This is a genomic window from Escherichia sp. HH091_1A (assembly GCF_030295175.1).
Taxonomy (GTDB): domain Bacteria; phylum Pseudomonadota; class Gammaproteobacteria; order Enterobacterales; family Enterobacteriaceae; genus Escherichia; species Escherichia coli_F.
The window spans coordinates 3,618,923-3,734,265 of the sequence record NZ_AP025747.1 but is presented as its reverse complement, the minus strand read 5'-3'; the positions used below and the strand labels follow the sequence as shown (position 1 = coordinate 3,734,265).

Sequence of the window (115,343 nt, the reverse complement as noted above, 5' to 3'; positions counted from 1 at the left end):
TGGCGAGAACGTCTTTCGTGCCGATATGTGTAACGCCGACGTGAAACTGGGCGATTTGCTTATTCATGAAGGTTCGGCGAAGGATGCACAGAAATTCGCAGCCAAAGTCTTTCATGCCGATAAAACCTATTTTGTGCTTAACGGCACATCGGCAGCAAATAAGGTTGTGACGAATGCGCTGTTAACGCGTGGTGATCTGGTGCTCTTCGACCGTAACAACCATAAGTCGAATCATCACGGCGCGCTGATTCAGGCGGGGGCGACGCCGGTCTATCTGGAAGCTTCACGTAACCCGTTTGGTTTCATTGGCGGTATTGATGCGCACTGTTTTAATGAAGAGTATCTGCGCCAGCAAATTCGCGACGTTGCGCCAGAAAAAGCAGACCTGCCACGTCCGTTTCGCCTGGCGATTATTCAGCTGGGAACCTATGACGGCACTGTCTATAACGCCCGTCAGGTGATCGATACCGTTGGGCATCTGTGTGATTACATTCTGTTTGATTCCGCGTGGGTCGGTTACGAACAGTTTATCCCGATGATGGCAGATAGCTCGCCGCTGCTGTTAGAGCTTAACGAAAACGATCCGGGGATCTTTGTGACGCAGTCGGTGCATAAACAGCAGGCGGGCTTCTCGCAGACATCGCAGATCCATAAAAAAGATAACCATATTCGCGGGCAGGCGCGTTTTTGCCCGCATAAGCGGTTAAATAATGCCTTTATGCTCCATGCTTCTACCAGCCCGTTCTATCCGTTGTTTGCCGCGCTGGACGTTAACGCCAAAATTCATGAAGGGGAGAGTGGGCGTCGGCTGTGGGCGGAGTGCGTTGCGTTGGGGATTGAAGCGCGCAAGGCGATTCTTGCGCACTGTAAGCTGTTCCGCCCGTTTATCCCGCCCGTTGTTGATGGCAAATTGTGGCAGGATTATCCGACATCAGTGTTAGCCAGCGACCGTCGTTTTTTCAGTTTTGAGCCGGGGGCGAAGTGGCACGGCTTTGAAGGATATGCCGCGGAGCAGTATTTTGTCGATCCGTGTAAGCTGTTACTGACCACACCAGGTATTGATGCTGAAACCGGTGAATATAGCGACTTTGGCGTTCCGGCGACGATTCTGGCGCATTATCTGCGTGAGAACGGTATTGTGCCGGAGAAGTGCGATCTCAACTCCATTCTGTTCTTATTAACGCCGGCGGAAAGCCACGAGAAGCTGGCACAACTGGTGGCGATGCTGGCGCAGTTTGAACAGCATATTGAGGATGACTCACCGCTGGCGGAGGTGTTGCCGAGCGTTTATAACAAATATCCGGTGCGCTATCGCGACTACACCCTGCGCCAGTTGTGTCAGGAGATGCACGATCTGTATGTCAGTTTCGACGTCAAAGACCTACAAAAAGCGATGTTCCGCCAGCAGAGTTTCCCGTCAGTGGTGATGAATCCCCAGGATGCGCATAGCGCTTATATTCGCGGTGAAGTGGAGTTGGTGCGGATTCGTGATGCCGAAGGGCGAATTGCGGCAGAAGGGGCGTTGCCTTATCCACCTGGCGTGCTTTGCGTGGTACCCGGGGAAGTCTGGGGTGGGGCGGTTCAACGTTATTTCCTTGCGCTGGAAGAAGGCGTGAATTTGTTGCCGGGATTTTCGCCGGAGTTGCAAGGTGTCTATAGCGAAACCGATGCGGATGGCATGAAACGGTTGTACGGGTATGTGTTGAAGTAAGAATAAAAAAACGGGTCACCTTCTGGCGACCCGTTTTTCTTTGCGTAATTAGTGGCTAACCGTCTGTGTACCTGTGGGGACACGAACGTGTTTATATTTGAACATCGCCATGAACGCGAAGGCCAGAACCACGGAGTAACCTGCGAAAATCAGCCATACGGTCTGCCAGTCGGTAATGCCGTTTTGGGTGTACATCTCAACCACTTTACCGCTCACGATGCCGCCGAGGATACAGCCGAAGCCGTTAGTCATCATCAGGAACATCCCCTGCGCACTGGCGCGAATTGCCGGGCTAACTTCTTTTTCGACAAACACCGAACCAGAGATGTTGAAGAAGTCGAATGCGCAACCGTAAACGATCATCGACAGTACCAGCAGCACGGTACCGAACGGAGTCGGGTCGCCGTAAGCAAACAGCGCAAAACGCAGGATCCACGCCACGATACTGATCATCATTACGTTCTTAATACCGTAGCGGCTTAAGAAGAACGGGATGGTCAGAATGAACAGGGTTTCAGAGATCTGCGAAATCGACATGATGATTGACGCATGCTGCACGATGAAGCTGCTGGCAAACATCGGATCTTTGTCGAAGCTGTGCAGGAAGGTATTACCGAACATGTTGGTAATCTGCAGTTCCGCGCCCAGCAGCATTGAGAAGATGAAGAAGATTGCCATACGCTTGTTTTTAAACAGCGCGAATGCATCGAGGCCCAGCAGGGTTGTCCAGCTCTGATTCGCTTGCTGTTTAGCAACCGGAATATGCGGCAGAGTCAGGGTAAACAGAACCAGAACGGCGGAAAGGGCTGCGCCAATATACAGCTGCATGTGGCTTAATTCGAAGCCGGACAGGCTCACCACCCACATTGCCATGATAAAGCCGATGGTGCCCCAGATACGGATTGGCGGGAAGTCAGTAACGATATCCATCCCGGCATTTTGCAGGCGATAGTAAGAGATGGTGTTGATTAACCCAAGCGTTGGCATATAAGCAAACGAGTTAATCAATATCACAAGGAACATCGCTTCCGGCGTCGTGACCTGTGCTGCCATGAACAGCGTGATAGCGCCAATGGTGTGGCAAATGGCATAGACCCATTTCGCACTTAACCATTTGTCGGCCACAATTCCCAGCAGCGCAGGCATGAAGACTGCGGCGATACCCAGCGAGCTATAAACTGCGCCAATAGAAGCACCGTCAAACTTCAGGGTAACAAACATATAGGAGCCGAGGGTCGTCAGCCAACTTCCCCACAGACAGAACTGCAGAAAAGAGAGGATTTTCAGCTGCAGCTTAAGATTCATGTTAATTTCCTCACATCGTGATGCGGATGAGTGTTTGAAAAAGCACATTTGACCGTGCGAGATGATGCGATTCTATCAACTTCGCAGACTGGTTTTTTGTTACCTGTGGCAAATAATTGCAAACATTCCCAATTTGCAAAACGAAATTGTGATTTGGATAACATTTTTTGCCCCTGAGCATCGTCAGGGGCGGTAAGTGGAATTATCGGCGGCGGTAAGATTTTTGCGCCGTGTTCACTTTATAAAGATAACGGCGAGATTCCGCAGAGGGATGGCGGGTCGTCAGCGTCTGATAAACATCGCCCGGAGTCATGGTGTTAATAATATTAGCCGCCTGAATCTTATCATTCGAAAAGACTCGCAGCACGCTGCCTGCGCCGCCGTTATAGGCGGTGATGACGGCATAACGCCGCGACGTTGGGTTATCAATTCCGCCAAGATAAACATTATTCAGCATCGCCAGATACGCGGTGCCGGTATCAATATTGCTGGCAGGATCAAACAAGAAACTGCGGCTCGGCGTGCCGGATTTCCCCTGCGAGCGGAACACATCTTTCCCGGCAGTATGTTGTACCACCTGCATTAATCCCAGCGCATCGGAACGGCTGACCGCATACGGGTTAAAGGAAGATTCAGTCTGCATAATTGCCAGAATCAGCGACTCATCAACGCCATATTTCCGTGATGCCTGGCGGACCATACCGAGATATTTGTGCGCACGTTTATCAAGGTGGTTCGGCACCATGTTAATGGTGACGCTGTAGATGATACGCAGCCCGTTGCTGCGGCTCTTCAGACGGTTTTTCAGCACATAATCCGCGAAGTTGCTCGCGCGACCTTCCCAGCGAATCGGCTGCCCGGTGTTGTCCACCACCTGACCGTAAAGGAAAGGTTCTTTCGAAATCGTAATATCATCAACGTCGGAATAGAGATCGACCGAACTCGGATCGTCACCCATCAGCAACGTTTTGATTATTGCCCGGCGCAAATGCGCGGCAGGTTCTGTCCCGGCGATGGTTTCGATAGTGATCGTACCGTCATCGAAGTTGATGTGGCTGCGGGTCTGATATTGATCGGTGTATTTCACGTAGTCCTTAGGACCGGCGATCACCACCTCTTTGAAGCCCCAGATGTTCTCAATATTGTGGGCAAATTGCCCCATCAGAATATCAAAACCGTTGGTATCTTTGACCCAGGCTTCGTTATAGGTATCGCCTTTTTTGGTCGTCGAACAGGAGATGAGCAACGGCGCAATCAAAGCCAGCGCGAGATATTTTTTCATCATTCCGGGTGCGTGTTGTGTTTGTTTTTATGCAAGTTGCCGGAGGTGACCTCCGGCTCTGTTTTTATTTTTTATCTTCCGGCGTATAGCCCTCGATATGTACCTCTTTACCCTCGAACAGGAAGTTGACCATCTCCTGCTCCAGCAGCTTGCGGTGCTCAGCATTCATCATGTTGAGTTTCTTTTCATTAATCAGCATGGTTTGTTTGTGCTGCCACTGCGCCCAGGCTTCTTTGGAGATCTCGTTATAGATGCGTTTTCCCAGCTCGCCGGGGTACAGCTGAAAATCCTGACCTTCTGCTTCACGTTGCAGGAAAGTACAAAAAATCGTTCTGCTCATAAATCATCCTCTTTATCGACTCACGCGCTAAACCGGCGCGCCAGTGCGTAACTGCTGTAACAAACGCTCCACGGGAGCCGCCAGGCCAACTGACGGCGGTTGCGCTAAGTTATACCAGAGCGCATTGCCTTCATCCATGCAGCCGGTGAATGACGACACGGGAAGCCACATAGGCACAATATCTAAGTGGAAATGGCTGAAGGTATGGCGAAACGCGGTCAGCTGCGTCAGGTTATCGGCAGCAATCTGCCGTTGCGCCAGCCATTGCCGCAAACTTTCTTCATCGGCAAACTGCGGGAAACAGTATAAACCGCCCCACAATCCGCTCGGCGGACGCTGCGCCAGCAATACTTCATCTTTGTGCTGTAACAGCAGAAAGTAGCCGGTGCGCTCCGGTAGCGTCTGTTTCGGTTTTTTGCCCGGATAAAGCGACCAGCTATTGTTGGCGGCGGCAATACACCCGTTTTGTAGCGGGCAGAGCGAACATTTCGGTTTCGAACGCGTACAAATCATCGCGCCCAAATCCATCATCGCCTGATTAAACCGCTCCACGCCAACCACGGGCGTCACCTGCTCGCTCAAACTCCATAGTTTATTCTCGACCTCTTTTTTCCCTGGCCAGCCGCTTACAGCATAGCAGCGCGCCAGCACCCGTTTGACGTTACCGTCGAGAATCGGAAAGTGCTTACCCAGAGAAAGCGAGAGAATCGCGCCTGCGGTGGAACGCCCGACGCCCGGTAACGCGGCAACCTCATCAAAGGTTTCCGGGAATTTACCGCCGTGTAAGGTGGCAACTTGCTGTGCCGCTTTATGTAGATTGCGCGCGCGGGCGTAATAGCCCAGTCCGGTCCACAAGTGGAGAACTTCGTCGAGCGGCGCATTGGCGAGATCGGTCACCGTCGGGAAGCGCGCCATAAAGCGTTCAAAATAGGGGATAACGGTCGCAACCTGAGTTTGTTGCAACATCACTTCTGAGAGCCATACTTTGTAGGGCGTCTTGTCAATTTGCCAGGGCAGAGATTTTCGCCCGTATTTATCGTACCAGTCCAGAACCTGGGCTGAAAATTGCGACGCTTGCATGGTCACCGAATTCACTGTTGTTGGGGGCAAGATTGCAGCACAGCGACGGCAGGGTGTAAACCGGAACTTTCCGCAGCCACGGCCTTATCATGCTTGCATCCGGCAACTAACTTTGGATAATGCCCGTTTTCAGAACACTTTCACAAGCGACTAAATCTTTATGAAAAACGACGTCATCTCACCGGAATTTGATGAAAACGGCCGCCCACTGCGCCGTATCCGTAGTTTTGTGCGCCGCCAGGGGCGACTGACCAAAGGCCAGGAACATGCGCTGGAAAACTACTGGCCGGTGATGGGCGTTGAGTTCAGCGAAGATATGCTGGATTTTCCTGCGCTTTTTGGCCGAGAAGCGCCAGTGACGCTTGAGATTGGTTTCGGCATGGGGGCGTCGCTGGTGGCAATGGCTAAAGATCGCCCTGAGCAGGACTTCCTCGGCATTGAAGTGCATTCACCAGGCGTTGGTGCGTGCCTGTCTTCTGCGCATGAAGAGGGCTTAAGCAACCTGCGCGTGATGTGTCACGATGCGGTTGAAGTGCTGCATAAAATGATTCCTGACAATTCATTGCGCATGGTGCAGCTCTTTTTCCCTGACCCGTGGCACAAAGCGCGCCATAATAAACGCCGTATCGTTCAGGTGCCGTTTGCCGAACTGGTAAAAAGCAAACTGCAGCTGGGGGGCGTATTCCATATGGCGACCGACTGGGAACCTTATGCGGAACATATGCTTGAAGTGATGTCTTCTATTGACGGTTATAAAAACCTGTCAGAGAGCAATGATTACGTACCGCGTCCGGCATCACGTCCGGTGACGAAATTTGAACAACGTGGTCATCGTCTTGGTCACGGAGTATGGGACTTAATGTTCGAGAGGGTGAAATAATGGCAAAGAACCGTAGCCGTCGTCTGCGTAAAAAAATGCACATCGACGAATTCCAGGAATTAGGATTTTCGGTGGCATGGCGATTCCCGGAAGGTACATCGGAAGAACAGATTGATAAAACCGTTGATGACTTTATTAACGAGGTTATCGAACCGAACAAACTGGCCTTTGACGGCAGCGGTTATCTGGCCTGGGAAGGTCTGATCTGCATGCAGGAAATCGGCAAATGCACCGAAGAACATCAGGCGATTGTGCGTAAGTGGCTGGAAGAGCGCAAACTGGATGAGGTACGCACCAGCGAACTTTTCGACGTTTGGTGGGACTAAGAAAGCATACGGGCGATGACAAATGCAAAACTGTCTGATGCGCTACGCTTATCAGGCCTGGAAAGATGCACAATCGAGTAGGCCGGATAAGGCGTTTACGCCGCATCCGGCATGGATAACGTGTACTTTGTTATCAATCTGGGGCCAGCAAATGCTGGCCTGATTTGTTCTTGAGGGAAGACTATGATGCGCAAAATGCTGCTGGCGGCAGCACTTTCAGTGACGGCAATGACCGCTCACGCCGACTACCAGTGCAGCGTCACGCCGCGTGATGATGTGATTGTCAGCCCGCAAACCGTGCAGGTGAAGGGCGAAAACGGCAATCTGGTGATCACGCCAGACGGCAACGTGATGTATAACGGTAAGCAATATTCCCTGAACGCCGCCCAGCGCGAGCAGGCGAAGGATTATCAGGCTGAATTGCGTAGCACGCTGCCGTGGATTGATGAAGGCGCGAAAAGCCGCGTCGAGAAAGCCCGTATCGCGCTGGATAAAATTATCGTTCAGGAGATGGGCGAAAACAGCAAAATGCGCAGCCGTCTGACCAAACTTGATGCGCAGCTGAAAGAGCAGATGAACCGCATTATCGAAACGCGCAGCGACGGCCTGACGTTTCACTATAAAGCCATTGATCAGGTTCGCGCCGAAGGTCAACAATTAGTGAATCAGGCAATGGGCGGAATTTTACAGGACAGCATTAATGAAATGGGCGCGAAAGCGGTGCTGAAAAGCGGCGGTAACCCATTACAGAACGTGCTGGGAAGCCTGGGGGGGCTGCAATCCTCAATCCAAACCGAATGGAAAAAGCAGGAAAAAGATTTCCAACAGTTTGGCAAAGATGTTTGTAGCCGCGTTGTGACTCTGGAAGATAGTCGCAAAGCCCTGGTCGGGAATTTAAAATAATCCTCTATTTTAAGACGGCATAATACTTTTTTATGCCGTTTAATTCTTCGTTTTGTTACCTGCCTCTAACTTTGTAGATCTCCAAAATATATTCACGTTGTAAATTGTTTAACGTCAAATTTCCCATACAAAGCTAAGGGATAATGCGTAGCGTTCACGTAACTGGAGGAATGAAATGGAGTTTTTCAAAAAGACGGCACTTGCCGCACTGGTTATGGGTTTTAGTGGTGCAGCATTGGCATTACCCAATATCACCATTTTAGCAACCGGCGGGACCATTGCCGGTGGTGGTGACTCCGCAACCAAATCTAACTACACAGCGGGTAAAGTTGGCGTAGAAAATCTGGTTAATGCGGTGCCGCAACTGAAGGACATTGCGAACGTTAAAGGCGAGCAGGTAGTGAATATCGGCTCCCAGGACATGAACGATAATGTCTGGCTGACACTGGCGAAAAAAATTAACACCGACTGCGATAAAACCGACGGCTTCGTCATTACTCACGGTACCGACACGATGGAAGAAACCGCTTACTTCCTCGACCTGACGGTGAAATGCGACAAACCGGTGGTGATGGTCGGCGCAATGCGCCCGTCCACGTCCATGAGCGCAGACGGTCCATTCAACCTGTATAACGCGGTAGTGACCGCAGCTGATAAAGCCTCCGCTAATCGTGGCGTGCTGGTGGTGATGAACGACACCGTACTGGACGGTCGCGATGTCACCAAAACCAACACCACCGACGTAGCGACTTTCAAGTCTGTTAACTACGGTCCTCTGGGTTACATTCACAACGGTAAGATTGACTACCAACGTACCCCGGCACGTAAGCATACCAGCGACACGCCGTTCGATGTCTCTAAGCTGAATGAACTGCCGAAAGTCGGCATCGTTTATAACTACGCTAACGCATCCGATCTTCCGGCTAAAGCACTGGTAGATGCGGGCTATGATGGCATCGTCAGCGCTGGTGTGGGTAACGGTAACCTGTATAAATCCGTGTTCGACACTTTGGCGACCGCCGCGAAAAACGGCACTGCAGTAGTGCGTTCTTCCCGCGTACCGACGGGCGCTACCACTCAGGATGCCGAAGTGGATGATGCGAAATATGGCTTCGTGGCCTCTGGCACGCTGAACCCGCAAAAAGCGCGCGTTCTGCTGCAACTGGCTCTGACGCAAACCAAAGATCCGCAGCAGATCCAGCAGCTCTTCAATCAGTACTAATCACCTCGCCCCGGTATCGTGCCGGGGCTTTTCACTTCAGACTCACGTCCATTGCCAATTTTCATCACCCTAATGATAATCACCGGAATAAATTATTCCGCGCGAGGGTTTTCGGGTGAAAAAGCAATGGATTGTTGGCACGGCGCTGCTTATGTTGATGACTGGTAATGCCTGGGCAGATGGCGAACCGCCAACTGAAAATATCTTAAAAGATCAATTCAAAAAGCAGTATCACGGCATTCTCAAGCTTGATGCCATCAGCTTAAAAAATCTTGATGCTAAGGGTAATCAGGCCACCTGGTCAGCGGAAGGCGATGTCTCTTCCAGTGACGATCTCTATACCTGGGTCGGTCAGTTGGCAGATTACGAACTACTCGAACAGACCTGGACGAAAGATAAACCGGTAAAATTCTCGGCGATGTTAACCAGTAAAGGAACGCCCGCGTCTGGCTGGTCGGTGAACTTTTACTCTTTTCAGGCGGCAGCCAGCGATCGTGGGCGGGTGGTCGACGATATCAAAACGAATAATAAATATCTGATCGTGAATAGCGAAGATTTCAATTATCGCTTTAGTCAGCTTGAATCAGCGTTGAATACCCAGAAGAACTCGATTCCTGCGCTGGAAAAGGAAGTGAAAGCGCTTGATAAGCAAATGGTGGCGGCGCAGAAAGCAGCGGATGCATATTGGGGAAAAGATGCAAACGGTAAGCAAATGACCCGCGAAGACGCATTTAAAAAAATTCACCAACAGCGTGATGAGTTTAATAAACAGAACGATAGCGAGGCGTTCGCGGTTAAATATGACAAAGAGGTTTATCAACCGGCGATTGCGGCATGTCATAAACAGAGTGCAGAGTGTTATGAAGTGCCGATTCAGCAGAAGCGAGATTTCGATATCAACGAACAACGGCGACAGACTTTTCTGCAATCACAAAAACTTAGCCGTAAATTGCAGGATGACTGGATAACGCTCGAAAAAGGGCAATATCCGTTAACGATGAAAGTTTCAGAAATAAACAGTAAAAAAGTCGCGATTTTGATGAAAATTGATGATATCAACCAGGCTAATGAACGCTGGAAAAAAGATACCGAACAATTGCGGCGCAATGGGGTGATTAAGTAATTTTTGCGATGACGCAAGAGTTGTAGCCGGATGTTGCGTACACGCCGCATCCGGCAATACAAATTTACTCAGCCAGAAAAAGCTCCAGCAGCGAATTTAAAAACAACTTCCCATGTTCCGTTATCTGCCAGTAATCCGCACATTCTGTGAGATAACCCTGAGCAATAGCCTCGTCTAACTGAGGGCGAATAACCTCTTCTGAAAGGCCAGTATACTGGCTAAACTCCACGCGCGGCGCGGCTTCCAGCAGACGGAAGCGATTCATAAAGAACTCAAACGGCTTATCTGCGGCTTCGACATCACGCTGGCTTTCCAGATACCGCCCCTGCATAAAACCACGCGGATGACGCGTTTTGGTGGTACGCAGAATGCGCCCATCCGGGAAGGTGACTTTGCCGTGCGCGCCGCAGCCAATACCGATGTAGTCGCCAAATCGCCAGTAGTTGAGATTGTGCTGGCACTGATAACCTGGTTTGGCGTAAGCGGATGTTTCATATTGCTGATAACCCGCAGCCGTTAATAACTGATGCCCTTGCTCGAAGATATCCCACAATGCATCGTCGTCCGGCAGTACAGGAGGGCGTGAGCCAAACAACGTATTAGGTTCGATGGTCAGTTGATACCAGGAAAGGTGCGGCGGATTCAGTTCAATGGCCTGGCGTAGATCGCCAAGCGCCTCTTCCAGTGATTGATCAGGCAACCCATGCATCAAATCGAGGTTAAAACTACGTAACCCTAAACCGCTCGCCAGCTTCGCAGCTCGTTTCGCTTCTTGCGGGCCATGAATACGTCCAAGTCGTTTTAGCTTTTCTTCGCTAAAACTCTGCACACCAATAGAGATGCGGTTTACACCAGCACGCTGATAATCGACAAATCGATCGGCTTCTACCGTGCCTGGGTTCGCTTCCATGGTGATTTCTGCATCCGCTGCCAGCGGCAAACGCGCACGCACGCCGTCCAGCAGCGTTTGCATCGCCGGGCCAGAAAGCAGGCTCGGCGTACCGCCGCCAATAAAGATTGTCTGCACTTCACGGCCCTGAGCGTAAGCCACATCGTTGTCCAGATCGTTAAGCAGGTGCTGAACATAATCGTCGTGCGGCACTTCTCCTTTCAACGCGTGAGAGTTGAAATCGCAGTACGGACATTTCTGCACGCACCACGGGATGTGAATGTAGAGACTCAGCGGCGGTAATTTAACCATTTCGTAAAGCGTCCAACAGCAGTTTCAATGCCTGACCACGGTGGGAAATGGCGCTCTTTTCTTCGCGGGTCAGTTCGGCAGCAGTTTTACCTTCGGAAGGCACGAAGAAGATTGGATCATAACCAAAGCCGCCAGTACCCACCGGTTCACGAGTAATCACGCCCGGCCAGCTACCGTGGCACACCAGCGGAGTCGGATCTTCCGCGTGGCGCAGATATACCAGCACGCAGTGGAAACGCGCTTGACGTTGGTTGTCCGGTACGTCTTTTAGAGTTTCCAGCAGTTTTTGCAGATTTTTTTGATCGGTCGCGTCTTCACCGGAATAACGTGCGGAGTAAATCCCAGGCGCGCCGCCAAGCACATCTACCGCCAGACCAGAGTCGTCGGCAATTGCTGGTAAACCGGTCACTTTTGCCGCGTGTCGTGCTTTCAGAATCGCGTTTTCGATAAAGGTCAGGCCGGTTTCTTCGGCAGAATCTACGCCGAGGTCTGTTTGGGCCACGATATCAAGACCGAAGTCGCTAAGCAGCGACGCCAGCTCACGCACTTTACCGGCATTGCCGGTTGCGAGGACAACTTTTTGCATAGGATACCTAATTAATTAACGCCGCGATTTCTGGCGGGATTTGTTGCGGATTAATGATTTTAATTTGTTTGTGGCGGCCAAGTTCACCTTTCTCAATCACCACCTGGCTTTTGGCTACCCGGAATTGCTTGCCGAGAAACTTCACCAGATGGCTGTTGGCCTGGCCGTCAACCGGCGGCGCGGTAATGGCGACTTTTACTTCGTCGCCATGTAAACCGACAATAGAATCACGGCTGGCTTTCGGCTGAATATAAAGCCGTAAAACCAGACCGTCATCATTAACTGTTACGGCACTCATAACGCCATCCACAGCCCCGGTAGTAGCATATTTCCGGTCGCCTGCAGTACTTCTGCGATACCCATATTAATGACATACAGCAGCAGAACGAGGATCATCGGCGAGAAATCAATCCCACCCATTGCTGGCAGCAGGCGGCGAATCGGGCGCAGCAGTGGATCGGCCAGCTGGATCAGGACGTATTCAATCGGGCTACGACCCTGGCTTACCCAGCTCATAATCGCCATCACCAGCAGGACCCAGAAAATCAACAGGCCGATGGTTTTCAGCAAAATCAGTAAACCAGCAATCCAGATGATCGGCAGGAAAGTCACGACTTTAAACAGCACGATGGCTTTGATAAAACTGAGAATATAGGCAACCAGCAGCGAGGCGCTGTCAATCGGTCCCATTGCCGGAATAACGCGGCGCAGTGGTCCGATAATCGGCTGCGTCACCTTCACCACAAACTGTGAGAAGGGGTTGTAAAAATCACAATGAGCCCACTGCATCCAGATGCGTAATAACAGCACCATGGTATACAGCTCAATGACCGTTGAAAGCAGGAAAGTCAACGTATTCATGGCGTTCCTTTAATTCCTTATTTTTTAGAGTAATCACGCGCACCAAAAATTGCAGTGCCGATACGAACCATCGTGCTACCTGCCGCAATGGCGGCTTCCATATCGTCCGACATTCCCAGAGAGAGCGTGTCGATATGCGGGTAGCGCGTTTTCAGTCCGGCAAATGCTACAGCCATTTGGCGTGCAACTTCAAACTGCCTTACATATTCTGACTCAGGCGCAGGGATCGCCATCAGCCCGCGTAGACGTAAACGCGGTAGTTCAGAGACCGCTGCTGCCAGCTCGTCCAGTTCAGCCAGTTGAATCCCGGACTTACTGTTTTCATCACTAATATTAATTTGAATCAGTACGTTAAGAGGGGGACGTTCTGCCGGGCGCTGGTCGTTCAGGCGGGTGGCGATGCGCAAACGGTCGATGGTATGACACCAGTCGTAATGCTCTGCCACCAGGCGGCTTTTATTAGACTGCAACGGGCCAATAAAATGCCATTCTAATCCTGTTACGCCCAGTTCCTGAAAGTGGCGAATTTTATCTACCCCTTCCTGAACATAGTTTTCACCAAATTGACGCTGCCCGGCATCAATGGCTTCTGCGATGGCGCTCGCAGGTTTTGTTTTACTGACTGCAAGCAGCGTAATTTCTTCTGGAGAACGACCGCAACGCGTTGCAGCCGCTGAGATTTTGTCCCGGACCTGTGCCAGGTTATGCGCAATATCGTTCATTTTCCGAGGATCTTAGTATGAATATGGAAGAAATTGTGGCCCTTAGTGTAAAGCATAACGTCTCGGATCTACACCTGTGCAGCGCCTGGCCCGCACGATGGCGTATTCGCGGGAGGATGGAAGCTGCGCCGTTTGATGAGCCGGACGTGGAAGAGCTATTGCGGGAGTGGCTGGATGACGATCAGCGGGCAATATTGCTGGAGAATGGTCAGCTGGATTTTGCTGTGTCGCTGGCGGAAAACCAGCGGTTGCGTGGCAGTGCGTTCGCGCAACGGCAAGGTATTTCTCTGGCATTACGGTTGTTACCTTCGCACTGTCCACAGCTCGAACAGCTTGGTGCGCCACCGGTATTGCCGGAATTACTCAAGAGCCAGAATGGCCTGATTCTGGTGACGGGGGCGACGGGGAGTGGCAAATCTACCACGCTGGCGGCGATGGTTGGCTATCTCAATCAACATGCTGATGCGCATATTCTGACGCTGGAAGATCCTGTCGAATATCTCTATACCAGCCAGCGATGTTTGATCCAGCAGCGGGAGATTGGTTTGCACTGTATGACGTTCGCATCGGGATTGCGTGCCGCATTGCGGGAAGATCCCGATGTGATATTGCTCGGAGAGCTGCGTGACAGCGAGACAATCCGTCTGGCGCTGACGGCGGCAGAAACCGGGCATCTGGTGCTGGCAACATTACATACGCGTGGTGCGGCGCAGGCAGTTGAGCGACTGGTGGATTCATTTCCGGCGCAGGAAAAAGATCCCGTGCGTAATCAACTGGCCGGGAGCTTGCGGGCAGTGTTGTCACAAAAGCTGGAAGTGGATAAACAGGAAGGAAGAGTAGCGCTGTTTGAATTGCTGATTAACACACCCGCGGTGGGGAATTTGATACGTGAAGGGAAAACCCACCAGTTACCACATGTTATTCAAACCGGGCAGCAGGTGGGGATGATAACGTTTCAGCAGAGTTATCAGCAGCGGGTGAAAGAAGGGCGCTTGTGACGTTGCTGTGTCTGATACGAATTGTAAACATGCCCGATGCGCAAGCTTATCGGGCCTTGTATTATCCCTCCTGTGCAGAGAAAATCGGCCAGTTTTCTCTGCCTGCAGTCCGCATGCCGTATCGGGCCTTAGGTTTTCAACCTGTTGCGTAGATTTATGCAGCGGACTGCCTTTCTCCCAAAGTGATAAACCGGACAGTATCATGGACCGGTTTTCCCGGTAATCCGTATTTGCAAGGTTGGTTTCACGATGGAACATGAACTTCATTATATCGGTATCGACACCGCTAAAGAGAAACTGGATGTCGATGTGTTGCGTCCTGATGGTCGTCATCGCACCAAAAAATTCGCTAACACCACTAAAGGGCACGATGAGCTGGTGAGCTGGCTGAAGGGTCACAAGATTGACCATGCGCATATCTGCATCGAAGCGACCGGCACCTATATGGAACCTGTCGCAGAGTGCCTTTACGATGCAGGCTACATAGTGTCAGTCATTAATCCTGCGTTGGGTAAAGCTTTCGCTCAGAGTGAAGGACTGCGTAACAAGACTGATACCGTGGATGCGCGCATGCTGGCAGAGTTCTGTCGTCAGAAGCGCCCTGCAGCCTGGGAAGCGCCTCACCCGCTTGAACGCGCGTTGCGTGCCCTGGTAGTACGCCACCAGGCGCTGACAGATATGCACACGCAGGAACTGAACCGCACTGAAACGGCGCGGGAAGTCCAGAGACCGAGCATTGATGCTCACCTTCTGTGGCTTGAAGCAGAGCTGAAGCGTCTTGAGAAGCAGATAAAAGACCTGACAGACGATGATCCGGATATGAAACACCGCAGGAAACTGCTGGAAAGTATCCCGGGTATCGGAGAGAAAACATCTGCGGTATTACTGGCTTATATCGGTCTGAAGGACCGCTTCGCCCATGCCAGACAGTTCGCCGCTTTTGCGGGTCTGACACCACGGCGTTATGAATCAGGCAGTAGTGTGAGAGGGGCAAGCCGGTTGAGTAAAGCCGGACATGTGTCGCTTCGCAGGGCGTTGTATATGCCTGCAATGGTAGCCACCAGTAAGACTGAGTGGGGACGGGCGTTCCGCGACCGTCTGGCGGCTAATGGCAAGAAAGGAAAAGTGATTCTCGGCGCGATGATGCGCAAGCTGGCACAGGTGGCGTATGGAGTGCTGAAGTCAGGCGTACCGTTCGATGCGTCACGGCATAATCCGGTAGCTGCGTAAAAATCGCGGAAGGGATGAAAAAAACAGCGCCTGACGGCGCTGTGTCTGGCATGCCTGCAATCTGGGAAACCAGGGTAGAAAAAAACTTGCAGGCCATAACAGTATCTACAAGGGAAGCGTAACTTTGAATTCGCACTCACCGTAGGTTGGATAAGGCGTTTACGCCGCATCCAACATGAAACAACGAGCACATTGTCAGAAATCTGTGCGCTAGTAAATCGCCTTAATATCCCTGCTCGAAATAACTTTCGAGAATAATAACCGCAGAGGCAGAGTCGACTTTACCTTTGTTGAGCGCCCGATAGCCGCCCTGTTCGAACAGACCGGAGCGCGCTTCCACGGTGCTAAGCCGTTCATCATGGAGCTTAACTTCAACACCAAAACGGCCATGAATACGGTTGGCAAATTTACGCGCTCTGGCAGTCAACGGCTGTTCTGTGCCGTCCATATTCAGCGGCAAACCGACGATGATTTCGTCCGGCTGCCACTCTTTCAGTAAACGTTCGATGAGATTCCAGTCCGGCGTACCGTCCTGCGCTTTAATTGCAGGCAAAGGGCGAGCGGTGCCGGTAATGCGTTGTCCGACCGCTACGCCAATGCTTTTAGTGCCGAAATCGAAGGCGAGTAAGGTTCCACTCATCAGGCATGCCCTGCCACACCAGGCATGGTGAGAATATCCACACCAATCAGTTTTGCCGCATCGCGCCAGCGGTCGGCAATCGGTGTTTTGAACAGAATATTCAGATCTGCCGGGGCCGTTAGCCACGCGTTATCGAGAATTTCTTGTTCCAGTTGACCTTTCTCCCAGGAGGCATAGCCCAGAGCCACCAATACGTCAGACGGTTGTTTATCGGTGCCGAGCGTTTCCAGCACATCGCGGGAAGTGGTCATCACCGTGTTGTCTGAAATGCGAATGCTGGAAGCAAAATTGGAGGGTGGAGTATGCAAAATAAACCCACGATCTTCCGCCAGCGGGCCGCCGAGCATAACCGGTTTATCCAGACGGATTGATTCATCACGCGGCTCCGGCGTGATCTTCAGCTTTTCCAGAATCCCTTCAATTTTGAGATTTTCCAGCGGCTTGTTGACGATGATCCCCATTGCACCATTGGTATTATGTTCGCAAATGTAGACCACGGAACGACGGAAAATCGGATCCTGGAGAGCAGGCATGGCAATAAGAAAGTGATGCTGTAAATTCATTGTCAGAGGTTCTGTTTCCTGGTTCAAAAAAGCAACAGCGCCCAGTATGCGTGGAAAGTAGGGCGCTGTCACTCAGAGTCTCAACGAGATCCTTCTCGCTAAGGTGGGTTACTGCTGCTGTAAACGTGCTTCGATGGCATCCATTAACATACCGGTGATCGACACCGGAAACTCTGCTTCAATCTCACGAATACAGGTTGGGCTGGTGACGTTAATTTCAGTCAGACGGTCGCCGATGATATCCAGACCAACAAAAATCAGCCCTTTTTCTTTCAGCGTCGGTCCGATCTGACGGGCGATTTTCCAGTCACTTTCCGTCAACGGACGAGGTTCCCCGCGACCACCGGCAGCCAGGTTACCACGGGTTTCGCCGCCTTGTGGAATACGTGCCAGGCAGTACGGTACAGGTTCGCCATCCACCACCAGCACGCGTTTGTCGCCATCTTTAATGGCTGGCAGGTAATTTTGCGCCATGCAGTAGCGAGTTCCGTGTTCAGTCAGGGTTTCGGCAATCACGCCAAGGTTCGGATCGCCTTCTTTCACGCGAAAAATAGACGCGCCGCCCATACCGTCAAGCGGTTTGAGAATGATGTCGCTGTGTTTCTCCCAGAACGCTTTCAGCTGTGCTTTATTGCGCGTAACCAGCGTTTCTGGTGTTAAGTCAGAGAACCAGGCGGTAAACAGTTTCTCGTTACAGTCGCGCAGGCTCTGCGGCTTGTTAACGATCAGCGTCCCTTTCTCTTCGGCACGTTCCAGAATATAGGTCGCGTAGATAAACTCGGTATCAAACGGCGGGTCTTTACGCATCAGGATCACATCGAGATCGGCCAGCGGCAGATCCTGTTCACCGACGAACGAAAACCACTCTTCGTAGTTCTGCTTCACGTTCAGCGTGCGGGTATGGGCGCGGGCTTCGCCATTGATCAAATACAGATCGCCCATCTCCATATAGTGAAGTTCGTAACCACGACGCTGTGCTTCCAGCAACATAGCGAAACTGGAATCTTTCTTGATGTTGATGTTTGCGATGGGGTCCATCACGATGCCGAGCTTGATCATTATTCTTCTCCGTTAGCCCAAATCGCCAAATCGTACTTGTAGCGCGGTAATGGCGGTGAGCGCAGTTGTCTCTGTACGCAAAACGCGAGGTCCCAACAGGATATCAGTAAATTGATAGCGGGCAGTCATGGCAATTTCATCTGCCGATAAACCGCCTTCCGGGCCAATTAGCAGGCGGACGCGTTCAACCGGTAACGGCAACGTATTGATGCTGTTACTGGCGCGCGGGTGAAGATTCAGTTTCAGTCCTTCATCCTGCTCTGCACACCAGGCTTCCAGATCCATCGCTGGACGGATTTCCGGCACCCGGTTACGACCACACTGCTCACAGGCAGCAATTGCAATCTTCTGCCACTGCTGGAGCTTCTTGTTCAGACGTTCACTATCCAGTTTAACGCCGCAACGCTCAGAAAAAAGTGGCGTAATGAGGCTTACACCGAGTTCGATCGATTTCTGGATCGTAAATTCCATTTTTTCGCCACGCGACATCACCTGACCGAGGTGAATATGCAGCGGAGATTCACGATCGTCGAGTTGGCCTTCCAGCACTTTCACTTCCACGCTTTTTTTGCTGGCGCTGGTAATTTCGGCGTCAAAGACCTGGTTGCTGCCGTCAAATAATTGCAACGCCTGTCCCGGCCCCATGCGCAGTACGCGCCCGATATGGTTGGCGGCATCTTCGCAAAGCGCGATGTGAGAATGGCTGGTCAGTGGTTCAGGATGATAAATGCGGGGGATACGCATAGTTAAAAATCCGCGTCGTCTCCCCACGCGGTTGTACGCGTGGGGTAGGAGTTAACAAAAAGAATTCCGCTAGTGTAGGTTAGCTCTTTCGCGCCTGGCAAGCGCGTTGCACATACGGGTTATGATTTCCCTGCACCTTCGCGATGCGTTCATCGCGCTCGCACTCCCAGTCGGTAACCGGATACATCTTGTTCCATGCGTTAAACAGCTGCGTTTGCTGGCGAGAAAGCGTCAGGTTGTATTGGTCACGCATATAGAAGTATGTGCGCGCAATGGCACCGCGTGCACGAGCTGGTGGCTCGGCGACTTTTTCTTTGAAATCGACCTTCATAGCGCATTGACCGTACTGGCCTTCGCCGCCATTCCACTGGCTGTACATAAAGTTGCCGCGATCGCCATTCACCTCACCGACTGACGGTTGCAGGTTATGCATATCGCTTTCCATCTTGCGATAAACCGGATCTTTGGCACAGTTTTTACGTCCACCGTCCTGCCAGCACTGGCGCTGGTGACCGAACTGCCAGGCGGGAACAACGTGTTCCCACTCTACGCGGCTGGCGCGGTTTTCATTTTTGCGCACCTGATAGCCGCACGATTGCAGATCAACAACGCCTTTTTTGCCCTGCCAGTCAATTTTACATCCGCAGTAAAACGTACCCGGCGCGTCAGCGTGGATTTTTACCGCCGCGGCTTTCGCCTGAGAAAAACTATTGATACCTTCGGCCAACGTCGGGCCGGAAAATGCTGCGCTCAGTACCACCGCAGCAATAGACAAATAACGGTACATCACTTACTCCGTGTTAAAACGAGCCAGCAACGTAGCGAAAGTTGTTTTGGTATGCAATCAGCCAGATCAGGAAAGTTCCTGATAGTTCAGGTGGTTATTTTGCAATCAGCTGTTCACCGCAATGAACACAGCGATAGACGGCCTCGCCACGAACTACGCGATTATGGCGGCGTACGGTAAGCTGATGTTCCTGGCACTTGCAGCGGTAGGGGAAGGTGTTGCGACGCACGGATTGCAGTTCAAACTGGTGCGTACGACGAGCGGGAACGCCCAGCACGCTTTCCATCATCCATTTCCACTCTTTGCCATGTGGCGCTACGCGGCCGAAATGTTTCCATACCAGCAAATGTGCCAGTTCGTGTGGCACCACTTCTTCAATAAAGGCTTCGCTGTTTTCCAACAGTAAAACCGGATTGAGGCGAATTTCATAGCTTTCAAGCCAGGCTGTTCCGGCGGAGGTTCCGCGCTGGGTGTAAGAGAGTTTTGGCTCCGGGTAGTTACGCCCTAGCTTCAGGTTGGCCTGGGCGAGTTTTTCCCGCAGGCGACGCATAACGGCCTGTTGGATGGCGATAGGGAGACGGGATGTTTTCATAGCGGCAGAGGATAGAGCGAAGAAAAGATGACTGCAAGAGGTGGCTTCCTCCGCGACGGGAGGAAGCCAGAGGAGATTAATCGTGAGCGCCGATTTCGCGCAGTTTACGACCTTTCATCAGATTACGTTCAATATGTTCCAGCGAAACGTGTTTGGTTTCCGGTACCAGCCACAATGTCAGCAGGATAAACAGTACGTTCAGAGCCGCATACACCCAGAAGGTGTTGGCGTTACCCAGCGTGTTGAGCATGGTCAGGAACGTTGCGCCAACGATCATGTTGGCAATCCAGTTGGTGGCGGTGGAGCAGGTGATGCCAAAATCGCGGCCTTTCAGCGGCTGAATTTCGGAGCACAGTACCCAAATCAGCGGACCGGCACTCATGGCAAAGCCGACAATAAACATCAGCAGCATGGCGATAGCGAAATACTGCGCCGACGGAGAGTGGATACCGATATGCATCATTGTACCGAGTATGCCCATGCCAGCAGCCATCACCAGGAAGCCCAGCGTTAGCGTTGGTTTACGTCCCCAGCGGTCAACAAGGCCGATTGCGATAAAGGTGGCGAGTACGTTGGTGAGACCGACGATCACTGTCCCCCACATTTGCTCGGTGGTGTTGGTATAACCCGCCAGTTCGAAGATTTTCGGCGCGTAATACATGATGACGTTCATCCCGGTGAATTGCTGCATTACCTGCAACAGTACGCCAAGGAACACCGCGCGGCGGAAGTTGCTGTTCTCTTTAAACAGCGCCCAGCCACTCTGTTTAACCTGCAAACTTTCACGGATTTCATCCAGTTCGCGTTTCGCTTCCGCACTGGTGTCGCGCAGGCGCAGCAGCACGCGCTCGGCATCAACAAAACGGCGTTTGGCGGCAAACCAACGTGGGCTGTCTGGCAGGAAGAAAACACCAATCAGCAGCAGAATTGCCGGGATGATAATCACACCCAGCATCCAGCGCCATGCACCAGTGTAGCTAAAGGCGGTATCAGAAAGATAAGCACCGAGGATCCCGATAGTGATCATCAACTGATACATCGAGATCATACTGCCGCGAATTTTTTCCGGCGCAATTTCAGAGAGGTAAAGCGGTGCGGTATAAGAGGCCACACCCACCGCCAGCCCCAGCAGAACGCGGGAAAGAATCAGTACTTCAACGTTTGGCGCAGCCGCAGAGAACAGTGAACCAGCAACAAACAGAATTGCGCCGATCATCAGGCTCTTTTTGCGCCCGAGTTTAAAGGAGAGCCAGCCGCTACCCACCGCACCGACTGCCGCACCGAACATCATGGAGCTTACGACCCATTCTTGCGTGTGCGAAGTAATCTGGAATTCATCAGCAATAAACGGCAGTGCGCCAGCAATTACACCGATATCCAGGCCAAAGAGTAATCCCGCCAGAGCGGCAAGGAAGCAGACGAAAAACGTCATTGCCTTGTTTGACCGCCCCTGTTTTTTAGCGTCAGGCATGATGCCCTCCAATATGGTTATTTTTTATTGTGAATTAAGATAGGTGAGTACGACGTAAAAAGATGTGAAGCAAATCACATCAGTGTAATCGCTTACACTAACATTTATCTTAGTTATGATTTAAGTGCATGAAAATAATTGAGTTATATCATCATAGATTAAACGCAGTTATCTGCAATTAAGACTTTACTGAAAAGAAATGTAACAGCTGTGAAAACTGAATAATAATATGAAAATATTACAAATATTTGGCTGGTGTGGTGGGTGTAATCGGTTTCAGTCGTGGTGATGATTTGAGGGTAAAACGTGTTCAGGAAGAATGATGTTATTGTGCAGGCGGTTTTTTTTGCCGGATGCGGCGTGAACGCCTTATCCACTTACATGTGACAGCGGTTGTGGGCCTGATAAGCGTAGCGCATCAGGCATTTCTCTGGAAAAGAAAAAGGCCAGCGCGAGGCTGGCCTTTGAAAGCAGGTGAAGAAAGATTACTTCAGACCGGCAGCATCGCGCAGCAGCTGCGCTTTGTCGGTTTTTTCCCACGGGAAATGTTCACGACCAAAGTGACCGTATGCTGCGGTTTCTTTGTAGATCGGGTGCAGCAGATCCAGCATCTGAATCAGACCGTATGGGCGCAGGTCGAAGAACTCACGTACCAGCAGAGTCAGTTGTTCAGAAGGCACTTTCTCGGTACCGAAAGTTTCCACCATGATGGAGGTCGGTTCAGCCACGCCGATTGCGTAGGAAACCTGAATTTCACAACGATCGGCCAGGCCAGCCGCAACGATGTTTTTCGCGACATAACGTGCTGCGTACGCTGCGGAACGGTCCACTTTTGATGGATCTTTACCAGAGAATGCACCACCACCGTGACGTGCCATGCCGCCGTAGGTATCAACGATAATTTTACGACCAGTCAGACCGCAGTCACCCATCGGGCCGCCAATAACAAAACGTCCGGTCGGGTTGATGAAGAACTTGGTGGCGGAAGTCAGCCATTCTGCGGGCAGAATCGGCTTGATGATCTCTTCCATTACCGCTTCTTGCAGCGATTTCTGGTCGATCTCTTCAGAGTGCTGGGTGGAAAGTACTACAGCATCGATGCCAACGATTTTGCCGTCGTCATACTGGAAAGTCACCTGGCTTTTCGCGTCCGGGCGCAGCCACGGCAGAGTGCCGTTTTTACGTACTTCAGCCTGACGCTGAACCAGACGGTGTGCATAGGTGATAGGTGCTGGCATCAGCACGTCGGTTTCATTGGTTGCGTAGCCAAACATCAGACCCTGGTCACCCGCGCCCTGTTCCAGCGGATCGGCACGGTCGACGCCCTGGTTGATATCAGGGGACTGTTTGCCGATAGCGCTCAGAACCGCACAGGAGTTAGCGTCAAAGCCCATGTCGGAATGCACATAGCCAATTTCGCGAACGGTGTTACGGGTGATCTCTTCGATGTCTACCCAGGCGCTGGTGGTGATTTCACCGCCAACTAAAACCATGCCGGTTTTTACGTAGGTTTCGCAAGCAACACGTGCTTTCGGATCCTGTTCGAGGATCGCGTCTAAAACGGCATCAGAGATTTGGTCAGCAATTTTGTCAGGATGCCCTTCAGAGACGGACTCGGACGTAAAAAGGTGTTTTGCCATATTTAATATCACCTAAAGAGAATTTGGTTAGCTCAAACTGTTGTGTGGATTTTCTGTGGTAGCGGATCCTACCACGACTCTGCAGGTTAAAAACACTGGCAGTCTGAGTGTTAATCGGTATGGATGGATTAACATCTGGATGGCTATTTTAGGTCAATTCTTCACCCGATTTCCACTTTTTTTTGAATCGTGTCTCATTCTGTTAAAAACGTGGCTGGAAATTTTTCCTGACAATGCTGGCATTCTGAGTATTTATCTTTTGCAATTTTCTGCCATTGTGGGGTATAAAACGCGGCGCGCGGCTTAAATAAAAAGCACACGACGTTTCTTTCGTGTTGCCACTTCCAGCCGGGTTGAAATCAGAGTTTTGGCTTGTGGGTTCGTCTTAACAGGCGGCCGTGGAGGTGATACGAAATAATGAACCGTTGTCTGCTGCTTAACCTGTCTCACCGTTCTGGTGAAGATTCGTTCCCCGCACTCTGCATCTCTGCTTTGCATACCTGCCGATGTTATACCCATCTCGGCGCTTCTCAGGATTCAAGAGCTGGTGACAGTTACTGAGGACTGAACAAGGGCGCTCTTGTAAAAACAAGAGTTTTCTCGTGGTTTCGCCGAACTGTCACACTTACGTTCGGTTATGTGTTTAATAATGTTATGAAAAAGAAACCGGTTGCGCAGTCGGAGCGTCAGCATACTTTGCTGGAAAATCCGTGTGCTTATGGGTTGTTATCGCAGTCCCAGGCTGCGATAGTCGTTAACTGTTTTACACTTAATAAAATAATTTGAGGTTCGCTATGTCTGACGACATGTCTATGGGTTTGCCTTCGTCAGCGGGCGAACACGGTGTACTACGCTCCATGCAGGAGGTTGCAATGAGCTCCCAGGAAGCCAGCAAGATGCTGCGTACTTACAATATTGCCTGGTGGGGCAATAACTATTATGACGTTAACGAGCTGGGCCACATTAGCGTGTGCCCGGACCCGGACGTGCCGGAAGCTAGCGTCGATCTCGCGCAGTTAGTGAAAACTCGTGAAGCACAGGGTCAGCGTCTGCCTGCACTGTTCTGTTTCCCACAGATCCTGCAGCACCGTTTGCGTTCCATTAACGCCGCGTTCAAACGTGCGCGGGAATCCTACGGCTATAACGGCGATTACTTCCTCGTTTATCCGATCAAAGTTAACCAGCACCGCCGCGTGATTGAATCCCTGATTCATTCGGGCGAACCGCTGGGCCTGGAAGCCGGTTCCAAAGCTGAGTTGATGGCGGTACTGGCGCATGCTGGCATGACCCGTAGCGTCATCGTCTGCAATGGTTATAAAGACCGCGAATATATCCGCCTGGCATTAATTGGCGAGAAGATGGGCCATAAGGTCTATCTGGTCATTGAGAAGATGTCAGAAATCGCCATTGTGCTGGATGAAGCAGAACGTCTGAATGTCGTTCCTCGTCTGGGCGTGCGCGCGCGTCTGGCGTCTCAAGGTTCTGGCAAATGGCAGTCTTCTGGCGGGGAAAAATCGAAGTTCGGCCTGGCGGCGACTCAGGTACTGCAACTGGTTGAAACCCTGCGTGAAGCCGGACGTCTCGACAGCCTGCAACTGCTGCACTTCCACCTCGGTTCGCAGATGGCGAATATTCGCGATATCGCCACGGGCGTTCGTGAATCCGCGCGTTTCTATGTGGAACTGCACAAGCTGGGCGTCAATATTCAGTGCTTTGATGTCGGCGGCGGTCTGGGTGTGGACTATGAAGGTACTCGTTCGCAGTCCGACTGTTCAGTGAATTACGGCCTCAATGAATACGCCAACAACATCATTTGGGCGATTGGCGATGCGTGTGAAGAAAATGGTCTGCCGCATCCGACAGTAATCACCGAATCAGGTCGTGCGGTGACTGCGCATCACACCGTGCTGGTGTCGAATATCATCGGCGTGGAACGTAACGAATACACGGTGCCGACCGCGCCAGCAGAAGACGCACCGCGCGCGCTGCAAAGCATGTGGGAAACCTGGCAGGAGATGCACGAACCGGGAACTCGCCGTTCTCTGCGTGAGTGGTTACATGACAGCCAGATGGACTTGCACGATATTCATATCGGCTATTCTTCGGGCACCTACAACCTGCAAGAACGCGCGTGGGCTGAGCAGCTTTATCTGAGCATGTGTCATGAAGTGCAAAAGCAGCTGGATCCGCAAAACCGCGCACATCGCCCGATTATCGACGAATTGCAGGAACGTATGGCGGACAAAATGTACGTCAACTTCTCGCTGTTCCAGTCGATGCCGGACGCATGGGGGATCGACCAGTTGTTCCCGGTTCTGCCGCTGGAAGGGCTGAATCAAGTTCCGGAGCGGCGCGCCGTGCTGCTGGATATTACCTGTGACTCTGACGGTGCCATCGACCACTATATCGATGGTGATGGTATTGCCACGACAATGCCTATGCCGGAGTACGATCCAGAGAATCCGCCGATGCTCGGTTTCTTTATGGTCGGCGCATATCAGGAGATCCTCGGCAACATGCACAACCTGTTTGGTGATACCGAAGCGGTTGATGTGTTCGTCTTCCCTGATGGTAGCGTAGAAGTGGAACTGTCTGACGAAGGCGATACCGTGGCGGACATGCTGCAATATGTACAGCTCGATCCGAAAACGCTGTTAACCCAGTTCCGTGATCAGGTGAAGAAAACCGATCTTGATGCTGAACTGCAACAACAGTTCCTGGAAGAGTTCGAGGCAGGGTTGTACGGTTATACCTATCTTGAAGATGAATAATTAAGATTATTCCGCTATCGGGTCGATTTATTTACGTAAATCGGCCCGCTTTCTTTTTATATATTCTTAAAAATAATTTAGCTGCTTTCCTTATTGAATAATCTCCCTACAATCGCTGCATTAATTAAATGCAGAGGGAACGGTTATGAAAAAATGGAAAGTACGTAGCGCGTTGGTGGCATTAGTCGTGCTGCTGGCCGGTTGTTCCAGTAATGCGCAGTATAATAGCAGTGCATCGGGCAATGTCGGCACCGCCTGGGGTGGGGATGTGCACTCAACGGTTCAGGGCGTAACTGCTGAACGAGCCTGGCGCGATCCGGCAGAGATGATCGTTATTAGTTATTCGACTAATGTTCCTTCCGGCTACGACCGCGTTTATAGCATTCGTATTAACGAACTTGAATATGCTATTCGCGATGGTAATTTTAATTCTCTACCTATTACGCGGGTTTATAATTCATCAGGTAAAGAACTACGCTATATAGTCCATGCCAGAGTAGGAATGAATTACCAATTATATGTCCGCAATTACAGTCGTAACACCAACTACGAGATCGTTGCGACAGTTGATGGTCTGGATGTTCTCAATGGTAAACAAGGTTCCCTGAATAACAACGGCTATATTGTGAATGCCGGGGATTCGTTGGCGATTAAAGGATTCCGCAAAGATAAACATACCGAAGCGGCTTTTCAGTTCGCCAACGTTGCGGATTCCTACGCAGCCAATTCGGCGCAAGGCGATGTGCGTAATACCGGTGTAATCGGCTTTGCCGCCTTTGAATTACAAGGCCCGGCGCAAAATGCGCTGCCACCGTGCTCTGGACAAGCGTTTCCGGCGGACAACAATGGCTATGCGCCGCCACCGTGTCGGAAATAGTAACCTCGCTTGATGCCTCGCCCATTTAAGGCGATAATTAGCACAAAATTGTGTTTCGCAAATCCAACCCTTCCTCGTCGGGCCTAACGACGCGGAAGGGTTTTTTTATATCGACTTTGTAATAGGAGTCCATCCATGAGCACCTTAGGTCATCAATACGATAACTCACTGGTTTCCAACGCCTTTGGTTTTTTACGCCTGCCGATGAACTTCCAGCCGTATGACAGCGATGCTGACTGGGTAATTACCGGCGTGCCGTTCGATATGGCTACTTCCGGTCGTGCGGGTGGACGCCACGGTCCGGCGGCGATCCGTCAGGTTTCAACAAATCTGGCCTGGGAACACAACCGCTTCCCGTGGAATTTCGACATGCGCGAGCGTCTGAACGTGGTGGACTGCGGCGATCTGGTGTATGCCTTCGGCGATGCTCGTGAGATGAGCGAGAAGCTGCAGGCGCATGCCGAAAAGCTGCTGGCTGCCGGTAAGCGTATGCTCTCCTTCGGTGGTGACCACTTTGTTACCCTGCCGCTGCTGCGTGCTCATGCGAAGCATTTCGGCAAAATGGCGCTGGTACACTTTGACGCCCACACCGATACCTATGCGAACGGTTGTGAATTTGACCACGGCACCATGTTCTATACCGCGCCGAAAGAAGGTCTGATCGACCCGAATCACTCCGTACAGATTGGTATTCGTACCGAGTTTGATAAAGACAACGGCTTTACCGTACTGGACGCCTGCCAGGTGAACGATCGCAGCGTGGATGACGTTATCGCCCAGGTGAAACAGATTGTAGGTGATATGCCAGTTTACCTGACCTTTGATATCGACTGCCTGGATCCTGCTTTCGCGCCGGGCACCGGTACGCCGGTGATTGGCGGCCTGACCTCCGATCGCGCCATTAAACTGGTACGCGGCCTGAAAGATCTCAACATTGTTGGGATGGACGTAGTGGAAGTGGCTCCGGCATACGATCAGTCGGAAATCACCGCTCTGGCAGCAGCGACGCTGGCGCTGGAGATGCTGTATATTCAGGCGGCGAAAAAGGGCGAGTAAGCGCCAGATGCGATGTCGCACGTAGGCCGGATAAGATGCGCCAGCATCGCATCCGGCATTGCGCACAGGGTAACAAATGTGCCATTCATGTCAGATGCGGCGTGAACGCCTTATCTGACCTACGTTCGGCACCACCAGGATTTACTTAATCCCATCCGCGCTCATACGATCGCGAATATGCTGGGCGCGTTCGGCGGATGCCGGATGGTCGTCAAACATTGAGCTTTGGCGGCCTTCTTCCAGTTTCGCCAGTTTTTCAAAGCTGGTGGCAAGACCAGCCGGGCTGATGCCGCGTTGGCGCAGAAGATCGTAAGAATAATCATCGGCTTCTGCTTCCTGGCGCTGGGAGAATTGCGAATTGACTAATTTCTCGCCCAGATCACCAAGTTGCGATTGCGATAAACTGCCGACAATCCCGCCCGCAGAGGCTGCCGCGACTCTCACGGCGTTGGTACCTAATGCAACTTGCATCCCTTTCTTCACATGGCCTAACGCGACGTGCCCCATTTCGTGACCGATCACCGCTTCGACTTCGTTATCCGTCATCATATCCATCAGCCCGCTATAGACGCGGATACAGCCGTTTGCCATCGCAAAGGCGTTCACATCCTTCGCCATATACACTTTGTAGTTTACTGGCTGACCGTTGATATTGTTGCCTAGCGCGTTGGCAATAGTTGTCAGACGTTTAGCGTATTCGCTATTGGCTGGCGCAATCGTCGCCTTGCTGTCCATCTCCTGACATGCCTGATCGCTCAGGGCTTTCACCTGCGCATCACTCAAACTGTAAGCCTGAAAAGCTTCCGCTCCTGATGAGAGCAGTCCGTTGGAGTCCATATTCTGGCAACCGGTCAGTACCGTTGCCACGCTCATTGCTACCAATAAGGCGCGAATTTTCATGTTTTCTCTTCCGCACAAGGTCAGGATTATTCTAAAATGCACCGTTTGCAGGTGAATCGATGCTCAGTCTCAGTATAAGGAAAAGCGCAGCGGACGGGCGAGCAGATTGCGCAACATGCGAGCATGATCCAGAGATTTCTGAAGCGGCAAAAGGATGTTCCATGTACATGACGCGCGGCTTGCGGTAAATTGTTGGCAAATTTTCCGGCGTAGCCCAAAACGCGCTGTCGTCAAGTCGTTAAGGGCGTGCCCTTCATCATCCGATCTGGAGTCAAAATGTCCTCACGTAAAGAGCTTGCCAATGCTATTCGTGCGCTGAGCATGGACGCAGTACAGAAAGCCAAATCCGGTCACCCGGGTGCCCCTATGGGTATGGCTGACATTGCCGAAGTCCTGTGGCGTGATTTCCTGAAACACAACCCGCAGAATCCGTCCTGGGCTGACCGTGACCGCTTCGTGCTGTCCAACGGCCACGGCTCCATGCTGATCTACAGCCTGCTGCACCTCACCGGTTACGATCTGCCGATGGAAGAACTGAAAAACTTCCGTCAACTGCATTCCAAAACTCCGGGCCACCCGGAAGTGGGTTACACCGCTGGTGTGGAAACCACTACAGGTCCGCTGGGTCAGGGTATTGCCAATGCAGTCGGTATGGCGATTGCAGAAAAAACGCTGGCGGCGCAGTTTAACCGTCCGGGCCACGACATCGTCGACCACTACACCTACGCCTTCATGGGCGACGGCTGCATGATGGAAGGCATCTCCCATGAAGTTTGCTCTCTGGCGGGTACGCTGAAGCTGGGTAAACTGATTGCGTTCTACGATGACAACGGTATCTCTATCGATGGTCACGTTGAAGGCTGGTTCACCGACGACACCGCAATGCGTTTCGAAGCTTACGGCTGGCACGTTATTCGCGGCATCGACGGTCATGACGCGGCATCCATCAAACGCGCTGTAGAAGAAGCGCGCGCTGTGACTGACAAACCGTCTCTGCTGATGTGCAAAACCATCATTGGTTTCGGTTCTCCGAATAAAGCCGGTACGCACGACTCCCACGGTGCGCCGCTGGGCGACGCTGAAATTGCACTGACCCGCGAACAGCTGGGCTGGAAATATGCGCCGTTCGAAATCCCGTCTGAAATCTATGCTCAGTGGGATGCGAAAGAAGCAGGCCAGGCGAAAGAATCTGCATGGAACGAGAAATTCGCTGCTTACGCCAAAGCTTATCCGCAGGAAGCGGCTGAATTTACTCGCCGTATGAAAGGCGAAATGCCGTCTGACTTCGACGCGAAAGCGAAAGAGTTTATCGCTAAACTGCAGGCTAATCCGGCGAAAATCGCCAGCCGTAAAGCGTCTCAGAATGCTATCGAAGCGTTCGGTCCGCTGTTGCCAGAATTCCTCGGCGGCTCTGCTGACCTGGCACCGTCTAACCTGACCCTGTGGTCTGGTTCTAAAGCAATCAACGAAGATGCTGCGGGTAACTACATCCACTACGGTGTTCGCGAGTTCGGTATGACCGCGATTGCTAACGGTATCTCCCTGCACGGTGGCTTCCTGCCGTACACCTCCACCTTCCTGATGTTCGTGGAATACGCACGTAACGCCGTACGTATGGCTGCGCTGATGAAACAGCGTCAGGTGATGGTTTACACCCACGACTCCATCGGTCTGGGCGAAGATGGCCCGACTCACCAGCCGGTAGAGCAGGTCGCTTCTCTGCGCGTGACCCCGAACATGTCCACATGGCGTCCGTGTGACCAGGTTGAATCCGCGGTCGCGTGGAAATACGGCGTTGAGCGTCAGGACGGCCCGACTGCGCTTATCCTCTCCCGTCAGAACCTGGCGCAGCAGGAACGTACTGAAGAGCAGCTGGCAAACATCGCGCGCGGTGGTTATGTGCTGAAAGACTGTGCCGGTCAGCCGGAACTGATCTTCATCGCTACCGGTTCTGAAGTTGAACTGGCGGTTGCTGCCTACGAAAAACTGACTGCTGAAGGCGTGAAAGCGCGCGTGGTTTCCATGCCGTCTACCGACGCATTCGACAAGCAGGATGCGGCTTACCGTGAGTCTGTACTGCCGAAAGCGGTTACTGCACGCGTTGCGGTGGAAGCTGGCATTGCTGACTACTGGTACAAGTATGTTGGCCTGAACGGTGCCATCATCGGTATGAATACCTTCGGTGAATCTGCACCGGCAGAGCAGTTGTTCGAAGAGTTCGGCTTCACCGTTGACAACGTTGTTGCGAAAGCAAAAGAACTGCTGTAATCGGTAAGATGCTTTGTGAGAAGGGCCGCGAAAGCGGCCCTTCAGATTATTGGCAAAGTGCGCGTTGTTCATGTCGGATGCGGCGTGAACGCCTTATCCGACCTACAAGATCGTGCAAATTCAATATATTGCAGGAAGTATGTAGATACTGTTATGGCCTGCAAGTTTTTTTCTACCCTGGTTTCCCAGATTGCAGGCATGCCAGACACAGCGCCGTCAGGCGCTGTTTTTTTCATCCCTTCCGCGATTTTTACGCAGCTACCGGATTATGCCGTGACGCATCGAACGGTACGCCTGACTTCAGCACTCCATACGCCACCTGTGCCAGCTTGCGCATCATCGCGCCGAGAATCACTTTTCCTTTCTTGCCATTAGCCGCCAGACGGTCGCGGAACGCCCGTCCCCACTCAGTCTTACTGGTGGCTACCATTGCAGGCATATACAACGCCCTGCGAAGCGACACATGTCCGGCTTTACTCAACCGGCTTGCCCCTCTCACACTACTGCCTGATTCATAACGCCGTGGTGTCAGACCCGCAAAAGCGGCGAACTGTCTGGCATGGGCGAAGCGGTCCTTCAGACCGATATAAGCCAGTAATACCGCAGATGTTTTCTCTCCGATACCCGGGATACTTTCCAGCAGTTTCCTGCGGTGTTTCATATCCGGATCATCGTCTGTCAGGTCTTTTATCTGCTTCTCAAGACGCTTCAGCTCTGCTTCAAGCCACAGAAGGTGAGCATCAATGCTCGGTCTCTGGACTTCCCGCGCCGTTTCAGTGCGGTTCAGTTCCTGCGTGTGCATATCTGTCAGCGCCTGGTGGCGTACTACCAGGGCACGCAACGCGCGTTCAAGCGGGTGAGGCGCTTCCCAGGCTGCAGGGCGCTTCTGACGACAGAACTCTGCCAGCATGCGCGCATCCACGGTATCAGTCTTGTTACGCAGTCCTTCACTCTGAGCGAAAGCTTTACCCAACGCAGGATTAATGACTGACACTATGTAGCCTGCATCGTAAAGGCACTCTGCGACAGGTTCCATATAGGTGCCGGTCGCTTCGATGCAGATATGCGCATGGTCAATCTTGTGACCCTTCAGCCAGCTCACCAGCTCATCGTGCCCTTTAGTGGTGTTAGCGAATTTTTTGGTGCGATGACGACCATCAGGACGCAACACATCGACATCCAGTTTCTCTTTAGCGGTGTCGATACCGATATAATGAAGTTCATGTTCCATCGTGAAACCAACCTTGCAAATACGGATTACCGGGAAAACCGGTCCATGATACTGTCCGGTTTATCACTTTGGGAGAAAGGCAGTCCGCTGCATAAATCTACGCAACAGGTTGAAAACCTAAGGCCCGATACGGCATGCGGACTGCAGGCAGAGAAAACTGGCCGATTTTCTCTGCACAGGAGGGATAATACAAGGCCTGATAAGCGTAGCGCATCAGGCAGTTTTGCCTTTGCCATCAGTCTCAAGGGCCGCGAAAGCGGCCCTTTTTTTACTTAGTAGAGATAAACGGAACTGTACTGCCGGGGATCATGGTATCGGGTAGCTTACCGTCCCAACGCTCAGCAGTGGTGAGGGCAACAAGTCCGGGATTATCCCGCAGAGCTTCACCGCGCAGGCGGATCGCTTCTGCTTCAGCCGCACTTTTTAAACGAATAGTTTCAGCCTCTGCCGCGCCTCTTACGCGAATAGTCTCAGCTTCTGCTTTGGCTGCCGCCAGTTTACTGTCTGCTTCTGCCTGGGCCTGAGTTACCGCTATTTGCGCCTGGATTTTCTCTGTTTCCAGATTTTGCTTACGTGTGGCAATGGCGACTTCTGCTTTCATTCGATCTTCAATCGATTTTTCATAAGCGTCAGAAAAATCAATATTTTCAATCTGGACACCATCAATCACCACCGGGCCAACAACGGCTTTACGCATTGCATTTTGCAGATCCTGAACCAGTTTTGTACGATCCTGTACCGCGCTGATGGCGGTATATTGGCCGAAAACGTTCTCCAGTTGAGTTGGCAACTGACGGACAATCAGACGATCTTTTAATGCTTCAATGGTGTTGTAGGTGGTATAAACCGCGCCTGCTTCTGAAGGTTTAATGTGGAAGCTGACTGATACTGTCATTTGTGCCGGTTGCTGGTCGCGGCTGTAGGCCTGTAATCCCTGATAAACCACAGCCTGATTACGCGTGGAAATTTTCTCTACGCTTTCCATAAAAGGGATCTTAAAACCCAGACCCGGCTCGGCAACTTTTACGATTTTTCCGTAGCGCAGCAAAATGCCGCGTTCACCTTCATTAACGGTGTAATACGAGAGAAATGGCAGCACAACCACGGTAAGCACGCCAATGGCGATAGCAATAGATTTTTGTGGGCGAAATGAGGTTATTGAAACAGGCGCTTTCATGAGAATCTTCCTTGAGTAAAGTGTGGGAATATGTCACATGAGGTGAGGAGAAAACAGCCAACAGGTGAGAATTCAGAATCTATAAAGGGGGAGAGCGAAAAACATCGGCTAAAAAAGTATGTTTTCGAACATTCAATAGATAAATAGAGATATGCATCACAAATACATAGGCAGATAAAACATTGGTTTTGTGATAAACATAACAAACACAAACTTGACTTTATAGGTATAAATTTCATGTTGTTGTTATTTAACATTTTATTATTTTGGTTCATGTTTTTTTTCTTCTCGCGTGCCCAATTGCTTTCATTAAATCGCACGAGTATTTTATTTTTACCGCCGGACGGTACCCTAAAAATAAAATAAGGATAATTTATGCGGCTTATTGATTATTTTCCAGAATCATCAATCTCAGTTATACATTCAGCAAAAGATTGGCAGGAAGCTATCAATTTCTCGATGGCATCATTGCTGGATAAAAACTATATCAGCGAGAATTACATTCAGGCTATTAAAGATTCCACCATTAACAATGGCCCTTATTATATTCTCGCACCAGGCGTGGCAATGCCTCATGCGCGACCGGAATGTGGGGCGCTTAAAACCGGGATGTCTTTGACGTTACTTAAACAAGGCGTTTATTTTTCGGGGAATGACGAACCGATTAAATTACTTATCGGTCTTTCTGCAGCCGATGCCGATTCGCACATTGGTGCTATTCAGGCGTTAAGTGAATTGCTGTGCGAAGAAGAAATACTTGAACAACTCTTAACTGCAACATCAGAAAAACAATTAGCGGACATTATCAGCCGCGAATAATGACTCTCTCCTCTACAGGATAATATTATGGAAAACAAGTCTGCTCGTGCAAAGGTCCAGGCTTTTGGGGGCTTTTTGACGGCAATGGTCATCCCCAATATTGGTGCTTTTATTGCCTGGGGTTTTATTACTGCATTATTTATTCCTACTGGTTGGCTGCCTAACGAACATTTCGCCAAAATTGTCGGCCCGATGATTACCTATTTATTGCCCGTAATGATTGGTTCTACCGGTGGCCATTTAGTCGGCGGTAAACGCGGCGCAGTCATGGGCGGAATAGGGACAATTGGTGTAATCGTCGGCGCAGAAATCCCGATGTTCCTTGGTTCAATGATCATGGGACCGTTAGGTGGGCTGGTCATAAAATATGTCGATAAGGCACTGGAAAAACGCATACCTGCTGGTTTTGAGATGGTTATCAATAACTTCTCATTAGGTATCACCGGGATGCTCCTTTGTCTGCTGGGTTTTGAAGTTATCGGCCCGGCGGTGTTAATTGCCAATACTTTCGTCAAAGAGTGTATTGAGGCGCTGGTACATGCGGGCTATCTGCCTTTGCTGTCAGTCATCAATGAACCGGCGAAAGTGCTTTTCCTCAATAACGCGATAGATCAGGGCGTCTATTACCCGTTGGGGATGCAACAGGCTTCAGTTAACGGTAAATCCATCTTCTTTATGGTGGCGTCCAACCCTGGGCCTGGCTTAGGACTGCTGCTGGCGTTTACTTTGTTTGGTAAAGGGATGAGTAAACGTTCTGCGCCCGGGGCGATGATTATTCACTTCCTCGGTGGGATCCACGAACTGTATTTCCCGTATGTGCTGATGAAGCCGCTGACCATTATTGCCATGATTGCCGGCGGTATGTCTGGCACCTGGATGTTTAACTTACTGGACGGTGGTCTGGTGGCTGGTCCAAGTCCGGGGTCTATCTTTGCTTACCTTGCACTGACGCCGAAAGGCTCGTTCCTGGCGACAATTGCCGGTGTTACGGTAGGTACCCTGGTGTCCTTTGCTATCACTTCCGTAATACTGAAGATGGAAAAAACGGTGGAAACGGAGAGCGAAGATGAGTTTGTGCAGTCCGCCAATGCGGTTAAGGCGATGAAACAAGAAGGTACATTCTCGTTAAGCCGGGTTAAGCGTATCGCCTTTGTTTGCGATGCGGGAATGGGCTCTAGCGCGATGGGCGCAACCACCTTCCGTAAGCGCCTGGAAAAAGCGGGGCTGGCAATAGAAGTAAAACATTACGCGATAGAAAACGTGCCTGCAGATGTGGATATCGTCGTTACTCACGCTAGTCTGGAAGGGCGCGTGAAACGTGTGACGGATAAACCGCTGATATTGATTAATAACTATATTGGCGATCCCAAACTCGACACTTTATTTAATCAATTAACCGCTGAACATAAAAACTGATTGCCGAGGTAAAAATGAAAACCAAAGTTGCTGCTATTTATGGCAAGCGGGATGTCCGTCTGCGCGAATTTGAACTGCCCAAAATTACCGATAATGAACTGCTGGTGAGTGTAATTTCTGACAGTGTGTGTTTATCGACCTGGAAAGCGGCGTTACTCGGTAGCGAACATAAACGGGTGCCCGACGATTTAGAAAATCATCCGGTCATTACCGGGCATGAATGTGCCGGGATTATTGTTGAAGTGGGGAAAAATCTTACCGACAAATATAAAAAAGGCCAACGTTTTGTATTGCAACCGGCGATGGGGCTACCAAGCGGGTATTCTGCGGGATACAGCTACGAATATTTTGGCGGTAACGCCACCTATATGATTATTCCAGAGGTAGCCATTAATTTGGGCTGCGTATTACCGTATCACGGATCTTATTTTGCTGCGGCGTCGCTGGCAGAGCCGATGTGCTGCATTATTGGCGCTTATCATGCCAATTATCACACCACGCAATATGTTTATGAGCATCGCATGGGCGTCAAACCTGGCGGCAATATTGCGCTGCTGGCGTGTGCGGGCCCGATGGGGATAGGCGCTATCGATTACGCTATTCACGGCGGCATACAACCGTCGCGGGTAGTGGTGGTCGATATCGACGAAAAACGCCTGGCACAGGTGCAGAAGCTGCTGCCGGTGGAGCTGGCGGCCAGCAAAGGCATTGAGCTGATATATGTGAATACCAAAGGAATGAGCGACCCAGTCCAGAGGCTGCGGGCGCTGACGGATGATGCCGGATTTGATGACGTATTTGTCTATGCAGCGGTGCCTGCTGTCGTCGAGATGGCTGATGAATTACTGGCGGAAGATGGCTGCCTGAACTTCTTTGCCGGGCCGACGGATAAAAACTTCAAAGTGCCGTTTAATTTCTACAACGTCCATTACAACAGCACGCACGTCGTCGGTACATCGGGTGGTTCAACGGACGATATGAAAGAGGCGATTGCCCTGAGCGCTACGGGGCAGTTGCAACCGTCGTTTATGGTGACGCATATCGGTGGCCTGGATGCAGTGCCAGAAACCGTTCTCAATTTACCGGATATCCCCGGTGGTAAAAAACTCATTTACAACGGCGTTACCATGCCGCTCACCGCCATTGCCGATTTTGCCGAAAAAGGCAAAACAGATCCGCTGTTTAAAGAGCTTGCGCGGCTGGTTGAGGAAACGCACGGCATCTGGAATGAACAGGCCGAGAAATATCTGCTGGCGCAATTTGGCGTTGATATCGGGGAGGCCGCGCAATGATGTCCCTGGCGTGGCCATTATTTCGCGTTACGGAGCAGGCAGCGTTGGCTGCCTGGCCGCAAACCGGATGTGGCAACAAAAATAAAATTGATGGCCTGGCGGTCACCGCGATGCGCCAGGCATTAAACGACGTCGCTTTTCGTGGGCGAGTGGTCATCGGCGAGGGAGAAATTGACCATGCGCCGATGCTGTGGATTGGCGAAGAGGTGGGCAAAGGCGATGGGCCAGAAGTCGATATCGCGGTTGATCCCATTGAAGGCACGCGGATGGTGGCGATGGGGCAGAGCAATGCGCTGGCGGTCATGGCTTTCGCCCCTCGAGATAGCCTGTTACACGCGCCCGATATGTATATGAAAAAACTGGTTGTTAATCGGCTGGCGGCGGGCGCGATTGATCTGTCTTTGCCTCTGGCGGACAACTTGCGCAACGTGGCGAAAGCGTTAGGCAAACCGCTGGACAAGCTGCGTATGGTTACGCTGGATAAACCGCGCCTGAGTGCCGCAATTGAGGAAGCAACACAGCTGGGCGTGAAGGTTTTTGCCCTGCCGGATGGCGATGTCGCCGCCAGCGTGCTGACCTGCTGGCAGGATAATCCTTACGATGTGATGTACACCATCGGCGGTGCGCCAGAAGGCGTGATTTCTGCCTGTGCCGTTAAAGCATTAGGCGGGGATATGCAGGCCGAGCTGATTGACTTTTGTCAGGCTAAAGGGGATTACACGGAAAATCGGCAGATTGCAGAGCAGGAGCGCAAGCGTTGCAAGGAAATGGGCGTTGACGTTAACCGTGTGTACTCGCTCGATGAACTGGTGAGGGGGAACGATATCCTCTTTAGCGCTACGGGCGTGACGGGCGGTGAGTTGGTGAACGGTATCCAACAGACGGCGAATGGGGTGCGGACGCAGACATTACTGATCGGCGGCGCGGACCAAACGTGTAATATAATAGACTCCCTGCATTGATGGTGATCTATCGGAAGACCAATGGCGACGCTGACAGAAGATGATGTGCTTGAGCAACTGGACGCACAGGACAATTTATTGTCATTTATGAGAACTGCACATGTCATTTTGCTCCAGGGGATACGCCAGTTTCTGCCGTCGCTGTTTGTCGATAATGATGAAGAGATCGTGGAATATGCAGTGAAGCCGTTACTCGCTCAAAGCGGCCCGCTTGACGATATTGATGTTGCGCTACGTTTGATTTTTGCGCTGGGGAAAATGGACAAATGGCTGTATGCCGATATCACGCACTTTTCCCAGTTCTGGCATTACCTGAATGAACAGGATGAAACGCCCGGATTTGCCGATGACATTACCTGGGATTTTATCAGCAACGTCAATAGCATAACCCGCAATGCGACGCTCTATGACGCGTTAAAAGCGATGAAGTTCGCTGATTTCGCCGTCTGGTCAGAGGTGCGTTTTAGTGGGATGGTCAAAACGGCGCTGACGCTGGCAGTAACGACCACCTTAAAGGAATTAACGCCGTGAAAATTGACTTAACGGTGAATGGTCTGAAGGTACAGGCGCAGTACCCGAACGAAGAGATTGAAAATGTGCATAAACCGTTGCTGCGTATGCTGGCAGCCTTACAGACGGTAAATCCGCAGCGGCGTACCGTGGTTTTTCTTTGCGCTCCGCCGGGGATGGGTAAATCTACCCTAACCACTTTCTGGGAATATCTCGCGCAACAAGACCCGGAACTACCCGCTATTCAGACGCTGCCGATGGATGGTTTTCACCATTACAATAGCTGGCTGGATGCGCATCAATTGCGCCCCTTTAAAGGCGCACCAGAGACATTCGATGTGGCAAAGCTGGCGGAAAATCTGCGCCAGGTAATGGAAGGGGATTGTACGTGGCCGCAGTACGATCGACAAAAGCATGATCCTGTTGAAGATGCGTTGCACGTTACCGCACCACTCGTCATCGTCGAAGGAAACTGGTTGTTGCTGGACGACGAGAAGTGGCGGGCGTTGGCATCTTTCTGCGATTTTTCTGTTTTTATTCATGCCCCCGTTCAAATTCTGCGGGAACGCTTGATTAGTCGTAAAATTGCGGGGGGATTATCGCGGGATGAAGCTGAAGCTTTTTATGCCCGAACCGATGGTCCCAATGTCGAGCGTGTGCTGCTGAATAGTTGTCAGGCCAATCTGATATTAGAGATGACGGAAGAAGGCAGGTATCACTTCATAAGCTGACAATTTATTCCAGTTATTGCGTGGTTATTATTACGCCAGTCTGGAATAAAGCCTCCTACAAGAAGGGAAGAAAATGTGACGTAAGTCAGATAATTGTCTTCTTTGACTGGACAATCATTCCTTTTATTCCACGTTTCGCTTATTCTAGCTGAAGCGTTTCAGTCGATTAAATGTTCGACAATTAACCAATCAGTCGCAGTTTGCGACAGGTAAGGTTTCCCCGGACGATTTGCTGGATTACTCTGTTTGGCAAATTTGCTCAGGGAAAACCTTGCAGGAGATCTATGACCGTACGCGTAGCGATAAATGGCTTCGGTCGCATTGGGCGTAATGTGGTTCGTGCTTTGTATGAATCCGGACGCCGGGCGGAAATTACCGTGGTGGCAATCAACGAACTGGCGGATGCTGCGGGCATGGCGCATTTGTTGAAATATGACACCAGTCATGGCCGTTTTGCATGGGAAGTACGACAGGAACGCGATCAACTTTTTGTTGGTGATGACGCCATCCGCGTATTGCACGAACGTTCACTGCAATCGCTCCCATGGCGTGAACTTGGCGTCGATGTGGTTCTCGACTGCACCGGCGTATATGGCTCCCGCGAGCATGGCGAAGCACATATTGCCGCCGGGGCCAAAAAAGTGCTCTTTTCACATCCTGGTAGTAACGATCTCGACGCGACCGTGGTTTACGGCGTCAATCAGGATCAACTTCGTGCGGAACACCGCATCGTTTCTAACGCTTCCTGTACCACGAATTGCATAATTCCCGTCATCAAATTGTTAGATGATGCGTACGGTATTGAGTCCGGCACTGTGACCACAATTCACTCCGCCATGCACGATCAACAGGTTATTGATGCATACCATCCTGACCTGCGTCGCACCCGGGCAGCCAGCCAGTCGATCATTCCAGTCGATACTAAACTGGCCGCCGGTATCACACGATTTTTTCCGCAATTTAACGATCGCTTTGAAGCGATTGCGGTGCGTGTACCAACCATAAATGTGACGGCAATCGATTTAAGCGTGACGGTGAAGAAACCTGTAAAAGCCAATGAAGTCAACCTGTTGCTGCAAAAAGCAGCACAAGGTGCATTTCATGGTATAGTTGACTATACGGAATTGCCGTTGGTCTCTGTAGATTTTAACCACGATCCGCACAGTGCCATTGTCGATGGCACCCAAACCCGGGTCAGTGGCGCGCACCTGATCAAAACGTTGGTCTGGTGCGATAACGAATGGGGCTTTGCTAACCGAATGCTCGACACGACGTTAGCTATGGCTACTGTTGCTTTCAGGTAAGACGCAAGCAGCGTCTGCAAAACTTTTAGAATCAACGAGAGGATTCACCATGTCTGTAATTAAGATGACCGATCTGGATCTTGCTGGGAAACGTGTATTTATCCGTGCGGATCTGAACGTACCAGTAAAAGACGGGAAAGTAACCAGCGACGCGCGTATCCGTGCTTCTCTGCCGACCATCGAACTGGCCCTGAAACAAGGCGCGAAAGTGATGGTAACTTCCCACCTGGGTCGTCCTACCGAAGGCGAGTACAACGAAGAATTCTCTCTGCTGCCGGTTGTTAACTACCTGAAAGACAAACTGTCTAACCCGGTTCGTCTGGTTAAAGATTACCTCGACGGCGTTGACGTTGCTGAAGGTGAACTGGTTGTTCTGGAAAACGTTCGCTTCAACAAAGGCGAGAAGAAAGACGACGAAACCCTGTCCAAAAAATATGCTGCACTGTGTGACGTGTTCGTAATGGACGCATTCGGTACTGCTCACCGCGCGCAGGCTTCTACTCACGGTATCGGTAAATTCGCTGATGTTGCGTGCGCAGGCCCGCTGCTGGCAGCTGAACTGGACGCGCTGGGTAAAGCACTGAAAGAACCTGCTCGCCCGATGGTGGCTATCGTTGGTGGTTCTAAAGTATCTACCAAACTGACCGTTCTGGACTCCCTGTCTAAAATCGCTGACCAGCTGATCGTGGGTGGTGGTATTGCTAACACCTTTATCGCGGCACAAGGCCACGATGTGGGTAAATCCCTGTACGAAGCTGACCTGGTTGACGAAGCTAAACGTCTGCTGACCACCTGCAACATCCCGGTTCCGTCTGATGTTCGCGTAGCAACCGAGTTCTCTGAAACTGCACCGGCTACCCTGAAATCTGTTAACGATGTGAAAGCTGACGAGCAGATCCTGGATATCGGTGATGCTTCCGCGCAGGAACTGGCTGAAATCCTGAAGAATGCGAAAACCATTCTGTGGAACGGCCCGGTTGGCGTGTTCGAATTCCCGAACTTCCGCAAAGGTACTGAAATCGTGGCTAACGCTATCGCAGACAGCGAAGCGTTCTCCATCGCTGGCGGCGGCGACACTCTGGCAGCAATCGACCTGTTCGGCATTGCTGACAAAATCTCCTACATCTCCACTGGCGGCGGCGCATTCCTCGAATTCGTGGAAGGTAAAGTACTGCCTGCAGTAGCGATGCTCGAAGAGCGCGCTAAGAAGTAAAAAATCACAGGGCAGGGAAACCTGCCCTTGTTGCAGCGCGCTTTTAGAGCACGCATTTTTTCATACTCTAAATAATTCGAGTTGCAGGAAGGCGACAAGAGAGTGAATCCCCAGGAGCTTACATAAGTAAGTGACTGGGGTGAGCGAACGCAGACGCAGCACATGCAACTTGAAGTATGACGAGTATAAGGCCCGACGATACAGGACAAGAGACATGTCTAAGATTTTTGATTTCGTAAAACCTGGCGTAATCACTGGTGATGACGTACAGAAAGTTTTCCAGGTAGCAAAAGAAAACAACTTCGCACTGCCAGCAGTAAACTGCGTCGGTACTGACTCCATCAACGCCGTACTGGAAACCGCTGCTAAAGTTAAAGCTCCGGTTATCGTTCAGTTCTCCAACGGTGGTGCTTCCTTTATCGCTGGTAAAGGCGTGAAATCTGACGTTCCGCAGGGCGCTGCTATCCTGGGTGCGATCTCTGGTGCGCATCACGTTCATCAGATGGCTGAACATTATGGTGTTCCGGTTATCCTGCACACTGACCACTGCGCGAAGAAACTGCTGCCGTGGATCGACGGTCTGCTGGACGCAGGTGAAAAACACTTCGCTGCTACCGGTAAGCCGCTGTTCTCTTCTCACATGATCGACCTGTCTGAAGAATCTCTGCAAGAGAACATTGAAATCTGCTCTAAATACCTGGAGCGCATGTCCAAAATCGGCATGACTCTGGAAATCGAACTGGGTTGCACCGGTGGTGAAGAAGACGGCGTGGACAACAGCCACATGGACGCTTCTGCACTGTACACCCAGCCGGAAGACGTTGATTACGCATACACCGAGCTGAGCAAAATCAGCCCGCGCTTCACCATCGCAGCGTCCTTCGGTAACGTACACGGCGTATACAAGCCGGGTAATGTTGTTCTGACTCCGACCATCCTGCGTGACTCTCAGGAATATGTTTCCAAGAAACACAACCTGCCGCACAACAGCCTGAACTTCGTATTCCACGGCGGTTCCGGTTCTACTGCTCAGGAAATCAAAGACTCCGTAAGCTACGGCGTAGTGAAAATGAACATCGATACCGATACCCAATGGGCAACCTGGGAAGGTGTTCTGAACTACTACAAAGCGAACGAAGCTTATCTGCAGGGTCAGTTGGGCAACCCGAAAGGCGAAGATCAGCCGAACAAGAAATACTACGATCCGCGCGTATGGCTGCGTGCCGGTCAGACTTCGATGATCGCTCGTCTGGAAAAAGCATTCCAGGAACTGAACGCGATCGACGTTCTGTAAGATATTCCTTTCTGCTTATCTCAAGGCCCGCTCTGCGGGTCTTTTTTTCGCCAAAAGCAAAATTGCCTGATGCGCTACGCTTATCAGGCCTACACGTATCCTGCAATATATTGAATTTAAAGGCTTTTGTAGGTCTGGTAAGACGTTAAAGCCGCATCCAGTATGACAAATCGCACATTGCTATCTGTCTGAGGCCCGCTCTGCGGATCTTTTTTCACCAAAAGCAAGGTGATGCAGATGAGAAATCTGTGATCTATTTGGCAAAATTATGCTTTATTGTTTACCCTTGTCAGACTGCCCGTCATAAGGCGGCGGAGTGTATTTCTCCATTTTGAGTCAGTTGAAAAGGAATATTGAATGGAAGATTTGAATGTTGTCGATAGCATAAACGGCGCGGGGAGCTGGCTGGTGGCTAACCAGGCGCTGCTGCTAAGTTATGCAGTAAACATCGTGGCGGCACTCGCGATCATCATCGTTGGTTTGATTATCGCGCGGATGATTTCCAACGCGGTGAATCGCCTGATGATCTCCCGTAAAATCGATGCCACCGTTGCTGATTTTCTTTCTGCATTAGTCCGTTACGGAATTATCGCCTTTACGCTAATCGCTGCACTGGGCCGCGTGGGCGTACAAACAGCGTCAGTCATTGCTGTACTCGGTGCCGCCGGCTTAGCTGTTGGTCTGGCTTTGCAGGGGTCACTGTCTAACCTGGCCGCTGGCGTGTTACTGGTCATGTTCCGCCCGTTCCGTGCCGGAGAATATGTTGACCTCGGCGGCGTAGCCGGTACTGTGCTGAGCGTGCAGATTTTCTCCACCACCATGCGTACTGCAGACGGTAAAATTATCGTTATTCCGAACGGTAAAATTATTGCCGGGAATATTATTAACTTCTCCCGCGAGCCAGTTCGCCGTAACGAATTTATTATTGGCGTGGCGTATGATTCCGATATCGATCAGGTTAAGCAGATCCTGACCGATATTATCCAGTCTGAAGACCGCATTTTGAAAGATCGCGAAATGACTGTGCGTCTGAACGAACTTGGCGCATCGTCGATTAATTTCGTGGTCCGCGTCTGGAGCAAAAGCGGCGATCTACAAAACGTGTACTGGGATGTGCTGGAGCGTATTAAACGTGAATTTGATGCCGCCGGTATCAGCTTCCCATACCCGCAAATGGATGTGAACTTTAAGCGGGTGAAAGAAGACAAAGCTGCATAATCAACGCTGAGGCCAGATAATACTCTCTGGCCTCTCTCTTATTAGTTTTTCTGATTGCCAATTAATATTATCAATTTCCGCTAATAACAATCCCGCGATATAGTCTCTGCATCAGATACTTAATTCGGAATATCCAACGTGTTTTCTTATTACTTTCAAGGTCTTGCACTTGGGGCGGCTATGATCCTACCGCTCGGTCCACAAAATGCTTTTGTGATGAATCAGGGCATTCGTCGTCAGTACCACATAATGATTGCCTTACTTTGTGCTATCAGCGATTTGGTCCTGATTTGCGCCGGGATTTTTGGTGGCAGCGCGTTATTGATGCAGTCGCCGTGGTTGCTGGCGCTGGTCACCTGGGGCGGCGTAGCCTTCTTGCTGTGGTATGGTTTTGGCGCTTTTAAAACCGCAATGAGCAGTAATATTGAGTTAGCCAGTGCCGAAGTCCTGAAGCAAGGAAGATGGAAAATTATCGCCACCATGCTGGCAGTGACCTGGCTGAATCCGCATGTTTACCTGGATACTTTTGTTGTACTGGGCAGCCTTGGTGGGCAGCTTGACGTCGAACCAAAACGTTGGTTTGCGCTCGGGACAATTAGCGCCTCTTTCCTGTGGTTCTTTGGTCTGGCTCTTCTCGCAGCCTGGCTGGCACCGCGCCTGCGCACGGCAAAATCACAGCGCATTATCAATCTGGTAGTGGGATGTGTTATGTGGTTTATTGCCTTGCAGCTGGCGAGAGACGGTATTGCGCATGCACAAGCCTTGTTCAGTTAGGCGCTATCTGATGGAAAAATAAAACAGAGGCGCTAAGCTTGCCTCCAGAGGTCCTGAATTTTGGGCAAGTCAATTAACACGGAGAGACTAACGTGAAGTTCAAAGTTATCGCCCTGGCGGCATTAATGGGTATTAGCGGGATGGCAGCGCAGGCTAACGAATTGCCGGATGGACCGCATATTGTCACCTCCGGTACGGCAAGCGTGGATGCGGTGCCAGACATTGCCACTCTTGCGATTGAAGTCAACGTGGCCGCGAAGGATGCCGCTACTGCCAAGAAACAGGCGGATGAGCGCGTCGCACAATACATTTCCTTCCTTGAACTCAATCAGATCGCGAAAAAAGATATCAGCTCAGCGAACTTACGCACCCAGCCAGATTATGATTATCAGGATGGTAAAAGTATCCTGAAAGGCTACCGTGCTGTGAGAACGGTGGAAGTCACGCTCCGTCAGTTAGACAAACTGAATTCCTTGCTGGATGGTGCGCTGAAGGCGGGTCTTAACGAAATTCGTTCTGTATCGCTGGGCGTGGCGCAGCCGGATGCCTATAAAGACAAAGCGCGTAAGGCAGCGATTGATAACGCGATTCATCAGGCGCAGGAACTGGCGAACGGCTTTCATCGTAAACTAGGGCCGGTATATAGCGTGCGCTACCATGTTTCCAACTATCAGCCCAGCCCAATGGTGCGGATGATGAAAGCCGATGCCGCGCCGGTCTCAGCCCAGGAAACTTACGAGCAGGCTGCTATTCAGTTTGATGATCAGGTCGATGTGGTCTTCCAGTTAGAACCTGTGGATCAACAACCCGCTAAAACACCTGCCGCACAATAATACTTGTAGCCCGACGTATTGGTCGGGCTAATGCCTTTACCCGATATTGCCTCCTTTTTCTGTAATTTTCTGTAAAACCATGACGTAATCACCTATCTTTGCTCGCGGTTTCATCAAGGATAGGCTGACTGAAACGGTTAAGCGGACAAGGATGCGGGGGAGCGGGGATGGACATTTTTATTTCGAAAAAGATGCGCAATTTCATTTTATTAGCGCAAACCAATAATATTGCCCGGGCGGCAGAAAAAATCCATATGACGGCTTCGCCATTTGGCAAAAGCATTGCCGCGCTGGAAGAACAAATTGGCTATACGCTATTTACCCGCAAAGATAATAATATCAGCCTCAATAAAGCCGGGCAGGAACTGTATCAAAAACTGTTCCCGGTTTATCAACGGCTTTCTGCGATTGATAATGAAATCCATAACTCAGGACGTCGTTCACGAGAAATTGTGATAGGCATAGATAATACTTATCCGACCATTATTTTTGATCAGTTGATTAGTCTCGGAGATAAGTACGAAGGCGTGACCGCCCAGCCAGTTGAGTTCAGCGAAAACGGCGTTATCGATAATCTTTTTGACCGTCAGTTAGATTTTATAATCTCCCCACAGCATGTATCTGCACGAGTTCAGGAACTGGAAAACCTGACTATCAGTGAACTACCACCGCTGCGATTGGGCTTTCTCGTTTCTCGCCGTTATGAAGAGCGACAAGAGCAAGAGTTGCTTCAGGAGCTACCCTGGCTACAAATGCGCTTTCAGAACCGGGCCAACTTCGAAGCAATGATTGATGCGAATATGCGTCCTTGTGGGATCAATCCCACCATTATTTATCGACCTTACAGTTTTATGGCCAAAATCAGCGCCGTGGAGCGCGGACATTTTCTGACGGTGATCCCGCATTTTGCCTGGCGACTGGTGAATCCGGCAACGCTGAAATATTTTGATGCGCCGCACAGGCCGATGTATATGCAGGAATATCTTTATTCAATCAGAAATCATCGTTATACCGCCACGATGCTTCAGCATATTGCTGAAGATCGTGACGGGACGAGTCATTAACCCAGCATCGAGCCGGTTGCAATTAAATTACGGTGTAAATCGAAGACGTGGCTAAGATCGTGGTGAATATGTCCGCCGGGCGCATTTTCCAGATAGCGATGCAGATAATCCCGATACATAGGATGTGCACAATTATCAATGATGGTGCGGGCGCGTTGAAGCGGGGAAAGACCACGCAGATCGGCGATCCCTTGTTCGGTGATGATCACTTTGACGCTGTGTTCGCTGTGATCAACATGGCTGCACATTGGCACGACGGTTGAGATCTTACCTTCTTTAGCAATCGACGGGGCCATAAAGATCGACAGATACGCGTTGCGTTCAAAATCACCGCTGCCACCGATGCCGTTCATCAGATCGACCCCGGCTACGTGTGTTGAGTTGGCATGCCCGTAAATATCAAACTCCAGGCCGACGTTCAGAGCGATGACGCCCAGACGACGGATGATTTCCGGATTATTGGAAATCTCCTGCGGACGCAACACAATGCGGCTGGCAAAGTAATCCATATTGTCGTAAATCTTGCGCAGGGAATCGGCCGAGATAGTCAGGCTGGAGGCGCTGGCCCCGCTGATTTTGCCCGTTTCCAGTAAATGCACCACCGATTCCTGTAGCACTTCCGAATACATCATGAACGGAGGAATTTCCGGGTTTTCCCCTAGTCGCGCCATGACTGCATTATTGATATTGCCCACGCCACTTTGCAGCGGCAGAAATTCCGGCGGAATACGCCCATGCGCCATTTCCTGCAACAAGAACGTGATCACGTTATCGGCAATCTGCTGGCACATGGGATTTTGCTTATCCAGCATATTACCGGCGTCGGGCAAGTTGGTTTCCACGACGGCGACAATCTTTTTCGGATCGATTTGCACATAGCGGGTACCGACGCGATCCATTGCATGGAAGATCGACACGCTATTGCGCCGCGGTGGCGCGCCAGGAATCACAATATCCGCCAGTTCTGCAACGCGCGGATCGTGATAGTGATTGAGTTCAATGATCACTTTCTTCGCCCGCAGCAGCCAGGTCGGCGCATTACCGATCCCGCTGGTTAACCAGACTCGACCATCCGGTGCCAGTGCCGATGCTTCAATGACGGCAACATCAATTTCGCCGAAGAAACCGTAATTGACCATTTGCGCCACTTCGCTCAAATGCAGGTCAACGAAACTCACCGCGCCCTGATTGATCTTTTTACGTAAACCGGACGATGTTTGATATGGCGCACGCCAGGAAACAGCATCGGCGTCAGAAAGTACATCGTCAGCGGCGGCGCTGATTGACGCCCCCGTCAGTAGGCGGATTTGATACGGCTTTTTGGCCTCATGCTGTTCGTTAGCTCTGCGGGCAATGGCGGTGGGAAGGGCTTTCGGCGAACCCGCCGGGGTAAAGCCGCTAAATGCCACCATGTCGTTATGCTGGATAATTTCTGCCGCTTCATCGGCGGTCATCCTTGTCCACTGAGTTTCCATTTTTACTCCTTCGTTCGCAGGGATTAATGACCAACGAAATTAGGTTTACGTTTTTCGAGGAAAGCGTTCATCCCTTCCTGGTAATCTTCGCTGTCATAAACCGCGCGGCGCATCCCCTGAATACGTTCAAATTCATCGGAGTTCATGGTGTGCGCTTCGCCCAGTACACGCAGTTCTTCTTTGATAACGGCAATGGCTAACGGCGCTTTCTCAGAGATGTGGTGCGCCATTTGTAAGGTGAAATCTTCCAGTTCTTCCACTTCCACAACATGATTGAGGATGCCGACAGCCAGCGCGCGCTGGGCTGTGATTGGCGAAGCGGTAAAAATCAGCTCTTTGACAATGTGGAAGCCCGCGTCGCGGGTCAGGTTGTGAATGCCGACCAGGTTATACGGGACGCCGAGGTTTACAGGCGTCATTGAGAAGGTTGAGGTACTGGCGGCGATGATCAGATCGGAACTCATGATCATTTCAAATGCTCCCCCCCAAACACTACCTTCCACCATCGAAATGATCGGTTTCGGGAATTTTTGGATCATGCGGGTGATTTGACGCAACGGATCATCATAAGAGAGCGGATCGCGACCGCCAGACGGAAGTTCGTGAATATCGTGACCTGCGGAGAAGACTTTGGATCCACTCGGCGCGCGCAAAATGATACAGCGAATTTCCGGCCGGTTGAGATCGCTTAATGCCTGCATAAGATCATCAATAAAGACTTTACTTAAGGCATTAAGTTTTCGGCCATAGTTAAACTCAATGACCGCCACTTTGTTGATAGTGACAACGTTCACATACTGATAAGACATAAAAATTCCTTTAATCAAAATATTGCGTCTGGATAAATTCACTGAGCTGTCGCAGGCCGGTGCGCGGTGAGAGCGTATTGTTTTTGACCGCTAAAAGCGTCTGGCGGTAATAGCGATCGAAATCTTCATTCGCGAACAGGTGATTCAGTACTTCTTCTTCGGTTTGTTTACGCAGCCATTCAACCGATTGTTGTTGCCGCACTTGCTGTAAACGACCACTGGCAGTTAGCGCGGTTTTGAAGTCGATGATGGCGTGCCAGATCTCATCGATTCCACGCTTTTCCAGTGCGCTACAAGTCAGAACTCGTGGCTGCCATTCGTCGTATTTACGTCGCAGAATATGCAGGGCACTCTCGTACATATGCCGGGCAATGGCGACATTGGTATGGTTATCGCCATCGTCTTTGTTGATAACGATCAGATCTGCCACTTCCATCAGCCCCTTTTTAATCCCCTGCAGATCATCGCCGCCACCGGCAATTTGCAACGAGATAAAACAGTCCACCATGCGGGCGACTTCCGTTTCCGACTGTCCGACGCCAACCGTTTCGACAATCACTACGTCATAACCCGCCGCTTCGCATAACAGCATTAATTCCCGCGCTCGCTGACTGGCACCGCCCAGATGGCCGGAGGAGGGTACCGGGCGAATAAACGCCGCCTCGGCACGCGCCAGGTCATTCATGCGGGTTTTATCTCCGAGAATGCTACCGCCAGTGACCGGGCTGCTGGGATCGACCGCAATAACCGCAACCTTTAGTCCCTCACGAATCAACAACATGCCAAAGGCTTCAAGAAAGGTACTTTTCCCCGCGCCGGGTGTGCCGGTAACACCCAGTCGCAGGGCGTTACCACAGAACGGCATAATGGCATCAAGCAGTTGCGTACTTAGCGCCTGATGACGCGGGTGACGGCTTTCCACCAGCGTCATGGCCTGGGCGAGCGTGGCACGCTCACCCTGACGTAAGCGGCGAATACTTTCTGCCAGCGTGGCTTCATTAATCATGATGCTGGCTTATCAGATTCAGTACGTCGCGCACGCTGTCGAGCATAGGCGTACCTGGACCATAAATCGCCGCCACGCCGCGCTCCTGCAGGAAGGCGTAATCCTGCGGCGGAATGACGCCACCCGCGACCACGCAGATATCTTCGCGTCCCCATTTTTTCAGCGCTTCGACCAGTTCCGGGATCAGCGTTTTATGACCGGCAGCCAGTGAAGATGCGCCCACTACGTGAACGTCGTTTTCTACTGCCAGGCGAGCGATCTCTTCAGGTGTAGAGAACATCGGGCTTAAATCTACGTCGAAACCGAGATCGGAATAGGCGCTGGCGATCACTTTCGCGCCGCGATCGTGCCCATCCTGGCCCATTTTGGCGATCAGAATGCGCGGGCGACGACCATTGTCGGCAAGGAACTGCTCCGTTTGCGCAACAATGGCATCGAACTCGGAGGCCGATTTCTCAGACTGATGATAGCTTTGCGCAATCACGCCGGTAACACACTGGCTTGGCACCAGATAACGGTCGAAAGCGGCTTCCAGCGCATCGGAAATTTCACCCAGGGTGGCGCGAACGCGAGCGGCATTAACAGCGGCAGCCAGCATGTTTTCGTTGTGCTGTGCGGCGTGAGTCAGGGCGTTCAACGCGGCGGTTACGGCGGCATCATCACGGGTGGCGCGAATGCGTTCCAGCGAAGCAATTTGCTCGTTACGCACCATCACGTTGTCGATCTCAAGTACATCGGTTTCGTCTTCGTGATCCAGTTTGTACTTGTTGACACCAACGATGACACGCTTGCCCTGGTCGATCAACGACTGTTCGCGCGCGGAGGCCTCTTCGATCATTCGTTTTGGCAGACCTGCTTCGATCGCTTTCGCCATGCCACCGGCTTCGTCGATCTGTTGGATAATGGCTCTGGCTTGTTTGACGATTTGATCGGTCAGCGATTCAACGTAATAGGATCCGGCCAGTGGATCGACGGTGCGGCAGAGTTCTGATTCTTCCTGAATGATGATCTGGGTATTGCGGGCAATGCGTGCTGAGAAATCGGTAGGCAAACCAAGCGCTTCATCAAAGGCGTTGGTATGCAGTGACTGAGTACCGCCCAGCGTTGCAGCCAGTGCTTCAATGGTGGTGTGGATAACGTTGTTATACGGATCCTGTTCAGTCAGGCTCCAGCCTGAGGTCTGGCAGTGGGTACGCAGCGCCAGTGATTTCGGATCCTGTGCGCCAAATCCACTGACCGCTTCGCTCCATAAATAACGTGCCGCACGCAACATGGCGACGTTCATAAACAGATCCATGCCAATGCCGAAGAAAAACGACAGGCGAGGAGCGAAGTCATCAATTTTCAGCCCAGCGGAGATTGCTGCTTTGATGTACTCAATCCCATCAGCGAGCGTAAATGCTACCTGCTGCACGCAGTTGGCACCCGCTTCACCCATATGGTAACCGCTGATACTGATGGTATTAAATCGCGGCATGTTGCCGGAACACCAGGCGATGATGTCTGCGATAATACGCATTGACGGTTTTGGCGGGTAAATATAGGTGTTGCGGCAAAGATACTCTTTGAGGATATCGTTTTGAATGGTGCCGGTCAGTTTATCGGGTGTAACACCTTGCTCTTCTGCGGCGACAATATAAAACGCCAGTACTGGTAGTACTGCGCCATTCATGGTCATCGAAACCGACATTTTATCCAGCGGGATCTGGTCGAACAGGACTTTCATATCTTCCACGGTGTCGATGGCGACGCCCGCTTTGCCGACGTCACCCGCAACGCGCGGGTTATCGGAGTCGTAGCCACGGTGGGTGGCAAGGTCAAACGCAACGGAAAGACCTTTTTGCCCGGCGGCCAGGTTACGGCGATAAAAAGCGTTGGACTCTTTTGCTGTTGAAAAACCAGCATACTGACGGATGGTCCACGGTTGGGCAGTATACATAGTGGCACGCGGGCCACGAACGTAGGGCGGCAAACCAGGAAGGGTACCTGTCACCTCCAGATTATCGAGATCTGCTTCGGTATACAGCGGCTTGATGGCGATCCCTTCCGCGGTTTGCTGAACCAGCGAGTCGACAGTTTTCTCCCGACGACTCAATTCCTTGTTGGCAATCTGTTGCCACTCCTGCACGTTAGACATTATTTGCTCCATAAAACGCAATCAAAATGAGGGTATTTGCGCTTACGGTGAGCTTTTTACGTGGGTTTGTCGCCAGCAAAAAAAATGCATTCAGACGTCGTTTTTTGCCGCCTGAGATTTGTCTATTTTGTGATGTGATTCAAGGAATACAAAAAGAACTGGAGGTGATGCCTGGTATGTATTACCAGGCATTATTTGATGGATTATTCCTGACGAAGAACTTTGTGACCATAATCGAGCAACGCATCAGTGACTTTACGCATCATGCGGCTTTCAGGAGCAAAGCGGTGCCAGTAGAGCATCCGGCGTTGAAATAGCCCTGGCGTTAAGTCAATCAGTTCGCCGCTGGCCAGTTCTTTCTCGATTTGCAGATGTGGGATCATACAGCAGGTGGTCCCCTGACGAGCAAGTTGCACGAACGCTTCTGAAGAATTAACGATATGGCAGGGTACGCTGCCTGGAGGCAGATCAAAGTTTTGCTGCAAAAAGGCCTGGTGCATATCATCAAGATGGTCAAAGGCGACCACTGGCGCTTTCAGTAATGCCGAACGCGTTACGCCGTTAGGGAAATATTTTTCGGCGAACGGTTTTGAGCTGACGAACAGATAGTCGAGCGCACCGAGCTTATCGACAAGACAACTCGGTAGCGCCTGATGTTGAATACTCACCGCGCCGACCACTTCGCCGCGACGCAGACGTTCCTGAGTGCGGGTTTCATCTTCTACCTGCAAGTTGAGGCGGATAGGCGAATCAGCTAACACAGGAGCCAGCGCCGGAAGCAACCACGTCGCCAGACTGTCAGCGTTGACCGCCAGTGAAAGCAGCAGCGGAGTTGAACCGGTTTGTTCATCGCCCAGCCACTCTTCTTCCAGTAACTCCACCTGGCGTAGCAGTGCCAGCAGTTTTTGCCCTTGTTCCGTCGGGCGCGGCGGTACGGTACGCACCAACAGCGGCTGCCCGAACATATTTTCCAGTTGCTTAATGCGCTGTGAGACGGCTGATTGTGTAATGCACAGCTTTTGTGCCGCGCGCTCAAATCCTCGTTCACGTATCACCGCATCCAGTGCCTGTAATGTTCTGTAGTCCGGGCGTTTCATTGCTGTTGTCTGCTCCTGGTAAATGCTTTTTCCTGCACTATGACACAATTTTGCGTCAGGTTGCATATACCGAAGCCGTCGGCGGGTACATTTGTATCAGTGGTTAAACACGCAGCTTAAAAGATCAGGGATTTGCGCTATTGCATTTCGCTCAGCGAGTTCGCGCCCTGGAGCGGCATACCCAGACCTTTATATGCTTTGTTTGCGGGGCGAAAGGGGATGCCCGCTATTGCACGATATTTTATGGATGAGGTAACCACGCGACTTGCCAACGGGGTCTGAATCGCTTTTTTTGTATATACTCGTCATACTTCAAGTTGCATGTGCTGCGTCTGCGTTCGCTCACCCCAGTCACTTACTTCTGTAAGCTCCTGGGGATTCACTCTCTTGTCGCCTTCCTGCAACTCGAATTATTTAGAGTATAATGCGTGTGAAATTTCATACCACAGGCGAAACGATCATGACGCAGGATGAATTGAAAAAAGCAGTAGGATGGGCGGCACTTCAGTATGTTCAGCCCGGCACCATTGTTGGTGTAGGTACAGGTTCCACCGCCGCACACTTTATTGATGCGCTTGGCACGATGAAAGGCCAGATTGAAGGGGCTGTTTCCAGTTCGGATGCGTCCACTGAAAAACTGAAAAGCCTCGGCATTCACGTTTTTGATCTCAACGAAGTCGACAGCCTTGGCATCTACGTTGATGGCGCAGATGAAATCAACGGCCACATGCAAATGATCAAAGGCGGCGGCGCAGCGCTGACCCGTGAAAAAATCATTGCTTCGGTTGCGGAAAAATTTATCTGTATTGCAGACGCTTCTAAGCAGGTTGATATTCTGGGCAAATTCCCGCTGCCAGTAGAAGTTATCCCGATGGCACGTAGTGCAGTGGCGCGCCAGCTGGTGAAACTGGGCGGTCGTCCGGAATACCGTCAGGGCGTGGTGACCGATAACGGCAACGTGATCCTCGACGTCCACGGCATGGAAATCCTTGACCCGATAGCGATGGAAAACGCCATAAATGCGATTCCTGGCGTGGTGACTGTTGGCTTGTTTGCTAACCGTGGCGCGGACGTTGCGCTGATTGGCACACCTGACGGTGTCAAAACCATTGTGAAATGATCTGACGGGGGAACCTCCCCCGTTAAAAAAATTCTCTTCATTAAATTTGGTGACATGTGTCACGTTTTTACCTGGCTATTGTCGATTGCTCTAAATAAACCCTCTAAACCAGCATATTCATCCAAGAAAAACCTTTGCGTGATATTTCCTCAACATCGCGACGCAAACGTTCATATTGCCGCAATATTATTTTTTGATATGTTGAAAGGCGGATGCAAATCCGCACACAACATTTCAAAAGACAGGATTGGGTAAATGGCAAAGGTATCGCTGGAGAAAGACAAGATTAAGTTTCTGCTGGTAGAAGGCGTGCACCAAAAGGCGCTGGAAAGCCTTCGTGCAGCGGGTTACACCAACATCGAATTTCACAAAGGCGCGCTGGATGATGAACAATTAAAAGAATCCATCCGCGATGCCCACTTCATCGGCCTGCGATCCCGTACCCATCTGACTGAAGACGTGATCAACGCCGCAGAAAAACTGGTCGCTATTGGCTGTTTCTGTATCGGAACAAACCAGGTTGATCTGGATGCAGCTGCAAAACGCGGGATCCCGGTATTTAACGCACCGTTCTCCAATACGCGCTCTGTTGCGGAGCTGGTAATTGGCGAACTTCTCCTGCTATTGCGCGGCGTACCGGAAGCCAACGCTAAAGCACACCGTGGTGTCTGGAACAAGCTGGCAGCTGGCTCTTTTGAAGCGCGCGGCAAAAAGCTGGGTATCATCGGCTATGGTCATATTGGTACACAGTTGGGCATTCTGGCTGAATCGCTGGGAATGTATGTTTACTTTTATGATATTGAAAACAAACTACCGCTGGGCAACGCCACTCAGGTACAGCATCTTTCTGATCTGCTGAATATGAGCGATGTGGTGAGTTTGCATGTGCCAGAGAATCCGTCCACCAAAAATATGATGGGCGCGAAAGAGATTTCGCTAATGAAGCCCGGCTCGTTGCTGATTAATGCCTCGCGCGGAACGGTGGTGGATATTCCGGCGCTGTGTGACGCGCTGGCGAGCAAACACCTGGCAGGTGCGGCAATCGATGTCTTTCCGACGGAACCGGCGACCAACAGCGATCCGTTTACCTCTCCGCTTTGCGAGTTCGACAACGTCCTTCTGACGCCACATATTGGCGGTTCGACTCAGGAAGCGCAGGAGAATATCGGCCTGGAAGTTGCGGGTAAATTGATCAAGTATTCTGACAATGGCTCAACGCTCTCTGCAGTGAACTTCCCGGAAGTCTCGCTGCCACTGCACGGTGGGCGTCGTCTGATGCACATCCACGAAAACCGTCCGGGCGTGTTAACTGCGCTGAACAAAATCTTCGCCGAGCAGGGCGTCAACATCGCCGCGCAATATCTGCAAACTTCCGCCCAGATGGGTTATGTGGTTATTGATATTGAAGCCGACGAAGACGTTGCCGAAAAAGCGCTGCAGGCAATGAAAGCTATTCCGGGTACCATTCGCGCCCGTCTGCTTTACTAAATCCCCTTCTCTGAAAATCAACGGGCAGGTCACTGACTTGCCCGTTTTTTTATCCCTTCTCCACACCGTTGCCGCATTGCGCATTCTACTTTGCGAGTCTGCTCCAGAAAATAAATCAAAGTCAGATCAATGCGTTGTGTTTATTTAATGGGGATTTACGATGGCAGGGCAGCATGGGGCTGTAACGGTAAAGCCCTCACCGAAGCGAGGGCTTGAAGGAGAAGGGTTATGATGCGACTTGTCATCATACTGATTGTACTGTTACTCCTAAGTTTCCCAGCTTATTAACAGTCAGTCTCAGGGGAGGAGTCATCCTCCCTTACCCTTACTCACTAAACTAGGTCAAAGAATCAACGATGTCAATCAGGGCGATGCAGGTGTGTCGCCCTCACCACTCCCAGACTTTCGACGGTGTAACCACCGCAGGAAGAGGGATATCCCACTTCTCCACCGGCAGTTTTTCTACTAACTGGCAATCATGCGCATAACCTATCGGTTGTATTTTGTAGCGCTGCCAGTTTTGTAAGGTCCGATCATAAAAACCACCGCCCATTCCCAGGCGCTGACCGTACTCATCAAAGGCGACCAGCGGTGTGATCAACACGTCTAATCGGGAAAGGGGTAGCACGTCACGCACATCCAGTTTTGGCTCATGGATCTTCAACCTGTTCATCACCAGTTCGCTTTGCGGATGGTAATTCAGGAACAGCAAATTACCGGCACTAAAGGGATGCAAAACTGGAAGATATACGCGCTTACCGGCGCGCCAGAGTTGTTCTATGAGTGGCTGGGTGTCGAGTTCGCCATCAAAAGAGAGGAATACAGCGACCGTATGCGCCATCACCACCGGGGGATACGTCATCATCCGGGTAGCAGCTTGTTGACCCATTTCTTGCTGTTGTTTCGGCGTTAACGCACGACGACGTTGCCGAATCATTTTGCGGATTTCTTGTCGAGATAATGTCAGTGGGATTTCTGGTAGTTGCGTCATGGCTGGTGCCAGATAAGAAGGGAATCTCCGAGATGCCGCCGCAGGCTGTAACCCTTGAACCCTTGGTTCAAGGTGAATGTGTCGTCACAGTTTTAAGGCTTCTCGGACGGACCGAGCATGCTCACCAACCGCGGAGCGCCACATTCTTGTGGTATGAAATATCGGCTCAGGGGACTGGCCCGCTTGCGAACATCTCAGAGAAATTTTGTCTTCACGGTTACTCTACCACAGTAAACCGAAAAGTGTCATTCAAAGTTTTGGTTAGTTTTTTCGGTGATGCGACCTTGTTCAAGTAACGCTTGTTCTATGGTCTGCTGCAGCATCCGAATACGCTGTTCCATGCTTGCCGCGTAATCACGAGTCTTCGCTTTTTCTTGCGCTAACTCATAGCTGATATTCAATGCGGCAATGAAGACCAACTGTTCAGTATTTGTGACTCTAGTGCGTTCTTTCAGATCTTGCAACCGTTGGTTCAGATCGTCCGCTGCCTGATTCAACGCATCCCTTTGGTCAGGCGGGCAGTTCACACGCAGTGAACGGCCAAAAATTTGGATATCGACGGGTTGTGCAGACATGCCACCTTCCTGCTGATTGACTGCGCTGCCTTCGTCTTTAGACCCATGGTCTGCGAAGGGGCGACACTATAGCTACCCTGATGAGAAGAGACAAGCCCTTTTCTGGTCCACCAGGGCCCAAAGTGGTAGCATATCATGAATATTCCTCCCTTTGACGACGAATGCTTATGTCTATACAGAACGAAATGCCTGGTTACAACGAAATGAACCAGTATCTGAACCAACAAGGGACGGGTCTGACCCCTGCTGAGATGCATGGTTTAATCAGTGGGATGATATGTGGTGGTAACGATGACAGCTCATGGCTGCCGCTGCTTCACGACCTGACGAACGAAGGCATGGCTTTCGGTCATGAGCTGGCACAGGCATTGCGCAAAATGCACTCTGCTACCAGCGATGCCCTGCAGGATGACGGCTTCCTTTTTCAGCTTTATCTGCCTGATGGCGATGATGTCAGCGTTTTCGATCGGGCTGATGCGCTGGCAGGTTGGGTTAATCACTTCCTGCTTGGTCTTGGCGTTACGCAACCGAAGCTGGACAAAGTGACCGGCGAAACCGGTGAAGCCATCGACGATCTGCGTAACATCGCGCAGCTGGGCTACGACGAAGACGAAGATCAGGAAGAGCTGGAAATGTCGCTTGAAGAGATCATCGAGTACGTCCGTGTTGCCGCGCTGTTATGCCACGACACCTTTACTCATCCGCAACCGACCGCGCCAGAAGTACAAAAACCGACTCTACACTAAAAACAAAAAACGTAAGGAGAGTGTTATGAGTGAGATATCCCGGCAAGAGTTTCAGCGTCGCCGTCAGGCCCTGGTGGAGCAAATGCAACCCGGCAGCGCCGCGCTGATTTTTGCTGCACCAGAAGTAACACGTAGCGCCGACAGCGAATACCCCTATCGTCAGAACAGTGACTTCTGGTACTTCACCGGCTTTAACGAACCGGAAGCGGTGCTGGTGCTGATTAAAAGCGACGACACTCATAACCACAGCGTTCTGTTTAACCGCGTTCGCGACCTGACGGCAGAGATCTGGTTTGGTCGTCGCCTAGGCCAGGATGCCGCGCCAGAGAAACTGGGCGTTGACCGCGCACTGGCATTCAGCGAAATCAATCAGCAACTTTATCAACTACTTAATGGTCTGGATGTGGTGTACCACGCCCAGGGCGAATATGCATATGCTGATGAAATCGTGAACAGCGCGCTGGAAAAACTGCGTAAAGGTTCGCGACAAAATCTCACCGCACCGGCAACAATGATCGACTGGCGTCCCATTGTTCATGAAATGCGCCTGTTCAAATCACCAGAAGAGATTGCCGTACTTCGCCGCGCGGGGGAAATCACCGCCCTGGCGCATACCCGGGCGATGGAAAAATGCCGTCCGGGAATGTTCGAGTACCATCTGGAAGGCGAAATTCACCACGAATTTAACCGCCACGGTGCGCGCTATCCGTCCTATAACACCATTGTCGGCAGCGGTGAAAACGGCTGCATTCTGCACTACACCGAAAACGAGAGTGAACTGCGCGACGGTGACCTGGTGTTGATTGACGCGGGTTGTGAATACAAAGGTTACGCGGGCGATATTACCCGCACCTTCCCGGTCAACGGCAAATTCACCCAGGCCCAGCGTGAAATCTACGACATTGTGCTGGAGTCTCTTGAAACCAGCCTGCGCCTGTATCGTCCGGGAACGTCCATTCAGGAAGTCACCGGTGAAGTGGTGCGCATCATGGTTAGCGGCCTGGTAAAAATCGGCATCCTGAAAGGTGATGTTGAAGAACTGATCGCCCAAAACGCCCATCGTCCTTTCTTTATGCATGGCCTTAGCCACTGGTTAGGTCTGGATGTCCATGATGTTGGCATTTATGGTCAGGATCGCTCGCGCATTCTGGAACCGGGCATGGTACTGACCGTAGAGCCGGGGCTGTACATTGCGCCGGATGCGGATGTACCAGAACAATATCGCGGTATCGGCATTCGTATCGAAGACGACATTGTGATTACCGAAACCGGCAATGAAAACCTCACCGCCAGCGTAGTGAAAAAGCCGGAAGAAATTGAAGCGTTGATGGCTGCTGCGAGAAAGCAATGAGCGTAATCATCGTCGGTGGCGGCATGGCGGGCGCGACGCTGGCGCTGGCTATTTCCCGGTTAAGTCACGGGGCGCTGCCGGTACATTTGATTGAAGCGACCGCGCCAGAGTCTCATGCTCATCCGGGCTTTGATGGACGGGCTATTGCGCTGGCGGCGGGCACCTGTCAGCAACTGGCGCGCATCGGCGTCTGGCAATCTCTGGCAGATTGCGCAACCAACATCACTACCGTTCATGTCAGCGATCGTGGTCATGCCGGATTCGTCACCCTCGCCGCAGAAGATTACCAACTGGCGGCGTTGGGGCAGGTTGTCGAATTGCATAATGTCGGGCAACGGCTGTTTGCGCTATTGCGCAAAGCGCCTGGCGTAACGCTGCATTGTCCGGATCGCGTGGCTAACGTTGCCCGTACTCAGAGTCACGTTGAAGTGACGCTGGAGAGTGGCGAGACGCTGACGGGCTGCGTGCTGGTAGCCGCTGATGGCACCCATTCCGCGTTAGCCACCGCGTGCGGTGTTGACTGGCAGCAGGAGCCTTACGAACAACTGGCCGTGATTGCGAACGTTGCGACTTCCGTTGCGCACGAAGGCCGGGCGTTTGAGCGTTTCACACAATATGGCCCGTTGGCGATGTTGCCGATGTCTGACGGACGCTGTTCGCTGGTCTGGTGTCATCCACTGGAACGGCGCGAAGAGGTGCTGTCGTGGAGCGACGAGACGTTTTGCCGTGAACTCCAGTCGGCCTTTGGTTGGCGACTTGGGAAAATTACCCACGCTGGTAAACGCAGTGCTTACCCGCTGGCGTTAACCCGCGCCGCCAGACCTGTTACCCATCGTACCGTGCTGGTGGGCAATGCGGCGCAAACTCTGCACCCGATTGCCGGGCAAGGGTTCAACCTCGGTATGCGGGATGTGATGAGCCTTGCGGAAACCCTGACTCAGGCGCAAGAGCGCGGAGAAGACATAGGTGATTACGGCGTCTTGTGCCGTTATCAGCAGCGTCGACAGAGCGATCGAGAAGCAACCATCGGCGTCACTGACAGCCTTGTACATCTTTTTGCCAACCGTTGGACGCCGCTGGTTGTCGGGCGCAACATCGGGCTGATGGCAATGGAATTATTCACTCCGGCACGCGATGTGCTGGCGCAGCGCACCCTCGGTTGGGTGGCGCGTTAAAGGCGGCTTTAAGGAATAAACAATGCAAAGTGTTGATGTAGCCATTGTTGGCGGCGGCATGGTGGGGCTGGCGGTTGCCTGCGGCTTGCAGGGCAGCGGCTTACGCGTTGCCGTACTGGAGCAGCGCGTACCGGAACCCCTGGCGGCGGATGCACCACCACAACTGCGCGTTTCGGCTATCAATGCCGCCAGCGAAAAATTACTCACCCGTCTTGGCGTCTGGCAGGAGATTCTCTCCCGCAGAGCCAGTTGCTATCACGGCATGGATGTGTGGGACAAAGACAGTTTTGGTCACATTTCGTTTGACGATCAAAGCATGGGCTATAGCCATCTTGGGCATATCGTTGAAAATTCAGTCATTCACTACGCGCTGTGGAACAAAGCACAGCAGTCCTCAGATATCAGCCTGTTAGCCCCTGCAGAATTACAGCAGGTCGCCTGGGGAGAGAACGAAACCTTCCTGACGCTGAAAGACGGCAGCATGTTAACGGCGCGTCTGGTGATTGGCGCAGACGGCGCTAATTCCTGGTTGCGCAACAAAGCCGATATTCCGCTGACTTTCTGGGATTATCAGCATCACGCGCTGGTGGCGACCATTCGCACGGAAGAACCGCATGATGCGGTGGCGCGACAGGTTTTCCATGGCGAAGGCATTCTGGCCTTTTTGCCGCTTAGCGATCCGCATCTTTGCTCAATTGTCTGGTCACTGTCCCCAGAGGAAGCACAGCGGATGCAGCAGGCAGGCGAAGACGAATTTAACCGCGAGTTAAATATCGCTTTTGATAATCGCCTGGGCTTATGCAAGGTTGAGAGTGAACGCCTGGTGTTCCCGCTGACTGGGCGTTATGCGCGCCAGTTTGCCGCGCACCGTCTGGCGCTGGTGGGCGACGCCGCGCATACCATTCACCCGTTGGCGGGGCAGGGGGTGAATCTCGGCTTTATGGATGCTGCAGAGCTGATTGCTGAACTGAAACGGTTGCATCGTCAGGGTAAAGACATCGGGCAGTACATTTACCTGCGTCGCTATGAGCGTAGCCGCAAGCACAGTGCGGCGCTGATGCTGGCAGGTATGCAGGGATTCCGCGATCTGTTTTCCGGGGCTAATCCGGCGAAAAAACTGCTGCGTGATATTGGTCTGAAACTGGCCGACACGCTTCCTGGCGTTAAACCACAACTTATCCGCCAGGCAATGGGATTAAACGATTTGCCTGAATGGCTGCGTTAAAAATTTCTCCTCTGTTGTTTATTTGATACCCATCACACTTTCATCTCCCGGTTTTTTCGCCGGGAGATTTTCCTCATTTGAAATAAACTAATTTCACCTCCGTTTTCGCATTATATTTTCTAATGTCACGAATTTTTGATTTAGTGTTTTTTGACATTTTTTCAGTTCTTAATATTGCCTTATTCAAACTAAGTTTCTCATCACATCATCTTTGTATAGAAACTGGAATATTTTTTGGTTTTTTATTCTGTTGCGATTTTGGCGTTTTTTAACCATAAGCTAATGTGATGATCAATTTTACCTTATGGTTAACAGTCTGTTTCGGTGGTAAGTTCAGGGAAAAGAGAACGATTGCGTTGGGGACCGGGAGTGGCTCCGATGCTGGGTTTCGTGGTGATAATTTCACCATGAAAAAGTTGTCAGCCCCGCTTATTCAATGAGGACAAGATGGCACAACAGACTCCTTTGTACGAACAACACACGCTTTGCGGCGCCCGCATGGTGGATTTCCACGGCTGGATGATGCCGCTGCATTACGGTTCGCAAATCGACGAACATCATGCGGTACGTACCGATGCCGGAATGTTTGATGTGTCACATATGACCATCGTCGATCTTCGCGGCAGTCGCACCCGGGAGTTTATGCGTTATCTGCTGGCGAACGATGTGGCGAAGCTCACCAAAAGCGGCAAAGCCCTCTACTCGGGGATGTTGAATGCCTCTGGCGGTGTGATAGATGACCTCATCGTCTACTACTTTACTGAAGATTTCTTCCGCCTCGTTGTTAACTCCGCCACCCGCGAAAAAGACCTCTCCTGGATTACCCAACACGCTGAACCCTTCGGTATCGAAATTACCGTTCGTGATGACCTCTCCATGATTGCCGTACAAGGGCCGAATGCGCAGGCAAAAGCTGCCACACTGTTTAATGATGCTCAGCGTCAGGCGGTGGAAGGGATGAAACCCTTCTTTGGCGTGCAGGCGGGCGATCTGTTTATTGCCACCACCGGTTATACCGGTGAAGCGGGCTACGAAATTGCGCTGCCCAATGAAAAAGCGGCGGATTTCTGGCGAGCGCTGGTGGAAGCGGGCGTTAAGCCCTGCGGTCTGGGCGCGCGTGACACGCTGCGTCTGGAAGCGGGTATGAATCTTTATGGTCAGGAGATGGACGAAACCATTTCTCCTTTAGCAGCCAACATGGGCTGGACCATCGCCTGGGAACCGACTGATCGTGACTTTATCGGTCGTGAAGCTCTGGAAGCGCAGCGTGAACATGGCACAGAAAAACTGGTTGGTCTGGTGATGACCGAAAAAGGCGTGCTGCGTAATGAACTGCCGGTACGTTTTACCGATGCGCAGGGCAATCAGCATGAAGGCATTATCACCAGCGGTACTTTCTCCCCGACGTTGGGTTACAGCATTGCGCTGGCACGCGTGCCGGAAGGTATTGGCGAAACGGCGATTGTGCAAATTCGCAACCGTGAAATGCCAGTAAAAGTGACGAAACCTGTTTTTGTGCGTAACGGCAAAGCCGTCGCGTGATTTACTTTTTGGAGATTAATTGATGAGCAACGTACCAGCAGAACTGAAATACAGCAAAGAACACGAATGGCTGCGTAAAGAAGCCGACGGCACTTACATTGTTGGCATCACTGAGCACGCTCAGGAGCTGTTAGGCGATATGGTGTTTGTTGACCTGCCGGAAGTGGGCGCAACGGTAAGCGCGGGCGATGACTGCGCGGTTGCCGAATCGGTAAAAGCGGCGTCAGACATTTATGCGCCAGTAAGCGGTGAAATCGTGGCGGTAAACGACGCACTGAGCGATTCTCCGGAACTGGTGAACAGCGAACCGTATGCAGGCGGCTGGATCTTCAAAATCAAAGCCAGTGATGAAAGCGAACTGGAATCACTGCTGGATGCGACCGCATACGAAGCATTGTTAGAAGACGAGTAACGGCTTTATTCCTCTTCTGCGGAAGAGGATTAGGGTGAGGAACATTTACGCCTCACCCTCACTCTCTTCGCAAGGAGAGAGGTTCACAATTCACTGCACGTTTCAGGAACCATCGCTCATGACACAGACGTTAAGCCAGCTTGAAAACAGCGGCGCTTTTATTGAACGCCATATCGGACCGGACGCCGCGCAACAGCAAGAAATGCTGAATGCCGTTGGCGCACAATCGTTAAACGCGCTGACCGGCCAGATTGTGCCGAAAGATATTCAGCTTGCGATACCACCGCAGGTTGGCGCACCGGCGACCGAATACGCCGCGCTGGCGGAACTCAAGGCTATTGCCAGTCGCAATAAACGCTTCACGTCTTACATCGGCATGGGTTACACCGCCGTGCAGCTACCGCCGGTTATCCTGCGTAACATGCTGGAAAATCCGGGCTGGTATACCGCGTATACTCCGTATCAACCTGAAGTCTCCCAGGGCCGCCTTGAAGCACTGCTCAACTTCCAGCAGGTAACGCTGGATTTGACCGGGCTGGATATGGCTTCGGCTTCTCTTCTTGACGAAGCCACTGCTGCTGCCGAAGCAATGGCGATGGCAAAACGCGTCAGTAAACTGAAAAATGCCAACCGCTTATTCGTTGCTTCTGACGTGCATCCGCAAACCTTAGATGTAGTACGTACACGCGCAGAAACCTTTGGTTTTGAAGTGATTGTCGACGATGCGCAAAAAGTTCTCGATCACCAGGACGTCTTCGGCGTGCTGTTACAGCAGGTCGGCACTACCGGTGAAATTCACGACTACACTGCGCTTATCAGCGAACTGAAATCACGCAAAATTGTGGTCAGCGTCGCCGCCGATATTATGGCGCTGGTGCTGTTAACCGCGCCGGGTAAACAGGGCGCGGATATTGTCTTTGGTTCGGCGCAACGCTTCGGCGTGCCGATGGGCTACGGTGGCCCACATGCGGCATTCTTTGCGGCGAAAGATGAATACAAACGCTCAATGCCGGGCCGTATTATTGGTGTATCGAAAGATGCTGCGGGCAATACCGCGCTGCGCATGGCGATGCAGACTCGCGAGCAACATATTCGCCGTGAGAAAGCGAACTCCAACATTTGTACTTCCCAGGTACTGCTGGCAAACATCGCCAGCCTGTATGCCGTTTATCACGGCCCGGTTGGCCTGAAACGTATCGCTAATCGCATCCACCGTCTGACCGATATCCTGGCGGCGGGCCTGCAACAAAAAGGTCTGAAGCTGCGCCATGCGCACTATTTCGATACTTTGTGTGTGGAAGTGGCCGACAAAGCGGGCGTGCTGGCGCGTGCCGAAGCGGCTGAAATCAACCTGCGTAGCGATATCCTGAACGCGGTTGGGATCACCCTTGATGAAACCACCACGCGCGAAAACGTGATGCAGCTTTTCAGCGTACTGCTGGGCGATAATCACGGACTGGACATCGACACGCTGGACAAAGACGTGGCTCACGACAGCCGTTCTATTCAGCCTGCAATGCTGCGCGATGACGAAATTCTCACCCATCCGGTGTTTAATCGCTACCACAGCGAAACCGAAATGATGCGCTATATGCACTCGCTGGAGCGTAAAGATCTGGCGCTGAATCAGGCGATGATCCCGCTGGGTTCCTGCACCATGAAACTGAACGCCGCCGCCGAGATGATCCCAATCACCTGGCCGGAATTTGCCGAACTGCACCCGTTCTGCCCGCCGGAACAGGCCGAAGGTTATCAGCAGATGATCGCCCAACTGGCTGACTGGCTGGTGAAACTGACCGGTTATGACGCCGTCTGTATGCAGCCGAACTCTGGCGCTCAGGGCGAATACGCGGGGCTGCTGGCGATTCGTCATTATCATGAAAGCCGCAACGAAGGGCATCGCGACATCTGCCTGATCCCGGCTTCTGCGCATGGCACTAACCCGGCTTCCGCGCATATGGCAGGAATGCAGGTGGTGGTTGTGGCGTGTGATAAAAACGGCAACATCGATCTGACTGACCTGCGCGCGAAAGCGGAGCAGGCGGGCGATAATCTCTCCTGCATTATGGTGACCTATCCTTCCACCCACGGCGTGTACGAAGAAACGATCCGTGAAGTGTGTGAAATCGTGCATCAGTTCGGCGGTCAGGTTTACCTTGATGGCGCGAACATGAACGCCCAGGTTGGCATCACTTCGCCGGGCTTTATTGGCGCTGACGTTTCGCACCTTAACCTGCATAAAACTTTCTGCATTCCGCACGGCGGTGGTGGTCCGGGTATGGGGCCGATCGGCGTGAAAGCGCATTTGGCACCGTTTGTTCCGGGTCATAGCGTGGTGCAAATCGAAGGCATGTTAACCCGTCAGGGCGCGGTTTCTGCGGCACCGTTTGGTAGCGCTTCTATTCTGCCAATTAGCTGGATGTACATTCGCATGATGGGCGCAGAAGGGCTGAAAAAAGCAAGCCAGGTGGCAATCCTCAACGCCAACTATATTGCCAGCCGCCTGCAGGATGCCTTCCCGGTGCTGTATACCGGTCGCGACGGTCGCGTGGCGCACGAATGTATTCTCGATATTCGCCCGCTGAAAGAAGAAACCGGCATCAGCGAGCTGGATATTGCCAAGCGTCTGATCGACTATGGTTTCCACGCGCCGACTATGTCGTTCCCGGTGGCGGGGACGCTGATGGTAGAACCGACTGAATCTGAAAGCAAAGTGGAACTGGATCGCTTTATCGATGCGATGCTGTCTATCCGCGCAGAAATTGACCAGGTGAAAGCCGGTGTCTGGCCGCTGGAAGATAACCCGCTGGTGAACGCGCCGCACATTCAGAGCGAACTGGTCGCCGAGTGGGCGCATCCGTACAGCCGTGAAGTTGCAGTATTCCCGGCAGGCGTGGCAGACAAATACTGGCCAACAGTGAAACGTCTGGATGATGTTTACGGCGACCGTAACCTGTTCTGCTCCTGCGTACCGATTAGCGAATACCAGTAATTTACTGATTCGACTATCTTCTAAAGGCGCTTCGGCGCCTTTGACACTGATGTCAAACTCAACATTGCCTGATGCACCTCGTTTATCAGGCCTACATAGTCTGTGCAATGTATTGAATTTGCACGATCTTGTAGGCTGGATAAGGCGTTCACGCCGCATCCGGCATAATAAAAGCACTTTGTCATCAATAATTTGAAAGGCGCTTCGGCGCCTTTATTTTTTTAGGAAAACAAATGACTATAGCACTTGTGACCGGTGGCAGTCGCGGCATCGGGCGGGCAACTGCATTACTGTTGGCGCAAGAAGGGTATACGGTGGCGGTTAATTATCAGCAAAACCTCCACGCGGCGCAGGAAGTGGTGAAGTTAATCACGCAAGCCGGTGGCAAGGCATTCGTGCTTCAGGCGGATATCAGCGACGAAAATCAGGTCATCGCAATGTTTACAGCAATCGATCAGCACGATGAACCGCTAGCCGCGCTGGTCAATAACGCCGGGATCTTGTTTACCCAGTGCACCGTAGAAAACCTTACCGCAGAGCGAATCAACCGGGTACTTTCCACCAATGTGACGGGATATTTTCTCTGTTGCCGCGAGGCGGTAAAACGCATGGCGCTTAAAAATGGCGGTAATGGCGGTGCTATCGTCAACGTCTCTTCAGTGGCCTCACGGCTGGGATCGCCGGGAGAATACGTTGACTATGCGGCATCGAAAGGGGCGATTGATACGTTAACCACAGGGCTGTCGCTGGAAGTCGCCGTGCAGGGGATCCGCGTTAACGGCGTGCGGCCAGGGTTTATTTATACCGAAATGCACGCCAGCGGTGGCGAACCTGGACGCGTTGATCGCGTTAAGTCGAATATCCCCATGCAGCGTGGCGGACAGGCGGAAGAGGTCGCGCAGGCCATCGTCTGGCTGTTAAGTGATAAAGCCTCTTATGTCACGGGAAGTTTTATCGATTTGGCGGGTGGAAAATAAAACAGGACAGTTGTCTGACCGGATGCAACGCAACAAGTATTGCATCCGGTACTTCATCGACTTAAAGCTTCTCGCCGTTGCTGGCAATCACCTCTTTGTACCAGTTAAAGCTCTTCTTACGTGAACGCGACATATCGCCAGTACCGTCGTCATGTTTATTCACATAGATAAAGCCGTAGCGTTTGCTGTACTGCCCGGTGGTGAACGACACGCAGTCGATGCAACCCCACGGCGTGTAGCCCATCAGATCCACGCCATCGTAAGTCACCGCCTTTTTCATCTCTTCAATATGAGCTCGCAGGTAATCAATGCGGTAGTCGTCGTTGATGCTGCCATTTTCTTCCACTTTGTCGTAAGCGCCAAAACCGTTTTCGACAATAAACAGCGGCTTCTGGTAACGCTCATACAGTTCGCAAAGTGCGTAACGCAGACCCACCGGATCAATCTGCCATCCCCAGTCCGAAGCCTTAACATAAGGGTTCGGTACGCTGCCTTCAAAACCAGAGATCGCATCGCCGGTGCCGCCTTCGGCCTTCACTGCGTTGGTCATGTAATAGCTGAAACCAAGATAATCGCAGGTGCCTTCACGCAGTACATCGAGATCGCCGTCTTCCATTTTGATGTTAAATCCGCGACGCTCCCACTCGTTCAACACATAGGACGGGTAATAGCCGCGTAGCTGCACATCGGTAAAGACGTAGCGTTCGCGCATCGACTCCTGAGCGAACATCACATCGTCCGGGTTACAGGAGTAAGGATAGAGCGGCACCATCGCCAGCATACAGCCGACTTTCATCTCCGGGTTAATGCGACGCGCGGCTTTCACCGCCAGGGCGCTGGCGACAAACTGGTGATGCAGCACCTGATACATCGTCTCTTCCGGGTTTTCATGCTCGGTATACACCACGCCAGAGCAGCAGTAACCGAACAGCGGTGCACGCCAGTTACGCTGGTTGTTAATTTCGTTGAAGGTCATCCAGTATTTGACTTTATGCTTATAGCGTTCAAATACCACTTCCGCGAAACGTACAAAGAAATCAACCACTTTACGGTTAGTCCAGCTACCGTATTGCTGCACCAGATGCAGCGGCATTTCAAAGTGGGAGAGGGTGATCACCGGTTCGATGTTGTATTTCAGCAGTTCATCGAACATATCATCGTAGAACTTCAGCCCTTCTTCGTTTGGCTGAGTTTCATCACCTTTTGGGAAAATGCGCGTCCAGGCGATGGAAGTGCGAAAACATTTGAAGCCCATTTCGGCAAATAGCTTGATGTCTTCCTTGTAGTGACCATAAAAATCAACGGCTTCATGGTTTGGATAGTATTTTTCTGGCAAGACTTCTTTGGTGATTTCGCGCGGCACGCCGTGTGCGCCACCGGTCAGAACGTCACAAATGCTCGGCCCTTTGCCGCCTTTGTTCCAGCCGCCTTCGACCTGATGAGCGGCAACTGCGCCGCCCCATAAGAAATCTTTCGGTAAGGTGAGTTTTTTCACTATCATAGGCTCCAGATGAGTCAATTCTTACAGGAAATAGTACCATGCAGCCAAACGACATCACTTTTTTTCAACGTTTCCAGGATGACATTCTGGCTGGGCGTAAAACCATCACCATCCGCGACGAGTCTGAATCGCACTTCAAAACGAGTGATGTGCTTCGTGTCGGGCGTTTTGAAGATGACGGTTATTTTTGCACGATTGAAGTCACCGCAACCTCAACCGTAACGCTGGATACACTGACGGAAAAACATGCAGAGCAGGAAAATATGACCCTGACTGATCTGAAAAAGGTCATTGCCGATATCTATCCCGGCCAGACACAGTTTTATGTGATTGAATTTAAATGCCTTTAAATTGAACTCACGCCTGTTAGTTGAAATTTAGCATTTAATTTCATGATTTTTCGGAGATTAGTCTCAAATCAGAATTTATTTTAGCTAACAGGTGTTCACTGGAACTATTCTCAGTTACGCTGGAGAAGTGTTCACGTGCGTGTACGTTTCTCCGGAGTAAGTTATGGTTCAGAAGCCCCTCATTAAGCAGGGATATTCGCTGGCAGAGGAAATTGCCAACAGCGTCAGTCACGGCATTGGGCTGGTGTTTGGTATCGTTGGGCTGGTGTTGCTACTGGTTCAGGCGGTGGATCTCAATGCCAGCGCCACAGCGATAACCAGTTACAGCCTCTATGGCGGCAGTATGATCCTGCTGTTTCTTGCTTCGACGCTTTATCACGCCGTTCCCCATCAACGGGCAAAAATGTGGCTGAAGAAATTTGACCACTGTGCCATTTATCTATTGATTGCCGGAACCTACACGCCGTTTTTGCTGGTGGGGCTGGATTCTCCGTTAGCGCGCGGGTTGATGATTGTTATCTGGAGCCTGGCGCTGTTGGGGATTCTGTTCAAGCTGACCATTGCGCACCGATTCAAAATTTTATCTCTGGTGACTTATCTGGCGATGGGCTGGCTGTCGCTGGTGGTGATTTATGAAATGGCCGTTAAGCTCGCGGCGGGCAGCGTTACCTTACTGGCGGTAGGCGGAGTGGTTTATTCGCTCGGGGTGATTTTCTATGTCTGCAAACGCATTCCGTACAATCATGCCATCTGGCACGGCTTTGTGCTCGGCGGCAGCGTGTGCCACTTTCTGGCGATCTATTTGTATATTGGGCAGGCGTAATTGGTGTGCCTTTGTAGGCCTGATAAGACGCGTCAGCGTCGCATCAGGCATCGGATCGCAACTGCCGGATGCGGCGTGAACGCCTTATCCGGCCTACGGGCCGCGTCCTTGGTGTGATAAAGGCACCAAATCCCAGGCATGATAAGACGCGTCAGCGTCGCATCAGGCAATAGTCGCCGGAGCGATACAGAGATTTACTCTTCGAGCGAATAGGGCAGCGGCTCGATATGCAATGTATTCGCATCGTCACGCACGCGGAAGATGCTGTCCGGTTCCATATCGTTATTCATGACGACCTGTACCACGACCTGACCATCTTCCAGTTTTACCGCAGCCAGCACCGTACCGGTACGACGCCAGTTCTCGCCCATTTTCAGCTCTAAATCTTCACCCGCTTCCGGCAGTCGGCTGGCGCTACCTGCCAGCAGCCAGAGGGCACGTTTGTTGGCACCGCGGAATTTAGCCCGTGCCACCATCTCTTGTCCGGTATAGCAGCCTTTTTTAAAGCTGATGCCGCCCAACGTCTGGAGGTTGGTCGCCTGTGGGATAAACTGCCCGCTGTTGGCGGCATCAATCACCGGAAAACCCGCTTCAATGTTTAATGCCAGCCACTGTTGGCTATTGTTCAGTTCCGCTTCACCGCGCAGTTTATCGGTCAGCGTATTGGCGGTAGCTTCATCGGTTACGATCAGGAAACGTTCTGCCGGGTGTTCAAACCATAGCAAAGTGGTCGCGCCTTCTTTAACTACCTGTTTTTCTTTCGTAGGCAGTTCACTAAAGAGATTTGCCAGCGCGGCGCGTGCCTGAAAACCGGCAACACCAAGCAGCACACGTTCATCGTCTGGCGCGATGGTCACTTTAGAGAACACCGCATATTTTTTCAGTTCAGTCAGTTGCGACTCGCGCACGCTGCGCCGTTCAATCCACGCAAAGCCGTCGCCGTCGCGGAACAGACGTAAATTGCTCCACATTTTACCTTTGGCATCGCAATGGGCGGCGAGCAGGTGCTGATCTTCTGTCATCTGGCTGACATCTGCTGTCACCTGACCCTGCATATATTTTTCGCTGTCCGTGCCAGTAATGGTGGCAAGCGCCCAGTCATCAAGCGTCATCAGCGTCAGCGGTAAACGGGCAGAAGCCGTAGGCTGACGGGGAGGAAAAGGTGTAAAAGCCATAATGGAGTCCTGTTTTACAAACGGCGTATTTATGACTAATGGTAAAAGAGCTATGAGGCAATGCAAGTGCTTTCACTACGCGATCTGTGCCTTCTGATATGCTTTGCGAGGCGACTTCCAAAAAAATGAATCCCTTGAAATATTGTGGGTTAATTTCGCGATCGCGATTGTGTTTACTGATATTCCCGCAAAAGAAGTCGAAAAACACGTTACAATAGCCTGGTACTGGATTTTCGTGAGACAGGAAGAAGATGGACATTAATAACAAAGCCCGCATTCACTGGGCATGCCGCCGTGGTATGCGCGAACTCGATATTTCAATCATGCCGTTTTTCGAACATGAGTACGACAGCTTAAGTGATGACGAAAAACGCATCTTTATTCGTCTGCTGGAATGTGACGATCCCGATCTGTTCAACTGGCTGATGAATCATGGTAAACCGGCCGATGCAGAACTGGAAATGATGGTCCGACTCATCCAGACACGGAATCGGGAACGTGGTCCTGTGGCAATCTGATTTACGCGTCTCCTGGCGCGCGCAGTGGCTTTCCTTGCTGATTCATGGGCTGGTTGCCGCTGTTATTTTACTCATGCCCTGGCCGCTCAGTTACACCCCGTTATGGATGGTGTTACTTTCGCTGGTGGTGTTTGATTGCGTTCGCAGCCAGCGACGCATTAATGCCCGCCAGGGGGAAATTCGCCTGTTGATGGACGGGCGTTTGCGTTGGCAAGGGCAGGAGTGGAGCATCGTCAAAGCGCCGTGGATGATTAAGAGCGGCATGATGCTGCGTTTACGTTCTGACAGCGGTAAACGGCAACATTTATGGCTGGCAGCCGACAGCATGGACGAAGCCGAATGGCGGGATTTACGGCGGATTTTGTTGCAACAAGAGACGCAAAGATAAAGATGACGGCAAAGCCTGTGCGCTAAGCCGTCAGTGACATCAGGCGTAATGCTCTGCCATTTCGTTGAGGATTTGCTCGCACCAGCTCTGAATACGCTCGTCGCTAAGGTCATACTGGTTAGTTTCGTCCAGTGCCAGACCCACGAACAGTTGCCCGTCAGCAATCACCGGTTTCGGGCTGGTAAACTCATATCCTTCCGTTGGCCAGTAGCCGACGAACTTCACGCCTTTGGTCGAGAGTTTGTCATGCAGCATGCCGAGCGCATCGAGGAACCACTCGCCGTACCCCAGTTGATCGCCAAGCCCATACAGCGCAACAATTTTACCTTCGAGATTCAGGTCGTCGAGCTGATCCCAGACGGCTTCCCAGTCTTCCTGGATTTCGCCAAAATCCCAGGTCGGGATACCCAGAATGAGCACATCGTACTGCTCCATTAATTTCGGGGAGTCGTCCTTGAGGTTATGTAAGGTCACCAGTTCTGGGCCGATAATATCGCGGATTTTTTCTGCCGCCATTTCGGTATAACAGGTGCTGGAACCATAAAAAAGACCCATATTCATAACGTAAGCTTCTCGATTCTGCTGTGGCTTTTGCGGCTAGTGTATCAGAATCGCTTTAGTCACGGCACAATAAGGCATAATGGATCAAATGAGTGACCATAAGGGGCGCAAGTGAAACAGGATCTGGCACGCATCGAGCAGTTTCTTGATGCTCTGTGGCTGGAAAAAAATCTGGCTGACAATACGTTGAACGCATACCGTCGCGATCTGTCAATGATGGTGGAGTGGTTGCATCACCGCGGGTTGACGCTGGCGACGGCGCAAAGTGACGATTTGCAGACATTACTGGCAGAACGGCTGGAGGGTGGGTATAAAGCCACCAGCTCAGCGCGTTTGCTGAGTGCAGTGCGCCGATTGTTCCAGTATCTTTATCGCGAAAAGTTTCGTGAAGACGATCCCAGCGCGCATCTCGCTTCGCCGAAATTGCCCCAGCGTTTGCCAAAAGATTTAAGCGAAGCGCAGGTCGAACGATTATTACAGGCACCATTAATTGATCAGCCACTGGAGCTGCGCGATAAAGCCATGCTTGAAGTGTTGTATGCTACCGGGCTGCGAGTCTCTGAACTGGTCGGGCTGACAATGAGTGATATCAGCCTGCGTCAGGGCGTAGTACGGGTCATTGGTAAAGGCAACAAAGAACGCCTTGTGCCGTTAGGTGAAGAGGCGGTTTACTGGCTGGAAACTTATCTGGAACACGGGCGACCGTGGTTGCTAAACGGTGTGTCAATTGACGTGTTGTTTCCCAGCCAGCGCGCGCAGCAGATGACGAGACAAACCTTCTGGCACCGCATTAAACATTATGCTGTGCTGGCGGGGATCGACAGCGAAAAGTTGTCACCGCATGTGTTGCGTCACGCCTTTGCCACTCATTTATTAAATCATGGTGCGGATTTACGCGTGGTTCAGATGCTACTGGGCCACAGCGATCTCTCCACCACGCAAATTTATACGCATGTCGCTACCGAGCGTCTGCGGCAACTTCATCAACAGCATCACCCGCGGGCGTGATGTCTGAAAAGAACGGGAAGATTTATGAAGAAAGGTTTTATGTTATTTACGTTGTTGGCGGCGTTTTCAGGCTTTGCTCAGGCGGATGACGCGGCAATTCAACAGACGTTAGCCAAAATGGGCATCAAAAGCAGCGATATTCAGCCTGCGCCCGTGGCTGGTATGAAGACAGTTCTGACTAACAGCGGTGTGTTGTACATCACCGATGACGGTAAACATATCATTCAGGGACCAATGTATGACGTTAGCGGAACGACTCCGGTCAATGTCACTAATAAGATGTTGTTAAAGCAGCTGAACGCGCTTGAAAACGAGATGATCGTTTATAAAGCGCCGCAGGAAAAACACGTCATTACCGTGTTTACTGATATTACCTGTGGTTACTGCCACAAACTGCATGAGCAAATGGCAGACTACAACGCGCTGGGGATCACCGTGCGTTATCTTGCTTTCCCTCGCCAGGGGCTGGAGAGCCAGGCTGAGCAACAAATGAAAGCCATCTGGTGTGCGAAAGATAAAAAGAAAGCGTTTGATGATGTGATGGCGGGTAAAGCTGCCACTCCGGCAAGTTGCGATATCGATATTGCCGATCATTACGCACTTGGCGTCCAGCTTGGCGTTAGTGGCACTCCGGCAATTGTGCTGAGCAATGGCACACTTGTTCCGGGTTACCAGCCGCCGAAAGAGATGAAAGAATTCCTCGACGAACACCAAAAAATGACCAGCGGTAAATAATTCGCGTGAAACAACAGATACAACTTCGTCGCCGTGAAGTCGATGAAACGGCAGACTTGCCCGCTGAATTGCCTCCCTTGCTGCGCCGTTTATATGCCAGCCGGGGAGTACGCAGTGCGCAAGAACTGGAACGTAGTGTAAAAGGTATGCTGCCCTGGCAGCAACTGAGCGGCGTCGAAAAGGCCGTTGAGATCCTTTACAACGCTTTTCGCGAAGGAACGCGGATTATGGTGGTCGGTGACTTCGACGCCGACGGTGCCACCAGCACGGCTCTAAGCGTGCTGGCGATGCGCTCGCTTGGTTGCAGCAATATCGACTACCTGGTACCAAACCGTTTCGAAGACGGTTACGGCTTAAGCCCGGAAGTGGTCGATCAGGCCCATGCCCGTGGCGCGCAGTTAATTGTCACGGTGGATAACGGCATTTCCTCCCATGCGGGGGTTGAACATGCTCGATCGTTGGGCATTCCGGTTATTGTTACCGATCACCATTTGCCGGGCGAAACATTACCCGCGGCGGAAGCGATCATTAACCCTAACTTGCGCGACTGCAATTTCCCGTCGAAATCACTGGCAGGCGTGGGGGTGGCGTTTTATCTGATGCTGGCGCTGCGCACCTTTTTGCGCGATCAGGGCTGGTTTGATGAGCGCGGCATCGCAATTCCTAACCTGGCAGAACTGCTGGATCTGGTCGCGTTGGGGACAGTGGCGGACGTCGTGCCGCTGGATGCTAATAATCGCATTCTGACCTGGCAGGGGATGAGTCGCATCCGTGCCGGAAAGTGCCGTCCAGGGATTAAAGCGTTGCTGGAAGTGGCCAACCGCGATGCGCAAAAACTCGCCGCCAGCGATTTAGGTTTTGCGCTGGGGCCACGTCTCAATGCAGCCGGGAGACTGGATGATATGTCCGTTGGTGTGGCGCTGTTGCTGTGCGACAACATCGGCGAAGCGCGAGTACTGGCAAATGAACTCGATGCGCTAAACCAGACGCGAAAAGAGATCGAACAGGGAATGCAGGTTGAAGCCCTGACCCTGTGCGAGAAACTGGAGCGCAGCCGCGACACGCTACCCGGCGGGCTGGCAATGTATCACCCGGAATGGCATCAGGGCGTTGTCGGTATTCTGGCTTCGCGTATTAAAGAGCGTTTTCACCGTCCGGTTATCGCTTTTGCGCCTGCGGGTGACGGTACGCTGAAAGGTTCCGGTCGCTCCATTCAGGGGCTGCATATGCGTGATGCGCTGGAGCGGCTAGACACACTCTACCCCGGCATGATGCTGAAGTTTGGCGGTCATGCGATGGCGGCAGGCCTGTCGCTGGAAGAGGATAAATTCGAACTCTTTCAGCAACGGTTTGGCGAACTGGTTACTGAGTGGCTGGACCCTTCGCTATTGCAAGGCGAAGTGGTGTCAGACGGTCCGCTAAGCCCAGCCGAAATGACCATGGAAGTGGCGCAGCTGCTGCGCGATGCTGGCCCGTGGGGGCAGATGTTCCCGGAGCCGCTGTTTGACGGTCATTTCCGTCTGCTGCAACAGCGACTGGTGGGTGAACGTCATTTGAAAGTCATGGTCGAACCGGTCGGCGGCGGTCCGCTGCTGGACGGTATTGCTTTTAATGTCGATACCGCCCTCTGGCCGGATAACGGCGTGCGCGAAGTGCAACTGGCTTACAAGCTGGATATCAACGAGTTTCGTGGCAACCGAAGCCTGCAAATTATCATCGACAATATCTGGCCAATTTAGCGTCATATTATCTATAAAAAAGAGCGTGGATTCGGTACAATCCCGCTCTTATCATCGCATTTTGACTAGCTCAATAAAAGAAATCAGACCATGTTTGAAATTAATCCGGTAAATAATCGCATTCAGGACCTCACGGAACGCTCCGACGTTCTTAGGGGGTATCTTTGACTACGACGCCAAGAAAGAGCGTCTGGAAGAAGTAAACGCCGAGCTGGAACAGCCGGATGTCTGGAACGAACCCGAACGCGCACAGGCGCTGGGTAAAGAGCGTTCCTCCCTCGAAGCCGTTGTCGACACCCTCGACCAAATGAAACAGGGGCTGGAAGATGTTTCTGGTCTGCTGGAGCTGGCTGTAGAAGCTGACGACGAAGAAACCTTTAACGAAGCCGTTGCTGAACTCGACGCCCTGGAAGAAAAACTGGCGCAGCTTGAGTTCCGTCGTATGTTCTCTGGCGAATATGATAGCGCCGACTGCTACCTCGATATTCAGGCAGGTTCTGGCGGTACGGAAGCACAGGACTGGGCGAGCATGCTTGAGCGTATGTATCTGCGCTGGGCTGAATCGCGTGGTTTCAAAACTGAAATCATCGAAGAGTCGGAAGGTGAAGTGGCGGGTATTAAATCCGTGACTATCAAAATCTCCGGCGATTACGCTTACGGCTGGCTGCGTACAGAAACCGGCGTTCACCGCCTGGTGCGCAAGAGCCCGTTTGACTCCGGCGGTCGTCGCCACACGTCGTTCAGCTCCGCGTTTGTTTACCCGGAAGTCGATGATGATATCGATATCGAAATCAATCCGGCGGATCTGCGCATTGACGTTTATCGCGCGTCCGGCGCGGGCGGTCAGCACGTTAACCGTACCGAATCTGCGGTGCGTATTACTCACATCCCGACCGGGATTGTGACCCAATGCCAGAACGACCGTTCCCAGCACAAGAACAAAGACCAGGCCATGAAGCAGATGAAAGCGAAGCTTTATGAACTGGAGATGCAGAAGAAAAATGCCGAGAAACAGGCGATGGAAGATAACAAATCTGACATCGGCTGGGGCAGCCAGATTCGTTCTTATGTCCTTGATGACTCCCGCATTAAAGATCTGCGTACCGGGGTAGAAACTCGTAACACGCAGGCAGTGCTGGACGGCAGCCTGGATCAATTTATCGAAGCAAGTTTGAAAGCAGGGTTATGAGGAACCAACATGTCTGAACAACACGCACAGGGCGCTGACGCGGTAGTCGATCTTAACAATGAACTGAAAACGCGTCGTGAGAAGCTGGCGAACCTGCGTGAGCAGGGGATTGCCTTCCCGAACGATTTCCGTCGCGATCATACCTCTGACCAATTGCACGCAGAATTCGACGGCAAAGAAAACGAAGAACTGGAAGCGCTGAACATCGAAGTTGCCGTTGCTGGCCGCATGATGACCCGTCGTATTATGGGTAAAGCCTCCTTCGTTACTCTGCAGGACGTTGGCGGCCGCATTCAGCTGTACGTTGCCCGTGACGATTTACCGGAAGGCGTTTACAACGATCAATTCAAAAAATGGGATCTCGGCGATATCCTCGGCGCGAAAGGTAAACTGTTCAAAACCAAAACTGGCGAACTGTCGATCCATTGCACCGAGCTGCGTCTGCTGACCAAAGCACTGCGTCCGCTGCCGGACAAATTCCACGGTTTGCAGGATCAGGAAGCGCGCTATCGTCAGCGTTATCTGGATCTCATTTCTAACGATGAATCCCGCAACACCTTTAAAGTGCGTTCGCAGATCCTCTCTGGCATTCGCCAGTTCATGGTGAATCGTGGCTTTATGGAAGTTGAAACGCCGATGATGCAGGTGATCCCAGGCGGCGCGGCGGCGCGTCCGTTTATCACCCATCACAATGCGCTGGATCTCGACATGTACCTGCGTATCGCGCCGGAACTGTACCTCAAGCGTCTGGTAGTTGGTGGCTTCGAGCGTGTATTCGAAATCAACCGTAACTTCCGTAACGAAGGTATCTCCGTACGTCATAACCCAGAGTTCACCATGATGGAACTCTATATGGCTTACGCGGATTACAAAGATCTGATCGAGCTGACCGAATCGCTGTTCCGTACTCTGGCACAGGATATTCTCGGTAAGACGGAAGTGACCTACGGCGACGTAACGCTGGACTTCGGTAAACCGTTCGAAAAACTGACCATGCGTGAAGCGATCAAGAAATATCGCCCGGAAACCGACATGGCGGATCTGGACAACTTCGACTCTGCGAAAGCGATTGCTGAATCTATCGGCATCCACGTTGAGAAGAGCTGGGGTCTGGGCCGTATCGTTACCGAGATCTTCGAAGAAGTGGCAGAAGCACATCTGATCCAGCCGACCTTCATTACTGAATATCCGGCAGAAGTTTCTCCGCTGGCGCGTCGTAATGACGTTAACCCGGAAATCACTGACCGCTTTGAGTTCTTCATTGGTGGTCGTGAAATCGGTAACGGTTTTAGCGAGCTGAATGACGCGGAAGATCAGGCGCAGCGCTTCCTGGATCAGGTTGCCGCGAAAGACGCAGGCGACGACGAAGCGATGTTCTACGACGAAGATTACGTCACCGCACTGGAACACGGCTTACCGCCGACAGCAGGTCTGGGAATTGGTATCGACCGTATGGTAATGCTGTTCACCAACAGCCATACCATCCGTGACGTTATTCTGTTCCCGGCGATGCGTCCGGTGAAATAAGCATTACGTTATGCTCACAACCCCGGCAAATGTCGGGGTTTTTTATTTAAGCTGGGTAAATGCAGATAATCGTTTTCTGGCTTCGCGATTTGTCGCCTGCATCACCATCCACGGACTGAACGCCCACGGCGTGGCATCAATACCGCGTAAAACCGCTGCTAAATCACACCATTGATAATCCATCACTTCATCATCGTTGATCTGTAACGCACTGGTCGTGCGTGCGGCAAATACCGGACATACTTCATTTTCTACAATGCCATTCGGATCGGTGGCGCGGTAGCGAAAGTCAGAATAGATAGATTCAGGAGGCGTAATTTCCACGCCAAGCTCATAACGGCAACGGCGGATCACCGCGTCTTCGTTGCTTTCTCCCAGTTGTGGGTGCCCACAAACCGAGTTAGTCCACACGCCCGGCCATGCTTTTTTGCTAAGGGCGCGGCGGGTAACTAATAATTGCCCTTTGGCATTAAACAGCCAGCAGGAGAACGCGAGATGTAAGAGAGTGTCTGCCGTGTGTGCGGCATACTTTTCCAGCGTACCCGTGGGAACTCCCTGTGCATTCAATAAAATGACGTGTTCCGTTTGCATAATTTCTCACATGTAATTCTAATCACTCATCATTATAGATAATTGAAGAGTGAAATGATTAACCAAGTGAGCGTTTATCGACAACCGCCCGTTTTGAGCGGATGTCGACAGGTAAAACCATTTAAAAAAGCAGCATCATATATTTGAAGCGACTTTCAATGGCCATTGCAACACAGTCAGAAATGACAGGAATAGAGAGAGTAAAAAGCAACAACAGACTGAATATAGCGCGCATTAAAAGATTCATATTATTCTCCATGCTCATTTTTCTTCAGCTTGCGCATCAGAAGCCACATACGTACTGTCCTGACTTTTAAATCTTTATCAGAGACGGATTCCTTCACCAGATCAGCATGATGCTGATAGCCATTAAAGAAGACGTTCAGCACAACGGCGCTAAGGGTTGCGAGCATAATGCCGCTATGCAGCAACGGTTGCAGTACGGCCGGTAACTTAGAAAAGAAATCGTGAGAGAGCGTCGGAGTCATGCCAACGCCGAGACTGATCGCCACAATATAGAGGTTGTAACGGTTAGTGGTGTAGTTACAGCGCGACAGAATTCGAATCCCCGTCGCCAGTACCATGCCGAACATCACCAGCCCTGCGCCGCCAAGCACAAATTGCGGAATCGAGGCTACCAGCACCGCCATTTTGGGCACCATGCCAAACATGATTAATATGATCCCCGAAGAAATACACACCCAGCGACTATGAACGCGAGTCACGCTAACCAGGCCAACGTTTTGAGAAAATGACGTGTGGGGGAAGCTGTTAAACGTTCCGCCTATCATTGTCCCTACACCATCGACACGCAGCCCGCGAATAATATCGTGCGAAGAGAGTTTACGACCGACTATTTCACCCAGTGCCAGGAACATCCCCATCGACTCGATAAACACGATGATTAACACAGCGGTCATGGTTAGAATAGAAACGGGGTCAAATACCGGCATACCAAACGACATTGGGGTGACAATCGCAAACCACGAAGCATCATGTAGCCCGGACAAATTGACTTCATTCATCATCCACGAAAGTAAAAAGCCAAATACAATCCCCAGTAATACGGCGACGTTGGACATAAATCCTTTCGCATAGCGAGTAATGAGCAAGATAAAAATTAAGACGGCAAAGGAGATACCTAAATAAATGGGATTACCATATTGCGGATTCCCTTTACCTCCAGCGGCCCAGTCAATACCGACCTGAATAATGCTAAGCCCGATAGAAGTAATAACCACACCGGTAACCAGTGGCGGGAATAAAGGCATTAAGCGACCGATAAGTGGTGCTAATAATGTGGTGATAAATCCCGCGGCGATAGTGGCACCAAATATCCCCAGCAGGCCGATATCCGGGTTCATGCCAATGGCTATCATTGGTGTTACAGCAGCAAAGGTTACCGACATAATCACCGGCAGACGGATCCCCATAAAGCGGCCGATACCGATACATTGTAATAATGTGACGATCCCGCAGCAAAAGAGATCCGAGCTAATGAGCATCGCAATAGCTTCTTTTGAGAGGCCCAGTCGGTCACCAATCATAAGAGGAACAGCGACTGCACCTGCGTACATTACAAGGACGTGTTGCAGACCGAGTATGATCAGCTTTCCTGGTGATAATATGCGGTCAACCTCATCAGTTGGGCGGTCTTGCCCTGAAGATGAGGGAAGTTGGGAATCTATGGCGCTCATCAGTGTTTCTCCTTTCGCCCGCCAGAGTAAAAAGCAACCGTTTACGTTATTGAAACTGTCTAAACATATGCTCGTGGAGTGCCAGTTTTTGCGAGGAAGGGGAGTTAGAGACAGGAATTGCGGAGGCAATCACATAATCGTGGTTAAACCACGAAAATGAGAAGAGAACCTGACAATGGAATTATCTGTAATTTTCTCATATTGATATTTCATTAATCATTCTGGCATGCCGCACTCTCGCATTTAATCGTTTTTATCTGGATAGCGCTCTTTTGGTCGGCAATGTTGAAATAATGAAAGCGGCACAGATTGAGGGGCAATAATTTGAACTCAGTCGCAAAATTATAATTAAAACGGTCATGCTACCTAATATATGCCCGTTTATTGCATCGCGAACTTTGAGAAGACATAACTCATTAAATGAAAGGGATGCAAATGAATAAGTTTATCGCTGCTGAAGCTGCGGAATGTATAGGCTGTCATGCTTGTGAAATTGCCTGTGCGGTGGCACATTGAACCGCCCCGGAAATCCTGGAGACTAAACTCCCTGAGAAAGAGGTAAACAGGATGACTAAAAATACTCGTTTTTCCCCCGAAGTCCGTCAGCGGGCGATTCGTATGGTTCTGGAAAGTCAGGATGAATATGACTCACAGTGGGCGGCAATTTGTTCCATTGCCCCAAAGATTGGCTGTACGCCGGAGACTCTGCGTGTCTGGGTTCGCCAGCATGAGCGGGATACCGGGGGCGGTGATGGTGGGCTCACCAGCGCTGAACGTCAGCGTCTGAAAGAGCTGGAACGTGAAAATCGTGAACTGCGCCGCAGTAACGATATCCTTCGCCAGGCTTCCGCTTATTTTGCGAAGGCGGAGTTCGACCGCCTCTGGAAAAAATGATGCCACTGCTGGATAAGCTGCGTGAGCAGTACGGGGTCGGACCGGTATGCAGCGAACTGCATATTGCCCCGTCAACGTATTACCATTGTCAGCAACAGCGACATCATCCGGATAAACGCAGTGCCCGTGCGCAGCACGATGACTGGCTGAAGAGAGAGATACAGCGCGTATACGATGAAAATCATCAGGTGTACGGTGTGCGTAAAGTCTGGCGTCAGTTGTTACGGGAAGGAATCAGGGTGGCCAGATGTACAGTGGCGCGCCTCATGGCGGTTATGGGACTTGCCGGTGTTCTCCGGGGTAAAAAGGTCCGCACTACCGTCAGCCGGAAAACCGTTGCCACAGGTGACCGCGTAAACCGTCAGTTCGTGGCAGAACGTCCTGACCAGCTGTGGGTGGCTGATTTTACTTACGTCAGCACATGGCAGGGCTTCGTCTATGTGGCGTTTATCATTGATGTGTTTGCCGGATACATCGTGGGGTGGCGGGTCTCATCGTCTATGGAAACGACATTCGTGCTGGATGCGCTGGAGCAGGCGTTGTGGGCCCGTCGTCCGTCTGGCACCATCCATCACAGCGATAAAGGCTCTCAGTATGTGTCACTGGCCTATACGGAGCGACTAAAAGAAGCCGGATTACTGGCATCAACAGGGAGTACAGGCGACTCGTATGACAACGCGATGGCTGAGAGCATCAATGGTCTTTACAAAGCGGAGGTAATACACCGTAAGAGCTGGAAAAACCGTGCAGAAGTGGAACTGGCCACACTAACGTGGGTGGACTGGTATAACAATCGACGATTGCTGGGAAGGCTGGGCCATACTCCTCCGGCAGAAGCAGAAAAAGCTTATTATGCTTCCATCGGAAACAATGATCTGGCAGCCTGAGTTCACAGATAAAACACTCTCCAGGAAACCCGGGGCGGTTCACATAATCAAGAAAACTGGCCGCTGAGTCACACTGACTTTCGACCGCGTATCCACGTTGTAGGGAAAGGCCAGGCTGCGAATCCGGTGGCCTGTCATCACTGCAACAATGCTCCTTGCGTTACGGCTTGTCCGGTTAATGCTCTGACTTTCCAGCCCGATAGCGTACAACTGGACGAGCAAAAATGTATTGGTTGTAAAAGATGCGCAATCGCTTGCCCCTTTGGCGTCGTTGAGATGGTCGATACGATTGCGCAGAAATGCGACCTTTGTAATCAGCGCAGTTCCGGCACGCAAGCCTGTATTGACGTATGCCCAACACAGGCGTTACGGCTGATGGACGATAAAGGGTTGCAGCAGATAAAGGTGGCCCGCCAGCGCAAAACGGCAGCAGGAAAAGCGTCATCAGACGCTCAGCCATCTCGCAGTGCAGCGTTGCTCCCCGTTAACTCGCGTAAAGGCGCAGATAAAATTTCAGCGAGTGAACGGAAAACCCACTTTGGCGAAATTTATTGCGGGCTGGATCCACAACAAGCGACTTATGAGAGTGACCGCTGTGTTTATTGCGCCGAAAAAGCTAACTGCAACTGGCATTGCCCGCTGCATAACGCTATTCCGGATTACATCCGTCTGGTGCAGGAAGGAAAGATTATTGAAGCGGCAGAACTTTGCCACCAGACCAGTTCCTTACCAGAAATCTGCGGCAGGGTATGTCCACAGGACCGTCTTTGTGAAGGCGCATGTACTTTGAAAGATCACTCTGGCGCAGTCTCTATCGGGAATCTGGAACGCTACATCACCGATACTGCGTTGGCGATGGGCTGGCGTCCCGATGTCAGCATGGTGGTTCCCCGTATCGAAAAAGTGGCGGTGATTGGCGCTGGGCCTGCAGGATTAGGGTGTGCTGATATCCTGGCGCGCGCGGGAGTTCAGGTTGATGTCTTTGATCGCCATCCAGAAATTGGCGGTATGCTGACTTTTGGCATTCCTCCTTTCAAACTCGATAAAACAGTCTTAAGCCAGCGGCGTGAGATATTCACCGCAATGGGAATCGACTTTCATCTCAACTGTGAGATTGGCCGCGATATTACCTTTAGCGATTTAACTTCTGAATATGATGCCGTTTTCATCGGCGTGGGGACTTACGGGATGATGCGAGCAGATCTGCCGCATGAAGATGCGCCCGGTGTCATTCAGGCTCTACCGTTCCTGACTGCCCATACCCGCCAGCTCATGGGGTTGCCGGAGTCTGAAGAGTATCCGCTGACGGATGTGGAAGGTAAGCGAGTCGTGGTATTGGGCGGTGGCGATACGACCATGGATTGTTTGCGGACTTCCATCCGCCTCAATGCCGCCAGCGTGACCTGCGCGTATCGTCGTGATGAAGTCAGTATGCCGGGCTCGCGTAAAGAGGTGGTCAATGCGCGCGAGGAAGGTGTCGAGTTTCAGTTCAATGTTCAGCCGCAATATATCGCTTGTGACGAAAATGGGCATTTAACTGCGGTGGGCCTTATTCGTACCGCTATGGGGGAGCCGGGGCCGGATGGACGCCGTCGTCCTCGTCCGGTAGCGGGTTCAGAGTTTGAGCTGCCTGCCGATGTTCTGATTATGGCCTTTGGTTTCCAGGCGCATGCCATGCCGTGGTTGCAAGGCAGCGGAATTAAGCTCGATAAATGGGGCCTGATTCAAACCGGGGACGTCGGGTATTTACCCACCCAGACGCATCTGAAAAAAGTCTTTGCTGGTGGGGATGCAGTTCATGGCGCGGATCTGGTTGTCACTGCAATGGCCGCAGGAAGGCAGGCGGCGCGCGATATGTTAACTCTGTTTGATACGAAGGCATCGTGATGAAATCGTTAATTATCGTTAATCCGGCTGACTGTATTGGCTGCCGTACTTGTGAAGTGGCCTGTGTGGTCGCTCACCCTTCAGAACAGGAGTTGAATGCCGATGTCTTTTTGCCTCGGCTGAAGGTACAGCGACTGGACAGCATCAGTGCGCCGGTGATGTGCCATCAGTGTGAAAACGCCCCTTGTGTTGGCGCTTGCCCCGTGGGAGCGCTGACGATGGGCGAGCAGGTGGTGCAGGCCAATTCTGCCCGTTGTATTGGCTGTCAGAGTTGCGTCAGTGCGTGCCCGTTTGGGATGATAACCATTCAGTCGTTGCCGGGGGATACCCGGCAACAAATTGTGAAATGCGATCTCTGTGAACAGCGGGAAGAGGGGCCTGCCTGCGTTGAATCTTGCCCGACACAGGCGCTGCAGTTGCTTACTGAAAGAGAACTCAGGCGAGTCCGCCAGCAGCGTATTGTTGCCAGCGGTGAGAATCCTCTCTGAAAGAATTCTCCGCGCTGAAAGGCGCGGAGAATCTATTAGATAGCCCATCCACCCGCGTAAAATGCGACCAGTGCGGCAGTAATGATTACCGTACCAATATTCAGCTTTTGCCATTCGCGTGCAAAGACGCGGCCTACGACCAGTGTCACAAAGCCCAGCATAATACCGGTAACGATATTACAAGTCAGAACGATAAACACGGCACACACCAGGCCAGCCATTGCGTCAATAAAATCGTTGAAATCCAGCTTCGAGACGTTACTTAACATCAGCAAACCTACGTACATCAGAGCGGGTGCAGTGGCGTAACCAGGGATCAAAAATGACAGTGGTGATAAAAACAGAATCAACAGGAATAACGCCCCCACTACGGTTGCGGTCAACCCTGTTTTACCCCCGGCGGCGGTTCCTGCCGCTGATTCGATATAAACCGCTGCGGGCGCAGCACCCACCAGGCCGGAGAATATTGAACTTACTGAGTCACTGGTCAGGGCTTTACCGCCGTTGATGATCTGGTTGTCTTTATCTAACAAATTCGCCTGACCGGCGACGGCACGGATGGTACCGGTGGCGTCGAACACTGCGGTCATCACCAATGCCAGTACACTCGGAAGTACAGTTGGCTGGAGTGCCCCCATAATATCGAGGCTGAAAATCAGAGACTTACCATCTTCGCCAGTCAGACTGGGCATCGCCACCAGACCGTGGTACTTCACCGCTGGATCAAAGATTAAGCCGATGATCGAAATTGCAATAATCACCAACAAGATCCCGCCAGGTACGCGGCACTTTTCCAGACCGAAGATGACCGCCAGACCCAGTAAGCTCATCATCACCGGGAAGGAGGTAAACGCACCGAGCGCCACCGGCAAGCCTTCAATCGGGTTTTTGATAACCATTCCCACACCGTTAGCAGCAATCAGCAGCAGAAACAGGCCGATACCGATACCTGTGCCGTGAGCGATACCCATCGGTAAATTACGTAATATCCAGGTTCGCACACCGGTTACAGAAATGGCGGTGAAGATGACGCCCATCAGAAAGACCGCACCCAGTGCGACAGGAACGCTAATTTGTTGCCCGAGTACCAGACTGAATGCGGTAAATGCCGTTAAGGAAATAGCGCAACCAATCGCCATTGGCAAGTTGGCCCACAAGCCCATCAGCAACGAGCCGAAGCCCGCGACCAGACAGGTGGCAACAAACACAGCTGCGGGAGGAAAACCTGCTTTGCCCAGCATTCCCGGAACGACGATAACGGAATAAACCATGGCCAGAAAGGTCGTTAAGCCAGCCAGTACTTCCTGACGAACGGTACTGCCACGAGCGGTAATTTTAAAATAATTATCCAGCGCGCCTTGTGGCTTTGGTGCGTCCGGTGTTTGTAGGATGTCTCCAGACATAATGATGTCCTCACGAGGATGTTAAAGTTTTATTATTAGTTGCGTTCGTACACCAGACGACCATCAACGTAGGTGCGGTAGATCGAACGGTCATCGCCCAACGTCATCATCACGAACAATTTGTCGACTAAAGAAACAGAGTTGTCATAGCGCAGCTGCTGTAGCGGGGTGGCGGTGGGTTCCATCACCACGAAATCAGCCTCTTTGCCAGGTAAAAAGTTGCCAATCAAATCGTCAAGGCCCAGAGATTTCGCCCCGCCGAGCGTGGCAAGGTAAAACGCTTCATATGCCGAGAGGCGATAGCCTTGTAATTGCAACACTTTGTAGGCTTCGTTCAGCGTTTGCAGCATGTTGAAAGTTGTTCCTGCGCCAATGTCAGTCCCCATGCCCACTTTGACTTTCTTCTGCCATGCTTTTTTCAAGTTGAATAAGCCACTGCCGAGGTAAAGGTTGGAGGTAGGACAGAAAGCAATGCTGGATTTGGTTTCGCTGAGACGATCCCACTCTTTCTCTTCGAGATGGACGCAGTGAGCAAAGACACAATTTTTACCTGTCAGACCGTACTGATGGTAAACATCCAGATAACCATCATGGTCAGGATAAAGCGATTTGACCCAGGCAATTTCATCTTTATTTTCACAAAGATGGGTATGTACCCATGTGTCGGGATACTCTTCTTTCAGGCGTTGCGCCATCGCCATCTGTTCAGGAGATGAGGTTGGGGCGAAGCGTGGCGTAATCGCATACAACAGACGACCATTTTTGTGCCAGCGTTCGATCAGTTCTTTGCTTTGGTGATAGCTGCTTTCGGCAGTGTCGAGCAGATAATCCGGTGCGTTGCGGTCCATCATCACCTTACCGGCAATCATACGCATATTGATATGACTGGCGGCTTCAAACAGCGCATCAACGGATTGCGGATGAACGGTACCAAACACCAACGCTGTGGTGGTTCCGTTACGTAAAAGCTGCTTGATGAAGAACGCCGACATTTCGCGGGCGTACTCTAAATCCTCATAACGACGTTCAGTAGGGAAGGTGTGTTTATTCAACCACTCCAACAATTGTTCACCATAGGCCCCAACCATTTCACTTTGCGGATAATGGATATGTGTATCGACAAAGCCCGGTACTACCAGTTTGCCGCGATAGTCGCGCACGCGAATGGTGTCAGGAATTTGATGCTTTCCGTCTTCCCATTCGCCAAACCATTCCACTTTTCCCTGTTTAATGAGTAATAAACCATCCTCAATAAACCGCAGCGCAGAGGCAATCTCTTCCGGGTTATCGACCGTACGGGTGACATCAATAAAACTGCCTCGTACCGCTTTTAACGTGTGTTCTCCTGACATCATTGACTCCTTTACTGTTAATCCATCTCTTCCGCTGAGGTAATACCAGGCAGAACGTTTTCCTGTCGGTAGCCACCAGGGAGGATAATATTTAATAAAATCGCAGTTAACCCACCAGCACAAATAGGGTTTTCAACTAATACATAAATAGAGGCTGGCAATATTTTAAAAATTTCCGGATCGTAGGAGACGCCAAGCCCTAAACCTAAAGAAGTGGCGACAATAAGTGTTTCACGGCGCTTTAATCCGTTGGTGATGATGATGCGAATCCCAGCGATGGCAATCATGGAAAACATCAACGTCATTGCGCCTCCCAGAACAGCCGAGGGAATGGTCGTGAAGAAGCCGCCAATCATCGGAAACAAGCCGAGAATAACCAACATGACCGCGATGGTTCGCCCGACATAACGAGAAGCGACACCGGTCATCTGAATAACCCCATTATTTTGCGCAAACGTGGTTAACGGTAATGAACCGACAGCGGAAGCGATAACCGAAACCAGGCCATCTGCCAGTACGCCGCCTTTCAGACGCGACTGATACTCTTCTCCCTGGATGGGGCGGCGGGAAACCATTGCCGTGGCGGTGATATCGCCGACAGCTTCCAGCACGCTAAGCAAATAAATCGTGCCGACCACCAGGAACTGATGGAAGCTGAAACTAAACCCGTATTTGAACGGATGCGGGATGGTGATTAACGGCAAATTGCGCATACTGCTGAAATCCACCATGCCCAGGCATAACGATGCGATATAACCGACACATAGCCCAATGGCAATCCCTCCCATGCGTAGTAACGGACTGCGGCAGCAGTTAAAGCCGATCACCACAATCAAAACCAATAAACCAACGCCGAGATGTTCGTAATTGCCGAACGTACCGCTGCTTTTGGCAGCAAATCCTCCACCAAAATCGATAATGCCGACTTTAATCAGGCTTAAGCCGATCATCAGCACCACAATGCCGCTAACGGTAGGTGTAATAACCCGACGTAAATAGGGCAGGATAAAAGAAGAGCCGACAACCAGAAATGCGCCAACGAAGGAGACGCCGAGAAGCGACGACATGATTAACTCTTCGTGAAAACCATCGCTTTTCATGCTGCTGCCCAGCGCAATCATGACTGTAACAAATGAAAAATTGACTGACTGAATTGAGAGTAGGCCAGAACCGACGATGCCATAGCGGTTTACCTGTAACCAGGTACCAATACCAGAGGCGATCATCGCCATAGAAACAAGATAGGCGGTTGTTTCAGCGGAAAGCTGTAAGGCCGCACCCACGATTAACGCAGGGGTTACCATCGGAACGAAAATTGCCAACAGATGGGTAATGGCACCAACGAGAGCCTGATGAAAGGGAGGGCGATCCTCCAGTTCAAATATAAGGTCAGAACCTGCATGGTTTATATCAGACATCCCTTCACTCCTTTTAAAGTAAATTTGATCATCTGAATCAGTAAAATAAATTCCCACGAATTTGGGGCGCAGGACGCCTTGAGAACGGCTTATCTCATTTTCGCAGTCACTATTTAGTCATCGTTCAAACAGAGAAACAGGCCGCCGAAGCGGCCATTTATTATTTATATTTTTTCCAGCGCGGTGAGTATTTTCTCCGGTGTGAAATGCCATTCGCGTAACCAGATGCCGCAGGCATCGTGAATTGCGGTAGCAATCGCCGGAGCTGCGCCATTTACACCGATTTCTGAGATTGATTTCGCCCCGAATGGGCCGACTTTATCGTCGCTCGGCACCAGCACAGCGCGGAAATCACGCGGAATGTCACCAATTTTCGGTGCGCCGTAACTGCGTAAATCACGCGTTAACGGGTGGCCTTCGGCGTCATAAATGATTTCTTCGCTCATACTGTGCCCGATAGCACGCAGGGTGGCTCCGTAGATTTGTCCCAACGCTAACTCTGGATTGACCGGTGTACCACAGTCCAGCAAGGCATAGAATTTATCCAGGCGGATTTCACCCGTACGTGTGTTGACGGCAACTTCAGCAAAGTTTGCGCCATACGGGAAGGCGAAATCAGGCGTGATATAACTGGCAGTTCCCACCAGTGAACCAAAACCGGTGCCGGTTTCGCCTTTATGGGCAATATCCCCGAAACTAACTTCGCCTTTCTTGCCGCGCACGACGCCCGGCGTTGCTAGTTGAACATCTGCCACTGGCTCACCCAACATTTGCGCGCCGTGGAACAGAATTTTATCCCGCAGATTTTCCGCTGCCAAACGCGCCGCGTTACCTGAGAAGCAAGTACCGGACGAGGCATATGCGCCTTTATCAAACAACGCATGATCGGTATCACCGGAGATAACATGCACGTCCTGCGGTGGGCAGTGCAGCACTTCTGCTGCCAGTTTCGTCACAACCGTATCCAGACCAGTACCAATATCCGCACCGCCAGAATGAACGATAAAGGTACCGTCTGATTCCAGTTTGATCATGCAGTTAGCCTGATCGATATCCGGGATCCCTGATTTCTGCATGATAATGGCGACGCCACGACCGATGTGCCAGTCACCGTTTTGTGGTTTTGGTGAAGACCATTGGATCATCTCGCGACCCTGACGCAGGATCTCTTCCAGTGCGCAGCTGGCGGCGGAAGGAACGGAGGTCGGCGCTTTACCTTCACCGATTGCACCGAGAATTTTCAGCTCTTGCCCTTCGTGTACCCGGTTACGTTCGATAATTTCCAGTTGGTCGATCTGTAACTGTTCAGCCAGTTCCGCTAATGCCATGGTGATAGCGAAGTTACCTTTCGGTGCGCCATAACCCTGATAAGCACCATTTGGGCAAATGTTGCTGTAGTAGGTGGTGACCTGGAAATCGACGTTATCGCACGGATATAACGGCAGCGACAGCGCCGGTCCGTTACACGGTACGGTGAGTGAGTGGTTGCCGTAAGGGCCTGTGTTGGCGCGGAAATCCATCTTCACAGCCGTCAGGCGACCATCTTTCTTTGCCCCCAGTTTGACGGTGACTTTCGCGACGTGACGAGAGGTGTTAGCAATAAACTCTTCTTCACGGGTGTAGCGGAACAGTACCGGACGCCCGGTCACGCAGGTTGCCCAGGCGCACACTTCTTCCAGCAGGATGTCCTGTTTAGACCCAAAACCGCCGCCAACTCGCTCTTTAATGACATGAACTTTATGTTGTTTCATGCCCACGAGGCGCGCGACCTGGCGGCGTAAGTGCCATGGTACCTGGGTGGAGGCGTGGATAACCAGACGATCGCCGTCCATACGGGTAAAGCAGATATGAGTTTCAGTCGGGCACTGCTGCGCCTGCGTTGAGTTATAGGTTCGCTCAATGATCACATCGGCATCGGCAAAGCCTTTGTCCATATCGCCAATATGACCATGAATACTGGCGGCGATATTTTTACGGGGGCGAGAACCGATCGGGAAGTTGATAATCATATGCTCGCCGCGCTGGGCTGCATGGCTGTTATCGTCTTCCAGAGTATCTGGCGCACCAGCAACATACACCACCGGTTCATCGTGCACGACAGGCGCATCTTCCGCCATTGCTTCGTCGATCGACATTACAGGTTTAAGCACTTCATATTCAACGTCGATGAGCTTCAGTGCTTCGAGCGCAATTTCTTCACTTTCTGCGACGACCGCAGCAACGCGATCGCCGACGTGACGCATTTTCTTGCCGAACATACGGCGGTCAAGCGGTGACGGTTCCGGTGCGCTCTGACCACCCGGGGTGTAGTAGATATCCGGGCAATTCAGATGAGTAATAACGTGAACGACGCCTGGTAAGGCTTCAGCTTTGCTGACATCCAGGTGAGTAATCAGTGCGTGAGCGTGAGGGCTACGTAACATTTTAATGACGCAGGCGTCAGCCGTTACGCGGTCTTCAACATAGCAGGGTTTCGCCTGCACCATTTTTGCGGCATCAGTTTTAGGATAATGCTTACCAATGACTTCAAGGTCGTCACGGAAAGTCGGAGCGATATCAATGGTGGCCTGCGGGTTATTTTTACGTGCAATCGCCAGTTCAATGACCTGATAGTATTGTTGCCAGCCAGCATCGCGGCTAAACAGACCTGAGAGTGCGTCGTCGATCTCTTCGCGGGTCGGTGCGTCGATACGCTCGAGAAGATCGGTGATAATCAGAGCCGCAGCTGGATCGTTATAACCAGACTGCACCACGCCAACATCAACCATGGCCTGTTGAACCAGACTTAACTCATTCCATTTTCCCAGAGATTCTGCGGTACGAATATCTGCCTTCTCTAACTGTGCGGCAATAAGCAAGGACGCGTTAACGATATTACCGTTAAAGATTATTGCGTCAGAACCGGCAAACCCGAAGCCATCATCACTGTTGCGTACAGAGTGCATTCCCATGTTAAACAACAGCTTTTGCACGTTTTCGCCTGGATTAACGGTTAGCTCCTGAGGCGCGCCATTTAAAGTAAAGTGGATGATCATACGGCTTCCTCCCCAGCCTGTTGGCAGTCGGCATAAAGGTCGGCTACCAGAACTCCCGTGATATAGCGTTTATAGGCCACGCTGCCCCGCAAATCTTCCTGCGGGAAAATGGCGTTGGCGACAGCCTGTTCAAGGGCATCGCCTTCCAGGTTTTGTTTTTCAACATCGTGCAGACGCAGTGCTTTACTGGCCACGCCATCCAACGCAATTCGCATACCGTCGTGATCGGTTAACGCAACGGCTGCCGTTACTACCGTTAACCCAGCCTGAGAACGGCTAATTTTGCGAGTCGCACAGGTGCGATACGGATCTTTAATGATGATTTCGGTTAGCAGGCGATCGCATGGGCAGGCCAGGTACTCCTCAATTGACAGAGTTTCACCGTTGCCAAAAACCAGTTCGGCATCCAGTGCCAGCAGGACGGGAAGCAGCACCGACTCTTCCTGCCGGGCGGCGATTTCACCACCAATGGTCGACTGATTACGAATATGGCGAGAGTAGACAAAGCCGAGAGCCTCACGCAGTGCTGCAGGAATAAACCGTGCATCACGCAGTGTTTGCAAGCGAGACATCGCGCCAATCCGCAATGCACCGTTATCCCAGTCAACCCAGTCCAGTTCCAGATCCTGTAAGGATATGGCAATCTTTTTATCGGTACGGGTTGGTGTGGCGTTGAGTTTACTGCCTCCGGCAAACCAGACAGCTTCATCCTGATAGCGGCGCTTCAGTTCCAGCGCCTGTTCGACAGAGTCGGGCCTGAAAAATTGTTCAATCATCTTCTTTCCTTATTTAACCCTCTTCCTTTAAGGAAGAGGGTATCTGTCATTTATGCCAGCGCATCCATCCGACGCCACATAGCAGCGGCGGCTTTTTGGGCTTGCGCATAAATGGAATCGCAATCGAAGTTAAACTGACGGTCTTCATAGACCATAACGCCGTTGACCATCACGCTGTGGACGCTGCCTGAACCCATGCCGAAAGCGATATGTCCAGCGATATTGTCTGCCAGCAGCGGCGTCGGCGAGTTGTAATCGCAAATGGTTAAATCGGCTTTGTAACCGGCTTCCAGAAGGCCAAATTTCGCGCCAAAATTGCGGCTCATCAGTTCGTTGCCGTTAGCCAGTGCTTTGGCAAAACTGTCAGGCCACAGCGGACCACCCGCATCGCGATGTTTAAAGAAGGCAAATTTCATCTCTTCAAACATATCTGAACCAATACCGTCCGTACCCAACGCCAGATTGCGGATGTCGCAAAGATGATGGTTGTAGCCGACATGGTTGTTCATGTTTGAACGGGCGTTATGCACCAGGAATGCATCACGCTGATTGAGCAACGCGATGTCGTCTTTAGACAGATAAAGCCCATGAGCGACCAGCGTTTTGCTGTCGATGAGATCGAATTGCGCTAATCGTGCCAGCAGATCTTTGCCGTACCAGTGATGACTATGGGAAACATCGTAAAGGTCTTCCGCAGCGTGAATATGTAAACCACGGCCTGTGGCTTTCACGGCCTCACGCAGCATTTCCAGACCGGCATCCGGCACGGTAAACGGCGCGTGAGCACCGATATGTGCTTCCACCAGATACGGCTCGGTTGCTGCTTTCTTCGCCTCATCAATCTGACGGGCGAAGCGGACGTTTTCTTCTACACCTTCCTGTAACTCTTTGATGCCGTTGTTACGGTCAGTGGTTTCAAAACAGGTCATCGCACGCAGGCCAACTTTTAAAAATGCGTTGCGCAATGTGGAGAGCGACCCGCTGATATACGCCGGAGAGGCATGGTGATCGATAACAGATGTACAGCCGCTCTTAATCGCTTCCAGTGAACAAATCAGCCCGCTGTAATAGAGCGACTCTTCATCAAGGGCGCGATCGAGCCGCCACCAGAGATTTTTCAGCGTTGAAATGAAATCCGGGCAGGGGGCGATGTTTGCCATAATTCCACGGGAAAGCCCCGAGTAAAAATGGTTGTGCGAGCAGACAATTCCCGGCATCACAATCCGACCATGCATCTCTTTGTAGTTGGCATCGGGGTAGCGTTGCGTCAGCGCATCGCCGATAGCGACAATCACATCATTTTCGATGGCGATATCAACGCCTTCCTGCACTTTCGCCGGGTGTAACTGCACTGCGGTGACATTCTTCAGAATCAACATGATTACACCTCCACGCGGCCCAGCAGATAATGATGATGCTGGTGGACATGGCTAATGATGCGGCACATATCGTTCAGCTCCGGTGGTACGTTGTTGAACTGACCTTCGCTGTCGATGTTTAACACCCAGCTTTGGTTATTCAGACGTACTCGTACCCGGCAATCTTCCACAAGGAAGCCTGGGTTGCTGCTGTTATCAAAGTCTTGCGACAGGCTGAAGACGGTGATTTTGTCTTTGTACGGTTTACCGTTCCACGGACAGAACTGAGCGCAGTTGCCGCATTCGTTACAGTAAGCGTCGAGGTGCAGCGTCTGGAAACGGTTCTGGAAGCCAGGGACCGCAATGGATACGTTGGCGCGGTTCGGGCAGACATCCACACACTTGCTGCAAACGTAGTTACATTCAAGGCAGCGTGCGGCTTCCTGGGCGACAAACGCGTCACGATCGTCGCTATCCACCAGGGTGATAGAGATATCGCCTTTGCGTTGATAGATTTCCGCCGGATTAACGTTGTTCCAGTATTTATCGTTCTGGTGGGAACGGATATTTTCCCGACTAAGGATGGCATCGGTCGCCCGACGCGCGGTTCCGACAGCAGCGACAATGGAGGATGGTCCGCGCTGTACGTCGCCGATCATAAAGACGTCAGTCAGACGAGTTTCGCCATTATGGTCGACGTCTGGCCAGCCGTTTTTGTCCAGCGGCACGCCCATCGCATTCAGGGCTTCAGTATCCTGCTGTTCACCAATGGCGGTGATCAGGCTGTCTACATGCAGTGTTACTGTTTCGTTGGTTTCAACCGGACGGCGACGACCTTTCTCATCAGGTTCGCCAAGCGACATAACGCGCAAGGTTAAGGTGCCATCAGCATCGAAACGTTCCGGATTATTCAGGAAACGGAACTCCACGCCGTCGTGCAACGCTTCTTCATACTCTTCGCGCCATGCTGGCATCTCTTGCAGTGAACGACGATAAACGACCGTTGCTTTTTCTACGCCTGGAACGCGTAACGCCGCACGAGCGCAGTCCATTGCGGTGTTACCCGCCCCGACAACGACCACATGCTTGCCCAGCTTGAGCGTAGTGCCTTTGTTGTATTCACGCAGGAAGGGGAGTGATTTCCACACATTTTGGTTGTCGCCCGCCAGTTTCACACCGCTATTTTTATCAGTGCCGGTGGCAATCAGAACATAGTGAAAGCCCTGATTTTTTAACTGTTCAACGGTCAGATCGGGTGAGCAACCATACTCAAATTTCACGCCGTGAGCGGCAACAAAATCGATATCGTGCTGAATTAACTCTGCAGGAATACGGAACTGAGGAATGATATTTTTCACCACGCCGCCCGCATTGGCTTCGCGTTCAAACAGCGTAACCGGATGGCCCGCTCTGGCAAGGAAGTAACCTGCTGCCAGACCCGCCGGACCTGCACCAATCACGGCAACCGGATGGCGTGAACCAGAACCGGCTGGTTTGTGCCAGCGTTGCTTATATTCATCCCAACCTTTTTCCAGCGCGACTTTTTTCAGTTCGCGGATATTCAGCGCACTGTCGTAATCCAGGCGGGTACAGTTGTATTGGCACTGGTGATCGCAAATATGACCGGTAATGGCGGGCAGGGCGTTGCGTTGGTAGATGAGTTCCAGTGCGTCGGCATAGCGGTGTTCGCCAAGCAGACGGATGTATTCTGGAATATCCTGTTTAATGGCGCAAGCAGTAACGCACGGTGCAACGTAGCAGTCGGTCAGCGGCAGGTCTTCTGCCACTTCAATACGCTCTTCTGGCTTCCAATGTTTCTGAGTGTATTCCATGGTTAACGCGTCTGCTGCCAGTTTGTTCAGTCGTTCGACGTCAACATGGTCAAGCCCCCAGGCGTCGGAGCCTTCCAGCTCGCGCATGCAGGCACTTAAGCGCAGATAGCCGCCAGGTTTCAGCAGGTCGGTTGCCATAGTAATAGGGCGAATACCAGTATCAAAAATATCGCGGATAGTCAGCTGACTGGCACCACCGGAATAAGAAATGGGCAGTTTGCCGTCAAAGGCGCGAGAGAGAACTGCTGCAACATTGATGGAGAGCGGGAACAGCGCACGGCCTGACATATACATCTCTTCACCAGGCAGTGCGCCTTTATTGTTGATGGTGCCGAGAGTGTTAGTCAGTTTTACGCCAAAGCCGAGTGATTTTTCTTTTGCCAGTACCATCAGGCGTTCCAGCATTTCCAGCGCTTGCGTCAGCTTGAGGTCGTGATCAAATGACTCTTCTTTTAAGCCTATGTAACCGAAACCGCAGGCATCGAGGATCTCACGAACACGCGCGTACCCCAGTAAGGTCGGGTTGAGTTTCACAAAGGTATTGAGCCCTTTTTCTTCCAGCATGTAGCGGCAAATGGCTTCGATTTCATGCGGAGGACAGCCGTGCATCGTGGAGAGGGTAACGCCTTGTACCATGCTGGTGGGGATGCGTGCCGGTAAGGCCTGCAAGCATTCGCGTTTTTCCTGTAAGCCGTGGCGGGCTAAAAATGCGTCATCCTGGAGCAGGTTATTAAGCGTATCGCGGTATTGAGCGAATTTCGGATGGTCAGATGCGTCCATCATATTGTCGATGAACTGTTGCATCGGCGGTTGCTTAATACCTTCGAGGTTGTAACCGACGCTCATATTAAAGATGAACGATTTACCGGAATCAGAAGGCTGGAACATCGCTTCGAGAAGGTGCAGGGCAAACCAGGCTTTGAGGTATTCATCCCAGGCTTTAAGCAGGGTAAATTCGGTAGACCATTCGGTGTTAAAGCACTCGTCTTCAGCGTCAATACAGGGCTTTTCCAGTTCCAGGCGGTCAAGAATTTGGACAGTTTTTAGTTCGATGAAGCGTCCGCCAGTCAGCCAGGATGTGACAATATTTTGCGCGAGCTGCGTGTGCGGACCAGCGGCAGGGCCGACGGGAGTGGCACAGGTTTCACCGAAGACGCTAACAGTTTTACCTTTTACGGGTGAGTAAAACTGTTGCTCGGGAATACCAAAGATTGAGCGTTGTTGTTGGTATTCATCAAATATGCGCGTCAAAAGTTCCTCAAACGGAATGGGACGCATAATATCCCCCATAACCCTCTCCTTAGCTTATACAGATATCATTGAGTGACCGGTGTTGAGAAATCCGGTGGTTTAGGGGGATAGAGCAACAATCGCACCACTCTTGCCAGGTTTGGCGGGAAATATAAAAAAATGTGAGGCGGCTCGAAACTTAAGGGCTTTTTGTGAATGAACTCACAGGTGCCAAATGAGAATTAAAATCACTCCTGGAAATTATTATTACCAGCCCATTTATCACTTTTTCTCTTTTCTCAAAATCAGTGATTCCTTATCATAATGATAAAGCAGGCTGGATGGTTTAAATATTTGAACGCAAACGTTTAACTACGTTTTCTAAATTTCAGTATACCTTTTTTGCGCTGTAATAAAGTCGTCCGGAGTATCAATATCTAAAATTATTTCTGCATTCTCTATTTCGACGGAATAATGTTCTCCCATAAGGAGTGCCTGACGCATATTGGTGACATTGGGTCGCTGGGTTGCCTGCATCAGGCATGGCTTTGACACTAAAATCGGATGGCCGGGGATACCTTTATGGAGTGGCAGTATTGCGCCATCATTACGTAACGACCAGATTTTTCTAAAAATATCGATGGTGAGGGTTGGCATGTCACCGTGGGTGAGAAAACAATGTTCGGTTTGTACCGCGGGTACTGCGGCCTTTACTGATGTCAGTAAACCCTGCGCATAATTTGGGTTGTGGATAATAGTGATATTACTCTGGTTCGCATAACGTTCGTGCAGTTCATTACCACGATAGCCGGTGACTAAAATAATTCGGCTACAAAACTGCAACGCATTTTTGATACTTGCATCAAGAATTGTTCCCTGTTGCCAGGGTAACATCATTTTCCATTGCCCCATTCTTGATGATAATCCGGCGGCGGTAATTATACAGTCGATGGCTGACATAGTGGTTCCATTATTTATAGGGGCTAATAACGCCTGATAATTGCGTTACTTCCTGATGGATTAAGTTGGGGATAATTTATCCCAGAGAGGTCATAAAGACTCGTGAAAAGTATAGTTGACCCATCGGCATTATTCATTGATTTAGGCGCGCAGAAACGCCCCACTGTGATTTCTGTTGTTGGGGCTGGGGGGAAAACCAGCTTGCTTTTTTGGCTGGCAGAACTGCTCCAGGCTAGCGGCAGGCGTGTGTTAATCACTACGACGACACATATGTTTATGCCAACGTCTCACTGGCCCGTGGTTTTCTGTCGTGATCCCGCCATGCTTCCTCATGCGTCTCTTACATCCCCCATTTCATTTTGTTTTCACAGCTGGAAAGCGAACCAGGGAAAAGTGCAGGGATTTATGCCAGAAGCGATTGATGCACTGGTGCAACGACCAGAGTGTGACGTAATTCTCATTGAGGCAGATGGCTCGCGTGGAATGCCGTTAAAAGCGCCTGATGAGCACGAACCTTGCATACCCAAAAGCAGTTGCTGCGTGATTGCTGTGATGGGAGGACATATTTTGGGTGCGAAAGTGAGCACAGAAAATGTCCATCGCTGGTCGCAGTTTGCTGATATTACCGGGTTAACACCTGATGCAACCTTGCAACTGAGCGATCTCGTTGCGCTGGTTCGCCACCCTCAGGGCGCATTTAAAAACGTACCGCAAGGTTGTCGGCGAGTCTGGTTCATTAACCGTTTTTCTCAATGTGAGAATGCGATTGCGCAAAGCGAGCTCCTTCAACCGCTGCAACAACACGACGTAGAGGCAATCTGGCTGGGCGATATACAAGAACATCCTGCAATCGCGCGCAGATTTGTGAATTAGCGGCCCGGGTATTCCGGGTTACTGAAAGGATATCCATTGAGGTTGGTATGAATATTTTCACAGAGGCTGCAAAACTTGAAGAGCAAAATTGTCCGTTTGCGATGGCGCAAATTGTTGATAGCCGAGGCTCGACTCCCCGCCATTCTGCACAAATGTTAGTGCGCGCCGATGGTTCTATCGTCGGTACAATTGGTGGTGGAATGGTTGAGCGGAAGGTGATTGAAGAGTCGCTTCAGGCATTGCAGGAACGTAAGCCGCGATTAATCCATGGACGTATGGCTCGTAACGGTGTGGATGCTGTCGGGTCAGATTGTGGAGGTGCAATGTCCGTGTTTATCAGCGTCCATGGTATGCGTCCTCGTCTGGTGTTGATTGGCGCGGGGCATGTCAACCGGGCGATAGCCCAGAGTGCGGCGCTATTAGGATTTGATATTGCCGTTGCCGATATTTATCGCGAAAGCCTTAATCCTGAATTATTCCCACCATCAACCACGCTTCTCCATGCTGAGTCGTTTGGTGCGGCAGTCGAAGCACTGGATATTCGCCCTGATAATTTTGTCCTGATTGCCACGAATAATCAGGATCGTGAAGCCCTCGACAAACTCATTGAACAGCCCATTGCATGGCTGGGGTTGCTGGCAAGTCGCCGCAAGGTTCAGCTTTTCCTACGTCAATTGCGTGAGAAAGGCGTGGCTGAAGAACATATTGCCCGTTTACATGCGCCCGTTGGTTACAACATAGGTGCGGAAACGCCGCAGGAGATCGCCATCAGCGTGCTGGCAGAAATATTACAGGTGAAAAATAACGCGCCGGGTGGGCTGATGATGAAACCTTCTCATCCTTCTGGACACCAGCTGGTGGTGATTCGCGGTGCGGGGGATATCGCCAGTGGTGTGGCGCTACGTCTGTATCATGCGGGTTTTAAAGTGATCATGCTGGAAGTGGAAAAACCGACAGTGATTCGTTGTACCGTGGCGTTTGCCCAGGCCGTGTTCGATGGCGAAATGACGGTCGAAGGCGTCACTGCCCGCCTGGCAACCAGCTCTGCGGAAGCGATGAAACTTACCGAACGCGGATTCATCCCTGTCATGGTAGATCCCGCCTGTTCATTGCTTGATGAACTGAAACCGCTTTGCGTGGTGGACGCTATTCTGGCGAAACAGAATTTGGGTACGCGGGCAGATATGGCACCAGTAACAATCGCGCTTGGGCCGGGCTTTACTGCTGGGAAGGATTGCCATGCGGTAATTGAAACAAATCGCGGGCACTGGCTCGGTCAGGTGATTTACTCTGGTTGTGCGCAGGAGAATACCGGTGTTCCCGGCAATATTATGGGGCATACCACCCGACGGGTGATCCGTGCTCCTGCTGCAGGCATTATGCGATCCAACGTGAAATTAGGCGATCTGGTGAAAGAGGGCGATGTGATTGCCTGGATTGGTGAGCATGAAATTAAAGCACCGTTGACGGGGATGGTGCGTGGCTTGTTGAACGACGGACTGGCGGTGGTCGGTGGTTTTAAAATTGGTGATATCGATCCACGTGGTGAAACGGCTGATTTCACCAGCGTTTCTGATAAAGCCCGGGCAATTGGCGGCGGCGTACTTGAGGCGTTAATGATGTTGATGCATCAGGGCGTTAAAGCGACAAAAGAAGTGCTGGAAGTGGCTTAAATGAAAATGGCCGGATGGTATTACCCACCCGGCCTTTAAATTACTGACAAATCACCGTTCCGGTTTTGCCTTCAATCCCTTCTTTCGCTTTGCTCAATACGGTAATCAGTGCTTCGCGTCCAGCGCGAGAGCGAGCAAACGAGGCGGCTGCTTCCACTTTAGGCAGCATAGAACCTTTCGCAAAATGACCTTCTTCGATAAAGCGTTCAGCATCACTTAATGACAGGCGATCGAGCCACTGTTCGTTCTCTTTACCGAAGTTAATGGCCACTTTTTCTACCGCAGTCAGAATGATCAGCATATCGGCATCAATCATTTCTGCTAAACGGGCGCTGGCCCAGTCTTTATCAATAACCGCGCTGGCACCACGCAGATGGTTACCTTCACGAATAACAGGAATACCACCACCGCCAACGGTGATCACTACCTGGCCTGCATCTACCAGAGCTTTAACCGTTTCTTTTTCAATGATATCAACCGGTTTTGGCGAGGCAACAACACGGCGATAGCCGCGACCAGCATCTTCTTTCAGAGTGTAACCCTGTTTTGTCAGTTGCTCGGCTTCCTGCTCGGTAAAGAACGAACCGATTGGTTTGGTCGGGTTGAGGAAGGCCGGATCGTTAGCATCTACTTCGACCTGGGTAACCAGCGTTGCTACAGGTTTATTAATGCCACGAGAAAGCAGTTCTTCTCTTAAGGCGTTTTGTAGATCGTAACCAATATAACCCTGGCTTAAGGCAACACAGACAGACATCGGCAGCATTGGCGAGTGCGCTTCAGTTTTTGCCGCGGCTTCAAAGGCCTGGTTAATCATGCCCACCTGCGGCCCGTTACCATGAGTGACGATGACCTCATGTCCCTGGGCAATTAAATCAACAATTGCCTGAGACGTAATTTTTACCGCTTTCATTTGTCCGGCTAGATCGTCGCCCAGCGCATTCCCGCCCAGGGCGAGAACAATTTTCTTACTCATTTTTCCTCACTCATCATTCTTGATTGTGTATAGATCCCTGGCAGTGGTTAGAGCACGGGAGGGACAAACGGTTTGCGTCGCAGGAAACGACCTCGCCCGGCTTTACCTGTAAAGGTGCCGTCACAGAAAATCGTTTCACCACGGGATAATGTTCTGACAATTGCGCCCTGACAGGTAAAACCCTCCCAGGGCGAGTAGTCGGCGTTGTCGTGGAGATGGCGGTGTTGAATTTGTTGACTCTGACGTGGGTCGATAATTACCACATCACCATCTGAGCCGGGCGCTAATAATCCTTTTTGTGGCCACAGGCCAAATAGCCTGGCGGGCATCGCACTGGTCAATTCAACAAAACGCTCCGGTGTGATACGTCCCGTCATCACGCCACTGGAGAACAGCAACTGCATGCGGTTTTCCACACCGGGCAAGCCATTTGGGCAGCGGCTGAAATCGCCTTTAGAAATTTGCTGGCGCTGGGCCATCGAGAAGGTGCAGTGATCGGTCGCCACCACGTCAATCGCACCATCACTAATGCCACACCACAGTTTGTCCTGCTCACGCACGTTACGCAGTGGTGGGCTAAGAATGAACTTCATGCCGTCTTCTGTATCGTAACTGCGTTCGTCCAGCAGGAGATATTGCGGGCAGGTTTCAACCCAGACTGACTGGTGATTCGCGCGGGCAAGACGCAGATAATCCAGACCTAAGCCGTTAGAGAGGTGGACGATATAGAGCGGGGCGTTACCGGCAATTTGTGCCAGGTTAATCATGCGGGCGATGGCTTCCGCTTCGCATTCCAGAGGGCGGCTCAAGGCGTGATAGCGCGGCGCGGTTAACCCTGCGGCGATAAACTCCGCCCGCTTGCTGGCGATAGCTGCATCATTTTCCGGGTGCACGGTGGTCAGCGCGCCGGACTCATGCAAGCGGCGTAACGCCTGCAAAACCTCGTCATCGTTGAGTTTGTATTGATAGGTTAAATAGAGTTTAAAACTGCTCAGTCCTTCTTCGACCATCATCGGAATTTCGTCGAGGATGGCGTGATTAATGTGCTGGATCACACCGTGAAAGCTGTAGTCGATGACCGCCTTATGGGCGGCATAGCCACGATAAACTTCCAGTTGATGGCGTAACCGGCAGCCATTCGGGCCAAATCCCATATGGTCAATAATGGTTGTTGTACCGCCACACGCAGCTGCGCGGGTACCGGTAAAAAAATCATCACAACTGCGCGCGATGCCGACATCAATATTGAAATGCGTATGGACATCCACGCCGCCAGGGAAAACGTAACAGCCAGTGGCATCAATTTCTTCATACGGGAGCTGCGGCGAAATATTGCTGCCCAATTGGCGAACAATCCCGCTCTCAATCAGCAAATCTTGTTTGGCTTGTCCATCTGCGTTAACGACAGTGCCGTTTTTGATCAATACGCGCATAGCAAACTCCAAAAACCCTCCGGCGAACCGGAGGGGAATAAGTGAAGAGTAATTATTCGGTTGCCAGCCAGCTTAACGGGATTGCAGCGTACATCGCGGCACAGGTCACCAGGTGAGATTTCCAGGTTTTTTCGTTAGGTGCATGCGCTTCAGGTTCTTTACCCGGGCCAAAGCCGATCACCGGAATGCCGTGACGACCCATGATAGATACGCCGTTAGTTGAGAAGGTCCACTTATCAACAACCGGCGCTTTGCCAAACAGCCCTTCGTAGGCGTTCACCAGGGCTTTAACAGTGAAGTGATCTTCTTCCACTTTCCAGGTCGGGAAGTAGCATTCGGTTGGGTAAACCAGGCCAGTCCAGGAAGGACGGTCGTAGTTGTACATAGAAACAACCGCGTTAGCTTTCTGTACCGCAGGCAGGGCGCGGATTTCGTCCAGCGCGCCTTCCCAGGTTTCGCCCCAGGTCAGACGACGGTCAATTGAAACTGCGCAGCTGTCTGCTACAGCGCAACGGCTTGGAGATGTGAAGAAGATTTCAGAAACGGTGAGGGTGCCTTTGCCGAGGAATTCGTCATAGCCCAGGCGCTGGGAGAGTTCCTGCAATTCGCCAAGAATCGGACCCATTTTGAAAATGGCGTTATCACCGCGTTCTGGCGCAGAGCCGTGGCAGCTAACGCCCTGAACATCAATGCGAATTTCCATACGACCGCGTTGACCACGATATACCTGGCAGTCGGTTGGTTCGGTACTGACCACAAATTCCGGGCGAATGCCAGATTGTTCAATAATGTACTGCCAGCACAGACCGTCGCAGTCTTCTTCCTGCACAGTGCCGGTGACCAGCAGGGTGTATTCATCTTCCAGACCGAGGTCTTTAATGATTTTACCGGCATAAACCATAGAGGCCATGCCGCCTTCCTGGTCGGAAGTACCGCGGCCACCGATCAGTTCATCAGTTTCCATGCCTTCGTACGGATCGAAGTCCCAGTTTTTGATGTTGCCAATGCCGACGGTATCAATATGAGCGTCCATTGCCACCAGACGCGGGCCGTGGCCGATATAACCGAGAACGTTGCCCATCGGGTCGATTTCAACTTTATCGAAGCCGACTTTTTCCATCTCTTCTTTAATACGATGTACTACGCGTTTTTCATCGCAGCTTTCACTGGGAATAGCAACCATATCGCGCAGAAAGCGAGTCATGTCTGCCTGGTAATCTTTTGCTTTTTCAAGAATCAGTTTGAATGGAATATTCTTAGCCATTATTTTTCTCCAGATTTTTTACTCCCCGTTTTGCGGGGAGCAGTTCCAATAGGGTGATTAAGGTGCTACAGAGTGTTTGCCTTCCCAGACAACTTCGCGGTAGTGCTTCACGTCGGTGTCGCCTTCAGTGCTGATAACCAGCACCACTGCATCTTTGTTCAGCGCCAGTTTTTCCATCAGGCTTTGACGTTGCGGGTGATAATGAACCGCCGCGAGAACGCCTAAACCGACAGCGCCGGATTCACCGGAGATGATGCGCGGGTCGTTGCCGTACGGATTACCCAGCACGCGCATACCTAATGCGGCAACGCTGTCCTGGCAGGAGATGAATTGGGTGGCGCAGTTACGTAGGATTTCCCAGCCCAGTGGGTTAGGTTCGCCGCAAGCCAGGCCCGCCATGATAGTGGCCATATCGCCGCCAACGTTGACGATGTCGCCTTTGACACCAGAACGATAGATACAGTCAGCTTTGTCAGGTTCAACAATAATGCTGTGCAGATTTTGCGGGCTGTAGACGTCGACCAGATAACCCAGTACGCCGCCGGCCATCGCGCCGACACCGGCTTGCAGCAGAACGTGAGTTGGGGTTACGCCCATTTCACGCATTTGCTCGACGGCTTCATCTGCCAGAGTGGCATAGCCCTGCATGATCCAGGTTGGGATTTTGGTGTAGCCTTCCCAGGCGGTATCTTGCACCACTTCCCAGCCGTGTTGCTGCGCGTGTTGCATGGTCAGGCGAACGGTATCGTCATAGTTCATATCAGTGACGATGCACTCGGCTCCGAGGTTCAGAATGGCGTCAACGCGTTCCTGAGCGGAACCTTTCGGCATGTAAATTACCGCGTTCTGACCGAGTTGCTGTGCTGCCCAGGCAACACCGCGCCCGTGGTTGCCGTCGGTCGTTGTAGCAAATGTCATTTTTTCGCCGATGGCATTTTTCAGATGCTCGAATGACAGTGTTTCGATATCAAGATGATATTTTTCGCACAACAACTGAGCGATGGCATATGCGCCGCCGAGCATTTTGAATGCGTTCAGACCGAATCGTTTTGATTCGTCCTTAACGAGAATTTTTTTCACCCCAAAAAGGTTTGCGAGATCGTCCAGCGCGCAAAGTGGTGTTGGGCGATAGCCAGCAATTTTCTGGTGGAACTGGCGCGCCAGTTTTGCCTGGCTTTGCGAAAAGAGCGGTGATGTTTCGCCGTTGAAAAATTTGTTATCGGCGATATCAATCTTCAATGAGAAAACGGACATATCCTATCCTTTTGGCCTCTGGAAATAGAGAGCCGACCTGTCGATCGGCCCGAGGGGGTTATTTCACGCGTTCTTGCGCTTCTTTCAGCAGTTGTTCGAGCAGTGCGCCTGGTTTGGAATATTTACGGGAAAGGATCATTGCTGCGATGATGTATGGCTTCCAGCTGGCTTCTTTGTAGGTCGCGATACGGTATTTTTCGAATACGCCTTCAGTGACTTCACCTTCTTTGCAGGATACGCCACTGATATCTGCTGGCAGGCAGTGCATGTACAGGGCTTCGCCATCACGGGTCAGTTCCATCATCTCTTCAGTGCAATGCCAGTCTTTGTGTTGCGCGTTCTGTGCCAGACACTGTTTTTCCAGTGCTTTTAAGCCTTCGTGATCGTTCGCACGCAGCAGTTCAGTACGCTCTTCCATCACTTTGTAAGGTGCCCATGACTTCGGATAAACGATGTCTGCGTCTTTGAAGGCTTCTTCCATGCTGGTGACCTGACGGAAGCTACCGCCAGAGGCTTTAGCATTATTTTTAGCTACTTCAACTACATCTGGGATCAAATCGTAGCCTTCCGGATGGGCCAGGGTGACATCCATACCGAAGCGGGTCATCAGGCCGATAATGCCTTGCGGTACAGAGAGCGGTTTGCCGTAGCTTGGGGAGTATGCCCAGGTCATGGCGATTTTTTTACCTTTCAGGTTTTCGAGCGAACCAAAGTGTTCACGCAACCATGCCAGGTCAGCCATTGACTGAGTCGGATGGTCGATATCGCATTGCAGGTTCACTAAAGCCGGACGCTGTGGAAGCACGCCCTGCTTGTAGCCGTCATCAAGCGCAGCGCCAACTTCACGCATATAGGCGTTACCTGCGCCCAGATACATATCGTCACGAATACCAATAGCGTCGGCGCAGAAGGAGATCATATTGGCGGTTTCACGTACGGTTTCGCCGTGAGCGATTTGTGATTTGCCTTCGTCGAGATCTTGCTGTGCAAGGCCGAGCAGGTTAAGCGCGGAAGCATAAGAGAAGCGGGTACGGGTGGAGTTGTCGCGGAATACGGAAATACCTAATCCACTATTAAAGACTTTGGTTGAGATGTTTTCAGCACGCAGTGCTTTTAATGCTGCGGCAACGTCCAGTACTTGTTTCAGTTCATCAGGCGTCTGTTCCCACGTTAACAAAAAATCTTTCTCGTGAAGGTGAGAGGTCAGCGAATTGATATCCTTAATCAGCTCATTAACAGTTTTCATCATAAAGTCCCGGTAGTGGAATGACAGGCAAAGTGGTTTATTTCACTGTGACTTGCCAAAGTGATTGGTGTTTTCACAGCTATACCAGGGACTAACAATAAGTGTGCCAGAATTATCCACGCGGCTATAAAAGACTAATTTGACGGGTAATGTGTGGTGTAGATCACAAATTGATGCCAGCTTCCGGTTGTGTGTAAAATACGAAAACGTTTGGATTTTTTTATTGCGTTGTTTATTTGCTGCTAAGTATCAGAAATAAGATAAAGGGGCAGGCTATCCCTCGTCAGTTTGATAAACTCACCGCTGTAATTCTCATATTGATATAGAAATGTGATATCTCTTCCATAATTTCATTAGAAAGTGATAAAAACCTTATGTTTTTATCAAAGCCAATTTCGCCTGAGTTAATATCATGATGATCTGTGAACCATCAACGTCTTCAATGATCGACTTTTAAGTAAGTCTGGAAGGTAAAGCTATGGAGCTTGCTACTACGCAGTCAGTATTGATGCAAATTCAACCGACAATTCAGCGTTTTGCCAGAATGCTTGCCAGCGTTTTGCAGCTTGAGGTTGAGATCGTTGATGAAAACTTGTGTCGCGTCGCCGGAACGGGTGCGTATGGGAAGTTTCTTGGCCGCCAGTTGAGCGGCAACTCACGCCTGCTCCGCCACGTCCTGGAAACGAAAACTGAAAAAGTTGTGACACAGTCTCGCTTCGATCCCCTTTGCGAAGGTTGCGATAATAAAGATAATTGTCGCGAAAAAGCATTTCTGGGTACGCCTGTCATTTTACAGGATCGTTGTGTTGGGGTGATAAGTTTGATTGCAGTTACCCACGAGCAACAAGAACATATCAGTGATAATTTACGCGAGTTTTCTGATTACGTTCGCCATATATCCACCATTTTTGTTTCGAAACTTTTGGAGGATCAGGGGCCAGGAGATAACATCAGTAAAATATTCGCGACCATGATCGATAATATGGATCAGGGCGTTTTAGTTGTTGATGACGAAAATCGGGTTCAGTTTGTTAATCAGACTGCCTTAAAAACACTCGGTGTTGTGCAAAATAATATTATTGGGAAACCTATCCGTTTCAGACCATTAACATTTGAGAGTAATTTTACCCATGGACATATGCAGCATATTGTTTCGTGGGACGATAAAAGTGAATTAATCATTGGTCAATTGCATAACATTCAGGGCAGACAATTATTTTTAATGGCGTTTCACCAATCGCATACCAGTTTTTCTGTAGCAAATGCACCTGATGAACCGCATATTGAACAATTGGTTGGCGAGTGCCGTGTTATGCGGCAATTAAAACGACTCATTAGCCGTATTGCGCCCAGCCCATCCAGCGTTATGGTGGTTGGTGAAAGCGGCACGGGTAAAGAAGTCGTCGCGCGTGCAATCCATAAGTTGAGTGGAAGACGAAATAAACCCTTTATTGCTATCAACTGTGCCGCGATTCCTGAACAACTTCTGGAGAGCGAACTATTCGGTTATGTTAAAGGCGCATTTACTGGCGCTTCAGCCAACGGTAAAACAGGGTTGATTCAGGCGGCGAATACGGGCACGCTGTTTCTCGATGAAATTGGTGATATGCCATTAATGTTGCAGGCTAAATTACTGCGCGCTATTGAGGCGCGTGAAATACTGCCGATTGGTGCCAGTAGCCCAATTCAGGTCGACATCCGCATCATTTCTGCAACTAACCAGAATTTGGCCCAGTTCATTGCCGAAGGTAAATTCCGCGAAGATCTCTTCTACCGACTTAATGTTATCCCGATCACTCTTCCACCGCTGCGTGAACGTCAGGAAGATATTGAACTGCTGGTACATTACTTTTTACATCTGCATACCCGTCGTCTGGGATCGGTTTATCCGGGTATTGCTCCCGATGTCGTCGAGATATTGCGTAAGCATCGTTGGCCCGGAAACCTGCGCGAGTTAAGCAATTTAATGGAATATCTGGTTAACGTTGTTCCTTCAGGTGAAGTTATCGACAGCACGCTATTGCCGCCAAATTTGCTGAATAATGGCACAACGGAGCAAAGTGATGTAACAGAGGTCAGCGAGGCGCACTTGGCACTCGATGATGCGGGCGGCACGGCGCTGGAGGAGATGGAAAAGCAAATGATCCGCGAGGCGCTTTCACGTCATAACAGCAAGAAGCAAGTTGCTGATGAACTGGGTATCGGCATTGCTACGCTCTATCGCAAGATAAAGAAATATGAGTTGTTAAACGCATAACCTCAGTAAATCCGGCCTGAGTTCAGGCCGGATATCCTTTTACTTCGTTTTCTCGCAATCCAGAACTGTATTTACAATCATCTGATACCCCGTGCAGCGACAAAGATTTCCCGCCAGGCCGCGACGAATCTCCGTAATAGTTAATGGCTTCTCGCGTGGTTTCGCCAGCATTGCCGTGGTAGCCATAATCAGGCCAGGCGTACAAAACCCGCACTGCACCGCGCCGGATTTCGCATAAGCTTGCTGGACATGAGAAAGTTTTCCGCCTTTCGCTTCACCTTCCAGCGTGCGGATTTCTTTGCCTTCAGCCCAGGCGGCAAGGTATAAGCAACTGTCTATCGCAGTACCGTCGACCAGCACCGTACAGGCACCACATTCACCCACGCAGCAACCTTGCTTGACGCTTAGCAGTCCTTGTTCGCGGAGTAATTCCGAGAGCGGCGTGCCTGGCGCGGCGTGAAGCTGAAAAGGTATCCCGTTAATGGTGCATTCGATGGTAATTGTTTCGCTGTGATTCATTGCAATTTTCCCCCCGCCGCGGCGACGGCTTCGCTAATCACTTTTTTGGTCATCGTCTGGATGAGATGCAGACGAAACTCTTTGCTGGCCCGCCATGAAGAACGCGGGGCGACATCCTGCAGGACTGATTCGCTGATGGCTTCCAGCGTTTGCAGGTTTAATGGCGCATTTTGTGCAGTTTGTTCGGCATGTTGGCAGCGAATCGGCGTTGGCGCGGCAACGCCAAATGCCAGGCGTAATTCGCTGAAATTGCCGTTATCCAGTCGGCAATGTGCGGCACAGCCAATCGTTGAAATATCCATCGCATCGCGCATGGCATATTTAAAATGGGCGCTGCCTGCGTGTTCTTTCGGCTGGGGCGGAAAATGAAAGGCGACAAGGATTTCGTCATGCTCAAGGGACACTTTGCCCGGTCCGGTGTGGAAGCCATTAATCGGGACGAAACGAACACCGCGCGGGGAGTGGATCTCCAGCTTCGCATCATAAATTAGCGTTGGCGTGGCAGAATCCGCGCTGGTGGCTCCGTTGCAAATATTTCCTCCGTAGGTAGCGACGTTACGGATCTGCGGCCCGGCAATGGATGATGCCGCAGCACATAACGCCGGGAGATGACGTTGAGTTATAGGATCTTCAATGAGCTGGGTAAATGTCGTTGCTGAGCCGATGCGTAGCGAGTCATCTTCCGCTAGCGTAATTCCACGAAGCTCCGTCAGATTGTGGATATCAACAATATGGCGATAACGGTCATTGTGATGGTGGAGCTGAATCAGTACGTCAGTGCCACCGGCGAGCAGTTTGGCCTGTGGGTTGTCAGCCAGCAGGTTTATTGCATCGGCAATGGATGCTGCGCGATGGTAAGAAGCAAAATCAAACATGATGTTATCCTCAAATCAATCCTGCCAGATGGAACTCTTCATATAACCGTTTTGGCGTCAGCGGCAGTGTATTGATTGCAACACCGGTAGCCATCTTCACCGCGTTACGAATAGCAGCGGCAACAGGAATTATGGGTGGCTCACCCAGTGACTTATGTCCGTATGCGGATTGCGGCTCATTGATTTCCACGAACGCGCTTTCCAGTTGTGGCATATCTGGCATGGTCGGCATTTTGTAATCCAGCAGATTGGGGTTACGTACCACGCCGCTTTTCGCATCGATGATCATCTCTTCAAATAGCGCCCAGCCAATGCCCATCCCCATTCCGCCGTGTACCTGACCTTCTGCCAGCAACGGATTAAGAATATGACCCGAATCATGAACGTTGAGGATGCGGTTGATGGTGACTTTGCACAGCGCAATATCGACCGTCAGATCAACAAAGGTACAGCCAAATGCTGGTGGGTTAGTGGTGGTTTTGATGGAGCTTTCGGCAGAGAGCTGCCCGCCGCGTTCAGGGTGGTAGAAGGCGTCCATCGCCAGATCTTTTAACGACAATAACGATTCCTCCGGTCGTTCAACCAGCACGATATGGCCTTTTATTAGGGTCAGATTCATTGCTGACTGATGTAGCATGACAGCGGCGTGAGCGATGATTTTCTCTTTTAATAACAGTGCCGCACTGCGCAACGCAGGCGCGGCAACATAGCTCTGGCGTGAAGCAAATGCGCCGGGATCGAACGGCGTAACGTCGGTATCTTGTGTTGAAATAACGCGAACGTCGCTGACCGGAACCCCTACGGTTTCTGCCACCATTTGCGAGAACACGGTGTCGGCACCCTGGCCGATTTCCGTCGCGCCGCTTTGCACATTGATGGTTCCATCCTGATTCATCAGAAGGCGCGCGCCGGCTATTTCTACGCCGACAGGCCAGGTGTTAGAGGTGTAGCTAAAACAGGCGACGCCAACGCCGCGGCGTAAATTGCCTTGCTGGTTCTGGCATTCTGCACGGCGTTTTTCCCATTCAAAGATTTTCCGGCCTTTTTCAAGACACTCCGGTAACCCTGCGCTGTAAATACGTTTGCCCGTGAGCGGATTAGCATCTCCTTCGCGGGCGGCGTTGCGTAAACGAATTTCAATAGGATCAATATTTAACGCTGTCGCGGCGTCATCAAGCATTGACTCAACGGCAAATACGACTTGTGGCGCGCCATAACCGCGCATCGCTCCAGCCGAGGGGAGGTTGGTATAAAAGGTCTTTGAACTGTAAGCGTAGGCACAACGAGGATAAAGGTAAGCGACTTTATTCCCGCCCGCAGAAGCGATGGAGTGCCCGTGAGATGCATAAGCGCCTGTGTTAGACAGAACATCCAGACTATAGCCTTTCAACGTTCCGTCTCGGTTTACGCCCATTTGCCCGTCAATAGTAAAAGCGTGGCGGGTACGGGTTGCGAGGAAACACTCTTCACGGCTAAGGGAAACTTTCACCGGAATGCCGCCGAGCTTGCTGGTCAGAAAAGCCGCCATGGGCTCTTCCAGCACATCCTGTTTATTACCAAAACCGCCACCGACAAACGGTTTGATGACTCGTACGCATGACCAGGGAATACCCAGCGCCTGACCAACCACGCGGCGAACAATGTGCGGGATCTGGGTGCTGGAAACGATGGTAATTCGTGAATCATCTTCCATCCATGCCAGAGAGGTCACGCTTTCCATATGACAATGTTGAATGACCGGCGTCTGATAGTGCCCCTGGACCTGGTGATCGGCGGCATCAATTGTTTGTTGGACATTGCCCGTCGACATCGTGCTTTGTTTAAGTAAATTACCGCCGTTATGGATTGGTGCTGCATCTTCTGCCAACGCCGCTTCTGGTGTGGTGATAACAGGTAATTCTTGCCACTCAATGCTGACCAATTGCGCCGCTTTTTCTGCAGTAAGTTCATCGCGGGCAACGACGATGGCAACGGCGTCACCATGATGACGAACATGGCGAGTTAGTAGTGCGCGATCAGCGGTATCGCGCTTATTTTCGTCAAGTGTCCAGGCATGCCCCGCTGTAGCGAATGGGATATCAGGCACATCTTCCCAGGTAAAAATTGCCAGTACGCCTGGTAAACTTCTGGCTTGTTCATCATTAATACTTACGGCATAACCATGTGCGATAGGGCTACGTACATATTTCGCGTAACACATGCCCGCCATAACATAATCGTCAGTATATCGTGCCCGCCCAGTGACCTTAGCAATGGCATCGACGCGCATGCATGATTCACCCGTAGCGGTTGCTTCCCGCGCTTCCATAGAAATCCCCTCGATTTGAACATTTGGTTCTTATGGCAAAGATTTAGTCTAAGCAGGCAAGATTTACGCCAGAAACGACGATAAACGTTAGGGGAGGAAGGAAGTGTGATGACGTTAAAAAAATACAGATACGATACGAAACAGGACTTTAAATAGGGACAGTGATACGTATCAATATGAGTGGCGATAAAATCAATGTGATAAATTAGGATTATTACGCATCAGGATGGGAAATAGGGTAAAAGAGTCAGGAACTTCGATACCTCTACAGCGAATATTTTGCTTATGATACTTCCCTTTGCCAAATGAAATTAATCTCTTTCTCAATTACCTCGTTTTTCCAGAAGCAAGAGATTGGGTATCAAGTGGCTGGCTGCTATGATATGGCGTCTTGTTTTTTAAGCGAGGAAAGATTTTGAGTGCGGGACGCCTGAATAAAAAATCTCTGGGTATCGTGATGTTGTTATCGGTTGGACTGCTTTTGGCGGGCTGTTCGGGTAGCAAATCATCCGATACAGGAACGTATTCCGGCTCCGTTTACACCGTGAAACGGGGGGATACGCTATATCGTATTTCGCGCACCACGGGAACCAGCGTAAAAGAACTTGCGCGACTGAACGGCATTTCACCCCCTTACACCATTGAAGTTGGTCAGAAACTAAAACTGGGTGGGGCGAAAAATAGCAGTAGTACACATAAAGCAACCGCCAAATCAACGACCAAAACCGCATCGGTTACACCGTCATCAGCGGTACCGAAATCTTCCTGGCCGCCAGTAGGGCAACGTTGTTGGTTATGGCCAACGACAGGGAAAGTTATCATGCCGTATTCGACAGCTGATGGCGGCAATAAAGGGATTGATATCTCTGCTCCACGGGGTACACCTATTTACGCCGCGGGTGCAGGAAAGGTGGTGTATGTGGGCAACCAGCTGCGTGGCTACGGTAATCTCATCATGATTAAACACAGTGAAGATTACATTACGGCTTACGCCCATAATGACACGATGCTGGTAAATAATGGGCAAAGCGTGAAGGCTGGGCAAAAAATCGCCACTATGGGGAGCACTGATGCGGCATCTGTTCGCTTGCATTTCCAGATTCGTTACCGTGCTACGGCAATTGATCCGCTGCGTTACTTGCCGCCTCAGGGCAGCAAGCCAAAATGCTGATGGCGAATTAATCAGCAGTCAGCAGCGCGGCACTTGCTAAGAAGAGCGTAAGGTTTATAATGCCTTACGCATCTCGAAGCG

General features: G+C 51.3%; 105 protein-coding genes, 1 tRNA gene, 1 other RNA gene, 1 pseudogene and 1 other annotated feature (2 of these 109 running past the window's edge). Of the genes and pseudogenes, 57 read left to right on the top strand and 51 right to left on the bottom strand.

All coding sequences use genetic code 11. The annotated features are described in order from the left end of the window. Positions 1-1,711, top strand: partial view of an ornithine decarboxylase gene (gene speC / locus QUF14_RS18780; protein WP_024212221.1) — the 3' portion only. The gene continues 425 nt to the left of window position 1, outside the view; the window shows 1,711 of its 2,136 coding nt (coding positions 426-2,136); its start codon lies beyond the left edge, outside the window; it ends in the stop codon at positions 1,709-1,711. A gap of 48 nt (positions 1,712-1,759) precedes the next feature. On the opposite strand, the gene nupG is transcribed toward speC, so the two are convergent. From nupG to mutY, 4 genes are all read right to left on the bottom strand, one after another. Beyond that, entirely contained in the window at positions 1,760-3,016 is a 1,257-nt protein-coding gene (gene nupG, locus QUF14_RS18775) for a nucleoside permease NupG (RefSeq protein WP_001360964.1), read from the bottom strand. Positions 3,017-3,218: 202 nt separating this feature from the next. Then, positions 3,219-4,298, bottom strand: a complete 1,080-nt coding sequence (gene mltC / locus QUF14_RS18770) for a membrane-bound lytic murein transglycosylase MltC (RefSeq protein WP_100733886.1) — start codon at positions 4,296-4,298, stop codon at positions 3,219-3,221. 64 nt (positions 4,299-4,362) lie between these two features. Beyond that, positions 4,363-4,638: an oxidative damage protection protein gene (locus QUF14_RS18765; RefSeq protein ID WP_000091700.1), complete on the bottom strand. Its 276-nt coding sequence runs from the start codon at positions 4,636-4,638 to the stop codon at positions 4,363-4,365. 27 nt (positions 4,639-4,665) lie between these two features. Next, entirely contained in the window at positions 4,666-5,718 is a 1,053-nt protein-coding gene (gene mutY, locus QUF14_RS18760; protein WP_024212245.1) for an A/G-specific adenine glycosylase, read from the bottom strand. Positions 5,719-5,878: 160 nt separating this feature from the next. On the opposite strand from mutY, the gene trmB reads away from it, so the two are divergent. The 5 genes from trmB to QUF14_RS18735 all read left to right on the top strand — a co-directional run bounded on the left by trmB (position 5,879) and on the right by QUF14_RS18735 (position 10,172). Continuing rightward, the gene (trmB, locus tag QUF14_RS18755) at positions 5,879-6,598 is read left to right on the top strand and encodes a tRNA (guanosine(46)-N7)-methyltransferase TrmB (RefSeq protein ID WP_000786916.1); all 720 of its coding nucleotides are present in this window, start codon (positions 5,879-5,881) and stop codon (positions 6,596-6,598) included. Continuing rightward, on the top strand, positions 6,598-6,924 hold the full coding sequence (locus QUF14_RS18750) for a YggL family protein (RefSeq protein WP_001107564.1): 327 nt from the start codon (positions 6,598-6,600) through the stop codon (positions 6,922-6,924). The genes trmB and QUF14_RS18750 overlap by 1 nt, the downstream gene beginning before the upstream one ends. Before the next feature lie 183 nt (positions 6,925-7,107). Next, positions 7,108-7,827, top strand: coding sequence for a YggN family protein (locus QUF14_RS18745; RefSeq protein WP_000984793.1), 720 nt, complete (start codon positions 7,108-7,110; stop codon positions 7,825-7,827). A 175-nt stretch (positions 7,828-8,002) separates the two neighbouring features. Next, positions 8,003-9,049 carry an L-asparaginase 2 gene (gene ansB, locus QUF14_RS18740; protein ID WP_000394126.1) on the top strand — a complete coding sequence of 349 codons (1,047 nt, stop codon included), beginning with the start codon at positions 8,003-8,005 and terminating at the stop codon, positions 9,047-9,049. A 115-nt stretch (positions 9,050-9,164) separates the two neighbouring features. After that, on the top strand, positions 9,165-10,172 hold the full coding sequence (locus tag QUF14_RS18735) for a DUF1202 family protein (RefSeq protein ID WP_000745202.1): 1,008 nt from the start codon (positions 9,165-9,167) through the stop codon (positions 10,170-10,172). A gap of 64 nt (positions 10,173-10,236) precedes the next feature. Here the strand turns inward: QUF14_RS18735 and hemW are convergent, their stop codons facing one another. From hemW to yggS, 5 genes are read right to left on the bottom strand one after another with little or no spacing between them, the layout of a single operon-like run. Then, positions 10,237-11,373, bottom strand: a complete 1,137-nt coding sequence (gene hemW / locus QUF14_RS18730; RefSeq protein WP_000239964.1) for a radical SAM family heme chaperone HemW — start codon at positions 11,371-11,373, stop codon at positions 10,237-10,239. Then, positions 11,366-11,959 (bottom strand): XTP/dITP diphosphatase, encoded by a 594-nt coding sequence (locus QUF14_RS18725; protein WP_001174753.1) that lies wholly within the window; start codon positions 11,957-11,959, stop codon positions 11,366-11,368. The genes hemW and QUF14_RS18725 overlap by 8 nt, the downstream gene beginning before the upstream one ends. Before the next feature lie 7 nt (positions 11,960-11,966). Next, positions 11,967-12,257 (bottom strand): DUF167 family protein YggU, encoded by a 291-nt coding sequence (gene yggU, locus QUF14_RS18720; RefSeq protein WP_001277222.1) that lies wholly within the window; start codon positions 12,255-12,257, stop codon positions 11,967-11,969. Continuing rightward, positions 12,254-12,820, bottom strand: coding sequence for an osmotic shock tolerance protein YggT (gene yggT, locus QUF14_RS18715; RefSeq protein WP_001094826.1), 567 nt, complete (start codon positions 12,818-12,820; stop codon positions 12,254-12,256). Before yggT ends, yggU begins: the two co-directional genes overlap by 4 nt. A gap of 17 nt (positions 12,821-12,837) precedes the next feature. After that, positions 12,838-13,542 (bottom strand): pyridoxal phosphate homeostasis protein, encoded by a 705-nt coding sequence (yggS, locus tag QUF14_RS18710; RefSeq protein ID WP_000997802.1) that lies wholly within the window; start codon positions 13,540-13,542, stop codon positions 12,838-12,840. Between the two features lie 17 nt (positions 13,543-13,559). Here yggS and QUF14_RS18705 point away from each other — a divergent pair, with 17 nt between their 5' ends. After that, positions 13,560-14,540: a PilT/PilU family type 4a pilus ATPase gene (locus QUF14_RS18705; protein ID WP_071988144.1), complete on the top strand. Its 981-nt coding sequence runs from the start codon at positions 13,560-13,562 to the stop codon at positions 14,538-14,540. A 249-nt stretch (positions 14,541-14,789) separates the two neighbouring features. Then, positions 14,790-15,770: an IS110-like element IS621 family transposase gene (locus QUF14_RS18700; RefSeq protein ID WP_000399629.1), complete on the top strand. Its 981-nt coding sequence runs from the start codon at positions 14,790-14,792 to the stop codon at positions 15,768-15,770. 223 nt (positions 15,771-15,993) lie between these two features. On the opposite strand, the gene ruvX is transcribed toward QUF14_RS18700, so the two are convergent. The 8 genes from ruvX to metK all read right to left on the bottom strand — a co-directional run bounded on the left by ruvX (position 15,994) and on the right by metK (position 23,266). Next, the gene (gene ruvX, locus QUF14_RS18695; RefSeq protein WP_000017111.1) at positions 15,994-16,410 is read right to left on the bottom strand and encodes a Holliday junction resolvase RuvX; all 417 of its coding nucleotides are present in this window, start codon (positions 16,408-16,410) and stop codon (positions 15,994-15,996) included. Continuing rightward, positions 16,410-16,973 carry a YqgE/AlgH family protein gene (locus QUF14_RS18690; RefSeq protein ID WP_001339287.1) on the bottom strand — a complete coding sequence of 188 codons (564 nt, stop codon included), beginning with the start codon at positions 16,971-16,973 and terminating at the stop codon, positions 16,410-16,412. The genes ruvX and QUF14_RS18690 overlap by 1 nt, the downstream gene beginning before the upstream one ends. A gap of 108 nt (positions 16,974-17,081) precedes the next feature. Then, a complete protein-coding gene (gene gshB, locus QUF14_RS18685) occupies positions 17,082-18,032 on the bottom strand; it encodes a glutathione synthase (protein ID WP_000593273.1) in 951 nt (316 codons plus the stop codon). Between the two features lie 12 nt (positions 18,033-18,044). Continuing rightward, complete coding sequence (gene rsmE, locus QUF14_RS18680) at positions 18,045-18,776, bottom strand: 16S rRNA (uracil(1498)-N(3))-methyltransferase (RefSeq protein WP_001300912.1); 732 nt, start codon at positions 18,774-18,776, stop codon at positions 18,045-18,047. A 79-nt stretch (positions 18,777-18,855) separates the two neighbouring features. Beyond that, positions 18,856-19,563, bottom strand: coding sequence for a deoxyribonuclease I (gene endA, locus QUF14_RS18675; RefSeq protein ID WP_000286514.1), 708 nt, complete (start codon positions 19,561-19,563; stop codon positions 18,856-18,858). Positions 19,564-19,657: 94 nt separating this feature from the next. Beyond that, positions 19,658-20,155 (bottom strand): SprT family zinc-dependent metalloprotease, encoded by a 498-nt coding sequence (locus QUF14_RS18670; protein ID WP_001296359.1) that lies wholly within the window; start codon positions 20,153-20,155, stop codon positions 19,658-19,660. 76 nt (positions 20,156-20,231) lie between these two features. After that, on the bottom strand, positions 20,232-21,626 hold the full coding sequence (gene galP / locus QUF14_RS18665; RefSeq protein ID WP_001352953.1) for a galactose/proton symporter: 1,395 nt from the start codon (positions 21,624-21,626) through the stop codon (positions 20,232-20,234). A gap of 485 nt (positions 21,627-22,111) precedes the next feature. Then, the gene (metK, locus tag QUF14_RS18660; RefSeq protein WP_001062128.1) at positions 22,112-23,266 is read right to left on the bottom strand and encodes a methionine adenosyltransferase; all 1,155 of its coding nucleotides are present in this window, start codon (positions 23,264-23,266) and stop codon (positions 22,112-22,114) included. Between the two features lie 55 nt (positions 23,267-23,321). On the opposite strand from metK, the gene yqgD reads away from it, so the two are divergent. The 6 genes from yqgD (at position 23,322) to speB (ending at position 27,970) form a co-directional block, all read left to right on the top strand. Then, on the top strand, positions 23,322-23,573 hold the full coding sequence (yqgD, locus tag QUF14_RS18655) for a protein YqgD (RefSeq protein ID WP_001446113.1): 252 nt from the start codon (positions 23,322-23,324) through the stop codon (positions 23,571-23,573). Positions 23,574-23,683: 110 nt separating this feature from the next. Beyond that, positions 23,684-23,827: a small protein YqgG gene (gene yqgG, locus QUF14_RS18650; RefSeq protein WP_272942092.1), complete on the top strand. Its 144-nt coding sequence runs from the start codon at positions 23,684-23,686 to the stop codon at positions 23,825-23,827. Between the two features lie 93 nt (positions 23,828-23,920). Further along, positions 23,921-24,052: an acid stress response protein YqgB gene (gene yqgB, locus QUF14_RS18645; protein ID WP_001360961.1), complete on the top strand. Its 132-nt coding sequence runs from the start codon at positions 23,921-23,923 to the stop codon at positions 24,050-24,052. 8 nt (positions 24,053-24,060) lie between these two features. Beyond that, positions 24,061-26,037 (top strand): biosynthetic arginine decarboxylase, encoded by a 1,977-nt coding sequence (gene speA, locus QUF14_RS18640; protein WP_038813055.1) that lies wholly within the window; start codon positions 24,061-24,063, stop codon positions 26,035-26,037. Positions 26,038-26,182: 145 nt separating this feature from the next. Then, complete coding sequence (locus tag QUF14_RS18635; RefSeq protein ID WP_000758926.1) at positions 26,183-26,914, top strand: hypothetical protein; 732 nt, start codon at positions 26,183-26,185, stop codon at positions 26,912-26,914. A 135-nt stretch (positions 26,915-27,049) separates the two neighbouring features. Continuing rightward, complete coding sequence (gene speB / locus QUF14_RS18630; RefSeq protein ID WP_000105566.1) at positions 27,050-27,970, top strand: agmatinase; 921 nt, start codon at positions 27,050-27,052, stop codon at positions 27,968-27,970. 141 nt (positions 27,971-28,111) lie between these two features. Here the strand turns inward: speB and loiP are convergent, their stop codons facing one another. Further along, the gene (loiP, locus tag QUF14_RS18625) at positions 28,112-28,870 is read right to left on the bottom strand and encodes a metalloprotease LoiP (protein ID WP_000701841.1); all 759 of its coding nucleotides are present in this window, start codon (positions 28,868-28,870) and stop codon (positions 28,112-28,114) included. A 276-nt stretch (positions 28,871-29,146) separates the two neighbouring features. On the opposite strand from loiP, the gene tkt reads away from it, so the two are divergent. Then, entirely contained in the window at positions 29,147-31,138 is a 1,992-nt protein-coding gene (gene tkt, locus QUF14_RS18620; protein ID WP_000098630.1) for a transketolase, read from the top strand. Between the two features lie 250 nt (positions 31,139-31,388). On the opposite strand, the gene QUF14_RS18615 is transcribed toward tkt, so the two are convergent. Together QUF14_RS18615 and QUF14_RS18610 are read right to left on the bottom strand one after the other, a co-directional pair. Next, positions 31,389-32,369, bottom strand: coding sequence for an IS110-like element IS621 family transposase (locus QUF14_RS18615; protein WP_000399629.1), 981 nt, complete (start codon positions 32,367-32,369; stop codon positions 31,389-31,391). A gap of 268 nt (positions 32,370-32,637) precedes the next feature. Then, positions 32,638-33,546 (bottom strand): prohibitin family protein, encoded by a 909-nt coding sequence (locus QUF14_RS18610; RefSeq protein WP_000646925.1) that lies wholly within the window; start codon positions 33,544-33,546, stop codon positions 32,638-32,640. Between the two features lie 375 nt (positions 33,547-33,921). Here QUF14_RS18610 and cmtB point away from each other — a divergent pair, with 375 nt between their 5' ends. The 13 genes from cmtB (at position 33,922) to srsR (ending at position 46,976) form a co-directional block, all read left to right on the top strand. Then, complete coding sequence (gene cmtB, locus QUF14_RS18605) at positions 33,922-34,365, top strand: PTS mannitol transporter subunit IIA (protein ID WP_001236705.1); 444 nt, start codon at positions 33,922-33,924, stop codon at positions 34,363-34,365. A gap of 27 nt (positions 34,366-34,392) precedes the next feature. After that, on the top strand, positions 34,393-35,781 hold the full coding sequence (gene cmtA, locus QUF14_RS18600; protein ID WP_000428833.1) for a PTS mannitol transporter subunit IICB: 1,389 nt from the start codon (positions 34,393-34,395) through the stop codon (positions 35,779-35,781). A 14-nt stretch (positions 35,782-35,795) separates the two neighbouring features. Beyond that, entirely contained in the window at positions 35,796-37,073 is a 1,278-nt protein-coding gene (locus tag QUF14_RS18595) for a zinc-binding dehydrogenase (RefSeq protein ID WP_000853243.1), read from the top strand. After that, complete coding sequence (gene glpX, locus QUF14_RS18590) at positions 37,070-38,035, top strand: class II fructose-bisphosphatase (RefSeq protein ID WP_032185079.1); 966 nt, start codon at positions 37,070-37,072, stop codon at positions 38,033-38,035. The genes QUF14_RS18595 and glpX overlap by 4 nt, the downstream gene beginning before the upstream one ends. Positions 38,036-38,056: 21 nt before the next feature. Next, entirely contained in the window at positions 38,057-38,566 is a 510-nt protein-coding gene (fumE, locus tag QUF14_RS18585; protein ID WP_000224160.1) for a fumarase E, read from the top strand. Next, the gene (locus QUF14_RS18580; protein WP_000687214.1) at positions 38,563-39,276 is read left to right on the top strand and encodes a nucleoside/nucleotide kinase family protein; all 714 of its coding nucleotides are present in this window, start codon (positions 38,563-38,565) and stop codon (positions 39,274-39,276) included. The genes fumE and QUF14_RS18580 overlap by 4 nt, the downstream gene beginning before the upstream one ends. Positions 39,277-39,560: 284 nt before the next feature. Beyond that, the gene (gene epd, locus QUF14_RS18575) at positions 39,561-40,580 is read left to right on the top strand and encodes an erythrose-4-phosphate dehydrogenase (RefSeq protein WP_000218480.1); all 1,020 of its coding nucleotides are present in this window, start codon (positions 39,561-39,563) and stop codon (positions 40,578-40,580) included. A 49-nt stretch (positions 40,581-40,629) separates the two neighbouring features. Continuing rightward, positions 40,630-41,793, top strand: a complete 1,164-nt coding sequence (gene pgk / locus QUF14_RS18570) for a phosphoglycerate kinase (protein WP_000111269.1) — start codon at positions 40,630-40,632, stop codon at positions 41,791-41,793. Between the two features lie 214 nt (positions 41,794-42,007). Beyond that, a complete protein-coding gene (gene fbaA / locus QUF14_RS18565) occupies positions 42,008-43,087 on the top strand; it encodes a class II fructose-bisphosphate aldolase (RefSeq protein ID WP_000034372.1) in 1,080 nt (359 codons plus the stop codon). A 357-nt stretch (positions 43,088-43,444) separates the two neighbouring features. Beyond that, on the top strand, positions 43,445-44,305 hold the full coding sequence (mscS, locus tag QUF14_RS18560) for a small-conductance mechanosensitive channel MscS (protein WP_000389814.1): 861 nt from the start codon (positions 43,445-43,447) through the stop codon (positions 44,303-44,305). Positions 44,306-44,443: 138 nt separating this feature from the next. Continuing rightward, positions 44,444-45,079: an arginine exporter ArgO gene (gene argO / locus QUF14_RS18555; RefSeq protein ID WP_000493350.1), complete on the top strand. Its 636-nt coding sequence runs from the start codon at positions 44,444-44,446 to the stop codon at positions 45,077-45,079. A gap of 92 nt (positions 45,080-45,171) precedes the next feature. After that, on the top strand, positions 45,172-45,912 hold the full coding sequence (locus tag QUF14_RS18550) for an oxidative stress defense protein (RefSeq protein WP_000669834.1): 741 nt from the start codon (positions 45,172-45,174) through the stop codon (positions 45,910-45,912). Between the two features lie 167 nt (positions 45,913-46,079). Then, positions 46,080-46,976 carry a LysR family transcriptional regulator SrsR gene (gene srsR / locus QUF14_RS18545; protein WP_000350807.1) on the top strand — a complete coding sequence of 299 codons (897 nt, stop codon included), beginning with the start codon at positions 46,080-46,082 and terminating at the stop codon, positions 46,974-46,976. Here the strand turns inward: srsR and scpC are convergent. The 5 genes from scpC to argP form a co-directional block, all read right to left on the bottom strand. After that, entirely contained in the window at positions 46,973-48,451 is a 1,479-nt protein-coding gene (scpC, locus tag QUF14_RS18540; RefSeq protein WP_100733869.1) for a propionyl-CoA:succinate CoA transferase, read from the bottom strand. The two genes, srsR and scpC, sit on opposite strands and share 4 nt — an antisense overlap. Before the next feature lie 23 nt (positions 48,452-48,474). After that, on the bottom strand, positions 48,475-49,260 hold the full coding sequence (gene scpB, locus QUF14_RS18535) for a methylmalonyl-CoA decarboxylase (RefSeq protein WP_000122080.1): 786 nt from the start codon (positions 49,258-49,260) through the stop codon (positions 48,475-48,477). 10 nt (positions 49,261-49,270) lie between these two features. Beyond that, the gene (meaB, locus tag QUF14_RS18530) at positions 49,271-50,266 is read right to left on the bottom strand and encodes a methylmalonyl Co-A mutase-associated GTPase MeaB (RefSeq protein WP_000606507.1); all 996 of its coding nucleotides are present in this window, start codon (positions 50,264-50,266) and stop codon (positions 49,271-49,273) included. Continuing rightward, positions 50,259-52,403, bottom strand: coding sequence for a methylmalonyl-CoA mutase (scpA, locus tag QUF14_RS18525; RefSeq protein WP_100733870.1), 2,145 nt, complete (start codon positions 52,401-52,403; stop codon positions 50,259-50,261). Before scpA ends, meaB begins: the two co-directional genes overlap by 8 nt. Before the next feature lie 203 nt (positions 52,404-52,606). Beyond that, positions 52,607-53,500 carry a DNA-binding transcriptional regulator ArgP gene (argP, locus tag QUF14_RS18520; protein ID WP_001360955.1) on the bottom strand — a complete coding sequence of 298 codons (894 nt, stop codon included), beginning with the start codon at positions 53,498-53,500 and terminating at the stop codon, positions 52,607-52,609. Positions 53,501-53,960: 460 nt separating this feature from the next. Between argP and rpiA the strand changes: the two genes are divergently transcribed. From rpiA to QUF14_RS18505, 3 genes are all read left to right on the top strand, one after another. After that, positions 53,961-54,620: a ribose-5-phosphate isomerase RpiA gene (gene rpiA / locus QUF14_RS18515; RefSeq protein WP_000189743.1), complete on the top strand. Its 660-nt coding sequence runs from the start codon at positions 53,961-53,963 to the stop codon at positions 54,618-54,620. Between the two features lie 255 nt (positions 54,621-54,875). Then, positions 54,876-56,108 carry a phosphoglycerate dehydrogenase gene (gene serA / locus QUF14_RS18510; protein ID WP_001151604.1) on the top strand — a complete coding sequence of 411 codons (1,233 nt, stop codon included), beginning with the start codon at positions 54,876-54,878 and terminating at the stop codon, positions 56,106-56,108. A 228-nt stretch (positions 56,109-56,336) separates the two neighbouring features. Further along, the gene (locus tag QUF14_RS18505) at positions 56,337-56,396 is read left to right on the top strand and encodes a type I toxin-antitoxin system Ibs family toxin (RefSeq protein WP_071988178.1); all 60 of its coding nucleotides are present in this window, start codon (positions 56,337-56,339) and stop codon (positions 56,394-56,396) included. A 100-nt stretch (positions 56,397-56,496) separates the two neighbouring features. On the opposite strand, the gene QUF14_RS18500 is transcribed toward QUF14_RS18505, so the two are convergent. The 3 genes from QUF14_RS18500 to zapA all read right to left on the bottom strand — a co-directional run bounded on the left by QUF14_RS18500 (position 56,497) and on the right by zapA (position 57,674). Continuing rightward, positions 56,497-57,099 carry a 5-formyltetrahydrofolate cyclo-ligase gene (locus QUF14_RS18500; RefSeq protein WP_000192739.1) on the bottom strand — a complete coding sequence of 201 codons (603 nt, stop codon included), beginning with the start codon at positions 57,097-57,099 and terminating at the stop codon, positions 56,497-56,499. A 20-nt stretch (positions 57,100-57,119) separates the two neighbouring features. Then, a non-coding RNA gene (ssrS, locus tag QUF14_RS18495) (6S RNA) lies at positions 57,120-57,303 on the bottom strand. A 41-nt stretch (positions 57,304-57,344) separates the two neighbouring features. Beyond that, positions 57,345-57,674, bottom strand: a complete 330-nt coding sequence (gene zapA, locus QUF14_RS18490) for a cell division protein ZapA (RefSeq protein ID WP_001276008.1) — start codon at positions 57,672-57,674, stop codon at positions 57,345-57,347. 167 nt (positions 57,675-57,841) lie between these two features. Between zapA and ygfB the strand changes: the two genes are divergently transcribed. The 4 genes from ygfB to ubiI are packed head-to-tail and all read left to right on the top strand — an operon-like array spanning position 57,842 to position 62,171. Then, on the top strand, positions 57,842-58,420 hold the full coding sequence (gene ygfB / locus QUF14_RS18485) for a UPF0149 family protein YgfB (RefSeq protein WP_001295378.1): 579 nt from the start codon (positions 57,842-57,844) through the stop codon (positions 58,418-58,420). Between the two features lie 25 nt (positions 58,421-58,445). After that, positions 58,446-59,771, top strand: coding sequence for a Xaa-Pro aminopeptidase (pepP, locus tag QUF14_RS18480; protein WP_001290110.1), 1,326 nt, complete (start codon positions 58,446-58,448; stop codon positions 59,769-59,771). Then, positions 59,768-60,946 carry a 2-octaprenyl-6-methoxyphenyl hydroxylase gene (gene ubiH, locus QUF14_RS18475; RefSeq protein ID WP_000111218.1) on the top strand — a complete coding sequence of 393 codons (1,179 nt, stop codon included), beginning with the start codon at positions 59,768-59,770 and terminating at the stop codon, positions 60,944-60,946. Before pepP ends, ubiH begins: the two co-directional genes overlap by 4 nt. A 22-nt stretch (positions 60,947-60,968) precedes the next feature. Then, the gene (gene ubiI, locus QUF14_RS18470; RefSeq protein WP_001192206.1) at positions 60,969-62,171 is read left to right on the top strand and encodes an FAD-dependent 2-octaprenylphenol hydroxylase; all 1,203 of its coding nucleotides are present in this window, start codon (positions 60,969-60,971) and stop codon (positions 62,169-62,171) included. 73 nt (positions 62,172-62,244) lie between these two features. Here ubiI and QUF14_RS18465 read toward each other — a convergent pair whose 3' ends face one another. Continuing rightward, complete coding sequence (locus QUF14_RS18465) at positions 62,245-62,328, bottom strand: hypothetical protein (RefSeq protein WP_122633141.1); 84 nt, start codon at positions 62,326-62,328, stop codon at positions 62,245-62,247. A gap of 290 nt (positions 62,329-62,618) precedes the next feature. On the opposite strand from QUF14_RS18465, the gene gcvT reads away from it, so the two are divergent. From gcvT to QUF14_RS18445, 4 genes are all read left to right on the top strand, one after another. After that, positions 62,619-63,713, top strand: a complete 1,095-nt coding sequence (gene gcvT, locus QUF14_RS18460; RefSeq protein WP_100733871.1) for a glycine cleavage system aminomethyltransferase GcvT — start codon at positions 62,619-62,621, stop codon at positions 63,711-63,713. Between the two features lie 22 nt (positions 63,714-63,735). Further along, positions 63,736-64,125: a glycine cleavage system protein GcvH gene (gene gcvH, locus QUF14_RS18455; RefSeq protein ID WP_024212219.1), complete on the top strand. Its 390-nt coding sequence runs from the start codon at positions 63,736-63,738 to the stop codon at positions 64,123-64,125. Between the two features lie 118 nt (positions 64,126-64,243). Continuing rightward, the gene (gene gcvP / locus QUF14_RS18450) at positions 64,244-67,117 is read left to right on the top strand and encodes an aminomethyl-transferring glycine dehydrogenase (protein ID WP_100733872.1); all 2,874 of its coding nucleotides are present in this window, start codon (positions 64,244-64,246) and stop codon (positions 67,115-67,117) included. 233 nt (positions 67,118-67,350) lie between these two features. Then, positions 67,351-68,094, top strand: a complete 744-nt coding sequence (locus tag QUF14_RS18445) for an SDR family oxidoreductase (protein WP_000150659.1) — start codon at positions 67,351-67,353, stop codon at positions 68,092-68,094. Between the two features lie 61 nt (positions 68,095-68,155). On the opposite strand, the gene bglA is transcribed toward QUF14_RS18445, so the two are convergent. Beyond that, positions 68,156-69,589, bottom strand: a complete 1,434-nt coding sequence (gene bglA, locus QUF14_RS18440; protein ID WP_024212220.1) for a 6-phospho-beta-glucosidase BglA — start codon at positions 69,587-69,589, stop codon at positions 68,156-68,158. Between the two features lie 44 nt (positions 69,590-69,633). Between bglA and yqfB the strand changes: the two genes are divergently transcribed. Both yqfB and trhA read left to right on the top strand, forming a co-directional pair. Beyond that, on the top strand, positions 69,634-69,945 hold the full coding sequence (gene yqfB, locus QUF14_RS18435) for a N(4)-acetylcytidine aminohydrolase (protein WP_001182967.1): 312 nt from the start codon (positions 69,634-69,636) through the stop codon (positions 69,943-69,945). Positions 69,946-70,108: 163 nt separating this feature from the next. Further along, a complete protein-coding gene (trhA, locus tag QUF14_RS18430) occupies positions 70,109-70,768 on the top strand; it encodes a PAQR family membrane homeostasis protein TrhA (RefSeq protein WP_000250283.1) in 660 nt (219 codons plus the stop codon). Between the two features lie 194 nt (positions 70,769-70,962). Here the strand turns inward: trhA and ygfZ are convergent, their stop codons facing one another. Next, complete coding sequence (ygfZ, locus tag QUF14_RS18425; protein ID WP_100733873.1) at positions 70,963-71,943, bottom strand: tRNA-modifying protein YgfZ; 981 nt, start codon at positions 71,941-71,943, stop codon at positions 70,963-70,965. A gap of 251 nt (positions 71,944-72,194) precedes the next feature. Here ygfZ and sdhE point away from each other — a divergent pair, with 251 nt between their 5' ends. Both sdhE and QUF14_RS18415 read left to right on the top strand, forming a co-directional pair. Beyond that, positions 72,195-72,461, top strand: coding sequence for an FAD assembly factor SdhE (gene sdhE, locus QUF14_RS18420; RefSeq protein ID WP_000354046.1), 267 nt, complete (start codon positions 72,195-72,197; stop codon positions 72,459-72,461). After that, positions 72,442-72,849 carry a protein YgfX gene (locus tag QUF14_RS18415; RefSeq protein WP_000244781.1) on the top strand — a complete coding sequence of 136 codons (408 nt, stop codon included), beginning with the start codon at positions 72,442-72,444 and terminating at the stop codon, positions 72,847-72,849. Before sdhE ends, QUF14_RS18415 begins: the two co-directional genes overlap by 20 nt. A 39-nt stretch (positions 72,850-72,888) precedes the next feature. On the opposite strand, the gene fldB is transcribed toward QUF14_RS18415, so the two are convergent. Next, a complete protein-coding gene (gene fldB / locus QUF14_RS18410; protein ID WP_001055874.1) occupies positions 72,889-73,410 on the bottom strand; it encodes a flavodoxin FldB in 522 nt (173 codons plus the stop codon). A gap of 111 nt (positions 73,411-73,521) precedes the next feature. On the opposite strand from fldB, the gene xerD reads away from it, so the two are divergent. The 5 genes from xerD to lysS all read left to right on the top strand — a co-directional run bounded on the left by xerD (position 73,522) and on the right by lysS (position 79,608). Next, on the top strand, positions 73,522-74,418 hold the full coding sequence (gene xerD / locus QUF14_RS18405) for a site-specific tyrosine recombinase XerD (RefSeq protein ID WP_000806627.1): 897 nt from the start codon (positions 73,522-73,524) through the stop codon (positions 74,416-74,418). 24 nt (positions 74,419-74,442) lie between these two features. Next, positions 74,443-75,153, top strand: coding sequence for a bifunctional protein-disulfide isomerase/oxidoreductase DsbC (gene dsbC / locus QUF14_RS18400; RefSeq protein ID WP_000715223.1), 711 nt, complete (start codon positions 74,443-74,445; stop codon positions 75,151-75,153). 5 nt (positions 75,154-75,158) lie between these two features. Next, on the top strand, positions 75,159-76,892 hold the full coding sequence (gene recJ, locus QUF14_RS18395; protein WP_000813234.1) for a single-stranded-DNA-specific exonuclease RecJ: 1,734 nt from the start codon (positions 75,159-75,161) through the stop codon (positions 76,890-76,892). 90 nt (positions 76,893-76,982) lie between these two features. Next, a protein-coding gene (gene prfB / locus QUF14_RS18390; protein WP_001701073.1) for a peptide chain release factor 2 occupies positions 76,983-78,081 on the top strand; the annotation gives its coding sequence in 2 pieces (ribosomal slippage) (positions 76,983-77,057 and positions 77,059-78,081; 1,098 coding nt in all). Between the two features lie 9 nt (positions 78,082-78,090). After that, positions 78,091-79,608: a lysine--tRNA ligase gene (gene lysS, locus QUF14_RS18385; RefSeq protein ID WP_000003061.1), complete on the top strand. Its 1,518-nt coding sequence runs from the start codon at positions 78,091-78,093 to the stop codon at positions 79,606-79,608. 42 nt (positions 79,609-79,650) lie between these two features. On the opposite strand, the gene idi is transcribed toward lysS, so the two are convergent. Continuing rightward, positions 79,651-80,199, bottom strand: a complete 549-nt coding sequence (gene idi, locus QUF14_RS18380) for an isopentenyl-diphosphate Delta-isomerase (protein ID WP_001192783.1) — start codon at positions 80,197-80,199, stop codon at positions 79,651-79,653. A 54-nt stretch (positions 80,200-80,253) separates the two neighbouring features. On the opposite strand from idi, the gene QUF14_RS18375 reads away from it, so the two are divergent. Next, complete coding sequence (locus QUF14_RS18375; RefSeq protein ID WP_223344823.1) at positions 80,254-80,346, top strand: hypothetical protein; 93 nt, start codon at positions 80,254-80,256, stop codon at positions 80,344-80,346. Here QUF14_RS18375 and yqfG read toward each other — a convergent pair. Continuing rightward, positions 80,321-80,446 (bottom strand): protein YqfG, encoded by a 126-nt coding sequence (gene yqfG, locus QUF14_RS18370; protein ID WP_001050745.1) that lies wholly within the window; start codon positions 80,444-80,446, stop codon positions 80,321-80,323. The two genes, QUF14_RS18375 and yqfG, sit on opposite strands and share 26 nt — an antisense overlap. A 1-nt stretch (position 80,447) precedes the next feature. Beyond that, positions 80,448-81,896: a urate/proton symporter UacT gene (uacT, locus tag QUF14_RS18365; protein WP_024211973.1), complete on the bottom strand. Its 1,449-nt coding sequence runs from the start codon at positions 81,894-81,896 to the stop codon at positions 80,448-80,450. A gap of 567 nt (positions 81,897-82,463) precedes the next feature. Here uacT and QUF14_RS18360 point away from each other — a divergent pair. The 3 genes and pseudogenes from QUF14_RS18360 (at position 82,464) to QUF14_RS18350 (ending at position 86,052) form a co-directional block, all read left to right on the top strand. Beyond that, a protein-coding gene (locus tag QUF14_RS18360; protein WP_371829233.1) for an IS3 family transposase occupies positions 82,464-83,677 on the top strand; the annotation gives its coding sequence in 2 pieces (ribosomal slippage) (positions 82,464-82,752 and positions 82,752-83,677; 1,215 coding nt in all). Continuing rightward, positions 82,745-82,861, top strand: a sequence feature (AL1L pseudoknot). (Overlaps the previous gene by 117 nt.) A 39-nt stretch (positions 83,678-83,716) precedes the next feature. Next, a pseudogene (gene ygfT / locus QUF14_RS18355) lies at positions 83,717-85,564 on the top strand (formate-dependent uric acid utilization protein YgfT); the annotation flags it as partial. Next, positions 85,564-86,052, top strand: a complete 489-nt coding sequence (locus tag QUF14_RS18350) for a 4Fe-4S dicluster domain-containing protein (protein ID WP_000838422.1) — start codon at positions 85,564-85,566, stop codon at positions 86,050-86,052. The pseudogene ygfT and the gene QUF14_RS18350, both read left to right, overlap by 1 nt. 35 nt (positions 86,053-86,087) lie before the next feature. On the opposite strand, the gene ghxQ is transcribed toward QUF14_RS18350, so the two are convergent. The 8 genes from ghxQ to mocA all read right to left on the bottom strand — a co-directional run bounded on the left by ghxQ (position 86,088) and on the right by mocA (position 99,416). Next, the gene (gene ghxQ / locus QUF14_RS18345) at positions 86,088-87,455 is read right to left on the bottom strand and encodes a guanine/hypoxanthine transporter GhxQ (protein ID WP_000012163.1); all 1,368 of its coding nucleotides are present in this window, start codon (positions 87,453-87,455) and stop codon (positions 86,088-86,090) included. Between the two features lie 35 nt (positions 87,456-87,490). Continuing rightward, complete coding sequence (gene guaD, locus QUF14_RS18340) at positions 87,491-88,807, bottom strand: guanine deaminase (protein WP_001352959.1); 1,317 nt, start codon at positions 88,805-88,807, stop codon at positions 87,491-87,493. Positions 88,808-88,824: 17 nt separating this feature from the next. Continuing rightward, positions 88,825-90,225, bottom strand: coding sequence for a xanthine/proton symporter XanQ (gene xanQ, locus QUF14_RS18335; protein ID WP_001280192.1), 1,401 nt, complete (start codon positions 90,223-90,225; stop codon positions 88,825-88,827). 164 nt (positions 90,226-90,389) lie between these two features. Beyond that, on the bottom strand, positions 90,390-93,260 hold the full coding sequence (locus tag QUF14_RS18330; RefSeq protein WP_000583659.1) for a molybdopterin-dependent oxidoreductase Mo/Fe-S-binding subunit: 2,871 nt from the start codon (positions 93,258-93,260) through the stop codon (positions 90,390-90,392). Further along, the gene (gene ygfM, locus QUF14_RS18325; protein ID WP_000572477.1) at positions 93,257-94,036 is read right to left on the bottom strand and encodes a molybdopterin-dependent oxidoreductase FAD-binding subunit; all 780 of its coding nucleotides are present in this window, start codon (positions 94,034-94,036) and stop codon (positions 93,257-93,259) included. The genes QUF14_RS18330 and ygfM overlap by 4 nt, the downstream gene beginning before the upstream one ends. Positions 94,037-94,086: 50 nt before the next feature. Beyond that, the gene (gene ssnA / locus QUF14_RS18320; protein WP_000906245.1) at positions 94,087-95,415 is read right to left on the bottom strand and encodes a putative aminohydrolase SsnA; all 1,329 of its coding nucleotides are present in this window, start codon (positions 95,413-95,415) and stop codon (positions 94,087-94,089) included. A 2-nt stretch (positions 95,416-95,417) separates the two neighbouring features. Next, entirely contained in the window at positions 95,418-98,516 is a 3,099-nt protein-coding gene (gene ygfK / locus QUF14_RS18315; protein ID WP_100733617.1) for a putative selenate reductase subunit YgfK, read from the bottom strand. A gap of 321 nt (positions 98,517-98,837) precedes the next feature. Beyond that, entirely contained in the window at positions 98,838-99,416 is a 579-nt protein-coding gene (gene mocA / locus QUF14_RS18310) for a molybdenum cofactor cytidylyltransferase (protein ID WP_001272839.1), read from the bottom strand. Positions 99,417-99,518: 102 nt separating this feature from the next. Between mocA and yqeC the strand changes: the two genes are divergently transcribed. After that, positions 99,519-100,289, top strand: coding sequence for a selenium cofactor biosynthesis protein YqeC (gene yqeC, locus QUF14_RS18305; protein WP_001604791.1), 771 nt, complete (start codon positions 99,519-99,521; stop codon positions 100,287-100,289). 47 nt (positions 100,290-100,336) lie between these two features. Further along, entirely contained in the window at positions 100,337-101,962 is a 1,626-nt protein-coding gene (gene yqeB / locus QUF14_RS18300) for a selenium-dependent molybdenum cofactor biosynthesis protein YqeB (RefSeq protein WP_100733618.1), read from the top strand. A gap of 40 nt (positions 101,963-102,002) precedes the next feature. Here yqeB and arcC read toward each other — a convergent pair whose 3' ends face one another. The 5 genes from arcC to ygeW are packed head-to-tail and all read right to left on the bottom strand — an operon-like array spanning position 102,003 to position 108,132. Continuing rightward, positions 102,003-102,935 (bottom strand): carbamate kinase, encoded by a 933-nt coding sequence (gene arcC / locus QUF14_RS18295; protein WP_000037992.1) that lies wholly within the window; start codon positions 102,933-102,935, stop codon positions 102,003-102,005. Between the two features lie 47 nt (positions 102,936-102,982). Further along, positions 102,983-104,368 carry a D-phenylhydantoinase gene (hyuA, locus tag QUF14_RS18290; RefSeq protein WP_001264460.1) on the bottom strand — a complete coding sequence of 462 codons (1,386 nt, stop codon included), beginning with the start codon at positions 104,366-104,368 and terminating at the stop codon, positions 102,983-102,985. Positions 104,369-104,420: 52 nt separating this feature from the next. Then, a complete protein-coding gene (locus QUF14_RS18285) occupies positions 104,421-105,632 on the bottom strand; it encodes a YgeY family selenium metabolism-linked hydrolase (protein WP_001107125.1) in 1,212 nt (403 codons plus the stop codon). 57 nt (positions 105,633-105,689) lie between these two features. After that, positions 105,690-106,886 (bottom strand): diaminopropionate ammonia-lyase, encoded by a 1,197-nt coding sequence (dpaL, locus tag QUF14_RS18280; RefSeq protein ID WP_000110494.1) that lies wholly within the window; start codon positions 106,884-106,886, stop codon positions 105,690-105,692. A gap of 58 nt (positions 106,887-106,944) precedes the next feature. Next, positions 106,945-108,132, bottom strand: coding sequence for a knotted carbamoyltransferase YgeW (gene ygeW, locus QUF14_RS18275; RefSeq protein WP_001360948.1), 1,188 nt, complete (start codon positions 108,130-108,132; stop codon positions 106,945-106,947). A gap of 478 nt (positions 108,133-108,610) precedes the next feature. Between ygeW and QUF14_RS18270 the strand changes: the two genes are divergently transcribed. After that, the gene (locus tag QUF14_RS18270) at positions 108,611-110,389 is read left to right on the top strand and encodes a sigma-54 interaction domain-containing protein (protein WP_000417775.1); all 1,779 of its coding nucleotides are present in this window, start codon (positions 108,611-108,613) and stop codon (positions 110,387-110,389) included. Positions 110,390-110,428: 39 nt separating this feature from the next. Here QUF14_RS18270 and xdhC read toward each other — a convergent pair whose 3' ends face one another. The 3 genes from xdhC to xdhA are packed head-to-tail and all read right to left on the bottom strand — an operon-like array spanning position 110,429 to position 114,091. Next, on the bottom strand, positions 110,429-110,908 hold the full coding sequence (xdhC, locus tag QUF14_RS18265; protein WP_001016587.1) for a xanthine dehydrogenase iron sulfur-binding subunit XdhC: 480 nt from the start codon (positions 110,906-110,908) through the stop codon (positions 110,429-110,431). After that, complete coding sequence (gene xdhB, locus QUF14_RS18260) at positions 110,905-111,783, bottom strand: xanthine dehydrogenase FAD-binding subunit XdhB (protein WP_000459158.1); 879 nt, start codon at positions 111,781-111,783, stop codon at positions 110,905-110,907. The genes xdhC and xdhB overlap by 4 nt, the downstream gene beginning before the upstream one ends. 10 nt (positions 111,784-111,793) lie before the next feature. Beyond that, positions 111,794-114,091, bottom strand: coding sequence for a xanthine dehydrogenase molybdenum-binding subunit XdhA (gene xdhA, locus QUF14_RS18255; protein ID WP_000388126.1), 2,298 nt, complete (start codon positions 114,089-114,091; stop codon positions 111,794-111,796). A gap of 415 nt (positions 114,092-114,506) precedes the next feature. Here xdhA and actS point away from each other — a divergent pair, with 415 nt between their 5' ends. Then, positions 114,507-115,262, top strand: coding sequence for an amidase activator ActS (actS, locus tag QUF14_RS18250; RefSeq protein WP_024212225.1), 756 nt, complete (start codon positions 114,507-114,509; stop codon positions 115,260-115,262). A 78-nt stretch (positions 115,263-115,340) separates the two neighbouring features. After that, positions 115,341-115,343: transfer RNA gene (locus QUF14_RS18245), tRNA-Gly, on the top strand; it runs 71 nt beyond the window's last position.

What these genes read in the sequence shown, in the direction of transcription:
- guaD (WP_001352959.1), bottom strand. Translation starts at nt 88,807, where the DNA reads ATGTCAGGAGAACACACGTTAAAAGCGGTACGAGGCAGTTTTATTGAT.
- ruvX (WP_000017111.1), bottom strand. Translation starts at nt 16,410, where the DNA reads ATGAGTGGAACCTTACTCGCCTTCGATTTCGGCACTAAAAGCATTGGC.
- hyuA (WP_001264460.1), bottom strand. Translation starts at nt 104,368, where the DNA reads ATGCGCGTATTGATCAAAAACGGCACTGTCGTTAACGCAGATGGACAA.
- serA (WP_001151604.1), top strand. Translation starts at nt 54,876, where the DNA reads ATGGCAAAGGTATCGCTGGAGAAAGACAAGATTAAGTTTCTGCTGGTA.
- ansB (WP_000394126.1), top strand. Translation starts at nt 8,003, where the DNA reads ATGGAGTTTTTCAAAAAGACGGCACTTGCCGCACTGGTTATGGGTTTT.
- QUF14_RS18690 (WP_001339287.1), bottom strand. Translation starts at nt 16,973, where the DNA reads ATGAATTTACAGCATCACTTTCTTATTGCCATGCCTGCTCTCCAGGAT.
- QUF14_RS18500 (WP_000192739.1), bottom strand. Translation starts at nt 57,099, where the DNA reads ATGACGCAACTACCAGAAATCCCACTGACATTATCTCGACAAGAAATC.
- rpiA (WP_000189743.1), top strand. Translation starts at nt 53,961, where the DNA reads ATGACGCAGGATGAATTGAAAAAAGCAGTAGGATGGGCGGCACTTCAG.
- gcvH (WP_024212219.1), top strand. Translation starts at nt 63,736, where the DNA reads ATGAGCAACGTACCAGCAGAACTGAAATACAGCAAAGAACACGAATGG.
- scpC (WP_100733869.1), bottom strand. Translation starts at nt 48,451, where the DNA reads ATGGAAACTCAGTGGACAAGGATGACCGCCGATGAAGCGGCAGAAATT.
- QUF14_RS18330 (WP_000583659.1), bottom strand. Translation starts at nt 93,260, where the DNA reads ATGATCATCCACTTTACTTTAAATGGCGCGCCTCAGGAGCTAACCGTT.
- yqfG (WP_001050745.1), bottom strand. Translation starts at nt 80,446, where the DNA reads ATGAATCTTTTAATGCGCGCTATATTCAGTCTGTTGTTGCTTTTTACT.
- scpB (WP_000122080.1), bottom strand. Translation starts at nt 49,260, where the DNA reads ATGTCTTATCAGTATGTGAACGTTGTCACTATCAACAAAGTGGCGGTC.
- speA (WP_038813055.1), top strand. Translation starts at nt 24,061, where the DNA reads ATGTCTGACGACATGTCTATGGGTTTGCCTTCGTCAGCGGGCGAACAC.
- uacT (WP_024211973.1), bottom strand. Translation starts at nt 81,896, where the DNA reads ATGAGCGCCATAGATTCCCAACTTCCCTCATCTTCAGGGCAAGACCGC.
- sdhE (WP_000354046.1), top strand. Translation starts at nt 72,195, where the DNA reads ATGGACATTAATAACAAAGCCCGCATTCACTGGGCATGCCGCCGTGGT.
- QUF14_RS18670 (WP_001296359.1), bottom strand. Translation starts at nt 20,155, where the DNA reads ATGAAAACATCCCGTCTCCCTATCGCCATCCAACAGGCCGTTATGCGT.
- ygeW (WP_001360948.1), bottom strand. Translation starts at nt 108,132, where the DNA reads ATGAAAACTGTTAATGAGCTGATTAAGGATATCAATTCGCTGACCTCT.
- QUF14_RS18635 (WP_000758926.1), top strand. Translation starts at nt 26,183, where the DNA reads ATGAAAAAATGGAAAGTACGTAGCGCGTTGGTGGCATTAGTCGTGCTG.
- QUF14_RS18705 (WP_071988144.1), top strand. Translation starts at nt 13,560, where the DNA reads ATGAATATGGAAGAAATTGTGGCCCTTAGTGTAAAGCATAACGTCTCG.
- endA (WP_000286514.1), bottom strand. Translation starts at nt 19,563, where the DNA reads ATGTACCGTTATTTGTCTATTGCTGCGGTGGTACTGAGCGCAGCATTT.
- cmtA (WP_000428833.1), top strand. Translation starts at nt 34,393, where the DNA reads ATGGAAAACAAGTCTGCTCGTGCAAAGGTCCAGGCTTTTGGGGGCTTT.
- QUF14_RS18765 (WP_000091700.1), bottom strand. Translation starts at nt 4,638, where the DNA reads ATGAGCAGAACGATTTTTTGTACTTTCCTGCAACGTGAAGCAGAAGGT.
- trmB (WP_000786916.1), top strand. Translation starts at nt 5,879, where the DNA reads ATGAAAAACGACGTCATCTCACCGGAATTTGATGAAAACGGCCGCCCA.
- mltC (WP_100733886.1), bottom strand. Translation starts at nt 4,298, where the DNA reads ATGAAAAAATATCTCGCGCTGGCTTTGATTGCGCCGTTGCTCATCTCC.
- fumE (WP_000224160.1), top strand. Translation starts at nt 38,057, where the DNA reads ATGGCGACGCTGACAGAAGATGATGTGCTTGAGCAACTGGACGCACAG.
- yggU (WP_001277222.1), bottom strand. Translation starts at nt 12,257, where the DNA reads ATGAGTGCCGTAACAGTTAATGATGACGGTCTGGTTTTACGGCTTTAT.
- QUF14_RS18610 (WP_000646925.1), bottom strand. Translation starts at nt 33,546, where the DNA reads ATGAAAGCGCCTGTTTCAATAACCTCATTTCGCCCACAAAAATCTATT.
- dsbC (WP_000715223.1), top strand. Translation starts at nt 74,443, where the DNA reads ATGAAGAAAGGTTTTATGTTATTTACGTTGTTGGCGGCGTTTTCAGGC.
- srsR (WP_000350807.1), top strand. Translation starts at nt 46,080, where the DNA reads ATGGACATTTTTATTTCGAAAAAGATGCGCAATTTCATTTTATTAGCG.
- fbaA (WP_000034372.1), top strand. Translation starts at nt 42,008, where the DNA reads ATGTCTAAGATTTTTGATTTCGTAAAACCTGGCGTAATCACTGGTGAT.
- ygfK (WP_100733617.1), bottom strand. Translation starts at nt 98,516, where the DNA reads ATGGGGGATATTATGCGTCCCATTCCGTTTGAGGAACTTTTGACGCGC.
- yqeB (WP_100733618.1), top strand. Translation starts at nt 100,337, where the DNA reads ATGAATATTTTCACAGAGGCTGCAAAACTTGAAGAGCAAAATTGTCCG.
- arcC (WP_000037992.1), bottom strand. Translation starts at nt 102,935, where the DNA reads ATGAGTAAGAAAATTGTTCTCGCCCTGGGCGGGAATGCGCTGGGCGAC.
- QUF14_RS18615 (WP_000399629.1), bottom strand. Translation starts at nt 32,369, where the DNA reads ATGGAACATGAACTTCATTATATCGGTATCGACACCGCTAAAGAGAAA.
- hemW (WP_000239964.1), bottom strand. Translation starts at nt 11,373, where the DNA reads ATGGTTAAATTACCGCCGCTGAGTCTCTACATTCACATCCCGTGGTGC.
- QUF14_RS18725 (WP_001174753.1), bottom strand. Translation starts at nt 11,959, where the DNA reads ATGCAAAAAGTTGTCCTCGCAACCGGCAATGCCGGTAAAGTGCGTGAG.
- xdhB (WP_000459158.1), bottom strand. Translation starts at nt 111,783, where the DNA reads ATGTTTGATTTTGCTTCTTACCATCGCGCAGCATCCATTGCCGATGCA.
- scpA (WP_100733870.1), bottom strand. Translation starts at nt 52,403, where the DNA reads ATGTCTAACGTGCAGGAGTGGCAACAGATTGCCAACAAGGAATTGAGT.
- loiP (WP_000701841.1), bottom strand. Translation starts at nt 28,870, where the DNA reads ATGAAAATTCGCGCCTTATTGGTAGCAATGAGCGTGGCAACGGTACTG.
- rsmE (WP_001300912.1), bottom strand. Translation starts at nt 18,776, where the DNA reads ATGCGTATCCCCCGCATTTATCATCCTGAACCACTGACCAGCCATTCT.
- nupG (WP_001360964.1), bottom strand. Translation starts at nt 3,016, where the DNA reads ATGAATCTTAAGCTGCAGCTGAAAATCCTCTCTTTTCTGCAGTTCTGT.
- gshB (WP_000593273.1), bottom strand. Translation starts at nt 18,032, where the DNA reads ATGATCAAGCTCGGCATCGTGATGGACCCCATCGCAAACATCAACATC.
- ygfM (WP_000572477.1), bottom strand. Translation starts at nt 94,036, where the DNA reads ATGATTGAACAATTTTTCAGGCCCGACTCTGTCGAACAGGCGCTGGAA.
- mutY (WP_024212245.1), bottom strand. Translation starts at nt 5,718, where the DNA reads ATGCAAGCGTCGCAATTTTCAGCCCAGGTTCTGGACTGGTACGATAAA.
- QUF14_RS18270 (WP_000417775.1), top strand. Translation starts at nt 108,611, where the DNA reads ATGGAGCTTGCTACTACGCAGTCAGTATTGATGCAAATTCAACCGACA.
- gcvT (WP_100733871.1), top strand. Translation starts at nt 62,619, where the DNA reads ATGGCACAACAGACTCCTTTGTACGAACAACACACGCTTTGCGGCGCC.
- yqgG (WP_272942092.1), top strand. Translation starts at nt 23,684, where the DNA reads ATGAACCGTTGTCTGCTGCTTAACCTGTCTCACCGTTCTGGTGAAGAT.
- ghxQ (WP_000012163.1), bottom strand. Translation starts at nt 87,455, where the DNA reads ATGTCTGGAGACATCCTACAAACACCGGACGCACCAAAGCCACAAGGC.
- glpX (WP_032185079.1), top strand. Translation starts at nt 37,070, where the DNA reads ATGATGTCCCTGGCGTGGCCATTATTTCGCGTTACGGAGCAGGCAGCG.
- mocA (WP_001272839.1), bottom strand. Translation starts at nt 99,416, where the DNA reads ATGTCAGCCATCGACTGTATAATTACCGCCGCCGGATTATCATCAAGA.
- idi (WP_001192783.1), bottom strand. Translation starts at nt 80,199, where the DNA reads ATGCAAACGGAACACGTCATTTTATTGAATGCACAGGGAGTTCCCACG.
- argP (WP_001360955.1), bottom strand. Translation starts at nt 53,500, where the DNA reads ATGAAACGCCCGGACTACAGAACATTACAGGCACTGGATGCGGTGATA.
- zapA (WP_001276008.1), bottom strand. Translation starts at nt 57,674, where the DNA reads ATGTCTGCACAACCCGTCGATATCCAAATTTTTGGCCGTTCACTGCGT.
- yggS (WP_000997802.1), bottom strand. Translation starts at nt 13,542, where the DNA reads ATGAACGATATTGCGCATAACCTGGCACAGGTCCGGGACAAAATCTCA.
- ygfZ (WP_100733873.1), bottom strand. Translation starts at nt 71,943, where the DNA reads ATGGCTTTTACACCTTTTCCTCCCCGTCAGCCTACGGCTTCTGCCCGT.
- ssnA (WP_000906245.1), bottom strand. Translation starts at nt 95,415, where the DNA reads ATGTTGATTCTGAAGAATGTCACCGCAGTGCAGTTACACCCGGCGAAA.
- fldB (WP_001055874.1), bottom strand. Translation starts at nt 73,410, where the DNA reads ATGAATATGGGTCTTTTTTATGGTTCCAGCACCTGTTATACCGAAATG.
- QUF14_RS18445 (WP_000150659.1), top strand. Translation starts at nt 67,351, where the DNA reads ATGACTATAGCACTTGTGACCGGTGGCAGTCGCGGCATCGGGCGGGCA.
- ygfB (WP_001295378.1), top strand. Translation starts at nt 57,842, where the DNA reads ATGTCTATACAGAACGAAATGCCTGGTTACAACGAAATGAACCAGTAT.
- lysS (WP_000003061.1), top strand. Translation starts at nt 78,091, where the DNA reads ATGTCTGAACAACACGCACAGGGCGCTGACGCGGTAGTCGATCTTAAC.
- ubiH (WP_000111218.1), top strand. Translation starts at nt 59,768, where the DNA reads ATGAGCGTAATCATCGTCGGTGGCGGCATGGCGGGCGCGACGCTGGCG.
- yqfB (WP_001182967.1), top strand. Translation starts at nt 69,634, where the DNA reads ATGCAGCCAAACGACATCACTTTTTTTCAACGTTTCCAGGATGACATT.
- trhA (WP_000250283.1), top strand. Translation starts at nt 70,109, where the DNA reads ATGGTTCAGAAGCCCCTCATTAAGCAGGGATATTCGCTGGCAGAGGAA.
- QUF14_RS18750 (WP_001107564.1), top strand. Translation starts at nt 6,598, where the DNA reads ATGGCAAAGAACCGTAGCCGTCGTCTGCGTAAAAAAATGCACATCGAC.
- metK (WP_001062128.1), bottom strand. Translation starts at nt 23,266, where the DNA reads ATGGCAAAACACCTTTTTACGTCCGAGTCCGTCTCTGAAGGGCATCCT.
- pgk (WP_000111269.1), top strand. Translation starts at nt 40,630, where the DNA reads ATGTCTGTAATTAAGATGACCGATCTGGATCTTGCTGGGAAACGTGTA.
- ubiI (WP_001192206.1), top strand. Translation starts at nt 60,969, where the DNA reads ATGCAAAGTGTTGATGTAGCCATTGTTGGCGGCGGCATGGTGGGGCTG.
- QUF14_RS18285 (WP_001107125.1), bottom strand. Translation starts at nt 105,632, where the DNA reads ATGGCTAAGAATATTCCATTCAAACTGATTCTTGAAAAAGCAAAAGAT.
- cmtB (WP_001236705.1), top strand. Translation starts at nt 33,922, where the DNA reads ATGCGGCTTATTGATTATTTTCCAGAATCATCAATCTCAGTTATACAT.
- QUF14_RS18375 (WP_223344823.1), top strand. Translation starts at nt 80,254, where the DNA reads ATGATTAACCAAGTGAGCGTTTATCGACAACCGCCCGTTTTGAGCGGA.
- QUF14_RS18700 (WP_000399629.1), top strand. Translation starts at nt 14,790, where the DNA reads ATGGAACATGAACTTCATTATATCGGTATCGACACCGCTAAAGAGAAA.
- speB (WP_000105566.1), top strand. Translation starts at nt 27,050, where the DNA reads ATGAGCACCTTAGGTCATCAATACGATAACTCACTGGTTTCCAACGCC.
- tkt (WP_000098630.1), top strand. Translation starts at nt 29,147, where the DNA reads ATGTCCTCACGTAAAGAGCTTGCCAATGCTATTCGTGCGCTGAGCATG.
- xdhC (WP_001016587.1), bottom strand. Translation starts at nt 110,908, where the DNA reads ATGAATCACAGCGAAACAATTACCATCGAATGCACCATTAACGGGATA.
- xdhA (WP_000388126.1), bottom strand. Translation starts at nt 114,091, where the DNA reads ATGGAAGCGCGGGAAGCAACCGCTACGGGTGAATCATGCATGCGCGTC.
- epd (WP_000218480.1), top strand. Translation starts at nt 39,561, where the DNA reads ATGACCGTACGCGTAGCGATAAATGGCTTCGGTCGCATTGGGCGTAAT.
- xanQ (WP_001280192.1), bottom strand. Translation starts at nt 90,225, where the DNA reads ATGTCTGATATAAACCATGCAGGTTCTGACCTTATATTTGAACTGGAG.
- dpaL (WP_000110494.1), bottom strand. Translation starts at nt 106,886, where the DNA reads ATGTCCGTTTTCTCATTGAAGATTGATATCGCCGATAACAAATTTTTC.
- galP (WP_001352953.1), bottom strand. Translation starts at nt 21,626, where the DNA reads ATGCCTGACGCTAAAAAACAGGGGCGGTCAAACAAGGCAATGACGTTT.
- meaB (WP_000606507.1), bottom strand. Translation starts at nt 50,266, where the DNA reads ATGATTAATGAAGCCACGCTGGCAGAAAGTATTCGCCGCTTACGTCAG.
- QUF14_RS18745 (WP_000984793.1), top strand. Translation starts at nt 7,108, where the DNA reads ATGATGCGCAAAATGCTGCTGGCGGCAGCACTTTCAGTGACGGCAATG.
- QUF14_RS18465 (WP_122633141.1), bottom strand. Translation starts at nt 62,328, where the DNA reads ATGTCAAAAAACACTAAATCAAAAATTCGTGACATTAGAAAATATAAT.
- QUF14_RS18595 (WP_000853243.1), top strand. Translation starts at nt 35,796, where the DNA reads ATGAAAACCAAAGTTGCTGCTATTTATGGCAAGCGGGATGTCCGTCTG.
- mscS (WP_000389814.1), top strand. Translation starts at nt 43,445, where the DNA reads ATGGAAGATTTGAATGTTGTCGATAGCATAAACGGCGCGGGGAGCTGG.
- yqgB (WP_001360961.1), top strand. Translation starts at nt 23,921, where the DNA reads ATGAAAAAGAAACCGGTTGCGCAGTCGGAGCGTCAGCATACTTTGCTG.
- QUF14_RS18350 (WP_000838422.1), top strand. Translation starts at nt 85,564, where the DNA reads ATGAAATCGTTAATTATCGTTAATCCGGCTGACTGTATTGGCTGCCGT.
- gcvP (WP_100733872.1), top strand. Translation starts at nt 64,244, where the DNA reads ATGACACAGACGTTAAGCCAGCTTGAAAACAGCGGCGCTTTTATTGAA.
- yggT (WP_001094826.1), bottom strand. Translation starts at nt 12,820, where the DNA reads ATGAATACGTTGACTTTCCTGCTTTCAACGGTCATTGAGCTGTATACC.
- pepP (WP_001290110.1), top strand. Translation starts at nt 58,446, where the DNA reads ATGAGTGAGATATCCCGGCAAGAGTTTCAGCGTCGCCGTCAGGCCCTG.